Here is a 115343-nt window from a genome sequence, read left to right as displayed (position 1 = left end):
GTGCCGTCCATCGGGACGACGAGGCCCTGGCGTACGTCGTGCTCGGCGCCGATGGCGAGCTCGACGACGAGGTCGTCCGTGCCGGGCACGGGCACCGTCACGTCGGCGAGCCGGGCGCCGATGATCTCGCGGGCGCGGCGGGCGATGAGCCCGAGGACGTCCAGGCGGGAGCTGCCCGACAGCAGCGTGTTGGTGACCTCGGCGTTGGCCTGGAGCCAGCGCTGCTGGCGCTTGGAGTTCTCGTACAGGCGGGCGTTGTCGATGGCGACGCCCGCCGCGACGGAGAGCGTGGAGATGACGCTCTCGTCCTCGGCGTCGAACTCGTGGCCGCCGCGCTTGTCGGTCAGGTAGAGGTTGCCGAATACCTCGTCGCGGACGCGGATCGGTACGCCGAGGAAGGTGTGCATCGGCGGATGGTGCGCGGGGAAGCCGTACGACGACGGGTGCGCGCCGATCTCCTTGATGCGCAGCGGCTCCGGGTGGCGGATGATCTCGCCGAGCAGGCCGTGGCCTGCCGGGAAGGGGCCGATGCGGGCGATCTGGTCGTCCGTGAGCCCGTGCGTCAGGAACCGGGACAGCGTGCGGCCGTCCGGGCCGATGACGCCGAGCGCCGCGTACTGGGCGTCCACCAGCAGCGCGGCCGCCTCCACGATGCGCCGCAGCACCTGGGTGAGGTCGAGTTCGCGGCCGACCGAGACGACGGCCTCCAGCAGGCTGTGCACCCGGTCACGCGTGCCGCGGGCCGCGTTGATACGCGCCTGCAGCTCCTCCAGCAGTTCGTCCAGCCGCATCTGAGGCATCCGCGACAACGGCTTCTCCGAGTCCACCCGGCGCCCCTCCTCGATCACTCACTCGCAGTACTCCCCGGTCAGGGTATCCGCATGTGCGCCCATACGAGGGCGCGCGTACGCCGGGGCCGAACGTCCCGGGGTCCTGGACCGACGGGGACCTGCCCCGCCAGGCCCGCCGGCAGGAGGCTGGAGACGACGACGAACGCGGGTCGCGGTGGCAGTCTGGACGGTGGTGGCAGCGGCCGGCACCGCGGTGCCCGGGTCCGTCGCTCCGGTCTCAGCGGCCGGCCATCCGTCCCTCCGGGAGGAAGAGCACCGCCATGGTCCGTTACGTGTACGACTTCGCCGAGGGCGGCCGGGAGATGGCCGGCCTCCTGGGTGGCAAGGGCGCCAATCTGGCCGAGATGGTCCGTATGGGGCTGCCGGTGCCTCCGGGATTCACCGTGACGACGGAGGCGTGCCGGGTCTTCCTGGAGACCGGGGCGCCACCGCCCGAGCTGGACCGCGAGGTGAGCGAGCACCTGGCGGCGCTGGAGCGGGCCGCAGGCCGCAGGCTGGGTCAGGTGGACGATCCGCTGCTGCTCTCCGTACGGTCGGGAGCGCGGTTCTCCATGCCGGGCATGATGGAGACGATCCTCGACATCGGCCTCAACGACTACTCGGTGCTGGGGCTCGCGAAGACGCCCGCGCACGAGCGGTTCGCCTGGGACTCCTACCGCCGCCTCGTGCAGATGTTCGGGAGCACGGTGATGGGGGTCGACGCCTCCCTCTTCGAGGAGGCCCTCGCCGGGATCGAGAAGGAGCTCGAGGCCCCCGACGACACGCGCCTGGACACCTGTGACCTGATCCGGGTCGTGGAGACGTTCAAGGACCTGATCGTGGAGCGGACCGGCGAGGAGTTCCCGCAGGATCCGGCCGAGCAGCTGCACCGGGCGGTCCACGCCGTGTTCGCGTCCTGGAACCGGCCGAGGGCGCGGCTGTACCGGCGGCGCGAGCACATCCCGGACGATCTGGGGACCGCGGTCAACATCCAGATGATGGTCTTCGGGAACTTCGGCGCCGACTCGGGCAGCGGGGTCGCGTTCACCCGCGACCCGGCCACCGGACGGCCCGGCGTGTACGGCGACTACCTGCCCGAGGCACAGGGCGAGGACGTCGTCTCCGGGGTCCGCAACGCCATCCCCCTCGCCGAGCTGGAGCGGCTCGACCCGGCGAGCCACGCGGAGCTCCGCGGCCATCTGGAGCGGCTGGAGACCCACTACCGGGACCTGTGCGACATCGAGTTCACCATCGAGCACGGCACGCTGTGGATGCTGCAGACCCGGGTCGGCAAGCGGACCGCGCAGGCCGCGTTCCAGATCGCGTCGCAGCTGGTCGACGAGGGCCTGATCACTCCGGACGAGGCGCTGCGGCGGGTCGACGGGGAAGGGCTCGCGCGGCTGATGTTCCCCCGCTTCGACACCGGGGCCGCCGGTATCGGGAAGCCGCTCGCCCGGGGTGTCCCCGCGTCGCCGGGCGCCGCCGTGGGCGCGGCGGTGTTCGACTCGGAGGAGGCCGTGCGGCGCGCCGCGAGCGGCGAGAAGGTCGTGCTGGTCCGGCCGGAGACCACCCCCGACGATCTGCCCGGCATGGTGGCCGCGGAGGCGGTGCTGACCAGCCGGGGCGGCAAGACCAGTCACGCGGCCGTGGTGGCCCGCGGCATGGGCAAGGTCTGCGTGTGCGGGGCGGAGGAGATCACCGTCGATGTGCGCGGACGCCGGTTCACGGCGAACGGGACCGTGGTGGAGGAGGGCACGGTGATCTCCGTCGACGGGTCCGAGGGCCGGGTGTACGCGGGCTCGGCGCCGCTGGTCGACTCGGCCGTCATGCGCTGGTTCGAGGCCGGCGGGACCACGGCCGGCGCGGAGGACGAGGCGGAGGAGGCCGTACGGCATGTGGACCGGCTCATGCGGCGGGCCGACGCGGTACGGCGGCTGGAGGTACGGGCCAACGCGGACACGCCCGAGGACGCGGCCAGGGCCCGCCGGTTCGGTGCCCAGGGCATCGGCCTGTGCCGTACCGAGCACATGTTCCTCGGCGACCGTCGCGCGCTGGTCGAGTCCATGATCCTCGCGCACTCCGACGAGGAGCGGGAGGCGGCGCTGGCCGCGCTGCTGCCGCTGCAGCGCGCCGACTTCACCGGCATCCTGGAGGCGATGGACGGGCTTCCGGTCACGATCCGGCTGCTCGACCCGCCGCTGCACGAGTTCCTGCCGGACCGTACGGAACTCGCCGTCCAGGTCGCGCGTGAGCAGGCCGTCGGCAGGGAACCGGACGCGCACGAGACCGAGTTGCTCGCGGCCGTGACCCGGATGCACGAGACCAACCCGATGCTAGGCCTGCGCGGCGTACGCCTGGGTCTGGTCGTTCCCGGTCTGGTCGCCATGCAGGTGAGGGCGGTGGCCGAGGCGGTCGTGGCCCGTACGCGGGCGGGCGGCACGCCCCGCGCGGAGATCATGGTTCCGCTGGTGGACGCGGTGGAGGAGCTGCGGCTCGTGCGGGAGGAGGTGGACCGGGTGCTGGCGGAGGTGGCGGAGGAGTCCGGTGTGGCGCTGCACTGCCCGGTCGGCACGATGATCGAGCTGCCGAGGGCGGCGCTGACGGCGGGGCGCATCGCGCGGGACGCGGAGTTCTTCTCGTTCGGCACGAACGACCTGACGCAGACGACGTGGGGCTTCTCCCGGGACGACGTCGAGGGCGCGTTCTTCTCGGCCTATCTCGACAAGGGCGTCTTCCAGGTGTCCCCGTTCGAGACGCTCGACCGGGAGGGTGTGGGGCGGCTGGTGGAGATCGCCGTCGCCGAGGGGCGGGCGGCCAGGCCCGACCTGAAGATCGGGGTGTGCGGTGAGCACGGCGGCGACCCCGATTCGGTGCACTTCTTCCACGACACGGGCCTCGACTACGTCTCCTGCTCGCCGTTCCGGGTACCGGTCGCCCGGCTGGAGGCCGGCCGGGCGGCGCAGAGCGGTGTGCAGGACAGCGACACCAGGTGAGCCGCACGGCCCGGGGCGGCGTGGGGCCGGTCGCCCGCCGTCGCGGGGAACACAGGCCCTGCCCACCGGAGGCGCCGGGCGGGAGACTGCCGGAAGACCGCCGGAGGACCGCCGGAGGACCGAAACGACACGGCCGGGGAGGAGGAGCCGTCGGTGAAGCCCAGCACCGTAGGGGAAGTGATGACCCGTCAGGTCGTGCAGGCGCGGCCGGACACGCCGCTGGAGGAGCTGGCCGAGCTGTTGGCCGCCCACCGGATCAGGGGCATCCCGGTGGTCGACGGTGACGACAAGGTGGTGGGTGTGGTGTCGAAGACCGACCTGACACGGCACCGGACGGCGACGACCGCAGCGGACGACGACCCGGCGGGCCCCGGCCCGGCGGCGGCGACCGCCGCCGACCTGATGTCGTCACCCGCCGTCACTGTCCACCCCGAGCAGCGGGTGGAGGACGCGGCGCGCATCATGGAGCGCCGCAGGATCGCCCGGCTGCCCGTGGTGGACGAGGAGGACCGGCTGATCGGCATCACCACGCGCCGGGACCTGCTGAGCGTCTTCCTGCGCAGCGACGACGAGATCCGCGCGGAGGTCACCGAGCAGGTCGTGCCACGCACGCTGACGGTGCCGCCGCCGGGCGGTGTCCGGGTGTCCGTACGGGACGGCCTGGTCACCCTGGAGGGCTCGCTGGCCCACGGCTCCGAGGCGGCCGCCCTCATCGGAGCGACCTGGCGGGTGGACGGCGTCGTGGGCGTCGTCAACCGCCTGGCCGCGCGCCCGGAGGACACCCCCGGGGAACGGTAGACACGGTGGGCGGATCCCCGCACGCGCGCCATGAGCGCCGGGCCCGTCCCGTGTTCCAGAGGCGCCCACGCTGTTCTGCCAGCGGCGGAACACCGACCGGACCGGGCTCGACGATCACTACAGTCCGGTCTCATGACGACGATGACGACGCGTACGGTCGAGTACCCGGCCGACGGTTTGACGATGATCGGGCACCTCGCGCTCCCGGCCGGTGTCGACCGCCGGCCCGCGGTGCTGCTCGGGCCAGAGGGCATGGGGCTCAGCGACGTCGAGCGCCGCCGGGCCGATGCTCTCGCCGAGCTGGGATATGTGGCGCTGGCCTTCGACCTTCACGGCGGGCGCTATCTGGGTGACCCCGAGGAGATGCTGGCCCGTTGCATGCCACTGCTCGCTGATCCCGACCGGATGCGGCGCATCGGCCACGCGGCACTCGACGAGTTGCGCACCGAGCCCCGGACCGACCCCGACCGGATCGCCGCCATCGGCTACGGCACCGGGGGCGCCATCGCGCTGGAACTCGGGCGAGGCGGCGTCGACCTGCGCGCGATCGGGACAGTCAACGCGACTACCACGGGCCGGCCGGGCGAGGCGGCGCGCATCCGCTGCCCGGTGTGGGCCGGGGTCGGATCGGAAGACCCGATCATGCCGCCCGCGCAACGAGACGCGTTCACCACGGAGATGCAGGCCGCGGGCGTCGACTGGCGCCTCGCCGTCTATGGCGGCGCCTTGCACGCCTTCCACCACCCGCCGGTCGACCACCCCGTGGTCCCCGGTGTCGGCTACCACCCACAGCACGCGCGGCGAGCCTGGCGCGACATCGTCGACCTGCTCGCCGAGTGCCTGCCCGTGACGGAGGACCTGGGGGCGTGACCCAGGCAGGCGTGGATCGGTCACGAGACATCGACGCCGAAGAGGCCCCGCCGGAGCCGGACGGGTGCCGCGCATCTGCCGCATCGGCTCGATCGAGCCGACACCGCCGGGCGTCGACCAGGGCCGATGTCGCTTGATACGGCACTAGCGATCACCGACCTCCGTCGGCACGGGAGATTCGCCGACGGTGTCAACGGCAGGCCGGGGGCGGCGGGGGCCACCACGCTCGACCGACGCGCCGATGGGGCACTGGCCGATGGGGCGCTGGCCCCATCGGCGCGTCGGCGTCCGGGTCAGTCGTGGGGGACCACGGCGACCGGGCAGTGCGCGTGGTGCACCAGGGCGTGGGCGATCGGACCGGGACGGGCGCGGCGGCCCGCCACGAGCAGGGACGCCCCGGCGGCCGCGTCGAGCAGATGCCTCGCCGCCCGGCCGGGTGCGGCCGTCTCCGTCACCGTGACGTCCGGGTACTTGCTCCGCCAGGGCGCCAGCACCGCCGACAGGAACCGCTCCGGGTCGTCGTACGGGCGGGCCGCGCCCGGCGCGAAGGCGTGGACGACCCGCAGCTCGGCGCCCCGCCGGTCGGCGGCGTCGAAGGCGTACGCCAGGAGCTCGTCGCACGGGTGCGCCAGGTCCAGTCCGAGGACGACCCGCCCGCCGCTGCCCGGGCCCGTCCGCTCGCCGGCCCGGACGAGGACCACGGGGCACGGTGTCCGCGCCACGACCCCGGCGGCGACGGAGCCGACCAGATAGCCGGTCAGCCCGCTGAGCCCGCGCGAGCCGAGGACGAGCACCTCCGCGTCGAGCGCGGCCGTCAGCAGGGCCGACACCGGAGTCCGGGACATCTGCCGGTCGGTGACGCGCAGGTCCGGGTGGGTCTCGCGGACGGCTTCCTCGGCCTCGCGGAGCACCAGTTGCGCCCAGTACCGCTGGGTCGCGCCCGCGGCCGCCGCACCCGACGGGTGCGGGTGCCAGCGCCAGGCGTGCACCAGGTGCAGCGGCGCGTCCCTGCGTACCGCCTCGTCCGCGCCCCACCGTGCCGCGGCCAGACTCTCCGCGGAGCCGTCGACGCCCACGATCACCGATCGACGCATGTCCCCTGCCTCCATAGGTCGACGCAGTACCTCTGCCGGCTTCCGCGCGGCGCGGAGCGGCTTCTCGCCGTCAGGCTCCTCGCGCACCCGCGACGGGGCCAGGGGCCCGCCGGGCCGCTCCGCGGGCCGTACGGCCCTGTGGCGGGGGCGACGGCCGCACCGACGCTGGCGGGTGACGCCGAGGAAGGGATACGGACATGGAGCGCGCCGTGGTGGTCGGAGTCGACGGCTCCGCGCACAGTGACTTCGCCGTGTACTGGGCGGCGGCGGAGGCGGCGCTGCGCCGGCTGCCGCTGCGCGTGGTCCATGTGTCGTCGCTGTCCGCCGACGAGCTCGCCGAACTGTGGCCGTACCGGCCGGAGCCCCTGCCGGGGCACGTCCTGCCCGATCTCGGGGCGCGTTTCCCGTCCCTACGGGTCGACGGGGTACGCCGTACCGGGGCGCCCGTGGCCGCGCTGACCGGCGAGGGCCGGTCGGCCGCGCTCGTGGTGCTCGGCACGCGGGGCGCCGGAGGGTTCACGGGGCTGCCGGTGGGCTCGGTCGCGCGGGGTGTGGCGGAGGTGTGCCCCTGCCCCGTGGTGCTGGTGCCCGGCGGGGTTCCGGGCCACGGCCACGTGACCGGCGGTCCTGGCGCCCGTCCGGGCGCGGTGCCCGCGCACGGGCGGCCCCGGCAGGTCGCGCTCGGCCTCGACGTCCACGACCCGGTGGACGCCGCGGTGGACTTCGCGTTCGAGGCGGCCCGCCGCCGGGGCGCGGTGCTGCGGGCCGTGCACGCGTGGCGGCCGACGTCACCGGTGGCCGGCCGTGCGCCGCTGCCGTTCCGGGTGCCGGGCGCGGCACGGGCCACGCGGGAGGCCGAGGAGACGCGGACGCTGGCGGACGCCGTGGCGCCGTGGCGGGAGAAGTACCCGGAGGTGACCGTGCACGAGGAGGCGGTGCTGCTCGGCGCGGCGGACGCGCTGGTGTACGCGTCGGCGCGGAGCGATCTGCTGGTTCTGGGGCGGTCCGCCCGGCGGCTGGGCGGCGTGGCGGACCCGGTCCTGGGCCGCACGCACTGCCCGGTGGCGATCGTCCCCGGGTGACCGGCCCACCCGTCGCCCCGCTCGTGAGGGAGAGCGGGCGGAGGGAGGCGCATGGGCCTCATGTCCCGGGTTCGGCGGCGGCGCCGGAGCCGGTCGGGGCACATACCCGGGACCTTGGTCCCGCATCCTCCGCCGAACGCCCTGCGCCCCATAGGGCCGCTGGTACACAGGGCTTGCCTGCGTTTCAGCGGCGATCAGCATCACCCGCCTCGCCTTCTTAGGAGTCCCATGCTTTCCGCCGACTCGGCCTCGATGATCCGGGCCACTCTCCCCGCCGTGGGCGGGGCATTGGACGAGATCACCACCCGCTTCTACGCCACGATGTTCGCCGAGCGTCCCGAGCTGCTGGACGGACTGTTCAACCGGGGCAACCAGGCCAGTGGCGCGCAGCGCCGGGCGCTGGCCGGTTCGATCGCGGCGTTCGCCGGTGCGCTGCTGGCGGACCCGGAGGCCCGGCCGGACGCGCTGCTGTCGCGGATCGCGCACAAGCACGTGGCGGTGGGCGTCACGGACGACCAGTACACGATCGTGCACAAGTACCTGTTCGGCGCGATCGTCGAGGTGCTGGGCGACGCGGTGACGCCCGAGGTCGCCGCGGCCTGGGACGAGGTGTACTGGCTGATGGCGGGGGCCCTGATCGCGCAGGAGGCCCGGCTCTACCTGGAGGCGCAGGTCCGGCCCGGGCACCCGTGGCGGCGGTGGACCGTGGTGGAGCGGCGCGACGAGACGGCCGACACCGTGTCGCTGCTGCTGCGCCCCTCGGACGGCGCGCCCGCACCGCGCGCCAAGGCCGGCCAGTACGTGAGCGTGCGGGTGCGGATGCCGGACGGTGTGCACCAGCTGCGCCAGTACAGCCTGTCGTCCGCCCCCGGTGACGACCTGCGGCGGATCACCGTCAAGCGGGTGCACGGCGACCAGGCCCCGGACGGCGAGGTGTCCAACCTGCTGCACCGCACCGTCCACCGGGGTGACGAGCTCACCCTCTCCGCCCCGTTCGGCGATGTGGTCCTGGACGAGGCGGACCGGCCGGTGGTGCTGGTCTCGGCGGGTATCGGCTGTACGCCGATGGTCGGCATGCTGGAGCACCTCGCGGCCACCGGCTCCAGCCGCCCGGTGACCGTGCTGCACGCCGACCGCTCGGCCGACGACCACGCGCTGTGCTCCGACACGCGCCGCCTGGTCGCCGAACTGGCGGGCACCCGTGCCGTGTTCTGGTACGAGGAGGGTGAGGCGTCCGGCGACACGGGCACCGGCGCCGAGCCCGAGACCCGTACCGGTCTGATGGACCTCGACGGGGTCGACGTCCCCACCGACGCGAGCGTGTTCCTGTGCGGCCCGCTGTCGTTCATGCGGGCCGCGCGGGAGCAGCTGCTGCGGGCGGGGGTGTCCGCCCGCGACATCACGTACGAGGTGTTCGGCCCGGACCTGTGGCTGGCCGACGCCACGGCCTGACGGCCTGACGGCTCGGCGGCCCGGGCGGCCGGGCCGCCCGGCGGTCAGCCGCGGGGGCGCAGGACGCAGCGCGCGGGGCCTTCCGCGCGCAGCGTGATGCCCGTGCTGACGGGCACGTGGGTGTCGACCGCCGCCAACTCGTACTCCTGAAGAATCATCGCGAGCGCCAGTACGGACTCCAGCATCGAGAAGTGCTGGCCGATACAGGCGCGAGGACCGCCTCCGAACGGGAACCAGGCGTACCGGGGGCGGTCCTTCTCGTTCTCCGGAGTGAACCGCTCGGGGTCGAAGCGCTCCGGGTCGTCCCAGTAACGGGTGTGCCGGTGCGTCACCCACGGGGCGACGACGACATCGGCTCCTGCGGGAATGACATGGCCGCCGATCTCGGTCGCGGCGACGGCCCGGCGGCCGATCACGGGGCCGGCCGGGTAGAGGCGCATGGACTCCTTGAGCACCTGGCCGAGGTAGGGCAGCTTGTCGAGGTCCGACGCCTCGGGGGTGCGTCCCGCGAGGACGCGGCCGACCTCGTCCCTGGCGCGGTCCTGCTGCTCGGGGTGGCGCGCCAGCAGGTGCAGGGCGAACGCCAGCGACGTGGCCGTGGTCTCGTGACCGGCCAGCAGGAAGATGAGCACCTGGTCGCGGATCCCGGCCGCGTCGAGGCCGCTGTCCTCGTCGTCGCCGGCCTGGGCGAGCAGGGTGAGCAGATCGTCGCCGGTCGCGGCGCCCGCGTCGGCCCGGCGCTCCTCGATGATGCGGTCGCAGACCGCGTACAGCTCGCTCGTCGCGGCGGCCGCCCGGCGGTTGCCCGGCGTGGGCCAGTGGCGCGGCGGGTTGGCCGGGGAGAAGCCGCGCCGCAGGACGTAGTCGCCGATGACGGGGAAGCAGCGTTCCACGACGTCGACGGCGGCCTCGACGTCGGTGCCGAAGAGGATGCGGGCGACCGCGCGCAGGGTGAGCCGGGTCATCTCGGCGACGACGTCGACGGTGGCGTCGGGCGCGTTCCGCCAGGCGGCCGTCATCGTCGCGGTCTCGGCGGTGACCGCGTCGGCGTAACCGTCGACCCGGCGGCGGGTGAACAGCGGCTGCACCAGCCGGCGTTGGCGGAGGTAGTCCTCGTCCTGGCTGGTCAGCAGGCCGTTGCCGAACGATTCGCGGACCTCCTGGTAGAAGGTGTTGTCCTTGCGGAAGTTGGCGGAATCGGTCGCCAGGATCCGCTGGGCGCCCTCCGCCGAGAACACGGCGTACACCTCGGCCCGCAGGCCGGGCGGCCCGGCGGTGACCCGGACGACGTCGCCGTGGTCGCGGTGTGCCTGCAGGAACGTGCCGAGCGAGTCCTTCTTCAGGTCGAGCATCGAACCGAGCAGCGGGATGCCCGCCGGGCCCGGAACCTGTGTGCCGGTGATGGTCATGAGTCTCCCCCGGGCCGCCGCCTCCGGCGACCCCGTCGCGGCGGCCCTGCGTTCGAGGGCGATTCTGCCCGAAGGTTCCCGGCACCGGGAGGGGTCGGCGGCGCGGCCCTGATCTTGACACCTCCCGGAGAACGGATCGTGCCGCCCGCCGGAGGGGCCGCCGTGCGCACCGCGGGACGGATCCCGCCGGCCGCCGGAGACAGGTGATTCCGCCGATGCCCGCGCGCCGGACGCGCCGCGACAGTGGCACCGCTGACCCGCAGCGCACACGGCTGTGGCGGGCGGGCGCCGCGTCGCGCGCCGCCCCCCGCTCCCCGCCGTCCCCCCACGATCGAGAGGACGACTCCACCGTGCAGCAGCACATGTCCGAGAGCCGCACCACCGTCACCGCGGGCACCCCCGAACGCCCCGCCGGGACCGGCCGTCGCCGTCGCCTCCGCTCCCTGCTGGCCGGAGTGGTGGCCCTGGCCGCCGTCGGCACGCTGGGCGCCGCCGCCGCGCCCGACGCGCGGGCCGCCGCCGACAATCCGTACGAGCGGGGCCCCGCGCCGACCACCGCGAGCATCGAGGCGGCCCGCGGCCCCTACACCGTCGCCGACACGAGCGTCTCGTCCCTCGCCGTCACCGGCTTCGGCGGGGGCACGATCTACTACCCCACCTCCACCAGCGACGGCACCTTCGGCGCGGTGGCCGTCTCCCCCGGGTACACCGCGCGCCAGTCGTCCATCGCCTGGCTGGGCCCGCGCCTGGCCTCGCAGGGGTTCGTCGTGTTCACCATCGACACGCTCACCACCCTCGACCAGCCCGAAAGCCGGGGCCGTCAACTCCTGGCGGCGCTCGACTACCTGACCCAGCGGAGCGCCGTCAGGGGACGGATCGACAGCAGCCGTCTCGGGGTGATGGGCCACTCGATGGGCGGGGGCGGCAGCCTGGAGGCGGCGAAGAGCCGCCCGTCGCTCCAGGCGGCGATCCCGCTCACCCCGTGGAACCTGGACAAGACCTGGCCCGAACTGCGGACGCCCACGCTGATCGTGGGCGCCGACGGCGACTCCGTCGCACCGGTCTCCTCGCACGCCGAGCCGTTCTACGAGAACCTGCCGTCGACGCTCGACAGGGCGTATCTGGAGCTGAACAACGCGACGCACTTCGCGCCGAACACGTCCAACACGACGATCGCGAAGTACAGCGTCTCGTGGCTCAAGCGGTTCATCGACAACGACACCCGCTACGAGCAGTTCCTGTGCCCGCTGCCGCGCCCCAGCCTGACCATCGAGGAGTACCGGGGCAACTGTCCGCACACGTCCTGACGAAGACCGCCGTCACCGTCGGCGGGGTCGCGGGCGCCGCCGGGGCCGTGGGCGTCCCCGGGGCCACGGGCGTCGGCGGGCTGTGCGACGGCACAGAGATGCGGAGGTGCCGGTGGGTGCGAGCCCATCGGCACCCCCGCCGGGTTTACGCGGAAGTAACCTGCCGGTGTGGCGGACGTGAGGAACAGGACTGCCGCGCAGGCACGGCTGCACGGCCGGAGTGCCGCACTCCGCGCCGTGCGCGGTGTGTTCGAGGGGCTGCGGCACGGACACGGCGGGGCGCTCCTGGTGGCGGCGGAGCCGGGGCTCGGGCGCACCGCGCTGCTGGAGCGGGCGGCCCACGAGTTCCGCACCGCCGGGCCGACGGGGGCGACGGAGGCGACGGTGCTGATGGTCACGGCGGCGCCCGCCGAGAGCGACATCCCGTGCAGCGGACTGCACGCGCTGCTCTCGGCCGCCCGGCGGACAGCGGGCACGGCGGTGACGGGCGCCGGTCCGGGCCTGGCCGGTTCGGTCGGCGGCCGTGGGTTCGGCAGCGGTCCGGGCGGTGGCGGCGGTACGTCCGACGGCGGCGGTGGCGGTACGGGCGGCGGCGGCCGTGCGGGCGGTGATGTGCTGCTCGGCACGCCCGGCCCCGGCCGGCTGCTGGAGCTGCTGGAGTCGCTGGGCGATGTCGCCGGGGGCGGCCCCCTCCTCGTGTGCGTCGACGACGCGCACCTGTGGGACGCCGGGTCGCGCGCTGCCCTCGGTTTCGCCGCCCGCCGTCCGGGCGCCCTGCACGGGGTGGCCCTGATCCTGTCGGTGGCCGAACACCGGCTGGACGAACCGGACTTCGCGGGGCTACCGGTGGTACGGCTCGCTCCGCTCGCCGAGGACGCGGCGGCGGCGCTGTTGGAGGACCTGGCGGGCGTACGGGTGGACCCCGGCGTACGGGACGAGCTGCTGCACGAGGCGGAGGGCAATCCGGCCGTGCTGCGGGCCCTGGTGCGCGGCCTGTCCCGGGAGGAGCTGGCCGGGCACGCGCCCCTGCGCCGGCCACTCACCGACGGGGCGGCGCTCGGCCGGGTCTTCGCGCGGCGGCTCGGCGAACTCCCCCAGGACACGCGGCAGTTGCTGCTGCTGGTGGCGGCCGCGCACGAACGCGACCCGGTAGGCCCCGGCGCTGACGCGGCCGTCGTCCTGCGGGCGGCACTGCGGGCCGGTCTCGGCGCGGGTGTGCTGGACGCGGCGGAAGCGGCGGGCATCGCCCGGGGCTCCGGCGACCGGATCGCGTTCACCGGTTCGCTGCCGTGGCGTGCCGTCCTGGCCGGTGCGCCGCTGTCGCGGCGGCGGGCCGCGCACCGGCTGCTGGCGTCGGTGCTGGCGGCCGATCCGTACCGGCTGCCGCACCTGCTCCACCGGGCCCTCGCCGCCGACGGCCCCGATCCGGCGCTCGCGGCCGACCTGGCGGGGGCGGCGGCCGTCGCGCAGCCGGGGGCCACGCACGGGGAGCGTTCCGCGGCCTGGGCCAGGGCCGCCGAGCTCACCGCCGACGACGGTGCGCGCACCGCGCGGCTCGCGGCGGCGGCGGAGCACGCGCGGCTGGCGGGGCGCCCGTGGGCGGCGCGGCGGCTGCTGGCGGTGACCCGCGAGGGCGCCGTCCACGACGCGGTACGCGGCAGGACCGCACTCGTACGCGGCACGCTCGCGCTGCGTGACGGCCCGGCGGGTGACGCCCATGAGACGCTGCTGCTGGCCGCCGGGCTGCTGCGGCGGCACGATCCGGTGCGGGCGGCCGAGGCCCGCTTCGGGGCCATGGAGGCCGCCTGGGCGGCGGGTGACACGGCGGGCTGTCTGCGCGCGCTGTCGGCCGACGGACCCGCGGGCTCCGTCGACGAGGACTTCCGGGCCGGGATGTCCGCCGTGCTGGAGGGCCGGACGGGGTCCGCCTGGGCTCCGCTGCGGCGGGTGATCGCAGGCGCCGGTGGGCAGGACGATCCGGCGCGGCTGCTGCGGGCCGGGGTCGCCGCGCTGGTCGTCGGGGACCTCCCGGCCGCGTGCGCGGTGAACGCGCGGGCGCTGGCCGTCGCGCGGGCGAGCGGGCTGATCGCGTACGTACCGCAGATCCTGGAGCATCTGGCGTACGCGGAGCTGCGGGCCGGGCGGCACGCACGGGCACGGGCGCACGCCCAGGAGGGGCTGCGGGCCGCGCACCGGGCGGGGCAGCGCAACGGGGTCGCCCAGCAGCACGCCGTACTGGCCCTGGTCGCCTCGGTCGAACGGGACGCGGCGGCCGTCGCGGGGCACGCGGCGGCCGCCCTGGCGATCGCGGGACCGCACGGGCTGGCGCAGGCCGCCACGCTCGCCGAATGGGCGTCGGCCCGGGCCGATCTGTGCCATGGGCGGGCCGCCGAGGCCATGGCACGGCTGGGTCCGCTGGTACGGCCGGGGCCCCGGCGCGGCCACTTCGGCGTCCGGATGCTCGCCGTGCCGTGTTACGTGGAGGCCGCCGCGCTCGCGGGCCGGGCGGACGAGGCGCACGGCGCCGTGGAGGAGTTCGCCGTCTGGTCGGCGGCGGGGATCGACCCGCAGGCACCCGCGCTGCTGGCCCGCTGCCGTGCGCTGCTCGCCGGACCCGAGGCGGCGGAAGCGCTGTACGCGGCGGCGCTGACCCGGCACGAGAGCTGGCCCGCCGCTCCGGCCCCGGGCGGCGACTTCGAGCCCGCCCGCACGCTTCTGCTGTACGGCAAGTGGCTGCGGCGGAGGCGGCGGCCGCGCCAGGCGCGGGAGCGGCTGCGGGACGCGCTCGTCCTGTTCGAGCGGTGCGGGGCCCGCGCCTGGGCGGACGAGACGCGGGCCGAGCTGCGCGCGACCGGCGGGCCGCCGTGCGGTGGACCGCCACCCGACGGGGAACCGGCCGGGGCGCTGGCCCGGCTGACGCCGCAGCAGCTACGGGTGGCCCGGCTGGTGGCCGAGGGTGCCACCAACCGGGAGGTGGGCCGCAGCCTCTCGGTGAGCCCCCGCACCGTCGACCACCACCTCCGGAACGTGTTCGCGGCCCTGGGGGTGCGGTCGCGCGTCGAGCTGTCCCGGCTGGTCGACCGCGCGGGCGGCCCACCGGTCCCCGCGGGTCCTCAGGCGGAGTGGGACGCGTCGCCGGACGCGCCGTGACCGTCCCTCAGTGCGGCGAGGGTGGCGTCGAGGTCGGCCGGGCGGGGCCGGTTGTGCGGCAGCCTGCCGAGTACGGCGGCCATGCCGCAGGTGTCGGTGAGCGCCGAGAAGACCAGTCCGCCGGCGATGCCCGCGGAGAGCAGCAGGAAGGCCGGGTGGAGCAGCCCGAGGGCGAGGCCGGTCAGGACGAGCGTTCCCGCGGTGAGGCGGACCTGTCGCTCCATGCCCCAGACCGTGCGGGGCGCGCCCGGCGGACGGTGCAGGTCGTGGCCCCGGGCGGCCCAGGCACCGGTGCCCCCGGCGAGGGTGGCGGTGGTGATGCCGCTGTCCGCGAGGAGCCGGCAGGCGTTCCCCGAGCGGGCCCCGGAGGCGCAGACGACGAGGATGTCGCGCCGCTCGGCGGCCCGCCGGATGTCGGGGAGGGCACGGTCGAGTCGGTCGAGGGGGATGTTGAGGGCCCCGGGCAGGTGGCCGGCGGCGTACTCGCCCGGTGTGCGGACGTCGATCACGGTCAGCTCGTGCAGGCGCGAGCGGGCCTGGTCGGTGTCGAGCGAGCGCGGAGTGATGGTCATGACGGTGTCATCCTTGATTGTCGACGGTGCCCCGAACCGGGAGGTACATTACCCCCAGGGGTATATATGTACCCCGGGGGGTATACGGGGCACGCATGAGGAGTGGCTGTGGAACTTGATCTCGCGGGGGCAGAGCTGAAGGCCGTGCTGAACCGGCTGCGCCGGGCACAGGGCCAGATCGCCGGAGTGATCCGGATGATCGAGGAGGGGCGTGACTGCGAGGAGGTCGTGACCCAGCTCGCGGCGGCGTCCCGGGCGTTGGACCGGGCCGGTTTCGCGATCATCGCGACGGGTCTCCAGCAGTGCATGACGGACATGGAAGGCGGCCGGAAGGCCGGTGAGGACCCGGAGCAGATGCGGGCCCGCCTGGAGAAGCTCTTCCTGTCGCTCGCCTGAGCCACCGCCGGGGCGACCCGCCGGGCGCCCGCCCCGGTCGGCAGGTCACCGCACCGCGTCCACCAGCATGAACGCGGCGACCCCGAGGAGCGCCCAGGCGAAGACGCGCCGCAGCACCCGTGTCGGCACCTTGGCGCCCAGGCGCCGCCCGTCCCAGGCACCGAGCATCGCGGCGGCGGCGAACGGGCCGACCACCGCCCAGTCGACCGCCCCCGCCGTACCGGTGCGCGCGACCAGGGCGGCCAGCGAGTTGGCGGTGATGACCAGCAGGCTGGTGCCGACGGCGGCCCGCATGCCGAGGCCGACGACTCCGACCAGGGCGGGTACGGCGAGGAATCCGCCGCCGACGCCGAGGAAACCGGTCAGGGCCCCCAGACCCGCTCCCGCGGTGGCCGCCCGGACGGGCCGCACGGGGCGCACACCGCCGGCCGTGCCCGCGCTCCCGCCGCCGTCCCCCTCACCGGCCTCGGCCGGCTCCGCCGACGGCCGGAGCATCCGCGCCGCCGCCAGCGCGGCGACGGCGGCGAACGCCCCGGTGAGCAGCGACTGCGGCACGTTCCCGGCGAGTGCGCCGACGAGCACGGCGGGGCCCGCGCCCGCCACCGCGAAGAGGGCCCCGGTGCGCCAGCGGACCTGTCCGGCCAGGGCGTGCGCGTACAGGGCGGTGGCGGACGTGACGGTCACGATGACCAGGCTCGCGGTAGTGGCCGCGACCGGGGTGAAACCGAGCAGGTAGATCAGTGCGGGCACGGCGAGGACGCTGCCGCCCCCGCCGAGCGCGCCCAGCGCCAGACCGACGACGGCTCCGGCGGTGAGGGCGAGGAGGAGCACACTCACGCCGCCGGGCCGCCCTCGCCGCCGCCGTCACGCCCGCGCCCGCGCCCGCCGTCACGTTCGCCACCGGCGACGCCTGGTGCGGGCGCGTCACCCCGTGCGGGCGCGTCGCCCGGTGCGGGCGCGACGACCGGCTCGGGCGCGACGACCGGCTCGGGCGCGACGACCGGCAGTCCCGCGTCCGCCCAGGCGCGCATGCCGCCCTCGACGTCGACGGCGTCCGCGCCCCGCTCGGCCAGCAGGCGCGCCGCGTACCGCGAACGCTTCCCGGAGCGGCAGACCACGACGAGCCGCCGGTCCCGCGCGGCCGCGGGCAGGGCGCCACCGGCGAGGAGGTGGGACAGCGGTGCGTGCACGGCGCCCGGTGCGTGTCCGGCGGCCCACTCGGCCTCCTCGCGCACGTCCACCAGGACGGCGCCGCCATCGGCCGCCAGGCGCTGGGCCTGCCGGGGCCGGACGCGCCGCTCGGACTCCCCGGGCTCGGCGTCACCCGTGACCAGGCGCAGGTCCGTGTCGCGCACCGCGTCGAAGGTGTCGTCCACGGCCACGACGTCGCGCCCGGCCGCGTCCAGCAGGGACGCGGCGATGGCCGCGCGCATCCCTCCGGCGCAGTGCACCCAGACGGTGCCGTCGGGTACCTCGCGCAGTCGCCGGTGCAGCTGGTGGACGGGGATGTGGACGGAGTCGGCGATCCGGCCTCCGGCGCGTTCGGAGTCCCGGCGTACGTCGAGGACGACGACGCGCGGGTCGTGCGCGGCGGCGTCCGCGAGGTCCGCGAACGTGGCGCGGCGCAGGGTGCGAAGGGACTCGCCGCCCCGTACCCAGGTGCCGGGCGCCGACGTGGCCGCGGCGGCGGGCCGGTCGATGCCCACCCGGACCAGTTCGCGCTGGGCGGCGGCGAGCTGCTCGGGAGAGGCGGCGAGCAGGGTGACGGGCTTGCCCCAGGGGATCATCCAGGCGAGGTACGTGGCGAGCTGCCCGTCCGCCTCGAAGTTGAACGACCCGGCGACATGGCCTTCGGCGAAGGCGATCCGGTTGCGCAGGTCCACCACCCACTCCCCCGCCGCCAGCCGGGCGGCGATCTCGTCGGCGTCGGCGACGGCGGGCGGGGTCAGGTCGACGGGGGCGGGGCCCGCGGCGTTGGCGGGGCCCATGTGGGCGTAGTAGGCGGGTACGTCGTCGAGCGCGGCGAGCAGTGCGGCGACGAAGGTGTCCACGTCCTGGGCGAGCGCGTCGTTGGCGGTCTTCTCCCGGCCGATCGTGGTCGCGTCGCCGTCCGCCTGGGCGGCGGAGCAGAAGCTGCCGAACCCGTGCGTGGGCAGGACGGGCGTGTCGTCGGGGAGTTCGGCGGCGAGCCGGTGGGCGGAGGCGTGCTGGGCGCGGGCCAGGGCTTCGGTGAGCCGGGGCTCGACCAGGTCCGGGCGGCCGACCGTACCGATGAGCAGCGAGCCTCCGGTGAAGGCGGCGACGGCGGCGCCGCCGTCCTCCAGGACGTAGGCGGTGTGGTGCGGCGTGTGGCCGGGTGTGGCCAGGGCGCGCAGCGTCAGCCCGTCCTCCAGCGCGACGCGGTCGCCGTCGTGGACGGGGACGCGGGCGAAGGAGACCTGCGCGCCGGCCGGTACGAGGTAGGCGGCGCCGGTGAGGCGGGCGAGTTCGAGGCCGCCGGTGACGTAGTCGTTGTGGATGTGGGTCTCGACGACATGGGTGATCCGCACCCCGCGCCGGGCGGCCGCGCCGACGACCCGGTCGATGTCGCGGGGCGGGTCGACGGCGACCGCCGTACGGCCGCCGCCCGCGAGGTAGGCGCGGTTGCCGAGCCCTTCCACCGCGATGGTGTCCACGAAGAACACGTGCGTACTCCCTTCCGAACGAAAAGTACCCCCGGGGGTATACAACCGAGGCTAGCACAGGTACCCCCGGGGGTATTTTCACGGGTGCGGGCGGCCCCGGCGCAAGGGCGGAACACGCCACGCGGCAGACCCCGTTGGCCCGCCGGGCACCAGGCGGCGCGCACGCCGACGGCCCGCCCCGCCACCCCGGAGGGGCGGCCGGACGGGCCGGGGAACGGGCGAGGCGGTCGCCTCAGGCGGTCACGGGTTGCGCGGTACGACCGTCATGGGCATCCGGTCGGGGTGGGCCACCGCCGAGGCCACCTCCTTGGGGGTGTGGCCGGGGACGGGCCGCAGCCGCCAGCGCGCGAGGATCGTGGCCAGCGCGATGGTGGCCTCCGTCCAGACGAAGGCGTCGCCGATGCACTTGCGGTTGCCGGCGCCGAACGGAATGTACGCCTGGCGTTCGATGGCAGCCTTGCGCTCGGGCAGCCAGCGGTCGGGGTCGAAGCGGTCGGGCTCCGTGTAGAGGCGGGGGTCCCGGTGCAGGGCGTAGAGACTGAAGGCGATCTCCGTGCCCTCCGGGAAGCTGTATCCGCCCAGCTCCACCGGGGCGGTGGCCCGGCGCATGAGCAGGGTGACGCCGTGCAGCCGGATGACCTCGTCCAGCACCCGGCGGACGGCGGTCAGCTTCGGGACGTCCTCGATGGCCACCGGCCGGTCGCCGACGACCTCCTGGATCTCGGCGACGAGTTGCTCCTCCACGTCGGGGTGGAGCGCCAGTTCATGGAAGGTCCATGACAGTGTCGAAGCCGTCGTCTCGGCCCCGGCGAACAGGATGGTGCTGAGCTCGTCCCGGACCTCGCTGTCGGAGAGGGACTCGCCGGTCTCGGCGTCCTGCGCGTCGAGCAGGACCGACAGCAGATCGTTGTGCCCGGTCCGCCCGGAGCGCCGGGTGGTGGCGACGACCTCGTCGATCACTTCCCGCAGCCTCGCCGCGGCGGCGTCGAAGTCACGGTTGGCGGGGATCGGGAGCCGGTCGAGGATCTTCGGCGACGCGGCCCGTATCAGCATGTTCTTCAGGACGACCGGCAGGTTCTCGCGCACGGCCACCACGGCGGGCAGGCCGATGTCCGTGGAGAACATGGTCGACGCCAGGGTCTCGATGGCGTACTGGGCCATCGCCTGTTCCATCTCGATCTCCTGGCCCGGCGTCCAGGAGTCCGCCAGCGCACGGGCGTTGTCGCTCATGACCGCCGCGTACATCGAGATGCGCTGGGGGTGGAACATGGGCTGGATGAGCCTGCGGTGCCTGCGGTGCACCTCCCCGTTGGCCGTGGCGAGGCCGTTGCCGGCGAGCGGACGCAGCCGGTCGAAGAGCCGCCCCTTCTCGAAGCTCCGCGCCTGGCGGACCGTCACCTCGTGTACGAGCTCCGCCGACGTGGCGATGTAGACGGGCATCGTGCCCAGGTCGACCTGGACGAGGTCGCCGCTGTCCCGCAGCGACTTGAGGAAGCCGAGCGGATCGCGCCACAGCTTCCAGGCATGCCCGAGGAGGGGCACCGCACCGGGGGCGCGGGGAGGCGAGGCCACCCCTGCTGACACCGAAACTGACACCGAGGAATCCTTTGCTCTAGGCGGTCCGCTGGACCGGCCGGTTGCGGCCGGGCGCGGTCGTGCCGGACGGCAGGAGGTCCCACCACCAGGCGACGCAGGCGATGTCGAGCGGTTCGCGGCTGTCGTCGGTGGGCGTGTCCCGGAACACCGACGGCATGGCGGCGGGGTCCTCGGGGGTGGTGTACCGCACGGAGCTGATGCCCCAGTCCTGGGCGCCGCGGATGAAGTTGCCGAGGCTGGCCAGGTACTGGCGCAGCTGGGGGCTGCCGTGTTCGGCGAGGTACCGGGTCAGCCGCATGTAGAGGCACATCACCCGGTCGCGCTGGGCGATGGCCGTCGTCAGCGCCTGCTCGGGGGTGAGGCCGCCGTGCCGCTCCAGCACGCGCAGCACGTTGAGGTAGTAGCCGGGGGCGCTCTTCTCCTTGTGGTACGAGAAGATGTCGTTGTCCCAGGTGATGATGAAGGACGCCATCTCGGCCGCGGCCCGCACGGCGGTGCGGTCCCGCTCGTGGGGGTGGAGTTCATAGCCGTAGCCCATCTCCAGGAGCGGCAGCACCACCGACGTGGCGCCGTCGTACAGCCGCATCAGGGTGTAGTCGTTCAGGTCGGGCACGGTGCCGGCGCGCCGGTGGGACGCCTCCCACACGACCGAGAAGAAGTACTCGCGGAGGGCGTCGATCCAGCGGGCGGTCTGTCCCGCCGTGCCGAATCTGCTGACCCTCAGGCGCAGATCACGCAGCCCCGCGGCCAGCGGGTCGTCCAGCAGCATCGGCGCCTCCGGGTTCTGCGCGACGCGCAGCAGCCGGTGGAGTTCACCGGCGAGGTCGCCGGGCCGGTGACCGAGTTCGCCCTCCTCGCAGTGGCCGTCGTCCACGCCGAAGAGCCACAGGACGAAGTCCGCGAGGAGGGAGACGACCTCGTCGCGGCCCTCGGGCAGGATGCGGGCCGAGAACGACCCGATCTCCTGCGTGACCAGCCGTCCGCGCAGCTCCTCCGAGCCGATGCGAAACGTTTCGGCCCATGCCGCCGTCTGCACGTCGGTCTCCGCGTGGCGCGGATGGATCGCCGGGGGTATGGGAGAGAAGATCGGCGGCACTGTCAGCCCGGGCCCCACTACGGCCTCCCTCTCGTCGCGGACGCGACGCGTTGTCCGGCGCAACCCACGTATCAAAACGTGTCACTTGCGCCATAGAAATGATCAACTATGGCGCATAGTAGCCACCCGTCACGGCCCTTCCAACAGGACAATTCCCCCGCTTAGCGGCAAGTCCGCCACGTTCGTCAGCCGTTCACCGCCCGGTTCGGAACAAAGCGCTCCACCAGGTCCTGCGCACCGGACGGCTCTCCGGACGCGCGGGAGCGGGGGCGGGGACGGTCACCGGGACCTGTTCCGGCAGCGGGCCGGGCATCGTGGACGCGAAGTCCCTCGGCGTCTTCGGGCCGCCGGCACCGGCCGACACCGGTGGCGTGAACCGTACGGGCAGGGCGTCGAGTCGCTTGGACAGCCAGGCAGCGGACGCGCGCAGCTCGCCCTCCGACACCGCGAGCCGCAGATCGGGCAGCCGGGTCAGCAGGGTGTCGATCCCCGTGTCGGCGATGGCCCGGCCGATGTCCTGCCCCGGGCACTCGTGCGGCCCGCTGCTGAAGGCCAGATGGGCGCGGTTGCCCTGGAGCGGCGCGCTCAGGTCGGGCCGGATCTCCGGATCGACGTTCCCGGCGGCGAGCCCCAGCAGGAGCATGTCCCCGGACTTGATGTGCTGCCCGCCGAGCACCGTGTCACCGGTGGCCCAGCGGCCGGTGATCGCCGACAGCGGCGGTTCGTCCCACAGCACCTGCTCGAGGGCGTCGGGCAGGGTCATGTGGCCGCCGGCCAGGCTGGCGCGGAAGCGCCGGTCGGTGAGGACCATCCGGAGCGTGTTGGCGATCAGGTTGACCGTGGTCTCGTTCGCCGCGACGAGCACCAGGCGCAGGTGCTCCATGACCTCGTCGTCGGTGAGTCCGGCGGAGTGGCCGATCAGCCAGGACGCGAAGTCGTGCCCCGGCTTGGCCTTCTTCCGGTCGGCCAGGGTCCGCAGCGTCTCCACGACGAACTCGTTGCTGGCGAGGGCGGTCTCGCTGCCCTTCATCAGGTCCAGCGCGGCGTCCACCAGCCGCGGGCCGTACTCCTCCGGCATGCCGAGGAGCTGGGTCATCACCAGCATCGGCAGCTTCTCGGCGAAGTCGCCGATCAGATCCGCCTCCCCGGACGCGGCGAAGGAGTCGACCAGCTGGTTGGTGTACCGGATGACGTAGCGGCGGATGCCCCGCCGGTCGAACTGCTCCAGACCGTCACGGACGGCCGAGCGGAGCCGCTCGTGGTCCGCGCCGTCGGCGAAGACGCAGATGGGCTGCCACTCCACCATGGGTCGCAGCGGCGAGTCGGCGGGTACCCGGCCCTCCTGGAACATCCGCCACAGCCGGGAGTCGTTGGAGAACCGCGACGGCGACCGCATCACCTCCAGGTTCTCCCGGTGTCCCAGCACCAGCCAGGCGGGGAGGTCCCCGTGCAGGAGTACGGGCGCCACCGGGCCGTGCTCCTTGCGGAGCACCTCGTACAGGCCCTTGGGGTCCGCCTCGGCCGTCGGGCCGTACAGGCGGTGCAGCGCGTCCGGGCCGAGGCCGTGGGCGGGGCAGCCGGGGGGCGGGGTGAGTCCGGTACCGGTCTCGGGCGGTGTGGTCATGACGCCTCCTGCGTCGTGGCGAGGGTCTGGAGGTACCGCATCAGCGTCATCAGGACGTCCCGGCTGGAGCCGCGCTGCCGGGCGTCGCAGAGCACGATCGGTACGGACTCGGGCAGGTCGAGGGCGCCGCGGAGCTCCTCGACGGGGTAGGCCGGCGCGTCCGGGAAGGAGTTGACCGCCACCACGAACGGCACGCCGCGCTCCTCCAGCCGGCCGAGCACGTCGAAGCTGACCTCCAGCCGGCGGGTGTCGACCAGGACGACGGCGCCGAGCGCCCCTTCGAACAGGCCGCGCCACAGGAACCAGAAGCGCTCCTGGCCGGGGGTGCCGAAGAGGTACAGGACCAGTTCGCTGTTGATGCTGATCCGGCCGAAGTCCATGGCGACGGTCGTCGACGTCTTGCCGTCGATACCGGAGGTGTCGTCGACGCCGACACCCGCCTGGGTCATGGTCTCCTCGGTGGTCAGCGGACGGATCTCGCTGACCGAGCCGACGAACGTCGTCTTGCCGACGCCGAAGCCGCCGACGATCACCACCTTGACGGCGGTCGTGGCGGTCTCCGGCAGCACGTCCTCGCTCCGCGGCCCGCGCATCGCGGCGGGGGCCTGCTCAGAGCCTCTGAAGTCCATCGATCACTGCCTCAATCAAAGCCCGGTCGGGAAGCCGGGCGGGTGGGACGGGGGCGCGGGCCACGACCTTGTTGTCGGCGAGGAGATCGCCGAGCAGGACCGTGACGACGCTGACGGGGAGGCTGAGGTAGGCGGAGATCTCGGCGACCGACAGCGGTGACTGGCACAGCTGGACGATCGCCGCGTGTTCCGGCTGCATCCCGGGCTTCGCACCGGACCTGGCCACGATCAGCGTGACCAGGTCGAGCGTGGCGGGTGCGGTCGCGCCGCTGCGGCCACCGGTGATGACATAGAGCCGCTCGGGACTGGACTCCTCCCAGTCCCCGCCGCCCGGGTGGCTCACCTGGCCTGCCCGTCCTGCCGCGGCGGGCTGCTCAGGTGCTCTCCGATGCGCAGGACGAGGTCCCGCATGCGCTGGCCCATCAGTCCGGCGTCGACGCCCTCGTCGGCCAGGACGGCGAGGTAGGCCCCCGTCCCGGCCGCCATCAGGTAGAAGAACCCGCCGTCCATCTCGATGACGACCAGCCGCATCCGGCCGTCGCTCTGCGGGAGTTCCGAGGCCACCGCACCGGCCAGGGACTGCAGGCCGGCGCAGGCGGCGGCCAGCCGGTCCGCGGTGTCGTCGTCCGTGCCGTGCTGGGCCATGCGCAGACCGTCGGCGGAGAGCACGACCACATGTCTGGTTTGCGGCACGCCTTCCGCGAGGTCCTTGAGCATCCAGTCCATATTGGCCTGCTGCTTGATCATTGCTGCGTGTTCCCCTTGCTTGCGTCGGTGGGCTCCCCGGACAGCCCGCTCTGGAAGGCGGCCAGCCACATGCCGGGCTGCACCTGAGGTGAGGGCTCCTGGTCCGGAGTCCCGGTGGCCGGTGCCGGCGACGCCGGTGCGGCGGCGTCCGCCGCCGACGCGGCCACGGGCTTCTTGCGGCGGCGCTGCGGCAGTCCGCCCGTCGTGCGCTCCACCACGGGCGGGGCCTCCTCCTCGGCGACCGGGCCCGTGGCACGGCGCTCCGGACGCGGTGGGGCCGACGGGGCCAGGGCGGCCGGGACGGTGGTGCGGGGCACGGAGGAGGCACCGATGCCGTGGGCGAGTCCGGACGCGGCCGCGACGGTGGTGATCAGTTCCTGCGGGACGACGACGACGGCGCGGACACCGCCGTAGGCGGAGGAGCGCAGCGAGACCTGGAAGCCGTACGCCTGTGCCAGCCGGCCGACCACGGCGAGGCCCAGGCGCGGGGTCTCGCCCAGGTCGTTGAGGTCGATGCCCTGCTGTGCCTGGCGGAGCATGCGCTCGGCCCGCTTGCGGGCCTCCTCGCTCATGGACACGCCGCCGTCCTCGATCTCGACGGCGATGCCCGACTGGACGTCGACGGCGGTCAGATGGACCTTCGTCTGCGGCGGCGAGTAGCGGGTGGCGTTGTCGAGGAGCTCGGCGAGCGCGTGGATCAGCGGCTCGACGGCCGGTCCCGTGACGGCGACCTCGGTGACGGAGTGCAGTTCGACGCGCTGGTAGTCGATGATCCGCGACATGGCGCCGCGCAGCACGCTGTAGAGGGGTACGGCCCTGCTCCACTGCCGGCCGGGGCGGGCGCCGCCGAGCACGGCGATGGAGTCGGCGAGCCGGCCGATCAGCGCGGTGCCGTGGTCGATGCGGAGCAGGTCGCCGAAGACCTCGGGCGAGCTGCCGTGCCGGTCCTCCATCTCCCGCAGTTCCTGCGCCTGTTGGTGCACGATGGCCTGCACCCGGCGGGCGATGTTCACGAAGGCGCGCTGCGCGGACTCGCGCAGGTCCTCCTCGGCGACGACCGCGTCGACGACGACCCTGACCACGGCCAGGTGCTCGTCGGGGGCGCTCAGCGAGGCGACCACGTCCTCCGGGAACTCGCCTCCGCGCAGCTGCTCGACGGCGCCCGGCAGCAGTGTTCCGGCCAGGTGCGCGGTCTCGGCGCGGCTGCGTGCCAGGGCGGTGTCGCGGGCCGCCACGGTCTGTCGCAGCCCTTCGATCACACGGCCGCGCCGCCCCACCTCGGCGCCCAGTACGGCGACAACGACGGCCGCCACCGCCCCGACGACTCCGACGGGGAGCCGCGCGGAAGCGGACACCAGCACCACCGTGACGACGGTGGCGACGGCGGTCGCAGCGGCGGGCAACAGCCACACGAAAGATGCCGCGGACCGCGGGCTTCCACTTTCGGGCGACGATTCCTCACGAACCATCAGCACCCTCAAACCATCTGAACGAGAATGATCATATGACGACGTGCGGGAGCATAGCCGCTCCCCGCGCGCCGGATTGACACAGGGTCATTCAATGGCCCGATGTTTACGAGGGGTTGAACGTGTGGCGTGCGGTGCGCACCACTTTCACGAGGTCGTCTGCACCGAGCCCGCCTCGCAGCGACACGGGGAAGGGCTCGCGGAGGAGGCGGGGAGGGACGCGCGGACGCACGTCTTCACATCGGCTTGCCGGACACGTCCAGCGGCAGCGCCTTGAGCCCGTTGACGAAGTTCGACACGAGCCGCTTCGGCGGACCGGCCAGCCGCGGCGCCAACGGCAGGGCGCGCAGCACCTCCTCGTACAGCACGCGCAGTTGGAGCCTGGCGAAGTGCGCGCCGAGGCACACATGCGGTCCGTCGCCGAAGGAGACATGCGGGTTCGGTGACCGGTTCAGGTCCAGCCGGTGCGGCTCGGCGAACACCCGCTCGTCGTGGTTGGCCGACGCGTGGAAGACGACGACCTTGTCACCGGCCCTGACGCGGCGGCCCGCGAGGTCGTGGTCGCGGGTGGCGGTCCGCCGGAAGGTGAGCACCGGCGGGTGCCGGCGGAGCAGTTCGTCGACGGCGGTGGCCAGGCCCGCGCGCCCCGCGCGCAGCCGGTCGTACGCGTCCGGATGCGTGGCGAGGGCGAGCAGGCCGCCCGGGGCCGCGCTGCGGACGGTGTCGTTTCCGGCGACCGTCAGGAGGAAGAAGAACATGCCCAGTTCGGACGAGGTGAGGCCGCCGCGCGTCGTGGCCTCCGTGCCGTGCGCGAGGGTGGTCATGATGTCGTCGCCGGGGTGCGCCCGTTTGTGGACGGCGAGCCGCTCCGCGTACGCGAACATGTCGGCGAGCATGGCCGGGGAGCGGGGGTCGACCGGTCTGCCGTCCGGGCCGGTCACGGGCTGCCCCGCCTCGTCGGGGTCCTGGTAGCCGATGACGCGCCGCGTCCAGTGGAGCAGCAGCGCCCGGTCGGCGGCCGGAACGCCCAGCAGGTCGGCGAGGTTGAGCAGCGCGTACTCGTCGGTGACGGCGGTGACGATGTCGCAGACGCCGTCGTCGCGGGAGCGCGCGTCGGCGAGGGCGGCCGCCAGGAGGCCGCGGGCCCGCTCCCGCGCGACGGAGGTGAACCGCTCGACACGGCCCGGGGTGAACGCGCGGCTCACCAGACGGCGCAGCCGGCCGTGCCCGGTGGTGTCTCCCCCGCTCGCACGGGGCCGGGACCCCGGGGAGGGGTCCTGGTTGAGCATCATGCCGCGGATGAACGGCAGGTCGGCCGGGTCGGGGTCCCTGATCTGGGTGGCTCCGATGTGGGACGAGTACGTCGTGAAGTCCTTGAGCACCCGGACGACGTCCGCGTGTCGCGTGACCGCCCAGAACCCGGGCCCGGCAGGCCAGCCGAGCACCTCGGGCTCCTCCTGCCAGGCCACCGGGTGGTGGTCGCGCAGCACCCGGTAGCGGTCGTGCGGGAGACCGTGCGCGTACTGGCGGGGGTCGAAGACGTCGGGTACGGGCGGGGGCTCCGCGGTGCTCATGCGGCGGCGTCGGCGCGCAGGAAGTCCTCCACTGCCCGGATCAGGTCGAGGGGCGCCTCGTCCATGGCGTAGTGCCCCGCCGACGGCAGGTCCACCAGCTCGCCCCGCGCGTACCAGGTCATCCAGGTGGCCCGCATGAGGCCGGCGGAGAGCGCCGGGTCGAGGGCGCCGGTCACGGCGAGGGCCGGTACGTCCGAGCCCTCGACGTCGGCGTGGAAGTCCTCGCCCGCCCAGGAGTCGAGCCAGCTCCGGAACGCCTTGGGGTCGCTGCGTTCCAGTGAGCGCGCCACCATCCGGTCCAGCCAGGCGGCGGGGCGCCGGCCGCCGGTGGTGACGTCGATGACGGCACGGCGGTTCTCCGGCCGGTCGGCCGCGCCGGCGAACAGCCCCCACTGGTCCGGCGGCAGGGGCAGCCCGGACGCGGGTACGGGTGACACGCCGACGAGCCGGCGCACCCGCTGCGGGGCGACGGCGAGTACCCGCTGCGCGACGGCGCCGCCCATCGAGTGCCCGAGCACGGAGAAGCGCTGCCAGCCGAGCCGGTCGGCCAGGGCGACCACGTCGGCGGCGGCCTCGGCCGTGGTGTACACGCCGGACGCGTTCCGGGCCTCGCCGTAGCCGCGCAGGTCGACCAGGGCGTACTGGAAGGAGTCCCGGTCGAGGTCCGGGACCAGCGGGGCGTACGCGGACCGGTCGGCGAACCAGCCGTGTACCGCGACCACCTTGTGCGGGCCGTCGCCGTGCGTCTCGTACGGCAGGGAGAAGGACGTCGTCACAGCGGCTCCAGTCGTCCGTACGGCACCGGTGGGGTGCACCGGCGTCCACCGTGGCCTCAACTCCCCCGCCGGACACCGCCGCAAACGTCCGCCCGTGCGAGGGTGACCAGGTAGGGCGCGTCCATGACGAGGCGGCCGTCGCCCGACCTGCCGTGCGCGGCGAACAGCGCGGCGAGGTCCTCGCGGGCGGCCCCCCAGCGTCCGGCGGCCTCCAGGGCGGCGCGGTGCGCGCGCAGGGGGCCGGGCTTGTTCTCGAAGACCCGCACCGCGTGAGCGACGGACGGATACGCCACGCGGACGTGGGCGACATGGGTCCGCACGGTCACCGGAAGTGGCGCGAACCAGGCGTGTACGCGGTCCGGTTCGCCCCAGCGGGTCGGGGGCGGGCCGACCGGACGACGGTCGAGGTGCCGGGTGACGGTGGGGGCGATCCGGCCCATGACGCCGTCGGGCGTCCAGGAGGCCACGGCGACCAGGCCGCCGGGTCGGCAGACCCGGGCCAGTTCGGCGGCGGTACGGGGCGGGTCCGGCGCGAACATGACGCCGAACGTGGACAGCACGGCGTCGAACGAGCGGGCCGGGAACGGCAGGGCGAGCGCGTCGCCCACGACGAACCTCGCCGTCCCGTACGGGCGGCGCGCGGCCGCCCCGGCCCCGCCCCGCGCCCCGGCCCCGGTCAGGCCCGCGTCCCGCGCGCGTGCGGCGGCGACCCGGAGCAGCGCGGCCTCCCGGTCGAGGCCCACCGCGTGGGCGCCGGCCCGGGCGGCGGCGCGTGCGGCGGGGCCCGACCCGGTCCCCACGTCGAGCACGAGCGGGGCGGCGGCTCCGGGGCGGCGCCCGAGGAGGCCGAGGGCCAGGGCGGCGACGTCGTCGGCGGCGTGCGCCCAGGCGTCCCCGGCGGCCGTGTAGTCACCGCCCCGCCAGCCGCCGCCCCGGCCGTCGGTGTTCCGGCCGTCGGTGTCCCGCCGCCCGTCGCCGCCCGGCCCGTCGGTGTCCCGCCCGTCGCGGCCCAGGGGTGCGGTGCCGGTCACCGCCCCGCCGGCCCGTCGTGGAGCGGGTGGTGAAGGGTGACGCCGTGCGCGGCGAGCTCCTCGGGGAGCCCGGCGAGGGCCGGGAGCCGTTCGATGTGGTGCACGCCCGGTGGCGGCGTGCCGGTGAGCACGGCGCGGGTGACGTACGCCGCGACGAGCCCGGTCACCCTGCTCTGCGCCCGCCCGGTGAGCGCGAACGCCGCGTGCCGGTTGCCGTTCCAGGCGTCGGCCCGTACCGCGAACCCGTCACCGCCCGGGTGGAGCAGGCCGAAGGAGCGGGTGAGCGCCCGGCGGGGGCCGGGGTGCCTCGCGACCCGCAGCAGGCCGGCGCGGCGCAGCGCGAACAGCGCGGCCGTGGTGGGTCGGGAGTCCAGGCACAGTCGGGTCGTCACGTCCGGGACGCCGAGCGTGCCGCGCAGGGTGTGCTGGTCGGAGAAGGGGAACGGGTGGGCGGTCCGCGTCCCGTACCCCGGCAGGGCGAACCGCGCCGGGCGGCCGGTGACGGGTGCGGCGAGGCCCTCGACGGTCCAGCGGACCGCGTCGCCTCCGTGCCGTTCCCCGGAGCCGAGCAGCACGGTGAGGTCCAGGCGGCGGGCGCCGCCGACGGCGTCATGGGCGCGGCGGGCGAGCAGGTTGGTCAGGCCGGGGGCGACGCCGACGCTCAGCACGGCCGTCGCGCCGGACGCGGAGGCGACGGCGTCGAGGGCGGTCACGCCGTCGAGGAGGTGCCGGGTGGCGCCGATGTCGACCAGGTGGACGCCCCGTTCCAGGCAGGCGCGGGCGAACCCGCTGTCCGGCGGTTCCACGCACAGCACGACGGCGGTCACGTCACCGAGGTCGTCGGCGACCCGCCGGAAGCCGTCGATGTCGGTCACGTCCACCCGGACGCCGGCGCGCCGTCCCGCGGGCACCGCGCGGCCGGGGAACCAGCCGTCGAGCGTGGCGGTGACGGTGGTGCCGACGGCGCCCTGGCCGCCCACGACGAGGATCCGGCCGGGCAGCGGGTCCGCGCCCCCGAATTTCACTGTAGTCATACTCCAATGACTTACACTGTAGTCTCACTACAGTCAAAGTCGCCGGAGCGGCGAACGCCGCCAGAGAGCCAGGAGCCGACCGTGACCGCGCCCCTCACCCGTGCGGAGAAGACCCGCCGCACCCGGCGGCGGATGCTGGACGCCGCCGCCCTCCTCTTCACCGAGCGCGGCTGGTCCGGGACGACCGTGGACGACATCGCCCGGACGGCCGAAGTGGGCGTGCAGACCGTGTACTTCACGTTCGGGACCAAGCGCGCCCTGCTCAAGGAGCTGCTCGACACCGCGATCGCCGGCGACTCCGACCCGGTCGCCACCCTCGACCGCCCCTGGGCCCGCGAGGTGATCGACGCGACCGACCCCGCCGGTCAGCTCGCCCTCCAGGCCGCCGGCGCCCGCCGCGTCCTGGAGCGCGCCGCCCCGGTGCTGGAGGTCGTCAGGGGCGCCGCCGCGGCCGACCCGGAGCTGGCCGGACTGTGGCGGCTCAACCAGGAGCAGCGGCACACCGTCCAGCTCCGGTTCGCGCGGGCCCTGGTGACCAAGACCGGCGGCGGACTGCGCGACGGCCACGACGCCGGGTCGGCCGCCGACATCGCCCTGACCGTGCTGGGCCCGGAGACGTACGGCCTGCTCGTCACCGGTCGCGGCTGGTCCCCGGCGCGCTGGGAGCGGTGGGCCGCCGACTCGCTCGTACGCCAACTGCTGCCCTGAGACGCGAGGGTGGCGCACTGTCGCCACACCAGTCCGTGGCGCCGTTCGGGCGCGTAGGGTTCGGATGTCGTCAGACGTCTGTTCGGGGGAAAGCAACCATGACCATGCGCAGTCATGCCAGTCATGCCAGTCATGTCCATAGTCAGGTCCGCGAGCGGGTACGCCTCGCGGGGAGAGCTCTTGTCGCCACCACCGCCGCGCTGTTGTGCCTGGCCTCGACCGCGACCGCGACCGCGACCGCGACCGCGACCGCCGCGCCGCCGGGTGAGCCGCGCGCCGCCGCCGCGACCGCCGCGACCGCCGAGGTTCCGGCGGGCGTCACCGCCGGGGTGGCGGTGTTCGACCGGCAGACCGGCACGTTCACCGAGCAGCTCGACGCGAGCGCCCGGTTCCGGTCGGCGTCCATCGTGAAACTCCTGCTCACCCTGGACTTCCTGTGGAACCGGGGCCCGGAGTACACCATTCCGGCCGCCGACCGCGCCCGGCTCGAACCCATGCTCCGCAGCAGCGAGGACACCGCGGCGAACCACTACTGGTCGACGTACGGCGGTTCGGCGATCATCGACCGGATGGTCACCCGCCTCGGCCTGAACGACACCGCGCCGCCACCGGCCGGGTACGGCGGCTACTGGGGCTACACCGCCCTCTCGGCCCGCGACACGGTGACGATCTACCGGTACGTGCTCGACCGCGCGCCCGCGCCCGTGCGCGACTTCATCATGACCAACCTGCGCCGATCCACGCGCTGTGCCGCGGACAGCTTCGACCAGCACTTCGGCGTCGCCGGCGCCTTCGAACGGCCGTGGGCGGTCAAGCAGGGCTGGTCCGGCGACTATCCGAAGGGCACCTGCGGCCCGGACGGAGCGGCGGCCTCCGCCTCCACCGGCTCCCCCGCCGCGTCCCCCGCCGGGACGGGGACCGCGGTGGAGACACGGGCGTCTGCGGAGGACCCGGTGGATCTGAGGCGGCCCGCCCTGCACACCACCGGCACGGTCGGCGCCGACGACCGCGCCATCGTCGCCGTCCTGACGCTGCACCCGCTCGGCACGTCGTACGGCAGGGCCTACACCGACATCGGCAGGCTGACCCGCTCCCTGCGGGTGCCCGGCGCCGTCCGGCCCGCCGGAAAGTGGTACGGCACATGGGGTTCGGGCGTCAACGTCCGCGACGGCGCGACCACGGAGTCACGGATCAGGACCAGGCTGCCCGACGGCGTGGAGGTCCTGATCGGCTGCCAGAAGAAGGGGCAGGCCGTCTCCGTACCGCCTTACACCAACGAGTGGTGGGCGTATCTGCCGCAGTACGGCGGCTACATCACCAACATCTATGTCAGCTCGCCCGGCAACCGGCTGCCCGACGTACCGGACTGCCCCACCCCGTGACCGGTAGACCGGCCGGGTGCCCACCAGGGCGCTCGGCCGGTCGCCGGTCCGGCGTCACTCGGCCGGATGCACGCCGGGGGGCATCGGCTCGGGCTCGTCGGGGTGGCTGCGCAGCCGGAGGATGGCCGCGACCAGACCGCCCCACACGATGGCGATGGCGATGATCATCATGGTGATGGCGCCTGCGGACATCAGCGTTCGCTCCTGTCGGCCGGGGACTCCATGTCGAGGTCGATCTCCTCGCCGCCCGCCTTCCACGGCATCAGGCTGAGGAGGATGCCGATGACCAGCGCGCCGATGGCGACGCTCCAGCCGGTGGCCAGCAGGAAGCCGGTGGAGTAGCCCTCGTAGTTCTCGTCGAACTCCGCGAGGAGACTGTCCACCATCATCCAGCCCAGCACCAGCGGGGTGATCACCCCGAGGCAGATACGCCACCAGTGGCCGAGCCGGACGGCGGACGTCTCGTCGGCGTGCTGTTGCAGCGACGGCAGGGCCCGCAGCATCCAGGCGATCACGATCAGGGCGACGAGGGCGGCCAGGGCGATGCCGTACTGGTTGATGAAGTGGTCGGAGGCGTCCAGCAGATACAGGCCGTCGTCCGTCGGGAACAGCAGGATCGACACCAGCGCCACCAGGCCTCCGACGCCGAACACGGCCGTCATCCGGCGCATACCGGTGCGGTCCTGCACCGCCGACACGACGACCTGCACGATCGAGATCAGCGACGACAGACCGGCGATGACCAGCGAGAGGAAGAAGACGACGCCGAACAGTCCGCCCAGAGGCATCTCGGAGATGACCGTCGGGAACGCGACGAACGCCAGGCCGAGCCCGGAGCTGGCGACCTCGCTCACGGGCACACCGGCCTGACCGGCCATGAAACCGAGCGTGGCGAAGACGCCGATGCCCGCGAGGATCTCGAACGAGCTGTTGGCGAAGCCCGCGACCATCGCCGAACCGGTGAGGTCGGCGCGCCGCCGCAGGTAGGAGGCGTAGGTGACCATGATGCCGAAGCCGATGGAGAGCGAGAAGAAGATCTGCCCGTAGGCGGCCACCCACACGCTGCCGTTCGACAGCTCCGACCAGTCCGGCGAGAACAGGGCGTCGAGTCCGGCGCCGGCGCCCTCCAGGGTCAGCGACCGGATCACCAGGGCCGCGAAGAACAGCACCAGCAGCGGAATGAAGATCTTGTTCGCCCGTTCGATGCCCCGCCGGATGCCGAACGCCAGGATGACGAGGACGACGACCCACACGGCGATCAGCGGCCACAGCACCCCGGGGACGTACGACGAGATGGGGCCGGGCTTCTCCGCGACCTTGAGGAACGTCCCGAAGAGGAACTTCTCGGGGTCGTCGCCCCACTGCTGGCCGACGGAGAAGCCCACGTAACGGACCGCCCAGGCCAGGATGACCGCGTAGTAGGTGGCGATCACGAAGCTGACCACGACCTGCCACCAGCCCAGCGCCTCGGCGGGGCGGGCCATCTGGCGCAGCGCCGCCGGCGGGGAGAGCCGGTACTTGCGGCCGATCGTGTACTCCATGATCAGCAGCGGGATGCCGGCGGTGAGGAGGGCGACGAGGTACGGCAGGAGGAAGGCCCCTCCGCCGTTCTCGTACGCGACCGCCGGGAAGCGCCAGATGTTGCCGAGTCCGATGGCCGAACCGATCGCGGCCAGCAGGAATCCGGCGCGTGTGGCCCACTGCTCGCGGGGCTGCTTGGTCATGCCGTGCCCTTCGGGTCTCGTCGTCCGTGGGGTCCCATCGTGTACATGCCGCTGAACCGACCTGATGGCACGTTAGCGCGGGAACCCCGTCCCGGCACGGTGAGCGACGCCCCGCGGGCCGCTCCGGCCGGTCCTCACCCGTCCCCGTCGCCCACCGGCCTCCCGGGCGGCGCGGGTGTACGCGGTCCGGTCGGCGGGCGAGGGCGGCGGCTCCTCACCGGTGACACGGCGCCACTCCGGCGGGGTCACCAGATGGACGAACACCCGGCCGGCCGGTTCGCCGGCCGTCGTGGTTCCGGCGGGGGCGGTGTCAGCCGGGCAGGCGCATCGACGCCCACACGGTCTTGCCGCACGGCGGTGTCGGGGACCACGACCAGGTGTCGCTCAGCGACGTGACGAGCGCCAGGCCCCTGCCGCCGGGCGCCGACACGTCGACGGCGCGGGGGCGGGGCGGTTCGGGGCTCGGGTCGGCGACGGAGCAGACGAGGTGGCCGGGGTGGCGGAAGAGGCCGAGCCAGAGGGGGTAATCGGCCGAGTCGTCCGGCCGGTGCGGCTGCGTCAGTCCGTGCTTCACGGCGTTGGTGACCAGTTCGCTGACGATGAGCCCCATGTCGCCGGCGAGTGAGGGCAGGGCCCATCGGTCGAGGGTGAGGGAGACGAACCGCCGGGCCTGTGCCGCGTTCTGGAGCCGGCCGTCCAGTCCGCAGGCGGCGAACCCGCCCGGACTGAGCACATCGAGACCGAGGTCGTCGGGGCCGGGGTCGTCGGGGCCGCCGGCACCCGGCCCGTCGGGGTCGAAGGCGCTCGCCCGGAAGCCACCCCCCTGGGAGCCGCTCTCGCGGGGGTCGCCGGTGTCGGCACGCTGAACAGGTCCGCTCTGCCCGTCGTACGTACTGGATAACGCTGACATGGGGATCGTCACGGGTCATGTCTCCCTGCGCGCTTGGGCGTTCGGGTGCTGCGGCAGCCGGTGCGGCATGAGTATTGTCGAGCTCACCGGGCAAATGCAATTGCATCTGGGATTGCACCGACCGGTTCCAGAACGACTCACGACCGTGCGGACAGTCAGGGGATGACAGGGGAATGGAGATCTTCAACGGCATGCAGGCCGGGGCGCTGTCCCAGGTGGCGTGGCAGAAGAGCAGGCACAGCAACGCCACGGGGAACTGCGTGGAGTTGGCGGCGCTGCCGGACGGGCGCATCGCCATGCGCAACAGCCGTGATCCGGAAGGGCCGGTTCTCGTCTACACCCGGGCCGAGATCGCCTCGTTCGTGACGGGCGCCCGCGCCGGTGACTTCGACGCGTTGATCGGCTGAAAGGAACGTGCGGCAGGCCGTTGCCTCTGGCACCCAAGGTCGTGTGCTGGATAATGGTCTCCTCATCACCGCCGCCAGGAGCGCCCGATGGCTTCAGCCGAAGCGAGCCCGTCCCTGTTCGTCCGCCCGCTGGGAGCGGTCGAGAGCAACCCGACCGCTCTGAAGCTCATCCTGGGCGGCAAGCTGCGTGAACTGCGCGTCGCGGCCGGGCTCGACCCCGCCGACGTCGACGCGCGGCTCGGCTTCTCGCGCTCGAAGACCAGCCGTACCAAGCTGGGCAGGAACGGCTGCAAGCCGGCCGACGCGCTCGCGCTGCTGCGGCTGTACGGCGTGACCGCCGAGCAGCATGTCGCGGAGTTCCTGCGGCTGGTCGAGCAGTCCCGGCAGCCGGACTGGTGGCGGTCGTTCGGCGATGTCCTGTCCGACTTCTTCACGCCGCTGGTCGCGCTGGAGGGTGCCGCCGCGACCATCCGCACGTACGAACCGTTCTATGTGCCGGGGCTGTTGCAGACCCCGGCCTATACGCGCGCGATCGTCGAGTCGGGGCCGGGGCGACCGCTGCCGCACGATGTCGGGCGCCGGGTCGAACTGCGGCAGGAGCGGCAGCGCCAGCTCGACCAGCCGGACGCCCCGCGCCTGTGGGCGGTGATCGACGAGTCCGTGCTGCTGCGTACCGTCGGCAGCCGGCACGTGATGCGCGAGCAGCTGGAGCATCTGATCGCGATGGTGTCCCGGCCCCGGGTGACGCTGCAGATCGCGCCGCTGGACGTGACGGCGTCGGTCGGAGTCGGTACGGGTGTGACGTATCTCCGGTTCGCCCTGGGCGACTTGAAGGACGCCGTGTACATCGAGCACCTCACGGACAGCACGTTCAGCCAGAAGCCGCAGATCGTGGAGCAGTACCGGGACATGCTGGACCGGCTGGGCGCGTGCGCCCTCACACCGAAGCAGTCGCTGGCGGTGCTGCGGGAGCGGCTGGCCGCGTTCTGACCGGTCGCGGGGCGGAGAGCGGGCTTGCGGACCGCGACTCGTACGGTCGCGGCCCGTAGACGCGCCGCCATGACCGCGACCCGTATACGGTCGCGGCGCACCGGCGCCTCCCTGACCGCCCCGCCCTCACCGCCCCGCCCGCTCTCACGCCCCGGGCGGTGGGGGGTGGTCAGCCGACGCGGCCGACCCCGCCCCATTCGAGCCACTCGTCGGTCTGCTGCGTCGGCGCGAGGTCGTTGTCGGGCCGCCAGGTCGACACCTCCACGAGGCCGGGCGGGAGGATCTCCATCCCGTCGAGGTAGCCGGCCACCTCGTGCTCCTCGCGCACCCGGCCCCAGTGGCCGCCGGTGGCCTCCGCCATGAAGTCGGTGACGAACCGGCGGATCTCGGGCCGGTCGCTGACCAGTTGGCAGACCACGAGGAAGCTGCCCGGTGCCAGCCGCTCGGCGACGCGCCTGACCAGGCCGGCCGGATCGTCCTCGTCCGGGATGCAGTGCAGGACCGACACGAACAGCGCCGCAACGGGCCGGCTGAAGTCGATCAGCCGTCGCGTCTCCTCGTGGCCGAAGATGCCGTCGGTGTCCCGCATGTCGGCCTGGATGACGGCCGTACGGTCGTTCTCGTCCAGCAGGGCACGCCCGTGGGCGAGGACGATCGGGTCGTTGTCGACGTAGACGACGCGCGCGTCCGGATCGACGGCCTGGGCCACCTGGTGGACGTTGTCCTGGGTGGGCAGGCCGGAGCCGTGGTCGACGAACTGCCGGATGCCGTGCTCGGCGGCCAGCGTCCGCACCACGCGCCGCAGGAAGTGGCGGTTGTTGACGGCGAGGACCTTACTGCTGGGCACCTGCTTGAGGAGTTGCTCGCAGGCATCCCGGTCGGACTGGTAGTTGTCCTCACCGCCCAGCAGGTAGTCGTACATCCGTGCCACGCTCGGCACCCTGGTGTCGATGGCGTCGGGCCGCCACGACTCGCTTCGCATCCAGTCCACCCGTTCCCAGAAGTTCGGATTCCGTGAGGGCACATGCTAGGAACGGCGAGGGCCGTGGGACAGCCGATGCGTCAGTTGACCGTTCTGCGGGGCGAGTTCAGGCCATATGGCATGTGCCTCATCGAACGGGTACGGCGGGGCCACGCGGAGGACCGGAGCAGGGGCGGAATCCGGACACCGGAGCCCGACGGGCGAACGGGAGTGATCGGCACATATGGAAGTGACGCATGCGCCTGCGGACTCCCCTCCCGAGGCCCTACGGGCTGCTCTCCCGGCGACGGAATCACGCCGTACGGCCTGCCGCGCGGCCGACGTGGCGCACCCGGGACCGTGGACGGGATCGCGGACGCCGCGGCGGCTGCCCCTCCTCTCTTCCGGGCGACACGCGGAAGGGCGGGGACGGCGACCCCGGGGGCGGCGGCACGGAGATCCGTTCAATGCCGAACCACCCTGAACAGCCGGAACGGTAGGCGGCGTTCCGTTTCTCGCCGGCGCCCCTTGGGGCCCACGCGGCCCCGCCGACGAGCGTCCGGGGAACCGTGAGCCCGACCTGACGGTCAGTCAGCACATTCCCGCGCGCGCACCTCCCCCGCCGGGCGGGGCGCAGGGAACCGGCCGAAGTCGCGGGACGGGCCGACGGGAGCGACGACCCGTCGCGGCGACACCCCCGCCCCACCGGACTGGACGCGCGTAGAGCGGCCGAAAGGCGATCTTGTGGCGGGATCCACCGCAGCACAGGATTCTCACCATCGATTGACAGGCACATGACGACACGGCGATCCGGCCGTGGTCCTCACGTCATGGACTGCCTTCGGTGCTCTGTCGGGCCCGTCCACCCATCGGGCCCCGGATCCCCCACGGAGGATGTAGTGAACATCAAGCGCTTCACCCCCCTCAGCGGCGTCGGAAGAGCCGCGCGGCTGACCGCCGTCGCGGCCGCCCTGCTCACCGCCACGGCGCTCGCGGCTCCGAACGCGGTCGCCGGGACGGCCGAGGACTCCAAGGCCACCCGGGCCGAGCTCGCGCAGGCGAGCGACGCCGTGCTCGCGGCCGACGTCCCCGGAACCGCCTGGTACACGGACGCGGCCTCCGGCAAGCTCGTCGTCACCGCCGACTCCACCGTCACGGCGGCCGAACTGGCCCAGATCAAGAAGGCCGCAGGCGACCGCGCCGACGCCCTGGAGATCAAGCGCACCCCGGGCACCTTCAACAAGCTCATCGCGGGCGGCCAGGCCATCTACGCCGCCGGCGGCGGTCGCTGCTCGCTCGGCTTCAACGTCCGCAGCGGCAGCGGTGCGTACTACGCGCTGACGGCCGGCCACTGCACCAACATCGCCAGCACCTGGTACACCAACTCCGGCCAGAGCACCCTGCTCGGCAGCCGGGCGGGCTCCAGCTTCCCGGGCAACGACTACGGCATCATCCGCCACTCCAACGCCTCGGCGGCGGACGGCCGGGTCTACCTGTACAACGGCAGCTACCGTGACATCACGTCCGCCGGCAACGCCTACGTCGGCCAGTCCGTCCAGCGCAGCGGCTCCACGACCGGCCTGCGCAGCGGCACGGTCACCGGCCTGAACGCCACCGTCAACTACGGCGGCGGCGACGTCGTCTACGGCATGATCCAGACCAACGTCTGCGCCGAGCCCGGCGACAGCGGCGGCTCGCTGTTCTCCGGCACCACCGCCCTCGGCCTCACGTCCGGCGGCAGCGGCAACTGCTCCTCCGGCGGAACCACGTTCTTCCAGCCGGTCACCGAGGCGCTGAGCGCGTACGGCGTGAGCGTCTTCTGAGCCTGAGACGGAACCGCCCCGGCCGGGCAGGATGCCGGCCGGGGCGGAGCCGCGTTCACCGCGTCACGCGTCACGCGTCACGCGTCAGCCGAGCGTCGCGAGAGCCTGGTTGAAGGTCTGCGACGGGCGCATGACGGCCGCGGCCTTGGCCGGGTCGGGCTGGTAGTAGCCGCCGATGTCGGCCGGGGAGCCCTGCACCGCGATCAGCTCGTCCACGATGGTCCGCTCCTGCTCGGTCAGCGTCTTGGCGAGCGGGCCGAACGCCTCCGCGAGCCGGGCGTCGTCCGTCTGCTTCGCCAGCTCCTGGGCCCAGTACAGGGCCAGGTAGAAGTGGCTGCCACGGTTGTCGATGCCACCGACGCGACGGGTCGGCGACTTGTCCTCGTTGAGGAAGGTCGCCGTGGCGCGGTCCAGGGTGTCCGCGAGGACCTGGGCGCGGGCGTTGTCCGTGGTCTGCGCCAGGTGCTCGAAGCTGGCCGCCAGGGCGAAGAACTCGCCCAGGCTGTCCCAGCGCAGGTAGTTCTCCTTGACCAGCTGCTGGACGTGCTTCGGCGCGGAACCGCCGGCACCGGTCTCGAACAGACCGCCGCCGTTCATCAGCGGGACGACCGACAGCATCTTGGCGCTCGTGCCGAGCTCCAGGATCGGGAACAGGTCGGTCAGGTAGTCGCGCAGGACGTTGCCGGTGACGGAGATGGTGTTCTCGCCCCGGCGGATGCGCTCCAGGGAGAACCTGGTCGCCTCGACCGGCGACATGATCTCGATCGTCAGGCCCTCGGTGTCGTGCTCCGGCAGGTACGCCTTGACCTTCTCGATCAGGTTGGCGTCGTGGGCACGGTTCTCGTCCAGCCAGAACACGGCCGGGTCGCCGGTGGCGCGGGCGCGGGTGACGGCGAGCTTGACCCAGTCGCGGATCGGCGCGTCCTTCGCCTGGCACATGCGGAAGATGTCGCCGACGGAGACCTTCTGCTCCAGCACGACGCCGCCCGAGGCGTCCACGGCGCGGACGGTGCCCGCGACGGGGATCTCGAAGGTCTTGTCGTGGCTGCCGTACTCCTCGGCCTTCTGCGCCATCAGACCGACGTTCGGAACGGAGCCGATCGTGGCCGGGTCCAGCGCGCCGTTCGCGCGGCAGTCGTCGATGACGGCCTGGTACACGCCGGAGTAGCTGCTGTCCGGGAGGACGGCGAGCGTGTCGGCCTCCTGGCCGTCCGGGCCCCACATGTGGCCGGAGGTGCGGATCATCGCCGGCATGGACGCGTCGACGATGACATCGCTCGGGACGTGCAGGTTGGTGATGCCCCGGTCGGAGTCGACCATGGCGAGCGCCGGGCCTTCGGCCATCTCCGCGTCGAAGGACGCCTTGATCTCGTCGCCCTGCGGGAGCGCCTCCAGGCCCTTGAGGATGCCGCCGAGGCCGTCGTTCGGGCTCAGACCGGCGCCGGCGAGCACGTCACCGTAGGCGGCGAAGGTCTTGGGGAAGAAGGCGCGCACGACATGGCCGAAGATGATCGGGTCGGAGACCTTCATCATCGTGGCCTTGAGGTGCACCGAGAACAGGACGCCCTCGGCCTTGGAGCGGGCGACCTGCTCGGAGAGGAACGAGCGGAGCGCGGCGGCGCGCATGACCGACGCGTCGACCACCTCGCCCGCGAGGACCGGTACGGACTCGCGGAGCACCGTCGTGGTGCCGTCCTCGGCGACGAGCTCGATGCGCAGGGTGCCGTCCGCGTCGATGACCGTGGACTTCTCGGTGGAGCGGAAGTCGTCGGCGCCCATGGTGGCGACGTTGGTCTTGGAGTCGGCGGTCCAGGCGCCCATGCGGTGCGGGTGCGTCTTGGCGTAGTTCTTCACCGAGGCGGGGGCCCGGCGGTCGGAGTTGCCCTCGCGCAGGACCGGGTTGACGGCGCTGCCCTTGACCTTGTCGTAGCGGGCGCGGATGTCGCGCTCCTCGTCGGTCTTCGGGTCGTCCGGGTAGTCCGGCAGCGTGTAACCCTGCTGCTGGAGCTCGGCGACGGCCGCCTTGAGCTGCGGGATCGACGCCGAGATGTTCGGCAGCTTGATGATGTTGGCCTCGGGCGTCTTGGCGAGCTCGCCGAGCTCGGCGAGGGCGTCCTCGACGCGCCGGCCCTCTTCCAGGTACTCCGGGAAGCCGGCGATGATCCGCCCCGCCAGGGAGATGTCGCGGGTCTCGACGCTGACGCCGGCCGTCGAGGCGTACGCCTGGACCACGGGCAGGAACGAGTACGTCGCCAGGGCCGGGGCCTCGTCAGTGTGTGTGTAGATGATGGTCGAGTCAGTCACCGGGTGCTCCGCTCCACGTCTGTAACATTGCTCGACATCAAGATATCTCGTGATCGAGCCGGTCTCGACAAGGCCCCCGCACGCGTGTGCGCGCGGGGGCGGTGAGAGGACGCCGTCGCTGCTCAGGCGGGGGGCGTTCCCCACGCCAGGGTTGTGCCGGTGTACGCGGGTACGACCGGGGCGTCACCGTACGTGGTGGATGCCGACCGGCTGTAGTCGTTCGACTCGTCGAAGGCCGACCAGTCGGTCTTGCTCATCCTGAGCTGCAGGTCACCGGTGTCCTGGCCGGGCGCCAGGGTGCCGCCGGTGAAGGCGACCTCCAGATAGGCGTCGGCGCCCGTGACCGGGGAGGCCAGTGCCACGACCCGCAGCCTTACCCGCTCGCAGCCCACCGCCGCGTGGTCGCACCAGGCGGCGACGGTGGGCGCTCCACCGTCGCGGGTGAAGTAGTAGCGCGCCGTGACGGTGCCGAGGTCGAGGGCGGACGTGCCCGTGTTCACGACCCGAAGCCCGGGGCGGATGGCGTTGTCGGTCGCGGAGCCGTCGTTGTCGCGGTAGCGGACCTTCACCGCTCCCGTCGGCCCGCCGCCACCGCCGTCGGCCGCCGTGGTGACCGACAGGGCGGCCGACGCTGCGGACACGTTGCCGGCCGCGTCGCGCGCCCGGACCGTGTAGCGGTACGCGGTCGACGGCGTGAGACCCGTGTCGGCGTAGGACGTGCCGGCGACCGGCGCCGCGTTCACCCTCGTCCCGTCCCGGTAAACGTCGTAGCCGGTGACGGCCACGTCGTCGGTCGACGCGGTCCAGGTCAGCGTGGTGGAGGTGGCGGTCGTGGCCCCGGCGGTGAGACCGGTGGGGGCGCTCGGCGGAGTCGTGTCGGACGGGTCGCCGCCCCCGTTCCCGTACACGTCGCGGAGGCTGACGCCCGTGCCGCCGCCCGTGCCGCCGAGCGGCACCTCGTGGTCGAGGCTGACGAACTTGCCGCCGTGCTGCCACAGGGCGGGCTTCAGCAGCGCGTACTTCGCCTCGTCCCAGGTCTTCCAGTCGTTCAGGAGGAGACCGCCGGTGTCACCGGAGTTCGGGTTGAGGCACCAGAAGGTCTGGTGGATGCGGTGCTCCACGATGAGGTCGCGCAGGGCCTTCATCCACTTCTCGTTGGGGCCGCCGTCGAGGAAGCCGCCCCATTCGCCGATGAGGAGCGGCGCCTTGTTCTCCTTGTGGAGGTAGAGCCAGTTCGGGTCCCACACGTCGCGTTCGAGGGTGGTGCGGTTCCAGTCGCCGGTGAACCAGGGCTGGGCGAAGACGAGCGGCCCGTAGTCGTGCGGGGAGTACACGAGCCGGTCGTTGCCGGCGCCGAGGTCGACGGGGTGGGCGCGGACACCGCGCAGGTTTCCGCCCCACCAGGTCGAGTGGTAGTCGGTCGGGGCGGTGGACGTCCAGCTCGCTCCGGCCTTCGGGTACACCTCGATGCCCTCGCAGAGCACGAGAAGGTTCGGGTTGACGGCGAGGACGCGCTTGCCGGCCGTCTCGCAGGCGTACTTGAAGTTGTCCTGGTCCGTCGAACCGTCCCACTTGGCGCGTGGACTGGCGCTCGCGGTGCCGTGGGGCTCGTTCTTGATGTCCATGGCGACGATCGTGTCGTCGGCCCGGTAACGGGCCGTCACCCATTCCCAGGCCGTGTAGAAGAGCTCCGGGGTGATCGTTCCCTTCCACCACACCGGGTGGACGTGGCCGGAGTTGTCGGCCTCCGCGCTGTGCACGTCCAGCATCACCTTGATGCCGTACCGCTCGCACAGGTCCAGCCAGTGGTCGAAGACCTCCAGCGAGGTCTTTCCGGCGATCTCGGGGTTGGCGTAGGCGTTGACGGCGCTCGGGACGGTGGCCTGACCGTTCCTCCACTCCAGCAGGAGCTGGGTGGAGACGGGCACGCGGACGATGTTGATGCCGCGCTGGGCCATGGAACGGGTGATCTCGGTGATGTTGCCGGACCACAGGCCGTGGAAGACCCGTTCGGTGGCGTTGAAGCCGAACCAGTTGGTCCCGGTGAGCCACACCTCGTTGCCGGCGGCGTCGACGATCCGGTTCCCCCGGGTACGCAGCCAGTCGTCGCCGGGCGCCGCGGCCCCGGTGGCGGCGGTGGCCGGCTCGGGGGCGGGAGCCGCCGCCGCGCCGGTCGCGGGCCCGGCGGCCCACAGGAGGCCGGCCGCCATCACCCCGGCGACGAGCGCCCGTAAGGGTCCGTGCCTGCCGTGCGGGCGGTGCCGTGTACGTGTCTGTCCCACTGTGTGCCCCTCGGGTCGGTGTCGGGTGCCGTGCTCGTACAGGGGGTGCTGCGTACGGGTTCGGGAGGTGCGGGTTCTGCAAGTACGGGGTTCGGGAAGTGCGGGGTTCGGGAAGTGCGGGGACGCGAGGATGGGAGCGCTCCCACCGTGCTGTTCATGAAGCCAGGCGCCACAGGAGCTGTCAACCGTCCCGGCACGGGCGGTGAAGGTCGTCGTGAATGAACGGCGCTCCACGGGCAATCGCGGCCAGAAGATGGCCGCGATCGTCGCTAGCGTGAAAACGGCGGCTCAGGCCCCAGCTCGCCCCCTCAACCCGAGGAAGCCTCATGCAGCAGAAGAACATCCAGATCATCGGCGCACGCGAGAACAATCTCAAGGACGTCTCGGTCGAGATTCCCAAGCACCAGGTCACCGTGTTCACCGGGGTGTCGGGATCGGGGAAGTCGTCGCTGGTCTTCGACACCGTCGCGGCGGAGTCCCAACGGCAGCTGAACGAGACGTTCACCGCCTTCGTGCGCAACCGCCTGCCCAAGTACGGACAGCCCGACGCGGATGTGATCGCCAATCTGTCAACCGCCGTGATCATCGACCAGAAGCGGATCGGCGGGAACTCCCGCTCCACGGTCGGCACCATCACCGACATCTACGCGCTGCTCAGGCTGTTGTACTCGCGCGTCGGCGACCCGTGGATCGGCTACTCCAACGCCTTCTCCTTCAACGACCCGGCCGGTATGTGCCAGGACTGCGAAGGGCTCGGGCGCAGGATGCAACTCGATCTGGACAAGCTGCTCGACAGGTCCAGGTCGCTCAACCAGGGGGCCATCCGGCACCCGGCGTTCGCCGTCGGAGGCTGGTTCTGGAAGCTGTACGCGAATTCGGGGCTCTTCGACAACGACAAGAAGCTGGCGGACTACACGGAGAGCGAATGGCAGGCGCTGCTGCACGGCGCCAAGGGGTCCATTCCGCTGGAGTGGCAGGGCGGGCAGATCAGCTCCAAGTACGAGGGGCTGATCGAGAAGTTCAACCGGGTGTACCTGCGCAAGGAGCCCGACGAGATGAGCGCCAAGAACCGCAGGGCGCTCGAACAGGTCGTGTCCGTCTCGACCTGCCGCACCTGCGACGGGCAGCGGCTGAGCCGCCAGGCGCTCGACTGCGTCATCAACGGCCGTAACATCGCGGAGCTCGCGTCCCTGGAGATCGGCGACCTCATGGAGGCGGTCAGGAAGGTCGACAACCCCACCGTGTCCACGCTCGTCGCGAACCTGATCGAGCGGCTGGACCACCTCATCGAGCTGGGCCTCGACTATCTCAGCCTGAACCGCGAGACCTCCACCCTCTCCGGCGGCGAATCGCAGCGGATCAAGATGGTCCGGCATCTCAACAGCTCGCTCGTGGATGTGGTGTACATCTTCGACGAGCCGACGATCGGGCTCCACCCCAGCGACGTACGACGGCTCAGCGGCCTTCTGGTGGAGCTCGCCGAGAAGGGCAACACGGTCCTGGTGGTCGAGCACGACCGCGATGTCATCGAGATGGCCGACCATGTGATCGACCTCGGCCCCCGCGCCGGCAAAGAGGGCGGCGAGATCGTCTACCAGGGCGGCGTGGCGGGGCTGTGCGCGGCGGACACGCTCACCGGCCGGTTCATGCGGCGGGAGCTGCCCGTGAAACCGGCGTTCCGGCGACCGGCCGGATCCATGCGGGTCGTCCACGCCTCGGCGCACAACCTCAAGGACGTCACCGTCGAGATCCCGACCGGGGTGCTGACCGTGGTCACCGGACCCGCCGGGTCCGGCAAGAGCACGCTCATCCACGACGTGTTCCTGCGCCAGCACCCGTCGGCGGTGGTCATCGACCAGTCCGCGGTGAGCACCAACCGCCGTTCCAACCCCGCCACGTACACCGGGATCATGGACGAGATCCGGCGGCTGTTCGCCCGGGAGAACCGGGTCAGCGCGTCGTTGTTCAGCTTCAACTCGGACGGGGCCTGCCCCAACTGCCAGGGGCTCGGCATCATCTACACCGACCTCGCGTTCATGGACCCGATGATCACGACCTGCGAGGTGTGCGCGGGACGCCGGTTCACCGACGACGTGCTGCGCTGCACCCTGCGCGGCCGGAACATCAACGACGTCCTGGGGATGAGCACGGCCGAGGCGGCCGAGTTCTTCACCGAACCGAGGATCGCGGGCACCCTCCGCTCCATCAACGAGGTGGGGCTCGGATACCTCCAGCTGGGCCAGCCGCTGAACACCCTGTCCGGCGGCGAGTGCCAGCGCATCAAGCTCGCCACCGAGCTGGGCAAGAAGGGCAGCGTCTACGTGATGGACGAGCCCACCACCGGACTGCACATGTCGGACATCGACAGTCTGCTCCATGTCATCGACAACCTGGTCGACCGGGGCAACTCCGTCATCGTGATCGAGCACAACCTCGACGTCGTGAAGAACGCCGACTGGGTCATCGACCTCGGGCCCGGCGGGGGCAGCTCCGGCGGCCGGGTCGTCTTCGAGGGCACGCCCGCCGACCTGGTCAAGGCGGAGACCTCGCTGACCGGGGTGTTCCTCGCCCAGTCGCTGCCGAAGGGCTCCTGAGACCGACCCCGGGTCGCGTCTCGGGCAGGGGCGCCGTCGGGCGGCGGGGAGGGGCGCCGCCCGGCGGTGGCAGGGCCTCGCGCGGCCGCCGGTGTCAGCGCCCGGCGGCCGCCAGGTCCTCCAGGACCGGGACGACCGCGTTCGGGGCCGGGGCGTCCAGCATCTCCTCGCGGATGCGCGCGGCGCCCCGCGCGAACGACGCGTCGCTCAGCAACTGCCCGAGCCGGTCCCGGACGTAAGCGGCTCCGCCGTCGGTCCCCGGTGGTACGAACAGTCCGGCGCCGAGCTTCTCCAGGCGGCCCGCGCGGAACACGTCGTCCCACTGCCAGGCCAGCGCGAGCTGCGGCACCCCGCTCAGCGCCGCCGTCGCCCAGGTCCCGGCGCCGCCGTGGTGCACGACCGCCGCACAGCTCGGCAGGATCACATGGAGCGGCACGCTGTCGACGACCCGGACGTTGCCCGGCAACGGCGGCAGTCCGGCGCGCTCGTCGGCCTTCACCGTGGCGACGACCTCGACGTCGAGCTCGGCGATCAGCTCCAGCAGCTCGCCCGCGCGCGGCAGTCCGCTGAACCCGGTGGTGCGCTCCGTGATGCCCTGGGTGAGACAGACGCGGGGCCGGTCCGGGTCCCGGCGCAGCCACGGCGGCACCACCGCGGGGACGGGGCCGTTGTACGGGACGAAGCGCATCGGCACGGACGGGCCGCTCGTCGCGAGGCGCACGCTCGGCGGCATCTGGTCGATCGTCCACTGACCGCTGATCACCTCGGGTGCGAACGCGGCGCCGAAGCGGGACAGGGTCCACCCCAGCCACTCCCGCAGCGCGTCGTCGCGGTGTTCGGCGGGCTCGTCGGCGAGGACCTGACGGAACCTCTCGTACACCCGGAGGAACAGGTCGGGCCCCCACAGCAGCCGGGCGTGCGCGGCACCCGTGACATGGGCGGCGATACCGCCGGCGAAGGTGAACGGCTCCCAGATCACGAGGTCGGGCCGCCACCACCGGGCGAAGTCGACCAGGTCGTCCACCATGGAGTCGTTGTTGATCTGGGAGTAGAACGCGGCGGTGAGCATGGTGGTCGACGCTTCGAGGAACGTCCGGTCGAGGAGTTCGGGGCGGTTCTCCAGATAGTCCGGGTCGCGGTGGAGGGCGAACACGCCCGGGGCCATCACGCCCATCACCGCCTGGACCTGGTGGTCCGTGCCCACCGGGACCGAGGTCAGTCCGGCGCGGGTGACGCTGTCGGTGAGCGCGGGCTGGCTCGCCACGCGCACCTCGTGACCGGCGGTGCGCAGCGCCCAGGCGAGCGGCACCACACCGTTGAAGTGCGCGTCCATCGCGAACGCCGTCAGCAGCACCCGCATGCTTCGCTACCTCTCCTCGTGGGTTGGTCCTCGCCGTACGCGCGGGAGCACGCCGCGTACGCGGGGCACGCGGCGCACACGCCGGGCGGGGCGAGGGGCGATCCGGTCAGACCGTCGTGAGCGGAAACGACAGCGGTGCTCCCACGACCGCCGACCGCGCGCGGCGCAGCACCTCGCCGTGGGGCCGGAGGCCGGGGGCGCGGACGGCGAGCGCCCGCAGGGCGGCCGTCGTCAGGAGCCGTACGAGCGGTGCCACGACCTCCTCGGGGCCGCCGGTCAGGGTCAGATGGCCGAACCCGGTGTGCCGGGGCCTGCCGATGTCGAAACGGTCGGGGTCGTCGTGGCGGGCCGGGTCGCGGTTGGCGGCGTCGACGAGGACGACGACGTGCTCGTCCGCGTCGAGCTTCTGCCCGTCCAACTCCACGGGCTCCCGGGTGGTACGGCTCCGCAGCGCGACGGGCGGTGCCCAGCGCAGCGTCTCCTCGACGGCGTCGGACGCCCGGTCGGGCTCGGCGCACAGCAGGGCCCACTGCTCCGGGTGGGCGAGGAGTGCCGCGACCGCGTTCACCAGGGTGGTGACGGCCAGTTCGGCGCCGACGACGGTGGCGAGCACACCGGCCGTGACGGTCTCCTCCTCGCGGGCCGCGCCACCGTCCGCGCCCGGGGCGGTCGCGAGCAGCGCGCTCAACGCGTCGCCGGCCGGTTCGTCGCCGCGTGCGGTGACGGTGGCCGCCACCAGCGCCCGTACGCGGGTGATCGCGGGGTTCATGGCGCGGGCGACGGGCAGCGTCGGCGGGCACAGCGGGGAGTCCAGGGCGGGGCCGAACTCCGGCAGCAGCCGGAGCAGTTCGGCGCGCGCCGCATCGGGCAGGCCGAGTACGGCGGTCAGCGCGCCGATGACGGCCGGGTGGGCGACGTCGGTCACCAGGTCGAACCCGGCACCGGGGCGGTGCGGCGCGTCCACCGCGCCCGGGGCGCTCAGGGCGCTCAGGGCGGTGTCCAGCGTCGCGGCGACGGCCCGCTCCACGTCGGACGCCCAGGCCGGGCACGACGCCGGCCCCAGCACGGAACGTACGCGGGCGGCGAGCCGGTCGTGGCGGGCGGCGGCCGGGGTGAGCAGCGCGCCGTCGAGGGGGGTGACATGGCAGGTGTGCCAGGTCTCCCAGACGTTCTCCCGGACGTGGTCCGGGGCGTCGCCGGTGCCGGGGTGGCGGGTGCCGAGCCGGGGGTCGGCGAGGAGCAGGGCGGCGAGCTCCGCGTGTCCGGTCACCCAGGTCTGGAGGCTGCTGCGGTAGAGGGGCGCGGCCTGCCTGATCCGCTCCCCCAGGGCGACGTTCTCGCCGTCGGCGCAGAGCCGGCGCGCGTACGGGTCGCCGAGGGCGCCGAACACGAAGTGGAAGCCCCGGACGGTGAGCAGATGACGCCCGAGGACGCTGTCGCTCACCGGTGTCGGGCCGTCGGGCGCGGTGGTGGTGGCGGTCTCGGTGGTGGTGGCGGTCGTGGTGGCGGGCTCGGTCGTGGTGGCGGTCTCGGTGGTGGTGGCGGTCGTGGTGGCGGGCTCGGACGTGGTGGTGGTGTTCGTGTCACTGCCGGTCGTCGGCATGGCGGTGCTCCTCACGCCCCGGGGTGCGCGTGCGTGTGCGCGCGGATGGCGGCTGCCAGCGGCTCGTGGACGGCGAGCGGCAGGGCGTGGCCCATGCCCTCGATCTCCACGACGCGGGCGCCGGGGACGAGTTCGGCGAGGTGCCGGGCGTGCGGTGGCGGGGCGGCCGGGTCGCACATCGCCTGGACGGCCAGCGTCGGGGTGGTGACGCGGGCCAGTTCGGCGCCGCGCGACACGGGCGGCTGCGGGATCATGTGGTGCGTGATCGGCTCGTCGAAGGTGCCGGCATGGGCGATGGCGAGGAGTTCACGGCGCCGGAACTCGTCGGCGTCGAACGGGACGCCGTCCCCGTTGAGGAGCCGCCACTTCTCCACGCGGCGCTCCAGGAGGGCCTCGTCGCCCTCGACCGGTTCCTGCATCAAGGTCATCATGTCGAGGAAGCGCCGCGTGGGCAGCGGCAGCGGTCCGGTGGGCGGCTCCCCCTTCACGGCACGCTCGATGTCGGCGTCGAAGTCGACGTCGAGGGCACCGCCGAGCATCACGGTCAGGGTGAGCAGCCGCTCCGGTGCGTCCAGGGCGAGGAGCTGCCCGATGGTGTGGCCGAGCGACATGCCGACGACATGGGCGGCCGGTACCCGCCAGCCGTCGAGCACGGCGAGCGCGTCCGCGACGAGTTCGTCGTATCCGTACGGGTGCTGGAAGAAGTCGGTCTTCGTGGACCTGCCGGTGTCCCGGTGGTCGTAGCGGATGACGTGGTGTCCGTCCGCGACGAGCCGGGCGACGAACTCGTCCGGCCACGCCTTGGCGTTGAGGTTGCCGCCCATCACGAGGAGCAGGGGCGGGTCGTCGGGGTCGCCGATTCCCTCGCTCCACAGGGTCACGTCCCCGTGGGTGATCAGACGGGTGGAGGCGGGCGGCGGCGAGGAGGGGCCCCTGGGCGACGACGCGGACGAGGACGACGTCGCGGACGAAGACGGGGGCGCGGACGAAGACGGGGACGCGGACGGGGACGGGGACGGGGGCATGGCCGCTCCTCCTATTCGGCTTCCCGGCGGGCCTCGTCGGCGGGGGCCAGGACGAGGAGGGACAGGTCGTAGGGGATCGTGGGCGACGGCAGCTGCCGAACGGACTCGACCACGAGTCCGGCCGAGGCCGCGAGGCCGGCCCACTTCTCGCGGGTACGCAGGGCCCCGCCGAGGAAGACGAGCATCCGCAGGTCCAGTTCGGTGAACTGCTCGTTGAAGGAGTTCTCGTGGAGGTCGTCGCGCTCGTGCACGAGGATCCGGCCGCCGGGCGCCAGCGCCTCGGCGCAGCGGGTGAGGATGCGGACGGCGTCGTGGTCGGGCCAGTTCAGCAGGACGAAGGAGAGGATCACCACGTCGGCGGTGCGGGGCAGCGGCTCGAAGAAGTCCCCCTCCACGACGTCGATCCGGTCCGACAGGCCCTGGCCCTTCAGATAGCCGCGAGCCGTGTCGGTCGTGCCCGCCATCTCCAGCAGGGTGCCCGAGACGTGCGGGGCCTCCTTGGCGATGGCGGCCAGGAAGCCGCCCTTGCCGCCGCCGACGTCGAGGACGTGGTGGACGTCGCTCCAGTCGTAGGCTGCGGCCGGTGCGTCGTAGGCGACGTCCTGGTCGCAGGCGAGCAGCGAGTCGAACGAGTCGCGCAGGTCGGGGCGGTGGGCGAGGTCGTCGTAGAAGGGCCGGCCGTAGACCGTCTCGTAGGTGGGGCGGCCGGTGCGCACGGCGTCGAGGAGCCGGGTGAAGGAGATGTCGGCGCGGGCGACGGTCTGCGTCAGGTCGTGCCAGGCGCGCTGCGCCGCGGGATGGTCGTCGGCGAGCAGGGCACCGACCTCGGTGGGGGCGAGTTCCCCGGGGGAGGTCTCCTTCAGGATGCCGATCGCCACCAGGTGTCGTACGAGGCGCAGCAGCGCGCCGGGTTCGGTGCCGGTCCTGTCGGCCAGGGCGTCGATGGTGCGGGCGCCGGCGAGGAGGTGGTCGACCAGGCGCAGGGTCGCGGCGACCCGGACGGTCATCGGGGTGTGCAGGCTGCCGAGGCGGATCAGGGTCCGGAGCGCGTCGATGTCCTGGGGCTGGGCGGCGGCGTGCGGGTCGTCGGCGGCCGGGGGCGGTGCCGCGCCGGGGTCGGGCTCCGTCGCGGTCGTCTCCGGGTGCGTGGTGGTCGGGTCGGCTGTCATGGTGTGCTCCTGTCGTGGATCGGCCGGTACGCGGGTCCCGTTCAGGGGCGCCACCCTCCGTCCACCGGCCAGGGCTCTCCCAACTGGCGGTAGGTGCCGAGGTAGTCGGGCCAGTCGCGGTGGTCGCGGATCTTGCCGTCCACGACGCGGACGAGATGGATCTGCTCACCGGAGAACCGGCGCCCGGTGGGCGGCATACCGACGAGTTCGCCCACGTGCCGGCCGTACAGCGCGAGGCGCGCACGGACCCATTCGCCGTTCTCCTCGTAGCCGATCTCCTCCAGGTGCGCCTCGTCGGAGAAGGCGTACTTCAGCCATGCGACGGCCCCCGCGAACGCCTCCGGGCCGCGCAGGTCCGGGTAGTGCTCCAGGGCGCCCGGGTTCAGGTACTCGGGGTGAATGAATTCCGCGACGTCATCGGTCTTTCCGGTGTTGTACGCCTCGACCATGCGCCGGACGACATCGATCTGCTGACTCATACGGATTTTCCCTTCGCCCACGACGTGGAAATGTCACTCCGCCGCAATTCTCGACGCCTCGGGAGCAGTGGGACAAGGCGTCGGGGGCGGGCGCCGCCCCGTTTCCGTCCGTTCACGAGCCGGGCGTGCGGTAGGTCTCGAACCGCGCTCCAGCGGGCTTCCAGAGTGACGCGAATACTTGGGAGTCACCCCATCCCCCGACCCACGGCAGGAGCCCGGCGTGGAGGACTCGGTCTACAAACAGCAGGTGGCGCAGGCCTTTCAGCAGTCCTCGGCGCGGTATGACCGATTGGGCGTGGAGTTCTTCACGCCCATGGGGCGCCGCCTGGTGGAGCTGGCCGCTCCGGCGCCCGGGGAGCACGTCCTCGACATCGGGTGCGGCCGTGGCGCCTGTGTGTTCCCGGCCGCGGAACGGATCGGTTCCGCAGGCCGCGTCGTCGGTGTGGACATCGCCCCCGGAATGATCGAAGCGGCGCGGCGGGAAGCGACGGAAAGGGGCACCGATAATGTTGATCTACGGGTGATGGACGCGGAATTCCCGGTCTTTCCCCGCCGGTCGTTCGACGTGATCACAGGAAGCTACAGCCTGATATTCCTCCCCGACGCCGTCGGCGCGCTGGAGCGTTACGCCGGAATGCTGCGTGACGGCGGCCGGATCGCTTTCACCAGTCCGGTGTTCCGTGCCGGCGAGTTCCCTTTCCTGCCGCCGGAGTTCACCCCGCTGATTCCGCCGGACTCCCTGCGCCATCTGCCGCCCGCGTGGCAGCCGGAGGCACTGGTCCAGCGGTTCAACAGCTGGCTGGAACGCGCCGAGGACCTCGCCCGTGCGCTCGGCGGACGCGGCTACGGCGATGTCGCCGTCATCGACGAGCCGGTGCGCATGACCGCGCCGTCGAGCGAGGTGTGGGTGGAGTGGTCGCACACGCAGGGGATGCGGCTGCTGTGGCAGCACCTCCCCGACGCGGACCGGAAGGAGTTGCGCGAGCGGCTCGTCGAGGGGCTCGACGCGCTCGCCGACGACACCGGCGCCCTGGCCATCGACGTACCGGTCCGCTTCGTCACGGCCGTGGTGTCACGCTGACCCCCGCTGGGGCGCGAGCCGCTCGCCGGGGCCGGGCACGGCGGCGCCGCCGGGCGGGGCGCTGTGCCCGCGAAGTGCTTCCCTGTCGGGAACCGCTCCTCGGTCGCGGAGGGCGGTGAGGGCCGCGGCCACCGCGTCGCGGTCGGCCTCGGGCGGGCCGGGGCGCGGCGGCAGCAGCGGTACCACGGTGCCGCGCCCCGCCCGTACGGTGGGGTGCTGACGGGCGATGGTGCTCAGGCCCTGGCCCGGTCCCGCCTCCACGCAGACGGTTCCGTCGCGGCCGCCGCCGAGCAGGGCGTCGAGCGCGGGCCAGAACCGCACCGGCTCCACCGGGTGGCTCGCCCAGTAGGACGGGTCGGCGGCCAGCTGCGCGGTGAGCGGCTCGGCGCGGTAGCCGGAGTGCAGGGGGATCCTGGGGGCCGCGACGGGCGTGGCGGCGAACCGGTCGAAGGACCCGGCGGTCGCGGCGCCCAGCGACGGGCTGTGGAAGGCGGTGAGCGAGGGTACGGGCCGGCAGGTGAGGCCCGCGTCGCGGAGGGCGCGGGCGACCGCGGCGAGGGGGTCCCGGGGGCCGGCCAGGATGGTCTGGCGGGGTGCGTTGACGGCGGCCACGACGACCTCGTCGGTGACGAACGGGCGCAGGGCTTCGGCCGTCGCTGCGACCGCCAGCATGCCGCCGGGGGGTGCCGACGCGAGTCGGTCCACCCGGTCGAGGAGGAGCCCGGCCGCCGCTTCCAGGGAGAAGACGCCCGCGAGCGTGGCGGCGGCCAGCTCGCCGACGCTGTGCCCGAGCAGCGCCCAGGGGCGTACGCCGTGCTCCAGCAGCATCCGGCCGAGCGCGTGGCCGACGGCGAACAGCAGGGGCTGCGAGCGGGTGACGTGGTCGAGGGGTACGGCCGGCCGGTCGGTGAGCCAGTCGGCGCGCAACGCCTCACCCACGGCCGGGCACTTGGCTCCGGAAACCCCGTAGGCCCCACAGGCCCCGGATGCCCCGGATGCGTCGAACGCCGCGAACGCCGCGTCCATGGCGTCGGTGAACGCGGCGTCATGCCCGTACAGGCCGACCGCCATCCTGGCGTGCTGGGATCCCTGCCCGGGGAACAGCAGCAGAACCGGTGGCGGCCCCGAAGGCCCGGCCTGGACGGCGAGGCCGGCGGGGGCGGCGGGGGCGGCGGGGGCGGCAGTGACAGCGGTGACGGCGGTGTCCAGCGGACGGTTCACGGGGTGGTTCACGGGGCGGTTCACGATGGGTCTCCTCACCGGGCGGCCTCGGCGGCCGCCCACGACGGGCGTCGCAGCATCTCGACGACGGCGCACGACCAGCTGAACCCCGCCCCGACACTCACCAGCAGGCACAGGTCGCCCGCCGCGAGACGGCCCGCGGCGACGAGGTGGTCGAGCCCGGCGACGGGGTCGCCGCCGCCCAGGTGGCCGACCCGGCGGCCCCACTCCCAGGTGGTGCGGGCGGGGTCGATGTCCAGCCGGTTGAAGAAGGCCGCGTCGAGGCGGCGGCGCCCCATGTGCGGCAGCGCCACCTCGCGGATGTCGGCCAGGTCCGCCCCGGCCGCCGTCAACGCGCCCCGTAGAGCGGCGTCCTGGCCCGCGGCGACCCGCGCGACACAGAACGACGAACCGGCTTCGGCGACATAGGCCCGCTTGTGGGCGTCGAGGTCCACCGTCCGCCGCTCGTCCAGGGAGGGGGCGCCGAACGCGGGGCCGCCCCGGTGCATGCCCTCCAGGTCGGGGTCCGAGACCGTCACCAGGCTGCGCAGCCGGGCGAAGCCGCCGTCGCGGGACAGGACAAGGGCGGTGCCGCCGTCGGCGTAGACGGTGCCCGGGTCGCTGCGCCACCGGTCGAAGCCGGGCAGGCTCATCCGGTCGCCCGTGGTGATCAGTGCGGCGGAGCGGCCGGGCGCGGCCGCCAGGTAGGCGCGGGCGAGTTCCAGGGCGGCCATGCCGCCGTTGGACACCTGGCCCACCTCCATGGCCGGGCAGCGGTTGCCGACGGCGACGCGCTGCACGTACGAGGCGGGTGCCCACAGGTGGTGGCCCTGGAAGTACAGGCCGGCGTGCAGGACGAGGTCGACGCTCTCGGGGCCGGTTCCCGCCCGGTCCAGGGCGACCCGCGCGGCCAGGGCCGCCATCTCGGGCGCGGCCTCCTTGTCGGCGACGGTGACCGACCTCATGGCGGTCGTCGCGGCGAGCCTGGCGTCGCACTCCCCGGCGGCGACCGCGTGCTCGGTCGGCACGGCGGGCGGCAGCCATACGCCGGTGCCGGCGATGTACATCTCCGGCACCGCGGGCGCCGTGTCCCCGGCGTTCCCAGCGTTCCCGGTGTTCCGCGTGTTCCCGGCGTTCTGCGTCCTTCCGCTCACGGTGTCCTCCGTACGACGAGGGCGCTGTTGAAGCCGCCGAAGCCGCGTGCGACGACGAGCGCCACGCCGCCCCGGGCGGGGCGGGGGCGGTCGAGCACCAGGTCGACGGGGAGCTCGGGGTCCGCCCGGGTGACATGGGCGGTGGCGGGGACGACGCCGTCGCGCAGGGCGAGCAGCGCGGTGACCACGTCCAGCGGTCCCGCGCCCGAGTACAGCCGCCCGGTGAGGGTCTTCGGCGCGGTCACCGGCACCGCGCGGGGTCCGAGTACCGACGCGAGGGCCTCCGCCTCGGCGGCGTCGAGCGCGGGGACGGCGGCGGCGTCGGCGAACACCATGGCCACGTCCGAAGCGTCGACACGGGCGTCGTCGAGCGCCGCCTCGACGGTCCTGGCCAGGGCGGAGGGGCGGCCGGAGCCGGGTGGTGGATCGAACCCGGTGCCATGGCCCGCGATCTCGCCGTACACGGGCACGTCGCGGGAGGCGGCGCGCTCGGCCGACTCCACGACGAGGATCGCCCCGCCCTCGCCCGGGACGTGGCCGTTCGCCCGCCGGTCGAAGGGCAGATACGCGGTGGTGGGGTCGTCGGACGTGCTGAGCCTGCCCGAGGTCAGCTGGGCGGCCATCCCGTACGGGCAGAGCGCGGAGTCGACGGCTCCGGTGACGATCATCTCGGCGCCGTCCGTCACCTTGCGCCGGGCGTGCGCGATCGCGTCGAGGCCGCCGGCCTGTTCGGTGACGACGACTCCGACGGGGCCGCGCAGGTCGTGCCGGATGGAGATCTGCCCGGTGTTGACGGCGTAGAACCAGGCGAACGACATGTACGCGCTGACGTGCGCGGGCCCCTGGCCCCACAGGTGTTGCAGCTCGCGCTGGCCGAAGTCGAACCCGCCGGACGCGTTCGCGGTGATCACACCGCCCGCGAGCGGGGTGGAGGGCGCCGCGCCGGACTCGCTCATCGCCCGGTCGGCCGCCGCCAGGGCGTACTGGGTCATCCGGTCGGTCTGGGCGAGCAGCCGGCCGGGCAGGTGGTCCCTGGGGACGAAGTCGTGCACCTCGCCGGCGAGGCGAGCGGGGAATCCGCTGCCGTCGAACCGGCGCAGCGGGCCGATGCCGCTGCGGCCGTGCAGGACGGCGTCCCAGTAGGCGGCCGTGCCGAGCCCGTTGGGGGCGACGACTCCGACGCCGGTCACGACGGTGGTGCCCTTGCCGTTCACGGGTGTCACCTCTCGTAGCGGCGCAGCAGCATGGCGCTCTGGAAGCCGCCGAATCCGCTGCCCACGGTCAGGGCGCGGCGCACGGTGCGCTCGCGGGCCGTCAACGGGACGTAGTCCAGGTCGAGTTCGGGGTCGGGGTCGTGGAGGTTGGCGGTCGGCGGGACGGCTCCGTACTCGACGGCGAGCGCGGTCGCCGCGACCTCCAGGGAACCGACGGCACCGAGGGAGTGCCCGATCATGGACTTGATGGAGCTGATCGGCACGGCGTAGGCGTGCGCCCCGAGGGACCGCTTGAACGCGGCGGTCTCGTGCAGGTCGTTCTGCCGCGTGGCGGTGCCGTGGGCGTTGACGTAGTCCAGGTCCGCCGGGTCGCACCTGGCCTGGTCGAGGGCCGCGTCGATCGCGGCGGCCATCTCCGCGCCGTCGGTGCGCAGACCGGTCATGTGGTAGGCGTTGCCGCGCGAGGCGTAGCCGCCGATCTCGGCGTAGATCCGGGCGCCCCTGCGGGCGGCGGCCTCCGCCTCCTCCAGCACCAGGAGGGCGCCGCCCTCGCCGAGTACGAACCCGTTGCGGGTGCGGCTGAAGGGCCTGGAGGCGGTGGCGGGCGTGTCGTTGTGGTCGGATGTGGCCCGGATCGCGTCGAAGCAGGCCACGGTGATGGGGGCGATCGGGGCGTCCACACCGCCGGTGACCATCGCGTCGGCGGAACCCTCGCGGATCAGTTCGCAGGCGTGGCCGATGGCGTCGATCCCGGAGGTGCAGCCGGCGGAGACCATGCTGACGGGGCCCTCCGCACCGGCCAGCCAGGCGACTTCGGCGGCGATGGAGCTCGGCACGAACCAGTCGTAGAGGTGCGCGGACGCCTTGGCCGGGTCGACGACCCAGTGGCTTCCGGCGCCGCTGATGGCGACGTACTCGGACTCCAGCTTCTGGGTGCAGCCGACGGCGGAGCCCACGCACACGCCGAACCGGTGGGCGGTGGCCCCGTCGACGCGCAGCCCGCTGTCGGCGAGGGCCTCCCGGCCGGCGACCACGGCGAACTGGGCCGCCCGGTCGAGCCGCTCGGTGTCCTCCCGGGACAGTCCGGCGGCCGCCGGGTCGAAGTCGCATTCGGCGGCGATGCGGGACCGGAAGGGCGAGGCGTCGAAGGTGCTGATGGGACGGGTGGCGGTGGCCCCGGAGAGCAGGAGCTCCCAGAACGCCTTGGTGCCCGTGCCGCCCGGGGCGACCACGCCGATGCCGGTGATGACGACGCGTCGGCTCACCGCGATCCCTCCCCCGGGTCGGAACCGGCGGCGAGATCCGGGGCGACGCGGGACTGCCGGGGCCGGTAGAGCGTGGGCTCGCTGCTGCTGAGCGCGCGCAGGGCGGCGGCGTGGGCGGCGAACCCGGGGTGGGCGAGCGCCGCGCGGAAGGACGCCTCGTCCCGCCATACGGCGATGTTCACGTACCCCGGTCCTTCGCCACCGCCGTGCGCGGGTACCAGCAGCGTGTGCCAGCGGAATCCTGGCTGCCGGCGCATGAACTCGGACGTCGCGGCGAACGCGGTCTCGAAGTCCTCGGCGGAGCCTCGCAGCGTGAATCGGTTGACGAACGTGACCCCCGGGCCGCCGTCGTGCAGTCCTGGTACGGGCATCGGTGCTCCCCCTGTGCGCTCGGGCCTTCGGGGTTCGAGGCTGTGCGGGCGAACTCGCGCACCGGTGGAAGGCGGCTCGTCAAGCACGGTTCGAGCCGATGGTGTGAGCCTTGCGCTCCGTGGACGCCGTCGTCGGCGGTCCGTCGAACGAGTCGCACGACGCGTGGGAAGGAGAGCCATGTCGGACGCAGCCGACCGGGTCGCGCTCGTCACCGGGGGAACCAGTGGCATCGGGCTCGCGGTGGCGCGCTCGCTCGCCCGTGACGGGACCCGCGTGTTCCTGTGCGCCCGGGACGAGGACGCCGTCGCGAGGACGGTGAAGGAGCTCCAGGTGTCCGGCCTTGAGGTGGACGGCGCGCCCTGCGACGTACGGGACACCGGTGACGTCGACCGGCTGGTGCGCTCGGCCCGCGAGCGGTTCGGTCCGCTCGACATCCTCGTGAACAACGCGGGCAGGGGCGGTGGCGGGGTCACCGCCGAGATCTCCGACGAGCTGTGGCTCGATGTCATCGACACCAATCTGAACGGCGCGTTCCGGGTCACCAGGGCGGTGCTCGCCACCGGCGGCATGCTGGAGCACGGCTGGGGCCGGATCGTCAACATCGCCTCGACGGGCGGCAAGCAGGGCGTCGCGCTCGGCGCACCGTACTCGGCTTCCAAGAACGGGCTGATCGGTCTGACGAAGGCGCTCGCCATGGAGCTCGCGAAGAGCGGCGTCACGGTGAACGCGGTGTGCCCCGGGTATGTGGAGACGCCGATGGCCCAGGGCGTCCGCCGGCGGTACGCGGCGTTCTGGGGCGTGACGGAGGACGACGTGCTCGAACGGTTCCAGGCCAAGATCCCGCTCGGCCGGTACTCGACGCCGGATGAGGTGGCGGGCATGGTCCGCCATCTGGTGTCCGACAGCGCGGCCTCGATCACCGCGCAGGCGGTCAACGTCTGCGGCGGACTCGGTACGTACTGAACCCGCCGGCCCGGGAGCCCCCGGGTCCCGGGCGCCGGCGCGACGACGCTCGGCCACGGAGCACCGCCCCGGCCACCGCACCGCCGCACCACCGAAACCACCGCACCACCGAAACCACCGCTCCGCTGAACCACCGCTCCGCTGAACCGCCGCACCACCGAACCGCTCGCCGCACGGAACCGGAGGAGTCCAGGTATGCCCCAGTCGGCTGTCCAGGAGACCGAACACGAGATCGTGACCTCGGCCGCGCCCGCCGATGTGTACGCCGCGCTGGCCGACGCGCCGTCGTGGCCGGCGGTGTTCCCGCCGACGGTGCACGTGGACCGTGTCGAGCACACCGGAACGGCGGAGCGGCTCCGCATCTGGGCGACCGCCAACGGCGCGCTGCGCGGCTGGACCTCCCGGCGGGAGCTGGACGACACGGGACGGCGGATCCGCTTCCGGCAGGAGGTGTCGGCGCACCCGGTGGCGTCGATGGGCGGCGAGTGGATCGTCGAGGCGGCGGGCCCCGGCCTGACCAGGGTGCGGCTGACGCACGACTTCACGGCGGTCGACGACTCCGACGCCACGGTGGAGTGGATCCACCAGGCCGTCGACCGCAACAGCCGGGCGGAGTTGGCGTCGCTGCGCGCGGCGGTGGAGCGGCCCGGCGGCCCGGCGCCGCTGACCTTCGACGACACGGTGCTGGTCGCCGGCAAGTCCGGGGACGTGTACGACTTCCTGTACCGCGCCGCGCTGTGGGCGGAGCGCCTCTCCCATGTCGCCCGGATCGAGGTGAGCGAGGACGAACCGGGCCTGCAGCACGTGGAGATGGACACGCGCGCGGCGGACGGATCGGTGCACACGACGGCGTCGGTACGGGTGTGCTTCCCCGAGGAGCGCATCGTCTACAAGCAGCTGCGCACCCCGCCGCTGCTCTCCCTGCACCTGGGCCGCTGGACGATCCGGGAGCGGGAGGACGGCCGTGGTGTGGCCGTCACCTCGGCGCACACGGTGGCGATCGTCCCGTCCGCGATCGCCGGTGTGCTGGGCGAGGGGGCGACCGAGGACGACGCCCGGGCGTTCGTCCGGGGCGCCCTGGGCCGCAACAGCCTGCTGACGCTGCGGGCGGCGAAGGAGTACGCCGAGTCCCGGTCGGCCTGAACGGTCGTCCTGCCGGACGCCCTGACCAGTCGGCCTGACCAGTCGTCCCGACCAGTCGGCCCGAACGGTCGGCCCGCGACCCTCCCGGTGCGGTCAGGTGACGGACAGGCCGCCGTCGACCGCGAGCACGGCACCGCTGGCGTAGCCGGCCTCCGGCTCCGCCAGCCGTACGATCCACCAGGCGATGTCGTCGGGCCGCCCGACCCTGCGCAGCGGGACGCGGGGCCCCATCGCGTCGAGGAATCCGGCGTACTCGGGCGCGGACATCCCGGCCCGTACGCCGGCCCCGGTGTCGACGACCCCCGGGGCGACTCCGACGACGCGGACGCCGAGCGGGCCGAGCTCGACCGCCCAGGTGCGGGTGAGCAGGTCGAGGGCGGCCTTGGTCGCACCGTAGACGGCGTTGCCGGGCCAGGCGCGGCGGCCGAGCGCCCCGGCCGAGCCGACGTTGACGACGAGCCCCGAGGCGTCCTGGAGGGCGCCCAGCAGGGCCTGGGTGAGCAGGAGCGGGGCGACGAGGTTCGTGGCGACCTGGGCCTCGACGCGTGCCCGGTCGAGCCGCCCCAGTTCGCCGAAGGCGGCGACGGCCGCGTTGTTGACGAGTACGTCGACGCCGCCGAGCCGTTCACCGGCCGTCTTGGCGACCGTGTCGGGCGCGGACGGGTCGGTGAGGTCGACGGCGAGCGTGGCGATGGTGCCGTACCCGTGTGCCGTCTCCGCGAGGGCCTCGGGGGTGCGTCCGACGACGAGGACGTTGTCGCCGCGCTCGGCGAAGGCGCGGGCGGTCGCCCGGCCGATGCCGGAACCGCCGCCGGTGACGATCACGGATCGCTGTGTGTTGTCCATGGCGGTGACGCTAGAAGGCGGCGGTCGAAGGGGACTTGAGGGCCGGGCCGGGGCCGCCGTGCGCTGCGTCGGCGTCCCGGGCCCGGTGGCGGGAGCGGTGCCGGGCGGTGAGCCGTTCGAGTACGGGGACGATGTCGTTGGGGCTGGGCGTGCCGGTGATCTCGGTGCGGACCCGTTCGGCGCCCGCCGCGTAGGAGGGGTCCTCCAGCAGGGCGACGACATGGTCGCGCAGGAGTTCCGGGGAGAGCCGCCCGGCGTCCACGTACCGGCCCGCGCCCGCCTTCTCCAGGGCGAGCGCCTTCTCCATCGAGTCCCACATCATGTCGGGCACGATCAGCTGCGGCACGGCGTGCGCCAGCGCTGTCATGAACGTCCCCGATCCGCCGTGGTGGACGATGCCGGAGCAGCTGGGCAGCAGGGCGGCCAGCGGCACGAAGTCGACCGCCCTCACGTTCTCGGGGAGCGGGCCCACGCGTTCGCGCAGCTCCGGGGAGAGCGTCGCCACGACCTCGACGTCGAGACCGTCCACGGCGGCGAGCACGTCACGGGCGGCGACCGCGCCCGCTCCGGCCGCCTCGCCGAGGGAGACACCGAGGGTCAGGCAGAGGCGCCTGGCGCGGAGGGGTGGTTCGCGCAGCCAGTCCGGGAGCGAGGAGGGACCGTTGTACGGGACGTAGCGCACGGGCACGTACGGCAGGTCGAGCGGTGCGCGCATGGAGGTGGGCGTCGGGTCGATCGTCCACTGGCCGAGTACGAGTTCCTCGCCGGCGTCCCGGGCGCTGCCGCCGCACCGTTCCAGTGTCCAGCCGAGCCACTCGGTGAGCGGGTCGTCGCGGAGTCGGGCGGGCCGCTGGTCGAGGAGGGCGCGGAACGCCGTGCGGTTGCGTCCCATCTGGTCGGGGCCGAACAGCAGCCGTGCGTGGGCGGCGCCGCTGAGATGCGCGGCGACGGGCCCGGCGAGGGTGAGCGGGTCCCACACGACGAGGTCGGGCCGCCAGTCGCGGGCGAACGCGACGAGGTCGTCCACCATCGGCTCGGGGCACACGTTCTGGAACACCATGGCGGTCATGGCGGTGAACATGCCGAGCGCGTGGTCCCACGGGTAGGGGTCGTGGCGGGTGTTGCTCATGGCGAGCCCGCCGAGGTTGCGGTCGTCGTCGAAGCTGGCGTTGGCCTGCTGGGTCTCGGGTTCGAGGTCGAGCCGCTGCCCGATCCGTACGGCGGTCAGTCCGGCGCCGACGATGTCGTCGTGGATGTCGGGCTGGCTGGCGACGACGACCTCGTGGCCCGCGGTCCGCAGCGCCGAGGCCATGGTGACCTGGGCGAAGAAATGGGACCGCGCGGCGAGGGTGGTGAACAGGACGCGCACGGGGCGACTCACCTCCGGGGTTCACTGCGGCGCCATGGCCGGGGACCGCAGGGACAGGCTGTGCAGGCAGGCGACGAGCGTGCGCGCCTGGACGTTGACGTAGTGGCTGTGGCGCAGGAGTTCCGCGAGCTGGTGCAGGGTCACCCAGCGGTAGGCGTCGCCGGGCCCGCCGGCGGTGTGCGCCTCGTCGGGGGCGGCCTCCACGATCACGTACCGGTTGACGGCGTGGAAGAAGCGCCCGCCCTCCTCGGAGAGGGACACGGCGTAGCGGACGGTCTCCGGTGGGGCGGCGAGCACGGTGTCCAGGTACGGGGGCGCGGCCTCCGGCGGCAGGGCGAGGAGGCTGCGCGGGGTGCACTGCACCGTGGGGGCGATCTCCACGATGTCGGAGTAGCCGGGCTCCACGCGCGCGTGCGCCAGGACGTGCAGGACACCGTCGACGCGGCGGACGACGAACGCGGCGACGCCCTCGCCGCGGGGTTCGATCATCGGCTGGGTCCAGCCGGCCACCTCGCGGGAGCCGCCGGTGACGTCGACCGCCATGACGTCGAAGAAGTGGCCGCTCTCATGGGAGATCACGCCGTCCTTGCGGTGCCACCGGGGCAGCCCGCCGAGCGGGGCCGGGCGGGTGTGCACATCGGTCCTGGCGCGGATGCCGGTGATCCAGCTGACGATCTCCACGGTGGTGTGCAGGGCGCCGTCGGCGGCGGCGCAGGACCGGACGACCGCACGGTGGAAGTCGTCGGTGACGCCGCCGGATTCGGCGAGCGGGTGCGGACCGGGCGCGTCGGTGGCGAACGGGACGCACGCGAGGACGGTCCTGGCGTCCATGTTGACGAGGTTGTCCACGCCGAGGAGCTGGTGGAGCTGTCCGAGGGTCAGCCAGTGGAAGTCGTCGGCGAGGGGTATGTCGTCGTCGCGCACCTCGACGATCATGTTGCGGTTGCGCTTCTGGTAGAACCACGCGCCCTGTTCGGACTGGAGCACGTCGGCGACGACATGGTGCCGTGCGGTGTCGCGGAAGTGGTCGAGGTAGGGCACGGCCTTGCCCCGGTGCACTCGCGTGTAGTTGCTGCGGGTGGCCTGCACGGTGGGCGAGAGCTGGAGTCCGTTGCAGTTGCCGGGTTCGAACTTGGCCTGCATGAGGCAGTGCAGTACGCCGTCGAACTCCTTCATCAGGATGCCGAGGATGCCGACCTCGGGCTGGTTGAGGATCGGCTGGGACCAGCGTGGCACGGGCGCTTCGGGGATGTGGACGTCCAGGCCCTCGACGGTGAAGAACTTGCCGGTGCGGTGGTGGAGGTCGCCGGTGGCGCCGTCGGTGTACCAGCCGTCGAGCGCGTCCAGCGGGATGCGTTCGGTGCGGTGGGTGACGCGCTCGGTCCGCTCCGCGTACCAGGCCCAGAAGCGGTCCATACCGCCGCCGGTGCCGTCCCTCGCGGCGACGGACCGGGCGATCCTCGACGTCAGGGACATCCTCAGTCCAGCCCGTCGCGGGTGACCCGGCGGTGCCTGACCCGCCATACGCCGTCGGCCCGTACGAGGGTGTCGGTGCACACGGTGCTTCGGCGCACGACGGGGTCACCACCGCGCGGTGTCTCCAGGACGAGGGCGTAACTCCGGGCGACGACCTCGTCCGCCGGGCCGTTCTCGTTCCCGGAACCGCTGTCGTTCCCGGAACCGTTCCTGTCCGCCGGGCCGTTCCCTTCCCCGGGACCGCTGTCGTCCCCGGCGCCGTTCTCCTCCGCCGCGACCGTCCCGGCCCTCCGCACCGTCGTGACGGCGAGCATGCCGATCCAGTGCCGGCGGACGATGCCGTCGGCGGCGAACCGGTCGGTGGTGTGCCGGGCGGCCCGCGCGATGCCGGCGGCTCCGCGCACGGCGTCGGTGCCGACCTCGAACACGCCGTCGTCGGTGAACGTGCGCGCCCAGTCCTCGGCGTGCCCGTCGTCGAGGAGGTGCATCTGATGGGCGTAGAACCGCTGCACCTCCGCGTGGACAGCGGAGTCGGCGGGTTCGGTCACCGGGGTCTCGGTCTTCGTGAGCGCGTCCACCATGGTTGCCCTTCGCACGGTCGCCGGTCGGGGCCCCAAACTGACCCGTGCCCCTCGAGGCACACCTGACCAAGGGCGTTCCACCGCTGTTCGAGCGCGATTCCACGGTCGCGGCGAAGGGTGGTCGGCGCGGCCCGACGGGTCGCCGCACAGTTCACAGACCACCGGTACGGAAGGGTGCGGGGATGGCGGAGCTCAGCCTTGCCGAACTTGAGGAGATCATGCGGGAAAGCACCGGCGACGACGAACCGGTCGGGACGGCGGACGGCCGGACCCGTACGTTCGAGGAGCTGGGTTACGACTCGCTCGCCGTGCTGGAGATCGTGAACCGGATCGAGCGGACGTACGGGGTGAAGCTGCCCGAGGACCGGCTCGAAGCGGTCAGGACGCCCGAGGCGCTCGTGGGCTTCGTCAACGAGAGGCTGCGGGAAGCGGTATGACGGACGAAGCCGCTCCGGAGCGGGACCTGGCGGGGCGTACGGCCCTGGTGACCGGTGCCACGTCCGGCATCGGCCGGGCGGCCGCGCTCGGCCTGGCACACCGTGGCGCCCGGGTCGTCGTCGTGGGCCGGGACGCGGCCCGCCTCCAGGCGGTGACCGACGAGCTGACCCGGATACCGGGCCCGTCCCCCGAGGCGTACAGCGCCGACTTCGCCGAGCTCGAGCAGGTGCGCGAGCTGGCGCGGAAGCTCCGCGACCGGTACGAGCGGATCGACGTCCTGGCGAGCAACGCGGGCGGCATGTTCGCGTCGCGGACCGTGACCCGGGACGGTTTCGAGGCCACGATCCAGGTGAACCATCTGGCCGGCCTCCTGCTCGCCGGGCTGCTGCGGGACCGGCTCCGGGGCGGGCGGCTGATCCTCACCTCGTCCGGTGCGTACACCCAGGGCAGGATCGCCGCCGACGACCTGAACGGCGACCGGGCGCGCCGCTACAGCGCGGGCCGCGCCTACGGCACCTCCAAGCAGGCCAACATCCTGACCGGCCGGGAGGCGGTGCGGCGGTGGCCCGACGTCCTCGCGGTCAGCTATCACCCGGGCGAGGTCCGCACCCGGATCGGCCGGGGCACGGTGGCCAACTCCTACTTCCGGTTCAACCCGTTCCTGCGCTCCGCCGAGCGGGGCGCCGACACGCTGCTGTGGCTGGCGACGGCACCGGCCGGACAGCTCGTGCCGGGCGGCTACTACGCCGACCGGCGGCTGTGCGAGGTCGACGCCCCGACGAGCGACGACGCGCTGGCCGCCCGGGTGTGGGACGCCAGCGCGGCGGCCGTCGGGATCGACCCGGCCGGTCCCGGCTGAACCCGCGCACGACCACCACAGGTCCGACCACCACACCTCCGATCACCACGTGTACGGCAACGCGACGATCCACCGAAAGGAACCCCTTGTGACCAGGTTCGCGCCCGGAACCCCGGCATGGTTCGACCTCGGTTCGCCGGATGTGGCGGCCTCCGCGGACTTCTACAGCCGCCTGTTCGACTGGACCGCGACCGTGGTCAGCGACCCGGGCGCCGGCGGGTACACGACGTTCGCCTCCGATGGGAGGCTGGTCGCGGCGGTGGCCGAGCACCAGATCGACACCCCGTACCACCGGCCGTACGGCCCGGGCCAGCAGCACGGCATGCCGGCGATGTGGGCGGTCTACTTCGCCACCGACGACGCCGACGCGCTGACCAAGCGGGCGGAGACCGCGGGCGGCGAGATCGTCATGTCGTCCATGGACGTGATGGGCCTCGGGCGGATGGCGGTCGTCGCCGATCCGGCGGGCGCCGCGTTCGCGGTGTGGCAGAAGCTGGGTATGGAGGGCGCCGAGATCACCGGCGTGCCGGGCTCGGTCGGCTGGGTCGAGCTGGTCACCGACGACATCCCGGCGGCACGGGACTTCTACGCCGCGACGCTCGGCATGACCCCCAGGGACGTCGCCCTGGAGGGGGTCACCGACCCGGTCTGGCAGATCGGCCCCACGGCCGTGGCGGGCACCAGGGCGCTCGGCGACACGGGCGCCGTACGGGCCCACTGGGCCGTGTCGTTCGCCGTCCGGGACTGCGACGCGGCCGTCCGCCGGGCGGTCGAGCTGGGCGGCACCGTGGAGAACGCGGCGCACGACACACCCCGGGGGCGGCGCGCCGAGCTGCTCGATCCGCTCGGCGCGAGCTTCTCCGTGGTCGAGCTCGCCGACGGGTTCCCCGAGCCGGCGGGGTCGCCGGGGTCCGCGTCGTGAGCGGTGCGCCTCGGGTGGGCGTCGATCCGTTCGCCTGCCCCGTGATGTCGCTGCGGGACAAGCCCGCCGTGCACGACGCGTTCCGGGCGGCGGGCCCGCTGGTCGAGGCCGAGGCGCCGGCGGGCGGCCCGGCGTGGGTCGTCACCGACGACGTGCTCGCGCGGGAGGTGCTGGCCGACCCCCGGTTCGTGAAGGACCCGGGTCTCGCGCCGCCGTCCTGGCACGGTGTGGACGACGGCCTCGACTCCCCCGTGCCCGCCATGCGGCCGTTCACGCTGATCGCCGTGGACGGCGACGACCACCGGCGGCTGCGCCGGATCCACGCCCCCGCGTTCACTCCGCGTCGCCTCGCCGCCCGGGCGGACCGGATCGACACCATCGCGTCCCGGCTCTTCGGCGAACTCGCCGAGGCGTCGGCCGCTTCCGGTGAACCGGCCGAGCTGATCGGCGGGTTCGCGTTCCACTTCCCGCTCCTCGTCATCTGCGATCTGCTGGGGGTGCCCGTCACCGATCCGAGGATGGCGCGGGAGGCGGTGAGCGCGCTGAAGGCGATCGGTCTGGGCACGGCGGGCGACACCGAGCCGGACACGTCGGCGCTGGAGGGCCTGCTGATGCGGGCGGTGGCAGCGGCCCGGGACGGTGCGGCGGACACGATGACGCGGGTGCTGTACGAGCGCGCGGTCGCGGAGTTCGGAGACGTGTCGGACGAGCAACTGATGTACATGATCACCGGGTTGATCTTCGCGGGGCATGACACGACCGGCTCGTTCCTGGGGTTCCTGCTCGCCGAGGTGCTGGCGGGCAAGCCGCCCGTGGACGCCGACGACGCGGCCGTGTCCGACTTCGTGGAGGAGGCGCTGCGGTTCCATCCGCCCGTGCCGTACACGCTGTGGCGGTTCGCGGCGACCGAGGTGACGCTGGCCGGTGTCACCCTGCCGCGCGGGGCGCCCGTGCTGGTGGACATCGAGGGCGTCAACACCGACGCCCGTCTGCACGACGATCCGCACACCCTGCGCCCCGAGCGGGCGTCCCACCGGCGGCTCACGTTCGGCGACGGGCCGCACTACTGCATCGGGGAGCAGCTGGCCCAGCTGGAGTCCAGGACGATGATCGGGGTGCTGCGGCGCGAGTTCCCCGGCGCCCGGCTGGCCGTGCCCTACGACGAACTGCGCTGGAGCCGCCGGGGGTCGCAGACGGCACGGCTGACCGAGCTGCCCGCCTGGCTCGGGTGACCGGCCGCCGGTCCGCGCGCGACCGCCGTCCGCCACACGACCGCCGGTCCGCCGGCCGCACGACCGACCACAGGACCGCCGCACAACCGCCCGTCCGCCGCACAACCGCTCGTCGCGCTGCCCGCGGCGAGCGGTTCGCCGTGGGGCGGATGGGCACGGGGCCGTGATCCGGCACCCGTACGGCGGGAAATGAATTTCCCATGGCCTGGTATGACGAATTCATCCCAGCACATGCCGGACACACTTTCGCATCGTGAACTCCCCTGCGAGGATGGAGCCATCGCAGGTGGTGCCCGGAGGGAACCTCCGGCGCACCGGGACGATAATTCCGACGCGGCTGTTCGCACCGGGACGCTACCAAGGGAGCACCGGCCATGCAGATCAACATGTTGGGCCCGCTTTTCGCACACGAGAACGGCATCTCCATCACTCCGATCGCCCGAAAGCCCCGGCAGGTCTTCTCGTTGCTCGCGCTGCATGCGGGCGCCGTGGTGAAAGTGCCCACGCTGATCGAGGAGTTATGGGGCACGCAGCCTCCGGCCAGCGCCCTGACGACCCTTCAGACGTACATACTCCAGGTCCGCCGGGGGATCACGGTGGCCCTCGGCGCGAGCCACAACGGCCCCGCCAAGGACGTCCTGCGCACCTGCTACGGCGGCTACGTCCTGGACGTCGAACCGGCGAGCACCGACGTGTACGCGTACGAGCGGCTCGCGGACGCCGGCAAGCAGGCCTTCGAGCGGGGCCGCCTGGAGGCCGCGTCGTCCCTGTACCGCCAGGCCCTCGGCCTGTGGCGGGGTGACGCGCTGGTGGACGTGCACGCCGGCATGCGGATCGACATGGAGGTGGCCCGTCTCGAGGAGAGCCGACTCGGCGTCCTGGAGTGCCGGGTGGAGACCGATCTGCGGCTGGGCCGGCACGCGAGCCTGCTGCCCGAGCTGTCCGCGCTCACCGCCCGGCACCCGATGCACGAGAACCTCTGGGCCCAGTTCATGATCGCGCTGCACCGTTCGGGCCGTACGAGCCAGGCCCTGGAGACCTTCATCAAGCTGCGCAGGACGCTGGTGAGCGAACTGGGCGTGGAGCCGTCCGCCCGTCTCCAGCATCTGCAACACGCCATTCTCCGCGCGGATCCGGTCATCGACCGATTCGGCACGGAGTCACCGGCCTTACCCGCCACCGCGTTACCGACGACCGCCACTCTCGGCGCGTAGAGGAGCCAAGGATTCTCGTGTCCACCTACGTCTGGCAATACCTCAACGAATACCGTGACGAGCGCGCCGACATCCTCGACGCGGTGGAAACGGTCTTCTCGTCCGGCCGGCTCATTCTCGGGGAAAGCGTCAGCGGTTTCGAACGGGAATTCGCGGCCTTTCACGGGCTGCCGCACTGCGTCGGGGTCGACAACGGCACCAACGCGATCGTGCTCGGGCTGCGGGCCCTCGGGGTCGGTCCCGGCGACGAGGTCGTCACCGTGTCGAACACCGCGGCGCCGACCGTGGTGGCCATCGACGCGGTCGGCGCGACACCCGTCTTCGTGGACATCCGCGCCGATGACCAGCTCATGGACACCGAGCAGCTGCGCGCCGCGATCACACCGCGCACCCGGTGCCTGCTGCCGGTGCATCTCTACGGCCAGAGCGTGGACATGGGGCCGGTGCTCGCCGTCGCCGCCGAGCACGGCCTGACGGTGCTGGAGGACTGTGCGCAGGCGCACGGCGCACGGCGGCACGGCAGGCTCGTCGGCACGTTCGGGGACGCCGCGGCGTTCTCCTTCTACCCCACCAAGGTCCTCGGCGCGTACGGCGACGGCGGCGCGGTGGTCACCCGGGACAAGGACACCGACGGCAGTCTGCGGCGGCTGCGCTACTACGGGATGGAGCGGCAGTACTACGTCGTGGACACACCCGGGCACAACAGCAGACTGGACGAGGTGCAGGCGGAGATCCTGCGCCGCAAGCTGCGCCGGATCGACGCCTATGTCGAGGGGCGGCGGGCCGTCGCCCGGCGCTACGAGGAGGGTCTCGGCGATCTGCCCGGACTGACGCTGCCCGTCCTCGCCGAAGGCAACGACCACGTCTACTACCTGTACGTGGTCCGGCACCCGGAACGGGACCGGATCATCGAGGCGCTGACCGCGTACGACATCCACCTCAACGTCAGCTACCGGTGGCCGGTCCACACGATGAGCGGGTTCGCGCACCTGGGCGTCCCGCGAGGGGCGCTCCCGGTGACCGAGCGGCTCGCCGACGAGATCTTCTCGCTGCCGATGTACCCGTCGCTGCCGGCCGACGAGCAGGACAAGGTGATCAACGCGCTGCGGGAGGTCGTCGGCCGCTGAACGGGGCCCCGGGCTCATCCGGCGGGAGTTTCGGCGGACGCGTGCCACATCGCGTGCACCGAGTCCCGCAGGCCGATCCGGGGCGACCAGGCCAGCAGGGTGCGGGCGCGCCCGATGTCGAGGCGCGTCCAGTCACCGCCCTTGCTGCGCACGGGCGCGTCGTGCCGGTCGATCCGGTGCGCGGGGAAGGCGGCCGCCTCGACGAGCCAGCCGACCAGGTCGCCGATGGGCACCGCGTCCCCGCGGCCGATGTTGACGACGAGCCCGCCGACCCGGGCCCGGCCGGCCCGTACGGTGGCGGCGGCGACGTCCCGTACGTCGATGAAGTCCCGCCGCGCGTCGGCGACGCTCAGCTCCAGCCGCCCGTCCCGTGCGAGCGCGTCCCGGATCCTGAGCATCAGGGCGGCGAGGAAGCTCTCCCTCGGCGGATGGGGGCCCGACATGTTCGCCGCGCGCAGGACGACGGCGTCCAGGGACCGCTCCCGCGCCGCGTCGAGGACGGCGCGCGAGGTCGCGAGCTTCACCCGGGCGTACGGGGTGACCGGCGCGGGCTCCAGGTCCTCGCGCAGCAGCGTCCCGTGCGGGACGGGCCCGTACTCGTGTACGGACCCCATGTGGATGAGCCGGGGCCGGTGCGGAACCAGCGCCAGCGCGTCCAGCAGCCGGTTCACCAGGCGCAGGTGCGAGTAGGTCATCTCCTCCTCGGTGTCGCCCCAGCCGCCCGCCGCGTTGACGACGACATCGGCGGGCGGTGCGGTCAGCGTGGCGGCGATCCGGCGCGGCTCGGCGGCGGCGAGGTCCAGGGCGGTGAACGGATGGCCGTTCAGGTGGGGCGCCCGGCGGCGGGCCACCCCGTGCACCTGCCAGCCCCGTTCCGCGTAGGCGGCGCACACCTGCCGTCCGACGCTGCCGGTGGCGCCGAGCACCACGACCCGGCCGGCGCTCACCGGTCCAGGCCCCGGTGCGTGTCCCGGTGCGGATAGCTGTGCGGGTCCCGCGTGTCCCGGTGCGTGTCCCGCTCGGGGTCCGGGCCGGGCTCGTGGTGACCGGCCCCGGGCTCCGGCCACAGCGCCTGTTCGACGGCCAGGCACGCGGCGTACTCCGGCAGCGTGCCCGCCCGTCGCGCCTCGTCCAGGGTGGGAGCGGCGCCGTCCCGCGCGGACAGCAGCGGCTCCAGGCCCTCGGGCAGCGGCAGGTCGAGTGCGGGATCGAGGGCGGACAGGGCCAGTTCGTGGCGTGGCACGTACGCGCCGGAGAGCATGTACGACATGACGGTGTCGTCTTCCAGGGCCAGGAAGGCGTGCCCGACGCCGACCGGGAAGTAGACGGCCCTGAACTCCACCGGGTCCAGGACGACCGAGTCCCAGCGGCCGTAGGTCGGTGAGCCGACCCGGACGTCCACGACGATGTCGAGGGACCTGCCCCGGGCGCAGTAGACGTACTTGGCGGTGCCCGGCGGGGTCACCGTGTAGTGGATGCCGCGCAGCACACCGCGCCGCGACCGGCTGTGGTTGGTCTGGCGCACCGGGAAGAGGGGATGGCCGAGTGCGGCCGTGAACCCTCCGTCCTGGAAGGGTGAGACGAACAGCCCCCTGTCGTCCGGGAACACCTCCGGGCTGAAGACGAACGCGCCTTCGACGGCCAGTTCGCGTGCTTTCATCACTGTCCCTCCCGGTGCGCTACTCCGCCGCCAGCGCCGCGTCGCTGAGGTGGTCGACCCCGTCCACGACGTTGTACGGGTGCATGAAACCGCCCGCGCGCACGTCCCGGTACATCCGCGACAGCGGATGGGCGTTGCTGTAGGCGACGCCGCCGACGAGCGTCACGCAGTCGTCGACGATGGCGACGGCGTCGCGGTTCACCAGCAGTTTGGCGTACTGGAACGGCAGCATCATCGCCCGGCCGCGCGCGTCGAGATCGCCTTCCAGGTCGTCGGAGAGCCGGTCGGCGCCGGTCAGCGCGGCCGCCACCGCGGCGCGCAGCCCGTACAGCCGTGCGTCGGTGTGGGCGACGATGGTCCGTACGGCGGCGGGGGCGGGGCCGCCGCGCCGCCTCAGCGTCGCCACGGCGATGTCGCGCGCGGCCTCCGCGATGCCGAGGTAGATGCCGAGCATGGCGATCGAGCTGACGGTCTGGCCGGCGAGGGCCGCGTCGTCGCGGCGGCCCAGCAGGCCGCGCCGCAGGACGGAGGCCGCCGGGACGCGGCAGCCGTCGAAGACGATGTCGACGCTGCCGGAGGAGCGCATGCCCATGCCGTCCCAGTCGTCCAGCACGGTCAGCCCCGGCGTGGAGCGGTCCACCACGGGCGCGGCCAGCCGGACCGGTTCGCCGTCGGCGCCCGGCAGCCGCGCGGACACCACGAAGTGGGTGGCGATGCCCGCCATGCTGACCAGCGTCTTGCGCCCGTCGAGGCGGTAGTCGCCGTCCTCGGTCCGGGTGAGCACCGTCGTACGGCCGGCGTCCTTGACGGCGCCGCACACCACCGCGTCACCGGCGCCCATCCGGCGCAGCAGGCCATCGGCGAGGGTGCGGGCCGGCGGGTCGCCGTGCCGCCACTCGTAGTCCAGGGTGAGGCCGCGGCTGAACTGCATGTGCAGGGCGAGCGCCACACCCGCGTCGGCCTTGGCCACCTCGCCGAGCGCGAGCGCGATGTCGTACATGCTCCGGACCCCGAGGCCGCCGAACCCCTCCGGGACGGTGGCGCCGAGAACCCCGTCCTTCCGCATCGCCTCGAACAGGTGCGCGGGGAACGTGGCCGTGCGGTCGTTCTCGCGGCTCTCCTCGGCGATCGCCGGTGTGTGCCGCCGCAGCAGGTCGAGAAGCCGCCGCCCGGCCGGGGTCACCGGCGTGTGCGAGCCGTTGCCGGCGGGGGACGTGGGTTCTTCGGGCATGAAGGCCTCCGGCGAGACTGCGCGTGTTGTCGATGCCGCGAGGGTGCGGCGTGCTGGGTCCTTCCCCAGGCTCCGTGGAGCGCGTCGAGGCCGGCTGGAGGAGGGATACGGGCGCCGTGGTCCACCGGTGCTCCGGCTGCCTTCGAGGGCCCGCCACTGTGCTGTGGGGACCGTCGACAGAGGGAGCCGTCGTGCGCATCGTGGACATCTCAAGTCCGGTGGACGCCTCGGCGTGGGAACCGGACCGGGTCGAGCACGAGATCCTCGGCCCCCGCGAGGGCGCGCTGCACATGAGCGAGGAGATGCGCCGCCACTTCGGGGTCGAGTTCGATCCGGACGAGCTGCCGGACGGCGAGTTCCTGTCGCTTGACCGGCTCTCGCTGACCTCCCACACAGGGACGCACGTGGACGCGCCTTCGCACTACGGGTCGCGCGCGTCGTACGGCGACGGCAGGCCGCGCGACATCGACGAACTGCCCCTGGAGTGGTTCTTCGGACCCGGCCTGGTGCTCGACCTGTCCGGGTGCGAGGGGCCGACGGCGGGCGTGGCGCAGATCGAGAAGGAGCTCGCCAGGATCGGACGGACACCACGGCCCGGGGACATCGTGCTGCTGCACACCGGGGCGTCGGCGTGGGCGGGGACGCAGCGCTACTTCACGGACTTCACCGGTCTCGACGGGCCGGCCGTGCACCTGCTGCTGGACTTCGGGATACGGGTGATCGGCACCGACGCGTTCAGCCTCGACGCGCCGTTCGGGGCCGTGATCCGGCGCTACCGGGAGACCGGCGACCGGTCGGTGCTGTGGCCGGCGCACGTGGCGGGCCGGAGCCGGGAGTACTGCCAGATCGAGCGGCTGGCCAATCTCACCGCCCTGCCGGGCAGCGGTCACGGTTTCCGCGTCGCGTGCTTCCCGGTCAAGGTCAGGGGAGCGGGAGCGGGGTGGACCCGCGCGGTCGCCCTCGTCGAGGAGTGAACGTGCGCCGGGCCGCCGGCGCCACGCAGCATCGGGAGGGATCGAGGGATCATGGAGCCGAACGAGACGACGTGCCGGATCTGCGGCGGCGTAGTGCGGGAGTTCTTCGACTTCGGCCGGCAGCCGCTGTCCGACCGGTTCCCGTCGGAGGACGAGCTGGACGAGGAGTTCTTCTTCCGGCTGGCGGTGGGGATGTGCGCCGAGTGCACCATGGTCCAGTTGCTGGAGGAGGTTCCCCGGGACCGCATGTTCCGCCACGACTACCCGTACCACTCGTCCGGGTCGCGGCGGATGCGGGAGCACTTCGCGCGGACCGCGCGCACGCTGCTGGCGACCGAGCTCACCGGCCGGGACCCGTTCTGCGTGGAGATCGGCAGCAACGACGGCATCATGCTCCAGGTGATCGGCGAGGCGGGCGTACGGCACCTCGGGGTCGAACCGTCGGGCGGGGTGGCGGAGTTGTCCCGCGCGAAGGGCGTCCAGGTGCGGACCGCGTTCTTCGAGGAGTCCACCGCGCGGGAGATCGCCGACGAGCACGGCCCCGCCGACGTGATCTACGCGGCCAACACGGTCTGCCACATCCCCTACCTGGACTCGGTGTTCCGGGGGGTCGACGCGCTGCTGGCACGGGACGGGGTGTTCGTCTTCGAGGACCCGTACCTCGGCGACATCGTGGAGCGGAACACCTTCGACCAGATCTACGACGAGCACTTCTACCTCTTCACCGCGAGGTCGGTGCGGGCGGCCGCCCGCCGGTTCGGGTTCGAACTGGTCGACGTGGAGCGGCTGCCGGTGCACGGCGGCGAGGTCCGGTACACGATCGCGCGGTCCGCGGGGCGGCCGGCGGCGGCGCGGGTCGATGAGCTGATCGCCGAGGAGACCCGGCGCGGACTGGGCGAGTTCGGCACGATGGAGAAGTTCGGCGCCGAGATCACCCGGGTCTGCGACGACCTGGTGGCCCGGCTGCGCGAACTCCACGACCACGGCTTCTACGTGGTGGGGTACGGGGCGACGGCCAAGAGCGCCACGGTCATCAACTACGCGGGCATCGGCCCCGATCTGATGCCGTACGTCTACGACACGACACCCGCGAAGGTGGGGCGGCACCTGCCCGGGTCGCACATCCCGATCCGGCCGGCGGACGAGTTCGGCCCGCCGTACCCGGACTACGCGGTGCTGTTCGCGTGGAACCACATCGAGGAGGTCAAGGCACGGGAGGCGGGCTTCACGGCGCAGGGCGGCCGCTGGATCCTGTACGTCCCCGAGTTCCGGCTCGACTCCTGACCCGGCGCCCGACCCCGCGACCCGGTTCGCGGCACACCGGGAGGCGCGGACCCGCGAACGGTCCGCGCCTCTCGCGTACCCGGGCGGCGCGCCTGCCCGGGGCACCCCGCCCGCCCGGGTCAGGTGGAGTCGCCGGCGTGGCCGGGCAGCCGCACGGACAGGGCGTGGCGGAACGTGTCGCGGGGGTCCCAGCGCTCCTTCACCCGCTGCAGGGCCGGGTAGTTGTCGCGGAAGTAGAGCCGGTGCCAGGGCGCGTCGCCGGTGTTCAGCGCGGGGTCGGCGAGGTCGGCGTCGGCGTAGTTGACGAAGGCGCCGCCGTAGCCGCGCGCGGGGTCGGGGACGCCGCCCGCGTCGGCGAACACCTCGCGGTAGGAGCCGCGCACCCAGTCCAGGTGGTCGGCGTCCTCGCGCCCGTCGAACCAGAACACCGACCAGTACACCTTGAGCACGGCGTCCCGGTGGGCCATGGCGGTGTCGGCCTGACCGACGCTGTTGACGGCGCCGCCGTGCGAGAGCAGATAGACCGTCGCCGCCGGGTTGTGGTAGCCGTCCCGGTCGGTGAGCCTGCGGTGGACGAGGTCCGTCTGCTCGTCGGTCCAGGCGGTGCGCAGGAACGCGGCCTTGGACTTGAAGCGGCCCTTGATCCCGGCGAACTCGTCGGGTGCCAGCGTGGTGGTCAGCCAGGGCAGGGTCGTCGTGCCGGCCTCGGGGCGGGCGCCGACGCCGCGGCGCACGTCGGCGAGGAAGGCGTCGGTGAGCTCGTCCGCGTCGGCGCGGGTGGCGTCGACGGCCGTCTCCAGGGTGAGGGGGCCGGCGCCGGCACGGGGCAGGGCGAGGCTGTTGTCGAGTGCGGCGCCGGGATCGTCGGCGGAGCTGTGCCGTTCGTGCCAGGTGCCGAAGTTCCGTACGAGGGTGCGGAACGCGGACGGGTCGATGTCGGCCCAGTCCCAGCGGAGCGTCTTGCGCAGGACGGCGGCGGGCGGCACGGGCAGCGGGGCGGCCGTCCAGGCGGCCGGGGTGCGCGCGGCGGAGGCGGCTGAGGTCTCGGGCGAGCGGAACAGGTAGCGGGTGACCACACCGAAGGTGCCTCCTCCGCCGCCGGTGTGCGCCCACCACAGGTCCCGGTGCGGGTCGGCGTCGTCGCGGGTGGCGACCACGGCACGGACCCGGCCCGAGCCGTCGACCACGACGACCTCCACCCCGTGGAGATGGTCCACCGACAGGCCGTGGCGGCGGGAGAGCGCGCCACCGCCGCCGCCCGCCACATGGCCGCCCACGCCGACACCGGGGCAGCGCCCGGCGGGGACGGTGACGCCCCAGCCGAGGAACAGCGTCCGGTACATCGCGCCGAGGGTGGTCCCGGCGGCGACGGAGAACGCGCGGTGCTCCTCGTCGTAGTGCACGGCGCTCATCTCGGACACGTCGAGGACGGTGGCGACCGCCGGGTCGTCGACGAGCGCCTCGAAGCAGTGGCCGCCGCTGCGTACAGCGAGCCGGTGGCCGCCGTCGACCGCGTCCCGCACGGCCCGGACGGTCTGCTCGGTGGTGCGGACGACGCGGATGGTGTCGGGATCGGGCCGGAAGCGGGCGTTGATCCCCCGGTCGACGAGGTCGGCGTAGCGCGGGTCGGTCCGGTTCACGACGACGGGGTCCGGCCAGGACGGTACGGACACGATGCCCCTTCCGATGGTCTTCTCCGTGCCCGCGGGGCCGCCGGTGCGGGCGGCCCCACGGGGGGACTCGAACGATAGGAGGGGCCCGTCGTGGCCATCAACGCCGTTCGAGCGGGGCGCGAGCGCGCCACGAGCGGCTCTTCCAGCGGGCCGTCAGTGGGCGTTCTTGTTGCGGTAGAGGTGCATGGTCAGCGGCCCGAACACGGCCACGATGCCGGCCGAGACGAGGAGGACGAGGCCCACGTCCCAGAACCCGGCGGTGCCGTGCATCAGTTCCCGGGAGGCGGTCGCGGCGTGGCTGATCGGGTTGGCCTGGACGACCGTCTGCATCCAGCCGGGCATGGTGTCGGGCGACACGAAGATGTTGCTGGTGAACAGCAGCGGATACAGCGCGATCATGCTGGTGCCGGAGACACGTTCCGGTTCGCTGGCGACGACGCCGAGCGCGGCGAAGATCCAGCTGACGCTGAACGCGAAGACGATGAGGACGAGCATCGCCAGGAGGACGCCGATGACGCCGCCGCCGGGCCGGAAGCCCAGGAGCAGACCGAGGGCGACGGTGGTCGTCAGGGCGAGGACGTAGCGGAGCACATCGCCCAGGAGGCTGCCCGCGAGGGTCGCGGGCTGCCAGAAGGGCAGGGTGCGGAACCGGTCGAACACCCCTTTGTGGATGTCGGTGTTGAGGGCGGTTCCGGTGTAGACCGTCATCATGATGACGCTCTGCACCGCCACACCGGGCAGGAAGAACTGCAGGTAGTTCTCGGTGGAGTCGGCGAAGGCGCCTCCGAAGAGGTAGGTGAACATCAGCAGGAAGATCAGCGGCATCAGCACGATGTCGATGAGCTGCACCGGGAAGTGCTTGAACGCCATCATCGCCCGCCACAGATGGGTGAGCGTCGCGGAGAGCGCCGTCGCCTTCGGCGGGCGTTCACCGGCGGCGAGGACGGTGCGCAGGGTGCCGTCCTTCGTCGGTTCGAGGATCTGCGGGGTGGTCGTCATGCTGCCTTCTCCTCACCGGTGCGGTCGCCGGAACCGCCGTCGCGGGTGCCGTTGTCGCGGGTGCCGTTCTCCTCGGGCTTGTGTCCGGTCAGCGACAGGAACACCTCGTCCAGGCTGGACTGGCCGAGGGAGAAGTCGCGTACCTCGACGTCCGTGCGCGCCAGGACGGCCAGGGCCCGCATGACCTGCTTGCTGTGGGACACCCGGGCCGTCAGCGCGGCGGGGTCGGAGTCCGGGTAGACCGTCACACCGAGTTCCCGGGTGAGGATCCGTTCCGCCTCGGGACGCCACTTCTCGTCGTGCAGCCGCAGGTGCAGCACGTCGGAGCCGAGGGAGGACTTCAGCTCGCCCGTGGTGCCCTCCGCGATGACGCGGCCGTGGTCGATCACGGCGATGCGGTCGGCGAGCTGGTCGGCCTCGTCCAGGTACTGGGTGGTGAGCAGCACCGTGGTGCCGGTTCCGACCAGTTCCCTGACGATGTCCCAGACCTGGTTGCGGCTGCGCGGGTCGAGCCCCGTGGTGGGTTCGTCGAGGAAGAGGAGGTCGGGGGTCACGACGATGCTGGCGGCGATGTCCAGCCGTCGCCGCATGCCGCCGGAGTACGTCCGCAGGAGGCGTTCGCCCGCGTCGCGGAGCCCGAACGCGTCGATCAGTTCGTGCGCCCTCTCCCTGGCCCGGCTCCAGGAGTAGCCCTGGAGCCGGCCCATCATGACGAGGTTCTCTATTCCGGTCAGCCCCTCGTCCACGGACGCGTACTGTCCGGTGACGCTGATGAGCTTGCGGACGGCGTCGGGGTCGCGTTCCACGTCGTGACCGAAGACGCGGACGGTGCCGCCGTCCGCGCGGAGCAGGGTGGCCAGCACCCGGATCAGCGTGGACTTGCCGGCGCCGTTGGGTCCGAGGACGCCGTAGACCAGGCCGGCCGGCACCTGGAGGTCGAGTCCATCGACGGCTTTCGTCTCGCCGAAGACCTTGATCAGGCGCGACGTTTCGATGGCCAGTGTCGACTGCGCGTTCACAGTGATCCCCCAGCGGTCGTTCGGAAGGGTTGCGTCGTGCGGAGCGGAAGCTCCCGGTCACGTGTCTTCACCTTCGGTACGTTAGACCCCATTGCGGACACTTCATGGCCGCGATCGATCCCGCCGACCGAGCGATTTCCCGGGCCTTCTCCGATCCTTCTCCGGGCCTTCTCCGGGACGTCCCAGGGGACGGTTCGAGCGGTTCTCGTCGCCGCTTCGAGGCCCGGCGCGGACCCTGGGCGCACGGCCGGGAAACGGTGCGGGAAGCGGTGCGGCGGAGTGCGGAGGTGGCCATGGACGGCGGGCCCGAGGTCCAGGTACTGGTGGTCGGCGGTGGCCTCGGCGGCCTGTCCGCCGCGATGTTCCTCGCCCAGCGGGGCGTGCGCGTGCTGCTGGTGGAGCGGCACCCGGGGACGTCGGTGTATCCGAAGGCGGCGGGCCAGAACCCGCGCACGATGGAGCTGATGCGGATCGGCGGGATCGCCGACGAGGTGCGGGCGGCCGCCGACATCCGGGGGCCGCGCGGCGACTTCTCCATAAAGATCGCCGAGACGGTCGGCGGTCGTGTGCTGCACACGTTCGCGGAGAGCTTCGACGAGCTGGTCGGGGCGACCGAGCGGTGCACGCCCATGCCGTGGGCGCTCGCGGCGCAGGACCGCGTGGAGCCGATCCTGCGGGCGCGTGCGGAGAAGTACGGCGCCGACGTCCGGTTCGCCACCGAACTGGTCTCGTTCGAGCAGGACGGTTCGGGCGTCACCGCCGTGCTGCGTGACACCGGGGGCGGCGCCGCGTACCCCGTACGCGCGCGCTACCTGGTCGCGGCGGACGGGCCGCGCAGCGCGATCCGCGAGCGGCTCGGCATCACCCGGCACGGTCACGGTTCGCTCGCGCACTTCATGGGCGTCATCTTCGACGCGGACCTGTCGGCGGTGCTGCCGCCCGGCTCCACCGGCTGGTACTACCTGCGCAACCCCGCGTTCACCGCCACGTTCGGGCCCACCGACGACCCGAACCGGCACACCTTCTACGTGCGGTACGACCCCGCCGCCGGGGAGTCCCCGCAGGACTACACGCGGGAGCGGTGCGCCGAACTCATCCGGCTGGCGGTCGGCACGGCCGACGTGTCGCCCGCCATCCTCGACGTCCAGAGCTGGGAGATGGCCGCGTACATCGCCGACCGGTGGCGCGACGGCCGGGTCCTGCTGGTGGGCGACGCCGCCAAGGTCACCCCGCCGACGGGCGGCATGGGCGGCAACACCGCGATCGGCGACGGGTTCGACGTGGCGTGGAAGCTGGCGGCCGTGCTGCACGGCGAGGCCGGTGACGGGCTGCTCGACAGCTACGGGCGGGAACGGGCGCTCGTGGCCCGGCTGGTGGTGGACGAGTCGCTCAGCGTCTACGCCGAACGGATGGCTCCGGAGCTCGTCGGCGAGGTCCCGGAGGGACACGGGACGGCGGAGGTCGTCATGGGGTTCCGGTACCGCTCCGACGCCGTCGTGGTCGAGGACGACGATCCCGCGCCGACGGAGGATCCGCTGCGCCCCTCCGGCCGCGCCGGGTTCCGGGCGCCGCACGTGTGGATCGAGCGCGACGGCCGCCGGGAGTCCACCGTGCACCTGTTCGGCGCCGGGTGGGTGCTGCTGACCGCCCCGGGTGGTCACGGGTGGGCGCGGGCGGGCCGCGACGTGGCCCGGGAGCTGGGCGTGCCGCTCGACACGCTGGGAGCCGGTCGCGAGCTGACCGACCCGGGCGGTGAGCTGTGCCGGACGTACGGCATCGGGGCGGCGGGCGCGAGCCTCGTCCGCCCGGACGGGGTGGTCGCCTGGCGGAGCGCGCAGGAACCGCCCGACGACGACGGCCACGACACGCTGCGCGCGGTGCTGACCCGGGTGCTGGCCCGCTGACGGGCGCGCGTCAGTCGCGCACGGCGGCATCCGGCGCGGCGCCCGCGACGGAGCGGGCCAGCCGCTCCGACAGCTCCTGTACGTACGCGATGAGTTCGGGGGGTTCGTGGACCTCGAACTCGATCGTGAACAGGCCGATGGTGAGTGCGAGCCACTCCAGCGAATCGGCCGCCGTGCGCAGCCGGCAGGTATGGTCGTCCACCGCCGTGAGGATGCCGTCGCGCGGCCGCACCCGTTCGGCGACGACCTCGATGGGCGCGTGGAACGTCACCAGCGCGCGGTAGCGGGCGAGCGACGACGTGATGGACTGGGCGACGTACGCGGCGGCGTCCTCGGCGGGCAGTTCCCGCTGCCGGAAGCGCACCCCGGTGAGCAGGGGCGCCTCCATCCGGTCGACGCGGAACGTACGCCAGTCCTCGCGTTCCATGTCCCAGGCCAGCAGGTACCACTTCCGGCTGACGTGGACGAGGCGGTAGGGCTCCACCAGGCGGCTGCCGCGGTCGCCGTCCCGCTTGCTGTAGGTGAATCTGAGCCGTTGCAGGTCGCGGCAGGCCTGGGCGACCGAGGCCAGGTACTCGGGGTTGGCGGTGGGACCGGCGCCGAACATGGGCACGGTGTAGTTCTGGAGCGCGTTCACCCGGCTGCGCAGCCGTTTCGGCAGGACCTGTTCGAGCTTCGCCAGCGCGCGGATGGACGTCTCCTCGATGTCCGCCACGGTGCCGCCGGCCGCCGTGCGCAGGCCCACGGCGATGGCGACGGCCTCGTCGTCGTCGAGCAGCAGCGGCGGCAGGTCGGCGCCCGCCTCCAGCCGGTAGCCGCCTCCGACGCCCGGTATGGCGTGTACCGGATAGCCGAGTTCGCGGAGCCGTTCGATGTCGCGGCGCAGCGTCCGGGGACTCACGTCGAGTCGCTCCGCGAGCTTGCTGCCGGGCCAGTCCCGGCTGTTCTGCAACAGGGACAGCAGTCGGAGCATGCGCGATGGAGTCTCGGCCATGACTCCAGGGTGCCAGCAACTGCGGTCAGTTCCCGGCCGCGTTTCGATCACGGCTGATAGACGTCTGCCGGTCCGGCAGGCGTGGCACGCGCGGGAGCCGCGTCTTATAGTCGTGGAAAGATGCCTCGGTAACGCGATACCGGCTGTCGGAAGGCGACTGGAGGCGGGTTCCTCCACGCCCTGACCGGGATTCCGTGAGTGCGTCGGCCAGTGGCGTCGACAACGGGGGAGCGAATGACGAGCACACCGTCCGAAGTCGCGGTGCCCGACGTGTCAGTGTCCGCGGTTCCGGTGTCGCAGCCAATTCAGGACGACCCGCGCATCGCGGCGCGCGGCGCCCTTCCACTCGTCCGGCGTCCCTGAGGAGGGCGGCACCGCCACCGCTCTCGCACGTCACCAGCGACCCGCGCGCCCGTACCCGCCCGCCGACCGGCCCGACCACCGCTCGGCTGGAATGCCCTGGGGGGAACTCAGAGTGATACGCGTCGTCATCGCCGAACACCTCGACATGGTCCGTGCCGGTCTGGTCCTGCTGCTGGACCGGGAACTCGACATCAAAGTCGTCAGCTCCACCGTCAACGGCAGCGAATTGATTCCGACGGTCCTCGAATACGGTCCGGACGTCGCCCTCATCGATGTGGATGTACAGGAAAGGGAAAGCCTCACGGCGGCTGTCGAGATCCAGGAGTACCTGCCGGACTGCCGGACCCTGTTAATGGCGCGTTTCGCGCGCCTCGCCACCGTGCGACAGTCCCTGACGGCCGGTCTCGGTGGTCTGGTTCTCAAGAAATCCCCACCGGTCCATCTCGGGGACGCCATACGCCGGGTGCACGCGGGCCATCGCGTTTTCGACACCGATATGACGCTCGCCGCGTGGGGAAACACGGGCTGCCCGCTCACGGAGAGGGAGATGGAGATACTCCAGCACGCGGCGGCCGGGGACGGGATCTGCGAGATCGCCCACAAGCTGTCCCTGTCCCCCGGCACCGTTCGGAACTATCTGACGACGATCGTGCGGAAGATGGACGCCCGCAACCGGCTGGACGCGGTCCGCATCGCGAGCACGTCGGGCTGGATCTGACGGCTGGACACGGCGGACACCTGACAGCGGCCGGACACGTTCAGGCCAACTTCCTCCGCTGTCGCCCGTCCGTCACCAGAGGCTCCCACCAGGCCCGGTTGTCCCGGTACCAGTCCACGGTCCCGGCCAGACCGGCCGTGAAGTCCCGTCGCGGCCGGTAGCCGAGCAGGGTGGCGATCTTCCGGTCGGAGACGGCGTACCGCCGGTCGTGGCCCTTGCGGTCGGCGACCGGCTCGACGGCGTCCCAGTCCGCGCCGACGGCGTCGAGCAGCAGCCCGGTGAGTTCCTTGTTGGACAGTTCGGTGCCGCCGCCGATGTTGTAGATCTCTCCGGGGCGGCCCGCCGTGCGCACGAGTTCGACGGCGCGCACGTGGTCGTCGACGTGCAGCCAGCCGCGTACGTTGCCGCCGTCGCCGTACAGCGGCACCCTGCCGCCGTCCAGGAGCCGGGTGACGAACAGCGGGATGACCTTCTCCGGGAACTGGTACGGGCCGTAGTTGTTGGCGCACCGGGTGACACGCACGTCGAGGCCGTGGCTGTGGTGGTACGCGAGGGCGAGCAGATCGCTCGCCGCCTTGGTGGCCGCGTAAGGTGAGCTGGGCCGCAGCGGAGCGGTCTCGTCCCAGGCGCCGACGTCGATCGAGCCGTACACCTCGTCCGTCGAGATGTGGACGAACGTCCGCCGCGTCCCGCCGTCCGTGTGCCGCAGCACCGCGTCCAGCAGGGTCTGGGTGCCGACGACATTGGTGCGCACGAACTCGCCCGCGCCCGTGAGGGACCGGTCGACGTGCGATTCGGCGGCGAAGTGCACGATCTGGTCGTGCGCGCGCACGAGGTCGTCCACCAGGGCGGTGTCGCAGATGTCGCCCTGGACGAAGGCGAACCGGTCGCTGCCGCGCACCGTGTCGAGGTTGGCCGGGTTCCCCGCGTACGTCAGCCGGTCGAGGACGGTGACGCGGACGGCGGGGTCGCCGTCCGGTCCCAGGAGCGTCCGGACGTAGGCCGAGCCGATGAACCCCGCGCCGCCCGTGACCAGGATGTCCGTGGGTGTCATAGGGAGATCTCCACTCTGCTGTCGTCGCCGAGGATGAGGCAGGTTCCCGCGGGCACCCTGGGGGCGGGGCTCACCGTCACATTGCGTCCGATCAGCGACCGCTGGACCCGGCGTGTCCCGCTGAGGCGGGAGTCGCGCAGCACGATGGAGAACTCGATCTCGCTGTCCTCGATCCGGCAGTCGTCCGCGATCGAGGTGTAGGGGCCGATGTACGAGCCGCTGATGACCGTGCCGGAGCCGATGATCGCGGGGCCGACGATCCGGGAGCCCCGGACGCGCGCGCCCGCCTCGATCCGGACACGGCCGACCAGTTCGCTGGTGGCGTCGACGTCGCCCTCGACGCCTGGCTCGATGGAGTCGAGGACGGAGCGGTTCACCTCCAGCATGTCGCCCGCGTTCCCGGTGTCCTTCCAGTATCCGGAGATCGTGGTGAACCGGACGTCGCAGGGCCGGTCGATCAGCCACTGGATGGCGTGGGTGATCTCCAGTTCGCCGCGCCAGGACGGGCTGATGGCGCGGACCGCCTCGTGAACGACGGGCGTGAACAGGTAGATGCCGACCAGCGCGAGGTCGCTCTTGGGCCGGCGGGGCTTCTCCTCCAGGCCCACGACGCGCCCGTCGGGGCCGATCTCGGCGACGCCGAAGTTCGTCGGGTCGGACACCCGGGTCAGGAGGATCCCGGCGTCGGGGCGCTCGGCCCTGAACCTGTCGACGATGCCGGTGATGCCGCCGACCACGAAGTTGTCACCCAGGTACATCACGAAGTCGTCGTCGGCGAGGTAGTCGCGCGCGATCAGCACCGCGTGGGCGAGTCCCAGCGGCGCCTCCTGCGGCAGATACGTGACGCGCAGGCCGAACTTGCCCCCGTCGCCGACCGCGTGGGCGATCTCGTCGGCGCTGTCCCCCACCACGATGCCGACGTCGGTGATCCCGGCCCTCGCGATGTCCTCCAGGACGTAGTAGAGGACCGGTTTGTTGGCCACCGGGACCAGTTGCTTGGGCGAGGTGTGGGTGAAGGGACGCAGCCGGGTCCCCGAACCTCCGGACAGCACGAGAGCCTTCATGCCGCGGACGCTACGCGGACGCGCTCAAGTCCGGGTGGTGAACCGATGGGGGTTCGGTTCAGTGGGCGCCGATGCCCGACGACCCCTGGAGGCGCTCCAGATCGGAGGGGCGTACCTGGATGACGAACAGGGCGATCACCGCGCCGATCGCGGCGAACACGGCGGCCGTGATGAACCCCGCCGACGCACCGGACGTCAGGACCTCGTCGGCCCAGGGAGCCGGCAGGTCCCCGGTGCGCTGGAAGCGCAGGCGCTCGGCGTCCGTCGCCCGGGCGAGGAAGTCGGCGACCTGCCGTCTCCCCTCGCCGGCGCTGGCCGTGCCGAACACCGTGACCAGGATGGACAGGCCGAGCGAACCGCCGACCTGCTGGTTGGCGTTGAGCAGTCCCGATGCGGCGCCGGTCTCGCCGGTGGGCACGTTGGAGAGCGCCATCAGGGTGAGGGAGACGAACTGCATGCCCATGCCGAGGCTCAGGACGAGCATCGGACCCAGCACGCTGCCGAGATAGGTGGAGTGGGCGTCGGTCAGCGTCAGCCAGCCGAGGCCCGCCGCGGCGAGCAGGGCGCCGCACACCATGAACGGCTTCGGGCCGTACTTCGGCAGCAGCTGCGAGGCCAGTCCCGCACCGACCGCGATGACCGCGCTCACGGGCAGGAACGCCAGCCCCGCCTGGAGGGGGCTGAAGTCGAGGACGTTCTGCACGAACAGCGTCAGGAAGAAGAACATCCCGAAGATCGCGGCCGCCAGGCTCAGCATCATCCCGTAGGTGCCCGCCCTGTTGCGGTCGGTGAACATGTGGAGCGGTGTGATCGGCTGCCTGGACCGGCGCTCCACCAGGATGAACACCGAGAGGATCACCACGGCCGCCGCGAACGACGCCACCGTCAGCCCGTCGCGCCAGCCCTCCTGCGCGGCGCGGATGAAGCCGTACACGAGCAGGACCATGCCTACCGTCGAGGTCAGCGCGCCCGTGACGTCGAAGTGGCCGGGCCGCCGCTCGGACTCCTTGATCCAGCGCGGTGCCGCGAGGGCGATCAGCAGGCCGATCGGTACGTTGACGAACAGCACCCAGCGCCAGTTGAGCCACTCGACGAGCATCCCGCCGGCGAGCAGGCCGATCGCGCCGCCGCCGGCCGAGACGGCCGCGAACACCCCGAACGCCCGGTTGCGTTCCGGGCCTTCCTTGAACGTGGTGCTGATCAGGGCGAGGGAGGTCGGTGACGCGATGGCGCCGCCGACGCCCTGGAAGGCCCGCGCGGCGAGGAGTTGACCGGAGTTCTGGGCGAGCCCGCCGAACAGGGAGGCGAGGACGAACACCAGGACGCCGATGACGAACATCCGGCGCCTGCCCAGGATGTCGCCGGTGCGTCCGCCGAGGAGCAGCAGCCCGCCGAAGGTGAGCGTGTAGGCGTTGACCACCCACGACAGGCTGGTGGTGGAGAACTCCAGCGACCGCTGGATCTGCGGCAGGGCGATGTTCACGATGGTGATGTCGAGGACCACCATCAGCTGGCACGAGGCGATGACCAGCAGCGCCATTCCGTTGCCGCCGCCCGCTCGGGGGGTGGCGGCACGAGGCGTGGGAGTCGGCCGGGACGTGGTCATGGCGCAGTACCCTCAGGGAGGGTCCGTGGACGGAGCCGTCCACCGTTCAACGGTACGTCCGGGGCCGGGGCGTCACCAGTCGATCAAGCACCGCCGCTCGGGCAGGTGTACACGAAGTCGGCCCCCGCCAGGCGCCGGCCGGGCGACAGGATCTCCAGCTCGGCCCTGGCCCGGTACTCCCCCTCGCCGCTGAAAGTCCACAACAGGTGCAGCCTGGCCTCGGTCTGGCCGCGCCGTACGGTCTCGCGCAGCTCCTCCGACACGGTGCCGTCACTGCGCACCCAGCGGTAGACGAGGGTGCCGGGCCGGCCGTCGGTGGTGACGACGCCGACGACGTCGGCGGTGCCCTCGCAGCCGGGTCCTGTGGCGGCGGTCCGCACGGCGACGTCCCGCACGGCCACCGTCGGCGCGTACCGCTGCCAGGCCAGGAAGGCCAGCACGCACAGCAGGACGACGGCGGGCAGGGCGAACCGGCGTACGGCCGAACCCCGGCGCGGCGGGCGGGAGTCGGGAGCGGCGGGGGCGTGGGCCGCCCTCAGGTCGAGCGCGGCCGCGGTCACGCCGGGCCCGAACCGCAGGACGACGCCGTCGACCCGGTCGGGCCGCGCGTCCGCCACCACCGGATACGGCTCGGTGCGGGGCTCCGGCGGGTCGTCGGGGCGCTGGATCCAGTGGCTGGCCAGCGCGGTCGCGCTGTAGTCGCTGTCCTGCTCGTCGCTCTCGTGGTTCATCGGAGCTCGCACCGCCGTGTCAGGAGCTGCTGGGTGGAACCGCCGTTGGCGGGTGCCGGGTCGCTGCCGGCCCGGACGCTCCAGTAGCAGCCTTCGCCCTGGAACGTGTGGGTGAGCGTCAGGGTGTAGTGCGTGGCGCCGCTGCGCCGGAAGGTCTGGGTGGCGCCGTCCTGGGTGCCGGCGGCGCCCTTGGTGTCGCCGGTGGCCCAGGTGACGGTCAGTGTGAGCGGACCTGTGCCGTCGGTGGTGATGTCGAACGTGGCGGTGGCCGTGGTGAAGTCGGTCTGCCGGAAGTCGGTGACGGACACCGCCTTCACGTTGGGCGGTACGGGCGTGGGCGTCGGCGGCTCGGTCGTGGTGGGCGGTGGCTCCGTGGGCGGGGTGGTGAACGGGGAACCGCCGTGTGTGGGGCCGCTGCCGGTGAGGCCCGGGGAGGGTGTCGCCCCGCCCGGATGCCCGGGTGCCGGAGTCGTGGTCGGGGTCCGCGTGGCACCGGCGCTCGGGCTCGCGCCCGTGCTCGCGCCGGCGCTCACGCTCGCGCTCGGCTGGGGGGACGTGCTGGCGGAGGCGCTCGCGGACGGCGCGGGCGACGGGGTGGCGGGCGTGCCGTCGACGCCGGTCGTGGCGACGGCCTGCGCCGATGTGGACCGGGCCCCGTTGTCGCCGGCGTGCGCGCCGAGCGTCAGGATCAGGGCCAGGACGAGCGCGGAGACCATGGCGCTGATGCCGAGGCCGTTCGGTTTCCAGGCGTACCACCAGCTGTCGTCACGTCCGCCCAGGGACGTGGACGCCACGTCCGTGCTGCTCTCCGCCCGCTCGCCCGCCGACGGGAACAGCAGGGGCAGCAGGGCCGCGAGGGCGGCGAGCCTGCCCCGGCCGCGCTCCTCCCAGTCGGGCCCGTAGGCCGCCCCGGCGATGGCCTCCAACTCCTCGACGAACAGGGCGGCTTCCTGCGGCCGGTCCTCGGGCGCCTTGGCGAGGCCCTTGCGGATGAGCGGCAGCACCGGTTCGGGAACGTCGTCCTCGGGCACCGGGTCGCCGAGGTGGCGCAGGGCGAGTTCGGCGAAGTTGTCGCCGGTGAACGGCTTCCGCCCGGTCAGGCACTCGTAGAACGTGGCGGTCGCCGCGTACACGTCGGCGGCCGGCGACGCGGGCCCGCCGGTCCACTGCTCGGGCGCCATGTACGCCGGGGTGCCGGCCACCCCGGCGACGGCGCCCCGGTCCACGGCGATCCCGAAGTCGACGAGCGTGGACGAACCGTCGGCCGCGACGAGGACGTTCTCTGGCTTGTAGTCCCGGTGGACGACACCGGCGCCGTGCGCCGCCGCGAGGCCCAGCAGGGAACCCTTGAGGACGACGAGCGCCGCCTCGGGTCCGACGGGCCCGTGCCGCTTCAGCACGGCACGCAGGGCGAGGCCGTCCACCAGCTCCATCACGATGGCGGCGCCGTCGGGCGCCTCCACGTACTCGTAGAGGCCGACGACGTACGGCGAGCGCAGCGCGGCGAGCAGCCGTGCCTCGCCCCGGAACGCGTGCACGAACGCCGTGTCCGTACGGAGCGCCTCACTCAGGTACTTCACCGCCACGGGTACGCCGGTCGTGTCGTGGACGGCCAGCACGACCCGGCCGCTCGCGCCCGAACCGAGCTCACGGGTCTCCGTGTACCCGGGCACCGACCACGCGTTCATACGGTCTCCTCACCGCCATGACGACTTCCCCCAGAGGGGACACATTTTCGCCACGGCCGGTTCCCGCCAGGACCACGGCCCCACCGGTCGTCCACCGGCGACCCGCCGGGCCGCCGCCGGAGCCCCTCCCGGGCGTTCCCCGCGCCTTCGGCCCGCCGCGCGCCGCCGTACGGACCGCTATAGCGTCGGAAGCAGCGGACACGCTCACGGCCACGGTCACCGAGGAGGCCACATGGGCCACCGCAGAGGAAGGGCGGCCGGCACCGGCCCGGTCGCGGGGACGGCGATCGTCGTGGGGGCGAGCATGGCCGGGCTCTGCGCGGCCCGGGTGCTGGCGGAGCGGTTCGGCGACGTCGTCGTGATCGACCGGGACGCCCTCTCGGACGGCGCCGGATGGCGGCACCAGGTGCCGCAGGGCCGGCACGCGCATCTGCTGCTCTACGCGGGCGGGCAGCTCCTGGAGGAGTGGTTCCCCGGCATCTCGGAGCAGCTCGTCGCGGGCGGCGCCACCGATGTGGACGTCTGCCGCGACCTGTACTGGCACCAGGCGGGCGGGGTGCTGCGCCGGCCCGCTTCCAGGCTGCGCGGACCGGCCATGTCACGGCCGTATCTGGAGGCGACGGTCCGTGACCGGGTGGCCGACCTGCCGAACGTGGTCATCCGTGACCGGACGGCGGTCACCGGCGTCGAGGCCGACGCCGCGCACGGACGGATCACCGGGGTGCGGCTCGCGGACGGCTCGGCCGCCGGGTGCGACCTCCTGGTCGACTCCACCGGCCGGCAGGCGCGCAGCCTGGAGTGGCTGAAACCGCTGGGCTACGACGCTCCGCCCACCTCCGTCGTCGGTGTCGACACCCGCTACGCCAGTCGTACCTACCGCCGTACCGAACAGCCCGTACGCGACTGGAAGGCGGCCGGGGTCGTCGGCGCCCCGGCCACGCGCCGCATGGCCATCGCCCTGCCGCTGGAGGGCGACCGGTGGATCGTCACCCTCGCCGGGCTGAACGGCGAGACGCCCCCGGCGGACGAGGAGGGCCGGCTGCGCTTCGCCCGCTCTTTGGAGGATCCCGTGATCGCCGAGGTCATGGCCGTGTCGGAACCGCTCGGCGAGCCGGTCTCGTACCGCTTCCCGGCGAACCTGCGCCGACACGTCGAGCGGCTGCGCCGCTTCCCGCTCGGCTGGATCACGATCGGGGACGCGGTCGCCAGCTTCGACCCGGTGTACGGCCAGGGCATGACGTCGGCCGCCCAGCAGGCGGCGGCGCTCGGGGCGTGTCTGGACCTGCACGGCACGCTCGACCGCGCCTTCTCCCGCCGGTTCTTCCGCGCGGCGGCCCACACCGTGAACGTGCCGTGGTCGCTGGCCGTGGGCGGCGACTTCGCGTACGCGGACACCACCGGCAGGAAGCCGCCCGGCACCGACCTCCTCAACCGGTACGTGGAGCGGGTCACCGTCGCGGCCCAGCACGACGACGACGTGCTGATCCGCTTCAACGAGGTCGCCGGTCTCGCCCGCCGCCCCGAGTCGCTGCTCGCGCCCGGTTTCGCCGTGCGGGCGCTGCGCACCGCACGCCGCGGACCGGTGGGACCGGCCACGGCACGGGCGGCGGGAACGCGGGCGGACGCCGGGGAATGACGGCGGGCGGCGGTCCGTCGGCGCGGGGCTCACGCGCGGTCGCCACCGGAAGACACCCGGTGTTAGAAAGAGGACATGAGAGGACGTCTCGGACGACCCGCGCGGAGTTCGGGCCGGGGTAGCTCCTTCGCCGGCCTCTTCCGGCGGCGCGGGCGAGCGGGACGCGCGGCCGTGAAGGACGGGCGGGACGCCGCCAAGGACGGGCCGGACGCCGCGCACGGCGGGCGAAACGGCGCTGAGGTCCGGCGCGACGCCTCCCCCAGGGGTACGCGCGCCGACGGGGGAACGCGCGCGGGAGCACGGCCCGGGAGCGGGCGGCGCGGGGCCCGGTCGGCCGCGCTGCTGGGCGCGCGCAGCGCCGCGGGTCAGGTCCTCGTCCTGCAGATCGTCGTCGCCGTGCTGCTGATCACCGCCGCAGTCGTCGCCCTCGCCTTCCAGGCGCGCTACGACAGCGAACGCGACGCCCAGCGCCGGTCGCTCGCGGCCGCCGAGTCGTTCGCCGACGCGCCGGGCACGCTGGCGGCGGTGCTGTCCGCCGACCCGACCCGGGCGCTGACGCCGTACGTCATGGAGGCGAAGCGGGGTTCGGGGGTGGACTTCATCGCGGTGATGGCGATCGACGGCACGCGCCTCGCGGACAGCGATCCGTCCCTGGTCGGCAGCCGCGCCGTCGGCGTGGAACCGGCCCTGACCGGTTCCGGCTTCACCGAGATCTTCGAAGGCGACCCGAACGACGCGGCGCGGGCGATCGTGCCCGTGACGGACGGCGACGGCACCGTGGTGGGACTGGTGGGGGCGGGGGTCACCATCGAGAGCGTCGGTGCCTCGGTCGACCGCCAGCTGCCGGTGTTCCTGGGCGCCGGCGTGGCCGCGCTCGTCCTCGCCGTGGGCAGCGCCGTGCTGGTCAGCCGACGGTTGCGGAGGCAGACGCACGGCCTCGGCCCCACCGAGATGACCCGGATGTACGAACACCACGACGCCGTACTGCACGCCGTGCGGGAGGGCGTGCTCATCCTCGGCGCCGACGGCCGCCTGGTCCTCGCCAACGACGAGGCCCGCCGGCTCCTCGAACTGCCCGGCGACGCGGAAGGCCGTCACATCGGCGACCTGGGCCTCGAACCGGGCACCGCCGACGTCCTCGCCTCGGGGCGCGCCGTCACCGACGAGGTGCATCTGGCGGGTGACAGCCTGCTGGCCGTGAACATCCGGCCCACGGACCCGCACGGCACTTCGGGCATCGTCGCCACCTTCCGTGACACCACCGAGCTGCGGGCCGTCTCCGGCACGGCCGAGGTGGCCCGCGAGCGCCTCAAGCTGCTGTACGAGGCCGGTGTGCGCATCGGAACGACGCTGGACGTCGTACGGACCGCCGAGGAGCTGTCGGAGGTGGCGGTCCCCCGGTTCGCGGACTTCGTCACGGTGGAGCTGCTCGACCCGGTCCTGCGGGGCGAGGAACCGTCCGGGGAGCCCACCGAGATGCGCCGGGCCGCCGTGACCGGGGTCCGCGACGACCACCCCCTGCAACCGGTCGGCGACCCGATCAGGTTCGACGTGGCGACGACCCCGATGGGCGCGGCGCTGGCCGGCGGCCGGGCCGTCCTGGAGGAGGACCTGACGGTCGCGCACGGCTGGCGCGAGCAGGATCCCGCGGGCGCCGACCGGGCCCTGGAGTACGGCATCCACTCCCTCATCGCCGTACCGCTGCGGGCGCGCGGCGTCACCGTCGGCATGGCGAACTTCTGGCGCTCGGAGCGGCTCGAACGCTTCGAACAGGACGATCTGGCGTTCGCCGAGGAGCTCGCCGCCCGCGCCGCCGTCGCCATCGACAACGCCCGCCGCTTCACCCGCGAGCACGCCATGGCCGTCACCCTCCAGCGGAGCCTGCTGCCCCGGGTCCTGCCCGAGCAGGACGCCCTGGAGGTCGCCCACCGGTATCTGCCCGCGCAGGCCGGGGTGGGCGGCGACTGGTTCGACGTGATCCCCCTGCCGGGGGCACGGGTCGCGCTGGTCGTCGGCGACGTCGTCGGCCACGGCCTGCACGCCGCCGCGACCATGGGCCGGCTGCGTACCGCCGTCCACAACTTCTCCAGCCTCGACCTGCCCCCGGACGAACTCCTCGGCCACCTCGACGAACTCGTCTCCCGGATCGACGACGAGGAGGGCGACGAGGGCGGCGCCGCCCTCACGGGCGCCACCTGCCTGTACGCCATCTACGATCCGTCGTCCGGGACGTGCAGCATGGCCACGGCGGGGCACTTCGCCCCGGCCGTGGTGCGCCCCGACGGCGGTGTGGACCTCCTGGACGTGCCCCTCTATCCGCCGCTGGGCCTGGGCAGTCAGCCCTTCGAGACCGCCGAGGTGCGACTGCCCGAGGGCAGCCGGCTCGTGCTGTACACGGACGGCCTGATCGAACACCGGGAGCGCGATGTGGACGCGGGCCTCGACCTGCTGCGCGCCACCCTGGCCGACGACGGCGACCGGACGCCCGAGGAGACCTGCCGGGCGGTGTTCGACGCGATGCTCCCCCCGCACCGCAGCGACGACATCGCGCTGCTCGTCGCCCGTACGAGGCTGCTGCCCGCCGACCGGATCGCCGACTGGGACGTGCCGCGCGACCCCTCGGCCGTCGCCCCCGTGCGGGCGGCCTGCGGCCGGCAGCTGGAGCGGTGGGGCCTGGAGGAGATCGGCTTCACGACGGAACTGATGCTGAGCGAGCTCATCACCAACGCGATCCGCTACGGCTCGGATCCGATCCACGTACGGCTGTTGCGCGACCGCACCCTGATCTGCGAGGTGTCCGACGGCAGCAGCACCTCCCCGCATCTGCGGCGCGCCGCCACCACGGACGAGGGCGGGCGCGGCCTGTACCTGGTGTCCCAGTTCGCGGGGCGGTGGGGAACGCGGTACACGCCGGGCGGCAAGGTGATGTGGGCCGAACAGCCGCTGACGGGCGGGCCGCAGCAGCCGGTGACGGCGCTGTTCGACGACCTGTCGTGGTGAGGCCCCGCCGGACACGGACACCGGGGGTGACAGGGTGCGGTGACGGGGCGGGGTGACCGGGCAGGGGTGACCGGGCAGGGGTGACCGGGCAGGGGTGCGCCCCCGGCCGGTGTCCCGTGCCGGGGGCGCATGGGCCGACCACGGACCGACGGGTCAGCGGCGGCCGGGGCCCGGGACCGACGCCTACATCTGGGCCGGCGTGAGCACCACGAAGTCCGCGCCGGCCGGGTCGGCGCACAGCGCGAGCCGCCCGACGCCCTCCGCGTCCTCCGGTCCCATCAGCACCGAGCCGCCGTTGTCCCTGACCCGGCCGACGGCGGCGTCACAGTCATCGGAGGCGAACACCGGGTGCCAGTAGGCCCTCCCGCCGGTCAGGGCGAGCTGGTCGGCGGGCATCTCCATCAGGCCGCCGTGCATGCGCTCCTCCGGCTGGCCGGACGGGGTGATCAAGGAGTACGTTCCGCCGCCGCCCGGGAGGCCCATGTCCTGGGTGGTCCAGCCGAACAGGTCGCCGTAGAACCCCTTGGCGGCGGCCGCGTCCGTCGTGTACAGCTCGGTCCAGCACAGGGCGCCCGGCCGGTCGGCGGCCTCCAGGCCGGTCATCTTGCCGGGCTGCCAGACGGCGAACTGACCGCCTTGCGGGTCGGTGTACTGGGCCAGCCGGCCCGCGTCCTCGGCGTCCATCGGCTCGACCCGGACGGAGCCGCCGAGGCGGCGTACGGTCTCGGTCGTGGCCGCGGCGTCCGGCGTGTGGAAGTAGACCATCCACGCCGAACGCGCGCCCTCCTCGGTGAGCGGACCGAGGCCGCCGACGGCCTTGCCGTCCAGTCTGAAGAAGCCGAACTCCTCGGCGTCGGGACCGAAGTTCTGGAACTCCCAGTCGAACACCGCGCCGTAGAAGGCGGCTGCCGCCGCGACATCGGGTGCGCCGAGGTCGAGCCAGCACGGGGAGCCGGGAACGAAGTCAGTGGTGATCACGGTGGTTTCCTTGGGTCGCGGATCGCGGGAGGCGCGTACCAGAGCAGCGTGTCACCGGGCACGGGGGCGCGCCCCCCGGGCACGGCGAACCGGTGACCCCGTCACGACGCGCCGTACCGGTCTGCGGCATGATGCGGTGCATGGTGGCCACGTCTCCCGACCGGCAGTGCACCGCGACGACCAAGGCCGGACACCGCTGCCCCACCGGGGCCGGTGCGTCCGGTCTCTGCCACGTCCACGACCCCGCCCTGCTGTGCGGACGGCCGAAGAAGCGCGGCGGGCGCTGCGGGGTGGCCACCGGCGGCGGGCCGTGCGCCACGCACGCGGACACACCGGCCCCGGAGGCCGGTGCGGTCACCGAACCACCCGCCCCGGACACGTCGGCGGCCGCGAGCGCGGCCACGGTGCCGGAGGGCTACGCGTCACCGGTACCGGCGGGGTTCGCGGCGCGCACCCTGAACCTCGGCTGACCCGTCCTCCGCACCGCCCCCGGGTCCGGCAGGTTCGGCCCACACGGCCCCGTGACGGATGCGGGCTGGGCGCGGCCGCATGTTCCGGGGACAGTGGGGAAACCGGTCGGCATGGCCGGCGACAGGGATGTCCGTGACGAGGACGGCGACGACGGCGGGCAGGCGCGACGCCCGGGCGAGGGCGGCCATCGCGCCGTGCCGCACACGGCCGACGTACGGATCGAGGCATGGGGCGGGAGCCGCGAGCAGTGCCTCGCGGAGGCGGTGCTCGCCATGGTCGAGTGCTTCGCGGACGTGTCGGGGGTCCGGGCGGACGCCGTACGCCAGGTACGGCTGGCCGAGGGACCCGACGACGACCTGCTGGCCACGCTCCTGGAGGAGGTCGTCTTCCGGCTGGAGGTGCACGGCGAGGTGCCCGTGGACGTGGAGGCGGAGAGCGTCGACGGGGACGTCGACATACGGCTGGCGATGACCGACATGGCGAACGTGCAGATCACCGGCGCCGCGCCGAAGGCGGTCTCCTGGAACGAACTGCGTCTGGCACCCGGTCCGTACGGCTGGTCGTGCGCGGTGACCGTCGACGTATGACCGCGTGGGACCGAGCCGGTGCCCTGCCCCTGGCGGTCCAGCCCTTGGCGGTCCAGCCCCCGCGGTCCGGCTCTTGGCGGTCTAGCCCTTGACGACGCCGAGCGGGACCAGGCGGGCCACCTTCCGGCAGAGGCCGGCGCCCTCGCTCGCCTCCACCACCGCCGTGACGTCCTTGTACGCCTCCGGGGTCTCCTCCGCGAGGGCACGCCACGACAGCGGCCGCACGGCGATGCCCTCGCTCTCCAGCCGGTTCCTCAGGTCCCTGCCGTGGATCGTGCGGGCGGCCTGGTGCCGGCTCATGACCCGCCCGGCGCCGTGGCAGGTGGAGTGGAACGCGTCGCCGCCCGGCACGCCGGTCAGCACGTACGAGGCGGTCCCCATCGTGCCGGGGATGAGCACCGGCTGGCCGGCCCCGCGCAGGTCGGGCGGCAGATCCGGGTGGCCGGGCGGGAAGGCCCGGGTGGCGCCCTTGCGGTGCACACAGAGCCGGCGCCGTTCGCCGTCCACCGTGTGCGTCTCGGTCTTGGCCAGGTTGTGGGACACGTCGTAGACGAGGGTGAGCCGGGCGCTCGCCTCGCGGCCGAAGACGCGGCGGGCCGCCTCGGAGAGCAGCTGGCGGTTGGCGCGGCCGTAGTTGGCGGCGGCGGCCATCGCCCCGAGGTAGTCCCGGCCTTCCGGCGAGTCCACCGGGGTGCACGCCAGTTGCCGGTCGGGTACGTCGATCCCGTACCGCGCCATGGCCCGGTCCATCGCCCGCACGTGGTCCGAGCAGATCTGGTGCCCGAGCCCCCGCGACCCGCAGTGGATCATGACGCAGATCTGGTCCCCGGCGATGCCGAAAGCGGCGGCGACCGCTTCGTCGTAGACCTCGGCCACCCGCTGGACCTCCAGGAAGTGGTTGGCGGAGCCGAGACTGCCGACCTGGCCGAGCCCGCGCTCGCGCGCCCGCTCGCTGACCTGCTCCACGTCCGCGTCGGCCACGGCCCCGCCGTCCTCGCAGCGCGTGAGGTCGCGTTCCTCGCCGTGGCCCTGTTCGACGACGTAACGCGAGCCGCCGTTCAGGAGCCGTTCCAGCTGGCCGTGGCCGGTGAGCCGCCAGACCCCACCGGGGCCCGCCCCGCGCGGGACGGTCCGGTCCAGGCCGTCCATGATCTCCGGGAGCGCCCGCCGGACCGTGCTCGCGTCGCGGTCGGCGGCGAGCAGCCGTACGCCGCAGGAGATGTCGAACCCGACGCCGCCGGGCGAGACGACGCCGCCGGCGTCGATGTCGGTGGCGGCCACGCCGCCGATCGGGAAGCCGTAGCCCCAGTGGATGTCCGGCATGGCGTACGAGGCGCCGACGATGCCCGGCAGCGTCGCCACGTTGGCGACCTGCTCCAGCGACTGCCGGGCGTCCCGCAGCAGCTCGGGCGACGCGAACACCACACCCGGGACCCTCATCCCCGGGCGCGGGTCGATGCGGTACCGGTAGGGGCGCTCCTCGACGAGTTCCATGGCGGCCTCCCCTGGAGGGGGTACCCGTGACGGCCGGGCCCATGTCGCCGGGCGGTGTCGCCGGCGCTCGTACGCGACACGTATGCGACACGTATGCGACGGGACGCACGGGGTACCGGGGAACGGACCGACGGAACGGCACTGCGGGAAGGGAGCGGCACCGTGCGCTTCGACGATCGTCGGCACGCCGGCCGGGAACTCGCCGCCCGGCTCCTCGAATGGGTGGGGGATCACGACCTCACGGGCGTCGTCGTCCTCGCCCTGCCGCGCGGCGGGGTACCGGTCGCGGCGGAGGTCGCCGGCGCCCTGCATGTGCCCCTGGACGTCCTGGTGGTCCGCGAGATCGCCGTGCCCGGCTCCCCGGACGTGGGGATCGGAGCGATCGTCGGCGAGGAGCCGCCGCTCTTCGACCCGGTGGCGATGCAGGCCCTCCACGTGAGCGAGGACAAGCTCGGCGCGGACGTCGCCAGGGAGCGGGTGGAGCTGCACCGGCGTGAGGCCCTGTACCGGGAGGGGCGCCCGGCGCCGACGGTACGCGGCCGCAGTGTCGTCCTCGTCGGCGACGGACTGGCGACAGGCATCACGGCACGTGCCGCGCTGCGCCATCTGCGCCGCCGGGAACCGGCCCGGCTGATCCTCGCGGTCCCGGTGTGCGCCCCGACCACCGCGGCGGCGCTGCGGGACGAGGCGGACGACGTCATCTGCCTCCGGGAACCCTCCGACTTCACGGCCGTGCAGGAGTGGTACGCCGACTTCGGGCAGGTCTCGGACGGCGACGTGATCGCGGACCTGCGCCGGCCGGCGGCCGGCGTCTGACCGGCGGGCCGTCCGGCGATCGAGCGGTCGAGGTGCCGTCCGGCGGTCGAGCGGTCGAAGTCAGGGGGCGGTCGGTCAGCACCGGTGGACGCGGCCGGTCAGCGCCCGTAGACGCCGACCAGGTCGCCGCTGGCGAGCAGGTGCTCGTCCACTGCTCGATGGACCTCGTCGGCGCTCGGGGCGTCCGACAGCACGCACGGCTCCGAGAGCGCGTAGACACGGAAGAAGTAGCGGTGGGCCTCGTCGCCGGGAGGCGGGTGCGGCCCGCCCCAGCCGGGCCGGCCGAAGCCGTTGACCAGCTCTGTCCCGCCGGGTGGCGACTGGCCCGCCGCCACCTCCCCGTCGTGCGGCTCGATGCCCACCACCGCCCAGTGGACGAACGTGCCCGACGGCGCGTCGGGGTCCTCGCACAGCAGCACCAGTTCGGTGGCGTCGTCCGGCACGCCGGACCAGGACAGCGGCGGTGAGGCGTTGTCCCCCTCCCACGCGTGCCGGCGCGCGATGGGGGCGTGGTCGTTGAACGCGGCACTTCTGAGTTCGATTCCAGCCATGCGGGCCGCAGTACCCCTGCCTCCGCCGGCCATGCTCCGGTGGCACCGCCGTACGGGCACGGCACCGAACGCCACACATGTCCGAATAGGGCAATTAGTCAGCCTTTTCGCACGAGTGGCCATCAGAGTCCCTTTCCGCTGGAATTAAGGGAATTCAGCACAGCGTCGGGCGATTTGCCACAGCAATCCAGGCGGGTGTGCATTCCGTGAGATGAATCACCCCGGCATCGGCCGCGCATGCGCGCCGATGCCGTCCTTTCCCGTGCGCCGCAAACACAGTTGAGTCATCCGGCGGCGACGAACCGTCCCCGCCTTGCAAGATCCATCGATCCATGGGATTGCAGGGGGGAATTCAAGCCTTGTTCTGCCCGGCTTCTCTCGTTTACGGTCACCGTCACATCCGGATGGACCGCCGAATCCTGCCGCCTTCCGGATTCCCCACCCACTCACGTACGGCAGGAGCGGGGGAACCAGGTAGGCCGCCGGTCCGGATTTCCGGAACGGCTCGGGGTGAAGTCGCGTCCCTTCGCGGCCGGACATCTCCAGTCCGAACCCGACAGCTCACCTCGCAGGCGACGGAGAGGAATGCGCCATGCCCGCACAGGGTAAGCACCGCCGCCCGAAGAGCAGCCGTATGACCCGTGGTCTCGCCGTCGCGAGCACCGGAGGCGCGGCGCTCGCCCTGCCGCTGACCGCGGCGATCCCCGCCCAGGCAGCCGCCCCGACCGCGGCTCCGGCCGGCGTGGTCGCGGCCCCGGCCGCCGCACCGGCCGCCGCACCGGCCGTGTCCGCCGCCGTCCGGGCCGCCACCGTCACCTACACCGTGGTCGCGGGGGACTCCCTTTCCCGTATCGCCCGCGAGCATTCCGTGAGCGGGGGCTGGAAGAAGCTGTACCAGGACAACAAGAAGGCCATCGGTGGCAATCCGTCACTGATCCGTCCCGGACTGGAACTCACGATCAAGGCGAAGCCGAAGGCGAAAGCGAAGGCGAAGAGCACCGCCAAGGCCACGTCGGCGGACACCGCGAAGCGTTCTGAGCCGGCGAGGGCGGACCGCTCGCAGCAGCGGACCGCTGTGGCGCCCAAGGTCGCCTCGTTCCCGAACAACCTCGACGGCTGGATCCTGGAATCGCTGAGCATCATGGAGCAGCGCGGTATTCCGGGTTCGTACGAGGGCATTTACCGGAACATCATGCGGGAGTCCTCCGGCAACCCGCTCGCCATCAACAACTGGGACTCCAACGCCGCGGCCGGAACGCCGTCCAAGGGTCTCCTCCAGGTCATCGACCCCACGTTCCGTGCCTACCACGTGCCCGGCACGTCGATGGACCCCTACGACCCCGTCGCGAACATCACCGCCGCGTGCAACTACGCCGCCGCCCGCTACGGCTCGATCGACAACGTCAACGGCCCGTACTGACAGAGCCTCGACACCCGGTCCCGGCCCCCACGTCAGCCCGGCCCCCACGTCAGCCCGGCGCTGCTGTGGGGGCCGGGCCCGTCCATGTGGCCGATCGCTCCAGGGCCGGGGCGCGCATGGCAGGAAGGGTGGGGAACTCGTCATTGCGGACGCCGGGCACCGTTCGAAGAATCGAGGGCGTACCGCTCATCAGCCCCCGCTCGGAGCCGGAGCCCCCCTCGTGACCAAGTTCCTGCTGTCCGTCCATGTCCTCGCGGCGATCCTCGTGGTCGGCCCGATCTCCGTGGCCGCCTCCCTGTTCCCCCGCTACGCCGGGCGGTTGCCACCCCGGGGAGGAGGCGGGTCGCCGGACGGCCGGGCCCATGGCGTCGCGGCGTTCCTGCACCGGATCTGCCGCGGCTACGCCGTCGCCGGGGTCGTGGTGCCGGTCTTCGGCATCGCCACCGGAGCGCGGCTCGGAGTGCTCACCGACGCCTGGCTCCTCGCCTCGGTCGTGCTGACGGCCGGCGCCGCCGCCCTCCTGGTGCTGGCGATCCTGCCGGACCAGCGGCGCATGCTCGGCGGGACGGCGGAGGAGACGGCGGAGACGGTCGGGGCCGGGGCGGAGACCCGGGCCGGATCCCGAGCCGGGGCGGAGGCCGGGACCCGGGCCGGGGCCGGGGCGGACGTCGGGGCCGGGGCCGACGGGCGGCATCCTCTGGCTGCCAGGCTGACGGGTCTCACGGGCGTCTTCAACCTGCTGTGGGCCGTGGTCGTCGTGCTGATGATCGTCCGCCCCGGTTCCACCACGGGAGCGTAGGCCCGTGCGTACGTTGCGCCTGGCGGCCGCCGTCGAAGCCGCCTCCCTCGCCGCCCTGTCAGTCAATCTGCTCACCGTGCACATGGAAGAGGTCACCGCGCTGGGCGGCCCCATGCACGGCACGGCGTACCTCGTCGTGATCGCCACCACGTGGTCCATGACCGGCTCCGGCTCGGCGAGGACCCGGTGGTACGCCGCCGTCCCGGGCGTGGGCGGTCTGCTGGTCCTGCGCCGACTGACCGGCCTCGCGCGGCACGGCTCCGTCCGTACACCCGTGCCGGACACCGGCACGGCCACCTCACCGGAACGGGAGACCTGAATGAACCGCCGTGACGTGCTCCGTACGTCCACCGCGATCGGCGCCGCCGGGCTCGGTACCGGCGCGGCGACCGGCGTGGAGACCATGCTCGAGTACGAGGCGCGCGGCACGGTGTGGACCGGGATCAGGGTTCGGAAGGGCCCAGGCGGCGGACGGTCACGACGGTGTCGGTGACCATGGCGGTCCGCCCGTCGGGGCCGGTGGCCTCGCGCCGGTGGCGGTCGAGGCGTTCGGGCCGCCACCGGTCCGGATCCAGGGCGAGCTCCCCGAAGAGGTCCTCCGGGGCGGGGAAGTGGGCGTCGGGGGCGGGGTTCCAGGCCCAGGGGCGCGTCGATCCGTGGTCGACGAGCAGCAGCAGCCCGCCGGGGTTCAGCGCCCGCGCGGCCTTCCGGAGCACCTGCGCGCGGGGCAGCGCGAACGGCGTCTGGAGGTAGTGGGCGCTGATGAGGTCGTACGTACCGGAGGGGAAGGTGCCGGCCAGGTCGTGCCGCCCGGTGGCGAGGCGGTCGGCGGCCCCGGCGGCGGACGCACGGGCGGCGGCCCTCCGCAGGGCGTTCGCCGAGATGTCGACGGCAGTGACCCGCCAGCCCCTCGTGGCCAGCCAGACGGCGTCCGCGCCGTCCCCGCATCCCAGGTCCAGCGCGCTGCCCGGCGTCAGGCCCCTCGCGGTCTCGACCAGCACGGGGTGCGGGTGGCGCGTGCCGGCGGGTTCCCGCCCGCTGTAGTGGTTCTCCCAGAAGCACTCGGCTTCGCCGACGGTCCGTCGAGTTGCTCGTCCTCTTCGGGCCACAGGGCGAGCGCGCCCATCTGCGCGCCCGCACCACCTGACTTCCGGTCAGTGCCGGTCGGCGGCGGCCGGGCCGGGAGGCGACATGCTCGCCAGGCCGTGGCGCCGCTCCGCCGCCGTACGCTCGCCGACTTCGGCCTCCATGGCGGGAGTGAACACCCCTGCGGGCCGGGCCTGCCTGCGGCGGGCCAGCGCCGCCTCGGTGTCGGCGGCCACGAGGTCGGCGTTGACGGCCGCGCCGGCCTGTACCCCGGCGGCGGCCGCGACCGGGACACCGGCCATCGGGTCGGTGACATTGCCGGCGACCCACACGCCCGGCACGGCGGTGAGCCCGCCGGGGCCCGACGCCACGTGGTGCCCCACGCCCATGGGGTGCTCCTCGGCTGCCAGGCCGAGCCCCGTGAGCACACCGTCCCGGGCCTCCAGCCGGGGCGCCACCGCCAGGGCCCGCAGCGGAACGCGCCGCCCCGAGGCCAGACGTACCCCGGTCAGCCGGTCGTCCTCGGCATCGACGGCCACGACCTCCCCGTCCACCACGGCGATCCCGCGCGCGGCCAGCTGCTCCCACTCCTCGTCGGCGAGGTCGTCGGCCGTGTGCGTGAACACCGTCACCTCGGACGTCAACTGCCGGAAGAGCAATGCCTGGTGGACCGTCAACGGGCCGGTGGCCAGGATACCGACCGGCTCGTCCCGCACCTCCCACCCGTGGCAGTACGGGCAGTGGAGGACGTCCTTGCCCCACCGCTCGCGCAGCCCGGCGATGTCGGGCAGGCGGTCGGTGAGCCCGGTGGTCACCAGCAGCCGCCGTGCGGCGTAGCGTCGCCCGCTCGCGGTGTCCACCAGGAACGATCCGCTGTCCCCGCGCGCGGTCACGGCCCGGTCCGTGACCACCCGGCCGCCGTACCTCACGACCTCCGCCCGGCCCTCCCGGAGCAGCTCGCCCGGCGGGATGCCGTCCCTGGACAGGAAGCCGTGCACCCCGGCGGCGGGCGCGTTACGGGGCTCACCGGAGTCCACGACGAGCACCGAGCGCCGCGAGCGCGCCAGTGTCACCGCCGCCGACAGACCGGCGGCCCCGCCGCCCACCACCAGGACGTCGACGCTCTCGTGGATGTCAGGATTCTGGGGGTTCCGCGTTGTCTCGACCATGCGGCCAGCGTCCCGCCCCCTCCCGGGCGGGGGCAAAGATTCTTGCCGATATGGCAAGACGTCAGGATGCCGGGTACGTCGCCACGACCTCGCCGCTGCTGTCCGCCGCGATGTACCCGCCGGCGTGGTACTCGTTGCTGAGGTAGAAGCGCAGGGTGGGCCGGTCGGAGTTGAACGTCCAGCGGTCGAGGATGAGGTAGCGCATGTTCGGGCGCTCCACCTTGAGTTCGCGTTCGCCGCGCTTCATCAGGGCGGGCAGGCCGTCCCAGGCCATCGTGGTGGCGTCGAACGGCTGCTCGTCGGCGTCGCCGGGGTCGATGGTGCCGCCGGGTCCGGCCCGGCGGGCCACACCGTTCCGGTACTCGTACCGGTCGTAGGTCTTCGCCCCCGGCTTGGTCGGGATCTCGGCCATGGCGTATTCCTCGTAGATCGTCACCCCCTTCACCTGGGAGTTGCCGCTCGCCTCGCGGAACGCCCCGATGACGGCGCGGACGTTCGCCGTGGTGAGCAGGGTGCCCCGGGGCGCGGCCGTGCCGGTGTCCGCGCCCGCCCCCGTGGAGCCGTCGTCGGCCGCCGGAGTGGCGCCGCCGCTCGGCGCGGGGGTCCCCGTGGCGGTCGCCGACGGCCGGGCGTCCTTCGCCCCGTCGGCGGAGCGCTCGTCCGACAGCCGGTTCAGGATGCCGACGCCCCCGACGACACCGGCGGCCACCGTCGCGGCGACCGCGAGGGCGATCGTGACGGCACGGCGGCGCGGCCGGCGGCCGGGCGGCGACGGCGGACCGAAGACGCCGTTGCCCACGGCGGCGGGCACCGTACCGGCGGACGGCGTACCGGCGGACGGCGTCCAGGCGGCGTGCGCGGGTGGCCCGTACGCGGGATGGGTGCCGTACGGGGCGTGGACCGGCCTCGGGCCGTGGGCCCGCCTCGGGTCGTGGTCGGCCACCGGGGCGGGAGCCGGGCCGGCTGCGGCGGCGGGGGCCGGGGCGGTGTCCGGACCCGCGCCATCGGCGGCCGGAAGCGAGCCGGGCGCCGCGGCGTCGCTCAGCAGCCGCTCCAGGGCGGCTCCGTCGGGGCGCAGCGCGGGATCGCGCACCAGCAGCCGGGTGAGGACGGGCGCGAGGGCACCGGACCTGACCGGTGCCGGGATCGGGTCGTCCAGGACGGCGACCACGGTGGCGAGGCTGGTGGCGCGGCGCAGCGGGTGGTGGCCCTCGGCCGCCACGTACAGCAGCATGCCGAGCGACCACAGGTCGGAGGCCGGGTTGCCCTCTTCGCCGCGCACCCGCTCGGGCGCGATGAACTCCGGTGAGCCGATCAGGTCGCCCGTCGAGGTGAGCCGGGACGTCGCCTCGCGCAGCACGGCGATGCCGAAGTCGGTGAGGACGGCGCTGCCGTCGGGCCGCAGCAGCACGTTCGCGGGCTTCACGTCACGGTGCTGGATGCCGGCGGAGTGCGCGGCGCGCAGGGCCGACAGGACCTGGAGGCCGAGCCGGATCACCTCGGGCACGGGCATCGGCCCGCGCGCGAGCCGGTCGTACACCGAGCAGCCCTCGACCAGCTCCATCACGATCCAGGGGTGCGAGCCGTCGGCGGGCTCGACGATGTGATGGATCGTCACGACATGGGGGTTGGACAGCCGGGCCAGGGCCCTGGCCTCGCGGACCGCCCGTTCGCGCAGCTGCGCGGTGAGCCCAGGGGTGGCCTCCTCGGCGGCGGGGTCGGGCGGGCGGACCTCTTTGAGGGCGACCTCGCGGTCCAGCGCGATGTCACGGGCCCGCCAGACCGTGCCCATGCCGCCGCTGCCCAGCCGGGAGATCAGTTCGAAACGCCCGTCGACCAGCGGTCTCCCGGCCTCACTCATGCTCATGGCCGGTCATAGTATGAGGCGCCCACGACACCCGCTCGCCCAGGCGGCGTACGGGCCGCGCGCTCGCGCTCCGTTCCGCGTTCCACGTCCCCGGACCGGGACCCGGACCCGGCTTCGGCTCCGGACCGGCGCGAAAACCCGGTGCCCCGGCCCCGTTCCGCTCACTAAGCTCGCCGTGCGCGCCGCCGGACGACCTCGCGGCGCGCGTGACGTGTGCCGATGGACGAGTGAGGGGGAGCCGACCGTGCGATACCGCACCGCTGTCGCCGTCCCCCGGTCACGGTACGACGTGATCCCGGTGTCCTCGTAGCCCCGGTGCCGTGCTGCGCGGCCGGCACCGGCCGCCCCTGACGAAACCCCGCTCCCCTTCCGTACCGCCCCGTTCTTCCGACGGGGGCTCCGGGGAGCCCGTACGCCTGCGCGACAGGCGTCTCCTTCCGTTTCGCCGGGGAATCGCGCCGCCCTTCTCCCGATCCCGGCACCACTCGGACCACCGGGATCACTCGGATCACCCGGACCACCCGGAGCGCTGGATCAACCGGTCGCCCGGGTGACCGGACCGTCAGGAAAGGCCCTGGGCCGTGCGTACGAACCCGCGACACCGTTCTCCCGATCCGCTGACCACCGTGCGGAATCTCGGCATCCTCGCCCACGTGGACGCCGGCAAGACCACCGTCACCGAGCGGATCCTGTACCTCACCGGCGCGACCCACAGGCGGGGCGAGGTCCACGACGGCACGACCGTCACCGACTTCGACGCCCAGGAACGCGACCGGGGCATCACCATCTACGCGGCGGCGGTGAGCTGCGAGTGGGACGGCCACCGGATCAACCTCATCGACACACCGGGGCACGTCGACTTCTCCGACGAGGTGACGCGCTCGCTGCGCGTGCTCGACGGCGCGATCGCGGTGTTCGACGCCGTCGCGGGTGTCGAACCGCAGAGCGAGGCGGTGTGGCGCCAGGCCGACCTGCACGGGGTGCCGCGCATCGCGTTCGTCAACAAGCTCGACCGCGCGGGCGCCGACCTCGACACGGCGGTCGACTCCATCCGGGAACGGCTGGGCACGGTCCCGCTGGTGGTCCAGCTGCCCATCGGCCGCGAGGACGGGTTCACCGGCGTGGTGGACCTCCAGCGGATGCGCGCGCTGGTCTGGGCGGCGGACGGCGACACGTACGAGGAGCAGCCGGTGCCCGAGCCGCTGCGGGAGGAGGCTCTGCGGCGCCGCCGGCTCCTGGAGGAGACCGTGGCGGAGCTGCACCCGGCGGCGCTGGAGGAGTTCTGCGTGGAATCGGCGGTCTCCTGCGGCACCCTCGCCTCGGCGCTGCGCGATCTGACGCACAGCGGTGAGGGCCTGGTGGTGCTGTGCGGTTCGGCGTACCGCAACCGGGGGATCGAGCCGCTGCTGGAGGCCGTCACGGCGTACCTCCCGTCGCCGCTGGACGTTCCCGCGGTCCGGGGGACGTGGGACGGCGCGGTACGGGAACGGGCCGCCGACCCGGCGGCACCGGCGGCCGCGCTGGTCTTCAAGGTGCAGTCGACCGCGACCGGCCGGCTGACGTATCTGCGCGTGTACGCGGGGACGCTCCGGAAGGGGGACGCGGTGCTGGACGCGGGCGTCCGGCGCACGGAGCGGATCGGCCGGATCCTGCGGGTGCGGGCCGACCGGCACACGGAGACGGACCGGGCGGTGGCCGGGGACATCGTGGCGGTCGTCGGGCTGAAGGCGGCCCGCGCCGGGACCACCCTGTGCGCGCCGGCCGCGCCGCTGGTGCTCGAACCGCCCACGGCGGCCGAACCGGTGGTGTCCGTGGCGGTCGAGGCCCGCAGGAGCCTCGACACCGAGCGGCTGGCCTCCGCACTGGCGCGGCTGGTCGACGAGGACCCGTCGCTGGTGGTGCGGAGCGACCCGGAGACCGGGCAGACGGTGCTGTCCGGCATGGGTGAACTGCACCTGGAGGTCGCGGTGGAGAAGATGCGCCGGGGCCAGGGGCTGGAGGTCACGGTCGGGCGCCCGCAGGTGGCCTACCGCGAGACGGTGGCCCGAGGGGTGTCGGGGCTGGTCTACCGGCACGTCAAACAGGACGGCGGCGCGGGACAGTTCGCGCACGTGGTGCTGGACGTGGAGCCGCTGGAGCTCGCGCCCGGCTCCACCGGTGCGTTCGCGTTCCGGTCGTCGGTGGTCGGCGGCCGGGTGCCGCAGGAGTTCGTACGGGCGGTGGAGGCGGGCTGCCGGGACGCGCTGGCCGAAGGACCCCTGGCCGGGCATCCGGTGACCGGTCTGCGGGTCACCCTGACCGACGGGGCGACCCACTCCAAGGACTCGTCGGAACTCGCCTTCCGTACGGCGGGTCGGCTCGGTCTCCGGGAAGCGCTGCGCACCGGTGCGATGGCGCTGCTGGAACCGGTGGCCGAGGTCACGGTCACCGTGCCCGAAGACGCCGTGGGCGGCGTGCTCGGGGACCTGGCGGCACGCCGGGGCCGGGTCTCCGGCTCGATGGCCAGGGCCGGCACCACGGTGATCACGGCGACGGTGCCGCTGGCCGAGCTGTTCGGCTACGCCTCCCGGCTCCGTAGCCGTACGCAGGGCCGAGGCACCTTCACCACCCGCCCGATGGGCTACGCCCCGGCCCCAGCCCCGACCCCGGCCCCGGCGCGGTGACCGACGGCGGGGGCCCGCCCCGCGCCAGGGGCGGGCCCCCGCCCCCGGGGTCCCGGCGAGCGGACGGCGAGCGGACCGCGAGCGGACCGGCCGAGCGGTGTGTAGCAACTTCGACACAAGACGTGACAACGTGCGAATCCGCCGTCACTTTCGCCCCGCCCAGCCCATTGATCGGACTGTCTGATCCACGCGTCCGATCCGACCGCCGGATCGCACCCCAAGGGCATCGGAGGCCGACGGCATGGGCAAGCACAGGCAAGCGCGCAGGGTGAGCCGCACCCGCTTCACCCTGGTCAGGGCCACCACCGCCATGGGGGTGGCCGGCGCCCTGGCCCTGTTCCTGCAGTCGACGCACGACTCCCCCACGCCGCAGACCCGACCGGAGTCGCTGCACAGCCCGCTACCGGACGCCACGGGTCCCGAAGCGTCGGGCGAGGGCGGGGACCGGATCCGTACCGGGCAGCCGGCACACGGTGTCCTGTCCCCCACCGCCACTCCGACGAGGCTGCCCGTCGTGGCATCCGGCCCGTCCCGCCCCGGCGCCACGGCGGGCGAGAGCACCCCGGACGGGGCGGGGCCCGACCAGCTCGCCGCACCCGACGCTCCCGGCCCCACTCCGGCGGCCGCGGTCCAGCCGCGCCCCGACGAGTCCGCCGACCCCGGCTCCGCCGGGGCCCCCTCGGGCGAGGAGACCCCCGCGCGGTCCGGCCCACCGGCCCAGCCGTCCGGGTCGCCCGCGCCGTCCGGGTCCGCGACGCCGGTCGGCCCGCTCGGCGACCTGCTGCACGATCTGGTGACCACCGAGGACGGGAGGACGGCGGCGGGAGACGCCCGATAGCCCACAAGCCGCCCCCGGTGCACCGCCGAGCGGTGGGCCACCAGGCCACCGGGCTGCGGGCCACCGAGCCATCAAGGCCACCCGACCACCGGACCACCAGGCCGCAGGGCACCGGGCATCGGCCGCGGGCCACCGGGCACCGGGCACCGGGCACCGGGCATCGGGCCACCGGGCCACCGGGCCGCCGAGCCACCAGGCCACCGGGCGCGGGCCACCGGACCGCCGGACCACCGAGCTACCGAACCCCAGGCCACCGGACCACCTGGCCAGGCCACCGGACCACCGGGCCACCAGGCCGCCAGGCCGCCGGGCCCAGGCCCCTGGTCCCGGGCCCCGGGGCCGCCGGGCCGTTACCGGCGGACGCTCCAGTCGATCCCGGACCGCAGGGTCCTGGCGATCTCCGGGTCGCGTACCGAGGCCGTGCGGTCCTCGACCGTGACGGACAGCGTGTGCGTCCTGAAGTCCAGCCGCCGCAGGCCGAGTTCCGAGACCCGCACCTCCGTCCGGCCCGCGAGCCGCTTCACCTCCAGACCGTCCAGATACCAGCGGACCGTGAGCTGGTGTCCGCTCGTGCCGGTGAGCCGCGGCACGGCGACCTTCGCCGTGTCGAGCCGCCGGAGCGTGCGGTCCGTGGGCGACAGGGCGGTCGCCACGTTCGCGTGACGGTAGAAGCCGGCGATCATCGCCTCGACACCGGGCAGGTTGAACGGCTTGTCCAGGACCCGCATCAGCGAGTTGTCGGTGGGCCGGTGGAGGCCGGTGACGAAGTAGCCGCCGCCCTCGTACGCGCCGACGGTCCCGCCGTCGGGCGACGGCTCGCCCAGCCAGCGGTGCCACTTGACGCCGCGCTCGGCCATCCGGTCGGCGGTGAGCCGGGAGACGTTGGGGTCGGCGGGCTCGGGGCCGGTGTACCGCTCGTAGTCCGGATAACCGGGGTAGAAGTACTCGTCGGCGAGCCGGCCCAGGGAGTGGCCGGTCTCGTGGATGGCGACCTGGCCGGACTTCTCGTTGCCCGCCGACGCCGTCGAGATGCCCTCGTAACCGAGGGTCTCGCTGGGCTCGTTGTAGCCGGCGCCGCCGTACTTGGCACTGTTGGCGAGCACGATGACGAGGTCGGCCTCGGGGGCCAGGGCCACGTACGAGTCGACCTTCTCCTGGTCGATGCAGAGCAGCCGTTCGATGTCGCCGCACCAGAAGTACGCGCCGAGGGCGGTGTCCCTGACCGTCGCCCTGTCGGGGTCGCCGCTGACACCCGACTCCCGCGATACGGCGTCGACCGTCCAGACGTTGAAGAGGCTCTGATACGTCGTGTACGGCTCGACGGCGGCGACCTCCGCCCACTTCTCCCGGGCGTCCTCGCGGAACCGGGGCAGTTCGGCCGCGGTGTAGCCGTCCCCGATGACGACGACGTCCAGCCGGTCGGCGGTGGGGCCGTTGTCGACGACCTTGGTGACATCGCCGTCGGCCTCCCGCTCCGCCGCCGAGAGGCGGGACACGGGCCCGCCCCGGCCGTCGGCCGGTACGCGCGTGTGCCCGGACCCGGCGGTCACACCGCGCTCCGGGCCGGGTATCTCGACGTCGACGAGGCCGTCCGGCGCGGGGCCGGCGGACGGAGCGGACAGTGGTTGGCCGGCGGCCGCGGTGCCGGGTCCGGCGGCCAGTGCCGCGGTGACGGCGGCGGCCACCCCGGCCGCCACCAGGGATCTGCGCAGGGTCGAGCGCACGGAGTCCTCCCCCGATACGGAAGTTAAGTCATCGGTTAAACGCCATGAACGGGCTGCTTAAAGTAGGGGGCGGCGCGGTGGGTGCGCAATGGCCGGTCACCGCTGAATACTGGGGAGTTCGAGCGACCAGGGGGTTCTCATGGACGAACCGGCCGAGATCGGCCAGCGGGTTCAGCGCATGCGCGCCGAACGGGGTCTGACCCAACGCCAGTTGGCGGAGCCCGCGTACACGGCGGCGTACATCTCGACGCTGGAGTCCGGCAGGGTACGGCCGTCCGAGACCGCGCTGCGCTTCCTCGCCGAGCGCCTCGGCACGTCGTACGAGGAACTCGCGACCGGGCGCCCCGCCCACCTCGCCACCGAGCTCAGGCTCGCGCTGACCGACGCGCAGCGGACGCTCGCGACGGGCTCCGCCGACGAAGCCGCCGTGCACTACCGCCGACTCCTCACCGACGCCGAACACCTCGACCTGCCGCACGAGCGGGCGGAGGCGCTGCTGGGGCTCGGCGACTGCGCCCTGGAGACCGGCGAACTCGCCGACGCCGGACGGCACTTCGCCGCGGCCGAACAGCTCCTGGCCGGTGAACCGCTCCCCCGCCGCGCCCGCGCCGTCCGAGGCCGCGCCGTCGCCCATCTGCTCGCCGGCGAACTGCGCTACGCCTGCTACCTCCTCGAATCGACCATCGACGAACTCACCGCGAGTGGTCTCGCCGACCCCGAGGCGCTGGTGATGCTGTACGCGGCGGTCATCGGCCCGTACATCGACATGGGCGCGCACGCCCGCGCGGCCCACGCCGCGGAACTCGCCCTCGCGCTGGCGCCGCAGGTCCACGACCCGGCGCTGGTGGCGGGAATGCACCGACAGGTCGCCCGGACGTTCCTCGCCGAGGGCCGCACCGCCGACGCCGACGCGTCCCTCGCCAAGGCCCAGGCGATGTACCGGCAGCTCCGGCTGCGCACCGATCTGGCCCACTGCCACTGGATGCGCGGCTACGTCCAGGCCCAGAGCGGCGAACTCACGGCGGCCGAGGCGGAGTTGCGTACGGCCCGCGACATGCTGGCGGCCAGGCGCGCCGCGCTCTACACCGCCCAGGTGGAGGTCGAGCTGGCCGATGTGCTGCGGAGGCTCGGCCGCCACGACGAGGCGGCCGAGCTGCTGTCCGCGCTGCTGGACCTGGACGACCGGCACGGCGCGGTGCACGCGGGCGGGGCGCACCGGCTGCTCGGCCTCATCGCCGAGGAGCGCGGCGACACCGAGTCCGCCGAGGAGCACTACGTCCTGGCGCTCGGCCTGCTGGAACGGAGCGGCGCGACGGGCGACCTCGCGGACCTGTGCCGGCTGCTGGGCGACCTGATGCGCCGAACGGGCCGCGTGGAAGCGGCACTCGACGCGTACCGCACCGGCCTGGGCCACCGTGCCGCGCCCGGCACCACCACCCTGGGCCCCGCCCCGGCGGCCCCGCCGTTCCACCCCCGCCCGGGGCTGACGGGCTGATCAGGTCCGTTGCGCGGGTCGGGCCGCGCTACCGGACACCCCCCGGCGGCCTGGCCGTCGCCCGGCCGTCGTCGTCCTGGCGGTGGTTCCGGCGGCTCAGGTCGTACGGGTGGTTCCGGCGGCTCAGGTCGTACGGGTGGTTCCGGCGGTGCGGGTGGTTCCCGCCGTACGCGCGGCCCCGGTCGTACGCGTGGTCCCGGTCGTACGCGTGGTCCCGTTCGTACGCGTGGTCCCGGTCGTGCGCGCCGTGCCGGTGGTGCGGCGGGCCGGGGGGACCCGTCCCGTGGTCCTGTGGCCGACCGAGGCGAGGGCCCCCTTCAGGGCGAAGGTCGCGGCGCCGAGGCTCACCGGGTCGGAGGGGATGGGCGAGAGGACGATCTCGACGGCGTCGTACGGCCGGCGCAGCGCGTGCCGGGCGACCTGCTCGCGCACCCGGGTGAGCAGCGGTTCGCCCAGCCTGGCGGCAACCCAGCTGCTCAGCACGATCATCTCGGGGTTGAGCAGGTTCACCAGGTCGGCGACGGCCGCGCCGAGGCGGCGCGCGGTCTCGTCCAGCGCTCCGACCGCTGCCGGGTCGCCTTCGGCCACGGCCGCGGCGAGCGCCGCGATGGTGGCGGTCTGGTCCTCGGGGTGCAGCAGCGGGCTTTCGGGGTCGAGTTCGCTCAGGTTGCGCATGATGCCGGGCGCGCCGACATAGGTCTCGACGCAGCCTCGGTTGCCGCAGTGGCAGGGCCGCCCGTCCAGGACGAGCGTGGTGTGACCCCATTCGCCGGCGCTGTTGGTGATCCCCCGGTGCAGGGCGCCGCCGAGTGCGATGCCGGCGCCGACTCCCGTGCCGAGGTTGACGACGACGACGTCCTCGCGGCCGCGCGCGGCGCCGAACCACAGTTCGGCGACGGTGCAGGCGCGCAGCGGGTTGTCGAGGTACAGCGGGTGGGGCACGCGTGCGGCGAGCAGGTCGCGCAGCGGGACGTCGTGCCAGTCCCAGTTGGGCGCGTAGACGGAGACGCCGCCTTCGCGGTCGACCTGGCCGGGCATGCTGACCCCGGCTCCGAGGACCCGCTCGCCGGCCGGCCCTGCTTCCCGGACGACGGCGTCGACGGCGTCGGCGATGTGGGCGACGACCTGTTCCGGGCGGTTGTCGGCGGGCCGCAGCTCGTGGTCGGCGTGGGCCAGGACGTTCAGGGCGAGGTCGAACAGCTCGGCATGGACGTAGGTCTCGGCCACGTCGACGCCGATCAACGCGCCCCCCGACGCGTCGACGGCGACCAGCCCGCGCGGCCGGCCGCCGTCGGAGTCCTCGAAGCCGACTTCCCGGAGCATGCCGAGGTCCAGGAGTTCGCCCACGAGGTTGGCGACGGTGGCCAGGCTCAGCCCGGTGGCCGCGGCGACCTCCTGCCGGGACACCGGCGACCGGGCGATGATCCGGCGCAGCACGTCGTAGCGGTTGGCGGTGCGAATGTCGCGAGACGTGCGCCTCATCCGTGTTCCCTCCGGCCGGTCGGTCGGGCGTCAGGCTATGGGGCGGAGCAGGGTTCGACAAGGTCTTAGGAAAGGGGTTGTACGAAGGGCCTGAACACGCCTGCGCCGATCGGCTCGACGCCCTGTGGACAGCTCGTCATGTTCGGTTCCCCGAACGGCAGAAAGCCCTTTCGATCGGCTTCGTCCAACCCCTTGCCGAAGTCTTTTCCTATGGCTAACGTCCCGCACCACGCAGGGAGTCAGCGAGCCGCCGACAGACAAGGAACTCACCATGCGGGCTTCGGGATCGGCCAGGGGATCGGCTTCGGGACCGGCCGGGATGTGGGACCGGCGCGGTGTGCTGCGCGCCGCCGGAGGGATCGCCGCGCTCGGCGCCCTCGCGGCGTGCGGGTCCGACAACGGGCGCTCCGGCGGGGGTGGTTCCGGCAGGCGGCTGACGCAGTACTTCCACGCGTACGGCGAGCCGGGAACCCAGGAGGCCGTCAAGCGGTACGCCAAGGGGTTCGCCGGGGCCGACGTCAGAACGCAGTGGATCACCGGCGACAACTTCGAGGCCAAGCTGTTCTCGGCGCTGCTCTCCTCCGACGCGCCCGACGTCTTCGAGTTCCACCCGCAGATCCACATGGTGAAGGCCGGGCAGATCGAGCCGCTCGACGACATCATCGAGCCGGTCAAGGACGACTTCCGTCCGGCAGACATCGCCTCGCACACGGTGGACGGCCGGATCTGGGGCGTGCGGATGATCGACGACCCGCAGTTCTTCTTCTACCGCAAGTCCCTGCTGGCCGAGGCCGGCGTCGCCCCGCCGCAGACGCTGGACGAACTGGTCGAGGCCGCCGCCGAGCTCACCACGGACAAGGTCAAGGGCGTCTTCCTCGGCAACAAGCTCCATGCGATCATCCGGCCGCTGATCTGGGCGTCCGGCGCCGACTGCCTGGACGAGAAGAACCGGATCGCCTACCACACCGACGAGGTCGCCGCGAACCTCGGCACGCTCCGCACGCTCTTCACCAGCGGCAACCAGCTCCTGGACGCCCCTTCGGACTTCTGGGACCCGTCCGCGCTGGTGCAGGGGCTCACCGCGATCCAGTGGTGCGGCATGTGGGCCATGCCCGCCATGCAGCGGGCGCTCGGCGACGACCTGGGGGTCTTCCCCTTCCCGTCCGCCGCGAGCGGCGCCGAGCCGGCCGTCTACAACGGCGGTTGGTCGATGTTCGTGAGCTCCAAGGCCAAGGACAAGGACCTGGCCAAGGAGTACGTGAAGTGGCTGTGGATCGACCAGAAGCAGCACCAGGAGGACTGGGCGCTCGGCTACGGCTTCCACATCCCGCCGCGCATATCCCTGGCGGACTCCGCCGAGAAGCTCCAGAGCGGGCTGCCCGCCGAAGGGGTCCGGCTGTTCGACGAGTTCGGCCACTTCGACAACCCCGTGTGGACCCAGGCGATGATCGCCGCTCTGGAGGACGCCGTCGCCGACTGCGTCCGCGGCGACATGGCCCCCGAGGCGGCGCTCGACAAGGCCGACAAGAAGGTCGACGCCGAACTGCGCAAGCTCTTCGGCTGAGGCGGGTGACCCCTTCCGCCATGTCGACGACCGTCACGAGGGCACCGGGCCCGCGGACACCCGGACCGAAGGCGCCCGTCTCGAAGAGGACCGGCCGCGCACGCGGGCTGCGCGGCCGCACCCTCGCCTTCTGGCTGTTCACCGGGCCGTTCCTGGCCGGCCTGGTCGTCTTCGTCTACGTCCCCATCGGCTGGAGCGCCTGGCTGAGCTTCTTCGAGGCCCGTTCCACCGTCACGCCCACGGAGTTCGTGGGGTTCGGCAACTACCGGGACATGCTGTCCGACGACGAGTTCGTCCGGAGCCTCGGCACCTTCACCGTCTTCGCCGCGA

At 73.2% G+C, this 115343-nt stretch carries 97 protein-coding genes and 1 riboswitch (2 of these 98 running past the window's edge); of the genes, 40 read left to right on the top strand and 57 right to left on the bottom strand.

The features are described from left to right. Positions 1 to 800: the 5' portion of a GAF domain-containing protein gene (locus tag ACGF5U_RS16310; RefSeq protein WP_392714725.1), read on the bottom strand. It extends 889 nt beyond the left edge of the window; the window shows 800 of its 1689 coding nt (coding positions 1-800); it begins with the start codon at positions 798 to 800; the stop codon falls past the left edge of the window. Positions 801 to 1111: 311 nt separating this feature from the next. On the opposite strand from ACGF5U_RS16310, the gene ppdK reads away from it, so the two are divergent. From ppdK to ACGF5U_RS16295, 3 genes are all read left to right on the top strand, one after another. Next, on the top strand, positions 1112 to 3823 hold the full coding sequence (gene ppdK / locus ACGF5U_RS16305) for a pyruvate, phosphate dikinase (protein WP_392714688.1): 2712 nt from the start codon (positions 1112 to 1114) through the stop codon (positions 3821 to 3823). A 153-nt stretch (positions 3824 to 3976) separates the two neighbouring features. After that, positions 3977 to 4621, top strand: coding sequence for a CBS domain-containing protein (locus ACGF5U_RS16300; protein ID WP_392714687.1), 645 nt, complete (start codon positions 3977 to 3979; stop codon positions 4619 to 4621). A 132-nt stretch (positions 4622 to 4753) separates the two neighbouring features. Then, a complete protein-coding gene (locus ACGF5U_RS16295; RefSeq protein ID WP_392714686.1) occupies positions 4754 to 5491 on the top strand; it encodes a dienelactone hydrolase family protein in 738 nt (245 codons plus the stop codon). Positions 5492 to 5784: 293 nt separating this feature from the next. Here ACGF5U_RS16295 and ACGF5U_RS16290 read toward each other — a convergent pair whose 3' ends face one another. Further along, positions 5785 to 6585, bottom strand: a complete 801-nt coding sequence (locus ACGF5U_RS16290; RefSeq protein WP_392714685.1) for a universal stress protein — start codon at positions 6583 to 6585, stop codon at positions 5785 to 5787. A gap of 197 nt (positions 6586 to 6782) precedes the next feature. Between ACGF5U_RS16290 and ACGF5U_RS16285 the strand changes: the two genes are divergently transcribed. Further along, entirely contained in the window at positions 6783 to 7667 is an 885-nt protein-coding gene (locus ACGF5U_RS16285) for a universal stress protein (RefSeq protein WP_392714684.1), read from the top strand. Positions 7668 to 7895: 228 nt separating this feature from the next. Further along, a complete protein-coding gene (locus ACGF5U_RS16280; RefSeq protein WP_392714683.1) occupies positions 7896 to 9119 on the top strand; it encodes a globin domain-containing protein in 1224 nt (407 codons plus the stop codon). A gap of 44 nt (positions 9120 to 9163) precedes the next feature. Here ACGF5U_RS16280 and ACGF5U_RS16275 read toward each other — a convergent pair whose 3' ends face one another. Then, on the bottom strand, positions 9164 to 10528 hold the full coding sequence (locus tag ACGF5U_RS16275) for a cytochrome P450 (RefSeq protein ID WP_392714682.1): 1365 nt from the start codon (positions 10526 to 10528) through the stop codon (positions 9164 to 9166). Positions 10529 to 10890: 362 nt separating this feature from the next. Here ACGF5U_RS16275 and ACGF5U_RS16270 point away from each other — a divergent pair, with 362 nt between their 5' ends. Together ACGF5U_RS16270 and ACGF5U_RS16265 are read left to right on the top strand one after the other, a co-directional pair. Then, positions 10891 to 11835 carry an alpha/beta hydrolase gene (locus ACGF5U_RS16270; RefSeq protein ID WP_392714724.1) on the top strand — a complete coding sequence of 315 codons (945 nt, stop codon included), beginning with the start codon at positions 10891 to 10893 and terminating at the stop codon, positions 11833 to 11835. Positions 11836 to 12003: 168 nt separating this feature from the next. Continuing rightward, positions 12004 to 14985: a LuxR C-terminal-related transcriptional regulator gene (locus ACGF5U_RS16265; protein ID WP_392714681.1), complete on the top strand. Its 2982-nt coding sequence runs from the start codon at positions 12004 to 12006 to the stop codon at positions 14983 to 14985. Here the strand turns inward: ACGF5U_RS16265 and ACGF5U_RS16260 are convergent. Then, the gene (locus tag ACGF5U_RS16260; protein ID WP_392714680.1) at positions 14949 to 15557 is read right to left on the bottom strand and encodes a rhodanese-like domain-containing protein; all 609 of its coding nucleotides are present in this window, start codon (positions 15555 to 15557) and stop codon (positions 14949 to 14951) included. The two genes, ACGF5U_RS16265 and ACGF5U_RS16260, sit on opposite strands and share 37 nt — an antisense overlap. 108 nt (positions 15558 to 15665) lie before the next feature. On the opposite strand from ACGF5U_RS16260, the gene ACGF5U_RS16255 reads away from it, so the two are divergent. Beyond that, positions 15666 to 15953 (top strand): metal-sensitive transcriptional regulator, encoded by a 288-nt coding sequence (locus tag ACGF5U_RS16255; protein WP_392714679.1) that lies wholly within the window; start codon positions 15666 to 15668, stop codon positions 15951 to 15953. Between the two features lie 45 nt (positions 15954 to 15998). On the opposite strand, the gene ACGF5U_RS16250 is transcribed toward ACGF5U_RS16255, so the two are convergent. The 13 genes from ACGF5U_RS16250 to ACGF5U_RS16190 form a co-directional block, all read right to left on the bottom strand. Then, positions 15999 to 16790, bottom strand: coding sequence for a sulfite exporter TauE/SafE family protein (locus ACGF5U_RS16250; RefSeq protein ID WP_392714678.1), 792 nt, complete (start codon positions 16788 to 16790; stop codon positions 15999 to 16001). Next, the gene (locus ACGF5U_RS16245; protein WP_392714677.1) at positions 16787 to 18637 is read right to left on the bottom strand and encodes a rhodanese-like domain-containing protein; all 1851 of its coding nucleotides are present in this window, start codon (positions 18635 to 18637) and stop codon (positions 16787 to 16789) included. The genes ACGF5U_RS16250 and ACGF5U_RS16245 overlap by 4 nt, the downstream gene beginning before the upstream one ends. A gap of 240 nt (positions 18638 to 18877) precedes the next feature. Next, the gene (locus ACGF5U_RS16240) at positions 18878 to 20233 is read right to left on the bottom strand and encodes a cytochrome P450 (RefSeq protein WP_392714676.1); all 1356 of its coding nucleotides are present in this window, start codon (positions 20231 to 20233) and stop codon (positions 18878 to 18880) included. 16 nt (positions 20234 to 20249) lie between these two features. Continuing rightward, positions 20250 to 21347 (bottom strand): selina-4(15),7(11)-diene synthase, encoded by a 1098-nt coding sequence (locus ACGF5U_RS16235; RefSeq protein WP_392714675.1) that lies wholly within the window; start codon positions 21345 to 21347, stop codon positions 20250 to 20252. A 175-nt stretch (positions 21348 to 21522) separates the two neighbouring features. Next, positions 21523 to 22953: a cytochrome P450 gene (locus ACGF5U_RS16230; protein WP_392714674.1), complete on the bottom strand. Its 1431-nt coding sequence runs from the start codon at positions 22951 to 22953 to the stop codon at positions 21523 to 21525. Beyond that, the gene (locus ACGF5U_RS16225) at positions 22950 to 23582 is read right to left on the bottom strand and encodes an ATP/GTP-binding protein (protein WP_392714673.1); all 633 of its coding nucleotides are present in this window, start codon (positions 23580 to 23582) and stop codon (positions 22950 to 22952) included. The genes ACGF5U_RS16230 and ACGF5U_RS16225 overlap by 4 nt, the downstream gene beginning before the upstream one ends. Continuing rightward, a complete protein-coding gene (locus ACGF5U_RS16220) occupies positions 23563 to 23925 on the bottom strand; it encodes a DUF742 domain-containing protein (protein ID WP_392714672.1) in 363 nt (120 codons plus the stop codon). The genes ACGF5U_RS16225 and ACGF5U_RS16220 overlap by 20 nt, the downstream gene beginning before the upstream one ends. Continuing rightward, on the bottom strand, positions 23922 to 24329 hold the full coding sequence (locus ACGF5U_RS16215; protein WP_392714671.1) for a roadblock/LC7 domain-containing protein: 408 nt from the start codon (positions 24327 to 24329) through the stop codon (positions 23922 to 23924). Before ACGF5U_RS16215 ends, ACGF5U_RS16220 begins: the two co-directional genes overlap by 4 nt. Further along, positions 24326 to 25798, bottom strand: coding sequence for a sensor histidine kinase (locus tag ACGF5U_RS16210; protein ID WP_392714723.1), 1473 nt, complete (start codon positions 25796 to 25798; stop codon positions 24326 to 24328). The genes ACGF5U_RS16215 and ACGF5U_RS16210 overlap by 4 nt, the downstream gene beginning before the upstream one ends. A 236-nt stretch (positions 25799 to 26034) precedes the next feature. Further along, entirely contained in the window at positions 26035 to 27372 is a 1338-nt protein-coding gene (locus tag ACGF5U_RS16205; RefSeq protein WP_392714670.1) for a cytochrome P450, read from the bottom strand. After that, positions 27369 to 28148 (bottom strand): alpha/beta fold hydrolase, encoded by a 780-nt coding sequence (locus ACGF5U_RS16200; protein WP_392714669.1) that lies wholly within the window; start codon positions 28146 to 28148, stop codon positions 27369 to 27371. Before ACGF5U_RS16200 ends, ACGF5U_RS16205 begins: the two co-directional genes overlap by 4 nt. Positions 28149 to 28204: 56 nt before the next feature. Continuing rightward, positions 28205 to 29179, bottom strand: a complete 975-nt coding sequence (locus ACGF5U_RS16195) for a class I SAM-dependent methyltransferase (protein WP_392714668.1) — start codon at positions 29177 to 29179, stop codon at positions 28205 to 28207. Beyond that, a complete protein-coding gene (locus tag ACGF5U_RS16190) occupies positions 29176 to 30213 on the bottom strand; it encodes a saccharopine dehydrogenase (protein ID WP_392714667.1) in 1038 nt (345 codons plus the stop codon). Before ACGF5U_RS16190 ends, ACGF5U_RS16195 begins: the two co-directional genes overlap by 4 nt. Positions 30214 to 30294: 81 nt before the next feature. Between ACGF5U_RS16190 and ACGF5U_RS16185 the strand changes: the two genes are divergently transcribed. Together ACGF5U_RS16185 and ACGF5U_RS16180 are read left to right on the top strand one after the other, a co-directional pair. Next, positions 30295 to 30921, top strand: a complete 627-nt coding sequence (locus tag ACGF5U_RS16185) for a TetR/AcrR family transcriptional regulator (protein WP_392714666.1) — start codon at positions 30295 to 30297, stop codon at positions 30919 to 30921. A 104-nt stretch (positions 30922 to 31025) separates the two neighbouring features. Beyond that, positions 31026 to 32303: a hypothetical protein gene (locus tag ACGF5U_RS16180; RefSeq protein WP_392714722.1), complete on the top strand. Its 1278-nt coding sequence runs from the start codon at positions 31026 to 31028 to the stop codon at positions 32301 to 32303. 54 nt (positions 32304 to 32357) lie between these two features. Here ACGF5U_RS16180 and ACGF5U_RS16175 read toward each other — a convergent pair whose 3' ends face one another. From ACGF5U_RS16175 to ACGF5U_RS16165, 3 genes are all read right to left on the bottom strand, one after another. Next, complete coding sequence (locus ACGF5U_RS16175; RefSeq protein WP_392714665.1) at positions 32358 to 32495, bottom strand: methionine/alanine import family NSS transporter small subunit; 138 nt, start codon at positions 32493 to 32495, stop codon at positions 32358 to 32360. Next, positions 32495 to 34027 (bottom strand): sodium-dependent transporter, encoded by a 1533-nt coding sequence (locus ACGF5U_RS16170; protein ID WP_392714664.1) that lies wholly within the window; start codon positions 34025 to 34027, stop codon positions 32495 to 32497. Before ACGF5U_RS16170 ends, ACGF5U_RS16175 begins: the two co-directional genes overlap by 1 nt. Before the next feature lie 310 nt (positions 34028 to 34337). Continuing rightward, on the bottom strand, positions 34338 to 34937 hold the full coding sequence (locus tag ACGF5U_RS16165; RefSeq protein ID WP_392714663.1) for an ATP-binding protein: 600 nt from the start codon (positions 34935 to 34937) through the stop codon (positions 34338 to 34340). A 173-nt stretch (positions 34938 to 35110) separates the two neighbouring features. Between ACGF5U_RS16165 and ACGF5U_RS16160 the strand changes: the two genes are divergently transcribed. Both ACGF5U_RS16160 and ACGF5U_RS16155 read left to right on the top strand, forming a co-directional pair. Beyond that, positions 35111 to 35344: a DUF397 domain-containing protein gene (locus tag ACGF5U_RS16160; protein WP_392714662.1), complete on the top strand. Its 234-nt coding sequence runs from the start codon at positions 35111 to 35113 to the stop codon at positions 35342 to 35344. A gap of 87 nt (positions 35345 to 35431) precedes the next feature. Continuing rightward, the gene (locus ACGF5U_RS16155) at positions 35432 to 36334 is read left to right on the top strand and encodes a helix-turn-helix domain-containing protein (protein ID WP_392714661.1); all 903 of its coding nucleotides are present in this window, start codon (positions 35432 to 35434) and stop codon (positions 36332 to 36334) included. Between the two features lie 169 nt (positions 36335 to 36503). Here ACGF5U_RS16155 and ACGF5U_RS16150 read toward each other — a convergent pair whose 3' ends face one another. After that, positions 36504 to 37316, bottom strand: coding sequence for an SAM-dependent methyltransferase (locus ACGF5U_RS16150; protein WP_392714660.1), 813 nt, complete (start codon positions 37314 to 37316; stop codon positions 36504 to 36506). Between the two features lie 878 nt (positions 37317 to 38194). Between ACGF5U_RS16150 and ACGF5U_RS16145 the strand changes: the two genes are divergently transcribed. Beyond that, entirely contained in the window at positions 38195 to 39118 is a 924-nt protein-coding gene (locus ACGF5U_RS16145; protein WP_392714659.1) for a S1 family peptidase, read from the top strand. An 84-nt stretch (positions 39119 to 39202) separates the two neighbouring features. Here the strand turns inward: ACGF5U_RS16145 and ACGF5U_RS16140 are convergent, their stop codons facing one another. Beyond that, on the bottom strand, positions 39203 to 41422 hold the full coding sequence (locus tag ACGF5U_RS16140; protein ID WP_392714658.1) for an NADP-dependent isocitrate dehydrogenase: 2220 nt from the start codon (positions 41420 to 41422) through the stop codon (positions 39203 to 39205). A gap of 122 nt (positions 41423 to 41544) precedes the next feature. Further along, on the bottom strand, positions 41545 to 43704 hold the full coding sequence (locus tag ACGF5U_RS16135; protein WP_392714657.1) for a cellulase family glycosylhydrolase: 2160 nt from the start codon (positions 43702 to 43704) through the stop codon (positions 41545 to 41547). Positions 43705 to 44030: 326 nt separating this feature from the next. Here ACGF5U_RS16135 and ACGF5U_RS16130 point away from each other — a divergent pair, with 326 nt between their 5' ends. Then, positions 44031 to 46298, top strand: a complete 2268-nt coding sequence (locus ACGF5U_RS16130; RefSeq protein ID WP_392714656.1) for an ATP-binding cassette domain-containing protein — start codon at positions 44031 to 44033, stop codon at positions 46296 to 46298. Positions 46299 to 46392: 94 nt separating this feature from the next. Here ACGF5U_RS16130 and ACGF5U_RS16125 read toward each other — a convergent pair whose 3' ends face one another. The 5 genes from ACGF5U_RS16125 to ACGF5U_RS16105 form a co-directional block, all read right to left on the bottom strand. After that, positions 46393 to 47658, bottom strand: coding sequence for an activator-dependent family glycosyltransferase (locus ACGF5U_RS16125; protein ID WP_392714655.1), 1266 nt, complete (start codon positions 47656 to 47658; stop codon positions 46393 to 46395). 106 nt (positions 47659 to 47764) lie between these two features. After that, positions 47765 to 49261, bottom strand: coding sequence for a P450-derived glycosyltransferase activator (locus ACGF5U_RS16120; protein ID WP_392714654.1), 1497 nt, complete (start codon positions 49259 to 49261; stop codon positions 47765 to 47767). A gap of 11 nt (positions 49262 to 49272) precedes the next feature. Beyond that, positions 49273 to 50142 carry an alpha/beta fold hydrolase gene (locus ACGF5U_RS16115; RefSeq protein ID WP_392714653.1) on the bottom strand — a complete coding sequence of 290 codons (870 nt, stop codon included), beginning with the start codon at positions 50140 to 50142 and terminating at the stop codon, positions 49273 to 49275. Positions 50143 to 50297: 155 nt separating this feature from the next. Beyond that, positions 50298 to 51455, bottom strand: coding sequence for a methyltransferase (locus ACGF5U_RS16110; protein WP_392714652.1), 1158 nt, complete (start codon positions 51453 to 51455; stop codon positions 50298 to 50300). 41 nt (positions 51456 to 51496) lie between these two features. After that, positions 51497 to 51934, bottom strand: a complete 438-nt coding sequence (locus ACGF5U_RS16105) for a SnoaL/DnrD family polyketide biosynthesis methyl ester cyclase (RefSeq protein WP_392714651.1) — start codon at positions 51932 to 51934, stop codon at positions 51497 to 51499. Between the two features lie 220 nt (positions 51935 to 52154). Here ACGF5U_RS16105 and ACGF5U_RS16100 point away from each other — a divergent pair, with 220 nt between their 5' ends. Further along, positions 52155 to 53015 carry a class I SAM-dependent methyltransferase gene (locus ACGF5U_RS16100; protein ID WP_392714650.1) on the top strand — a complete coding sequence of 287 codons (861 nt, stop codon included), beginning with the start codon at positions 52155 to 52157 and terminating at the stop codon, positions 53013 to 53015. Here ACGF5U_RS16100 and ACGF5U_RS16095 read toward each other — a convergent pair. The 5 genes from ACGF5U_RS16095 to ACGF5U_RS16075 form a co-directional block, all read right to left on the bottom strand. Beyond that, entirely contained in the window at positions 53007 to 54260 is a 1254-nt protein-coding gene (locus ACGF5U_RS16095) for an acyltransferase domain-containing protein (protein WP_392714649.1), read from the bottom strand. The two genes, ACGF5U_RS16100 and ACGF5U_RS16095, sit on opposite strands and share 9 nt — an antisense overlap. Positions 54261 to 54271: 11 nt before the next feature. Next, positions 54272 to 55303, bottom strand: a complete 1032-nt coding sequence (locus ACGF5U_RS16090; protein ID WP_392714720.1) for a ketoacyl-ACP synthase III family protein — start codon at positions 55301 to 55303, stop codon at positions 54272 to 54274. 83 nt (positions 55304 to 55386) lie between these two features. Then, complete coding sequence (locus ACGF5U_RS16085; protein ID WP_392714648.1) at positions 55387 to 56613, bottom strand: ketosynthase chain-length factor; 1227 nt, start codon at positions 56611 to 56613, stop codon at positions 55387 to 55389. Next, on the bottom strand, positions 56610 to 57869 hold the full coding sequence (locus ACGF5U_RS16080) for a beta-ketoacyl-[acyl-carrier-protein] synthase family protein (RefSeq protein WP_392714647.1): 1260 nt from the start codon (positions 57867 to 57869) through the stop codon (positions 56610 to 56612). The genes ACGF5U_RS16085 and ACGF5U_RS16080 overlap by 4 nt, the downstream gene beginning before the upstream one ends. Next, entirely contained in the window at positions 57866 to 58240 is a 375-nt protein-coding gene (locus ACGF5U_RS16075; protein WP_392714646.1) for an antibiotic biosynthesis monooxygenase family protein, read from the bottom strand. Before ACGF5U_RS16075 ends, ACGF5U_RS16080 begins: the two co-directional genes overlap by 4 nt. Before the next feature lie 178 nt (positions 58241 to 58418). Between ACGF5U_RS16075 and fabG the strand changes: the two genes are divergently transcribed. Further along, positions 58419 to 59204 (top strand): 3-oxoacyl-ACP reductase FabG, encoded by a 786-nt coding sequence (fabG, locus tag ACGF5U_RS16070; RefSeq protein ID WP_392714645.1) that lies wholly within the window; start codon positions 58419 to 58421, stop codon positions 59202 to 59204. Between the two features lie 195 nt (positions 59205 to 59399). Continuing rightward, positions 59400 to 60347 (top strand): aromatase/cyclase, encoded by a 948-nt coding sequence (locus tag ACGF5U_RS16065; protein ID WP_392714644.1) that lies wholly within the window; start codon positions 59400 to 59402, stop codon positions 60345 to 60347. A gap of 93 nt (positions 60348 to 60440) precedes the next feature. On the opposite strand, the gene ACGF5U_RS16060 is transcribed toward ACGF5U_RS16065, so the two are convergent. The 4 genes from ACGF5U_RS16060 to ACGF5U_RS16045 are packed head-to-tail and all read right to left on the bottom strand — an operon-like array spanning position 60441 to position 64619. Then, positions 60441 to 61193 carry an SDR family NAD(P)-dependent oxidoreductase gene (locus ACGF5U_RS16060; protein ID WP_392714643.1) on the bottom strand — a complete coding sequence of 251 codons (753 nt, stop codon included), beginning with the start codon at positions 61191 to 61193 and terminating at the stop codon, positions 60441 to 60443. Between the two features lie 10 nt (positions 61194 to 61203). Next, positions 61204 to 62562, bottom strand: a complete 1359-nt coding sequence (locus ACGF5U_RS16055) for an activator-dependent family glycosyltransferase (protein WP_392714642.1) — start codon at positions 62560 to 62562, stop codon at positions 61204 to 61206. Positions 62563 to 62583: 21 nt separating this feature from the next. Next, positions 62584 to 64038 (bottom strand): NDP-hexose 2,3-dehydratase family protein, encoded by a 1455-nt coding sequence (locus tag ACGF5U_RS16050; RefSeq protein ID WP_392714641.1) that lies wholly within the window; start codon positions 64036 to 64038, stop codon positions 62584 to 62586. A 2-nt stretch (positions 64039 to 64040) separates the two neighbouring features. Next, positions 64041 to 64619 carry a nuclear transport factor 2 family protein gene (locus tag ACGF5U_RS16045; protein ID WP_392714640.1) on the bottom strand — a complete coding sequence of 193 codons (579 nt, stop codon included), beginning with the start codon at positions 64617 to 64619 and terminating at the stop codon, positions 64041 to 64043. Between the two features lie 182 nt (positions 64620 to 64801). On the opposite strand from ACGF5U_RS16045, the gene ACGF5U_RS16040 reads away from it, so the two are divergent. From ACGF5U_RS16040 to ACGF5U_RS16015, 6 genes are all read left to right on the top strand, one after another. Continuing rightward, a complete protein-coding gene (locus ACGF5U_RS16040) occupies positions 64802 to 65056 on the top strand; it encodes an acyl carrier protein (protein ID WP_392714639.1) in 255 nt (84 codons plus the stop codon). After that, positions 65053 to 65916 carry an SDR family NAD(P)-dependent oxidoreductase gene (locus tag ACGF5U_RS16035; RefSeq protein ID WP_392714638.1) on the top strand — a complete coding sequence of 288 codons (864 nt, stop codon included), beginning with the start codon at positions 65053 to 65055 and terminating at the stop codon, positions 65914 to 65916. Before ACGF5U_RS16040 ends, ACGF5U_RS16035 begins: the two co-directional genes overlap by 4 nt. Before the next feature lie 88 nt (positions 65917 to 66004). Next, entirely contained in the window at positions 66005 to 66838 is an 834-nt protein-coding gene (locus ACGF5U_RS16030) for a VOC family protein (protein ID WP_392714637.1), read from the top strand. Then, a complete protein-coding gene (locus ACGF5U_RS16025) occupies positions 66835 to 68070 on the top strand; it encodes a cytochrome P450 (protein WP_392714636.1) in 1236 nt (411 codons plus the stop codon). The genes ACGF5U_RS16030 and ACGF5U_RS16025 overlap by 4 nt, the downstream gene beginning before the upstream one ends. A gap of 374 nt (positions 68071 to 68444) precedes the next feature. Next, a complete protein-coding gene (locus ACGF5U_RS16020; protein ID WP_392714635.1) occupies positions 68445 to 69284 on the top strand; it encodes a BTAD domain-containing putative transcriptional regulator in 840 nt (279 codons plus the stop codon). Positions 69285 to 69301: 17 nt separating this feature from the next. Beyond that, entirely contained in the window at positions 69302 to 70411 is a 1110-nt protein-coding gene (locus ACGF5U_RS16015) for a DegT/DnrJ/EryC1/StrS family aminotransferase (protein ID WP_392714634.1), read from the top strand. A 14-nt stretch (positions 70412 to 70425) separates the two neighbouring features. Here the strand turns inward: ACGF5U_RS16015 and ACGF5U_RS16010 are convergent, their stop codons facing one another. From ACGF5U_RS16010 to ACGF5U_RS16000, 3 genes are read right to left on the bottom strand one after another with little or no spacing between them, the layout of a single operon-like run. Next, positions 70426 to 71358, bottom strand: coding sequence for an NAD-dependent epimerase/dehydratase family protein (locus tag ACGF5U_RS16010; protein ID WP_392714633.1), 933 nt, complete (start codon positions 71356 to 71358; stop codon positions 70426 to 70428). After that, positions 71355 to 72071, bottom strand: a complete 717-nt coding sequence (locus ACGF5U_RS16005) for a dTDP-4-dehydrorhamnose 3,5-epimerase family protein (protein ID WP_392714632.1) — start codon at positions 72069 to 72071, stop codon at positions 71355 to 71357. Before ACGF5U_RS16005 ends, ACGF5U_RS16010 begins: the two co-directional genes overlap by 4 nt. Positions 72072 to 72090: 19 nt before the next feature. Beyond that, positions 72091 to 73302 (bottom strand): acyl-CoA dehydrogenase family protein, encoded by a 1212-nt coding sequence (locus ACGF5U_RS16000; RefSeq protein WP_392714631.1) that lies wholly within the window; start codon positions 73300 to 73302, stop codon positions 72091 to 72093. Between the two features lie 191 nt (positions 73303 to 73493). On the opposite strand from ACGF5U_RS16000, the gene ACGF5U_RS15995 reads away from it, so the two are divergent. After that, positions 73494 to 74276, top strand: coding sequence for a cyclase family protein (locus ACGF5U_RS15995; RefSeq protein ID WP_392714630.1), 783 nt, complete (start codon positions 73494 to 73496; stop codon positions 74274 to 74276). 51 nt (positions 74277 to 74327) lie between these two features. Continuing rightward, the gene (locus ACGF5U_RS15990; RefSeq protein WP_392714629.1) at positions 74328 to 75560 is read left to right on the top strand and encodes a methyltransferase domain-containing protein; all 1233 of its coding nucleotides are present in this window, start codon (positions 74328 to 74330) and stop codon (positions 75558 to 75560) included. 119 nt (positions 75561 to 75679) lie between these two features. Here the strand turns inward: ACGF5U_RS15990 and ACGF5U_RS15985 are convergent, their stop codons facing one another. The 3 genes from ACGF5U_RS15985 to ACGF5U_RS15975 all read right to left on the bottom strand — a co-directional run bounded on the left by ACGF5U_RS15985 (position 75680) and on the right by ACGF5U_RS15975 (position 79251). Further along, the gene (locus tag ACGF5U_RS15985; protein WP_392714628.1) at positions 75680 to 77233 is read right to left on the bottom strand and encodes an FAD-binding protein; all 1554 of its coding nucleotides are present in this window, start codon (positions 77231 to 77233) and stop codon (positions 75680 to 75682) included. 153 nt (positions 77234 to 77386) lie between these two features. Continuing rightward, the gene (locus tag ACGF5U_RS15980; RefSeq protein ID WP_392714627.1) at positions 77387 to 78232 is read right to left on the bottom strand and encodes an ABC transporter permease; all 846 of its coding nucleotides are present in this window, start codon (positions 78230 to 78232) and stop codon (positions 77387 to 77389) included. Continuing rightward, positions 78229 to 79251, bottom strand: a complete 1023-nt coding sequence (locus ACGF5U_RS15975) for an ATP-binding cassette domain-containing protein (protein ID WP_392714626.1) — start codon at positions 79249 to 79251, stop codon at positions 78229 to 78231. Before ACGF5U_RS15975 ends, ACGF5U_RS15980 begins: the two co-directional genes overlap by 4 nt. A gap of 293 nt (positions 79252 to 79544) precedes the next feature. Here ACGF5U_RS15975 and rdmE point away from each other — a divergent pair, with 293 nt between their 5' ends. Next, the gene (rdmE, locus tag ACGF5U_RS15970; protein ID WP_392714625.1) at positions 79545 to 81155 is read left to right on the top strand and encodes an aklavinone 12-hydroxylase RdmE; all 1611 of its coding nucleotides are present in this window, start codon (positions 79545 to 79547) and stop codon (positions 81153 to 81155) included. A gap of 10 nt (positions 81156 to 81165) precedes the next feature. Here the strand turns inward: rdmE and ACGF5U_RS15965 are convergent, their stop codons facing one another. Next, entirely contained in the window at positions 81166 to 82149 is a 984-nt protein-coding gene (locus ACGF5U_RS15965) for a helix-turn-helix transcriptional regulator (protein WP_392714624.1), read from the bottom strand. Between the two features lie 475 nt (positions 82150 to 82624). Here ACGF5U_RS15965 and ACGF5U_RS15960 point away from each other — a divergent pair, with 475 nt between their 5' ends. After that, positions 82625 to 83230 (top strand): DNA-binding response regulator, encoded by a 606-nt coding sequence (locus tag ACGF5U_RS15960; protein ID WP_392714623.1) that lies wholly within the window; start codon positions 82625 to 82627, stop codon positions 83228 to 83230. Positions 83231 to 83270: 40 nt separating this feature from the next. Here ACGF5U_RS15960 and rfbB read toward each other — a convergent pair whose 3' ends face one another. The 5 genes from rfbB to ACGF5U_RS15935 all read right to left on the bottom strand — a co-directional run bounded on the left by rfbB (position 83271) and on the right by ACGF5U_RS15935 (position 89373). Continuing rightward, entirely contained in the window at positions 83271 to 84284 is a 1014-nt protein-coding gene (gene rfbB / locus ACGF5U_RS15955; RefSeq protein WP_392714622.1) for a dTDP-glucose 4,6-dehydratase, read from the bottom strand. Continuing rightward, on the bottom strand, positions 84281 to 85348 hold the full coding sequence (locus tag ACGF5U_RS15950; protein ID WP_392714621.1) for a glucose-1-phosphate thymidylyltransferase: 1068 nt from the start codon (positions 85346 to 85348) through the stop codon (positions 84281 to 84283). Before ACGF5U_RS15950 ends, rfbB begins: the two co-directional genes overlap by 4 nt. A gap of 58 nt (positions 85349 to 85406) precedes the next feature. Then, positions 85407 to 86954 (bottom strand): MFS transporter, encoded by a 1548-nt coding sequence (locus tag ACGF5U_RS15945; RefSeq protein WP_392714620.1) that lies wholly within the window; start codon positions 86952 to 86954, stop codon positions 85407 to 85409. An 83-nt stretch (positions 86955 to 87037) separates the two neighbouring features. Continuing rightward, positions 87038 to 87685 carry a hypothetical protein gene (locus tag ACGF5U_RS15940; RefSeq protein ID WP_392714619.1) on the bottom strand — a complete coding sequence of 216 codons (648 nt, stop codon included), beginning with the start codon at positions 87683 to 87685 and terminating at the stop codon, positions 87038 to 87040. Beyond that, complete coding sequence (locus tag ACGF5U_RS15935; RefSeq protein WP_392714618.1) at positions 87682 to 89373, bottom strand: protein kinase; 1692 nt, start codon at positions 89371 to 89373, stop codon at positions 87682 to 87684. The genes ACGF5U_RS15940 and ACGF5U_RS15935 overlap by 4 nt, the downstream gene beginning before the upstream one ends. A gap of 232 nt (positions 89374 to 89605) precedes the next feature. Between ACGF5U_RS15935 and ACGF5U_RS15930 the strand changes: the two genes are divergently transcribed. Both ACGF5U_RS15930 and ACGF5U_RS15925 read left to right on the top strand, forming a co-directional pair. Then, positions 89606 to 91009, top strand: coding sequence for an FAD-dependent oxidoreductase (locus ACGF5U_RS15930; protein ID WP_392714617.1), 1404 nt, complete (start codon positions 89606 to 89608; stop codon positions 91007 to 91009). Positions 91010 to 91348: 339 nt separating this feature from the next. Beyond that, positions 91349 to 94009 (top strand): SpoIIE family protein phosphatase, encoded by a 2661-nt coding sequence (locus tag ACGF5U_RS15925; RefSeq protein ID WP_392714719.1) that lies wholly within the window; start codon positions 91349 to 91351, stop codon positions 94007 to 94009. Positions 94010 to 94192: 183 nt separating this feature from the next. Here the strand turns inward: ACGF5U_RS15925 and ACGF5U_RS15920 are convergent, their stop codons facing one another. Beyond that, complete coding sequence (locus tag ACGF5U_RS15920) at positions 94193 to 94987, bottom strand: VOC family protein (protein ID WP_392714616.1); 795 nt, start codon at positions 94985 to 94987, stop codon at positions 94193 to 94195. Positions 94988 to 95127: 140 nt separating this feature from the next. Here ACGF5U_RS15920 and ACGF5U_RS15915 point away from each other — a divergent pair, with 140 nt between their 5' ends. Together ACGF5U_RS15915 and ACGF5U_RS15910 are read left to right on the top strand one after the other, a co-directional pair. Further along, complete coding sequence (locus ACGF5U_RS15915; RefSeq protein WP_392714615.1) at positions 95128 to 95457, top strand: hypothetical protein; 330 nt, start codon at positions 95128 to 95130, stop codon at positions 95455 to 95457. 111 nt (positions 95458 to 95568) lie between these two features. Further along, positions 95569 to 96045, top strand: coding sequence for an archease (locus ACGF5U_RS15910; protein WP_392714614.1), 477 nt, complete (start codon positions 95569 to 95571; stop codon positions 96043 to 96045). A gap of 81 nt (positions 96046 to 96126) precedes the next feature. Here ACGF5U_RS15910 and ACGF5U_RS15905 read toward each other — a convergent pair whose 3' ends face one another. Continuing rightward, on the bottom strand, positions 96127 to 97539 hold the full coding sequence (locus tag ACGF5U_RS15905; RefSeq protein ID WP_392714613.1) for an RtcB family protein: 1413 nt from the start codon (positions 97537 to 97539) through the stop codon (positions 96127 to 96129). 162 nt (positions 97540 to 97701) lie between these two features. On the opposite strand from ACGF5U_RS15905, the gene ACGF5U_RS15900 reads away from it, so the two are divergent. Beyond that, on the top strand, positions 97702 to 98355 hold the full coding sequence (locus ACGF5U_RS15900) for a phosphoribosyltransferase (protein ID WP_392714612.1): 654 nt from the start codon (positions 97702 to 97704) through the stop codon (positions 98353 to 98355). A 98-nt stretch (positions 98356 to 98453) separates the two neighbouring features. Here the strand turns inward: ACGF5U_RS15900 and ACGF5U_RS15895 are convergent, their stop codons facing one another. Next, positions 98454 to 98906, bottom strand: coding sequence for a YbhB/YbcL family Raf kinase inhibitor-like protein (locus ACGF5U_RS15895; RefSeq protein WP_392714611.1), 453 nt, complete (start codon positions 98904 to 98906; stop codon positions 98454 to 98456). A 400-nt stretch (positions 98907 to 99306) separates the two neighbouring features. Then, positions 99307 to 99494, top strand: a riboswitch (cyclic di-AMP (ydaO/yuaA leader). 4 nt (positions 99495 to 99498) lie between these two features. On the opposite strand from ACGF5U_RS15895, the gene ACGF5U_RS15890 reads away from it, so the two are divergent. The 3 genes from ACGF5U_RS15890 to ACGF5U_RS15880 all read left to right on the top strand — a co-directional run bounded on the left by ACGF5U_RS15890 (position 99499) and on the right by ACGF5U_RS15880 (position 101444). Then, positions 99499 to 100326 (top strand): transglycosylase SLT domain-containing protein, encoded by an 828-nt coding sequence (locus ACGF5U_RS15890; protein ID WP_392714610.1) that lies wholly within the window; start codon positions 99499 to 99501, stop codon positions 100324 to 100326. A gap of 220 nt (positions 100327 to 100546) precedes the next feature. Next, the gene (locus tag ACGF5U_RS15885; protein ID WP_392714609.1) at positions 100547 to 101125 is read left to right on the top strand and encodes a hypothetical protein; all 579 of its coding nucleotides are present in this window, start codon (positions 100547 to 100549) and stop codon (positions 101123 to 101125) included. A 4-nt stretch (positions 101126 to 101129) separates the two neighbouring features. Next, complete coding sequence (locus ACGF5U_RS15880) at positions 101130 to 101444, top strand: hypothetical protein (protein ID WP_392714608.1); 315 nt, start codon at positions 101130 to 101132, stop codon at positions 101442 to 101444. A 124-nt stretch (positions 101445 to 101568) separates the two neighbouring features. Here ACGF5U_RS15880 and ACGF5U_RS15875 read toward each other — a convergent pair whose 3' ends face one another. The 3 genes from ACGF5U_RS15875 to ACGF5U_RS15865 all read right to left on the bottom strand — a co-directional run bounded on the left by ACGF5U_RS15875 (position 101569) and on the right by ACGF5U_RS15865 (position 105247). Beyond that, the gene (locus ACGF5U_RS15875; protein ID WP_392714607.1) at positions 101569 to 102234 is read right to left on the bottom strand and encodes a class I SAM-dependent methyltransferase; all 666 of its coding nucleotides are present in this window, start codon (positions 102232 to 102234) and stop codon (positions 101569 to 101571) included. 45 nt (positions 102235 to 102279) lie between these two features. Beyond that, positions 102280 to 103380: an NAD(P)/FAD-dependent oxidoreductase gene (locus ACGF5U_RS15870; protein WP_392714606.1), complete on the bottom strand. Its 1101-nt coding sequence runs from the start codon at positions 103378 to 103380 to the stop codon at positions 102280 to 102282. Positions 103381 to 103441: 61 nt separating this feature from the next. After that, positions 103442 to 105247 carry a serine/threonine-protein kinase gene (locus ACGF5U_RS15865; protein WP_392714605.1) on the bottom strand — a complete coding sequence of 602 codons (1806 nt, stop codon included), beginning with the start codon at positions 105245 to 105247 and terminating at the stop codon, positions 103442 to 103444. A 581-nt stretch (positions 105248 to 105828) separates the two neighbouring features. On the opposite strand from ACGF5U_RS15865, the gene fusA reads away from it, so the two are divergent. Both fusA and ACGF5U_RS15855 read left to right on the top strand, forming a co-directional pair. After that, the gene (fusA, locus tag ACGF5U_RS15860) at positions 105829 to 107910 is read left to right on the top strand and encodes an elongation factor G (RefSeq protein WP_392714604.1); all 2082 of its coding nucleotides are present in this window, start codon (positions 105829 to 105831) and stop codon (positions 107908 to 107910) included. Between the two features lie 241 nt (positions 107911 to 108151). Next, a complete protein-coding gene (locus ACGF5U_RS15855; RefSeq protein ID WP_392714603.1) occupies positions 108152 to 108748 on the top strand; it encodes a hypothetical protein in 597 nt (198 codons plus the stop codon). 350 nt (positions 108749 to 109098) lie between these two features. Here ACGF5U_RS15855 and ACGF5U_RS15850 read toward each other — a convergent pair whose 3' ends face one another. Next, a complete protein-coding gene (locus ACGF5U_RS15850; RefSeq protein ID WP_392714602.1) occupies positions 109099 to 110472 on the bottom strand; it encodes a M64 family metallopeptidase in 1374 nt (457 codons plus the stop codon). 139 nt (positions 110473 to 110611) lie between these two features. On the opposite strand from ACGF5U_RS15850, the gene ACGF5U_RS15845 reads away from it, so the two are divergent. Then, the gene (locus ACGF5U_RS15845; RefSeq protein ID WP_392714601.1) at positions 110612 to 111967 is read left to right on the top strand and encodes a helix-turn-helix domain-containing protein; all 1356 of its coding nucleotides are present in this window, start codon (positions 110612 to 110614) and stop codon (positions 111965 to 111967) included. 123 nt (positions 111968 to 112090) lie between these two features. On the opposite strand, the gene ACGF5U_RS15840 is transcribed toward ACGF5U_RS15845, so the two are convergent. Next, positions 112091 to 113449 (bottom strand): ROK family protein, encoded by a 1359-nt coding sequence (locus ACGF5U_RS15840; RefSeq protein WP_392714600.1) that lies wholly within the window; start codon positions 113447 to 113449, stop codon positions 112091 to 112093. 271 nt (positions 113450 to 113720) lie between these two features. Between ACGF5U_RS15840 and ACGF5U_RS15835 the strand changes: the two genes are divergently transcribed. Together ACGF5U_RS15835 and ACGF5U_RS15830 are read left to right on the top strand one after the other, a co-directional pair. After that, a complete protein-coding gene (locus tag ACGF5U_RS15835) occupies positions 113721 to 115013 on the top strand; it encodes an ABC transporter substrate-binding protein (protein ID WP_392714599.1) in 1293 nt (430 codons plus the stop codon). Between the two features lie 20 nt (positions 115014 to 115033). Continuing rightward, positions 115034 to 115343, top strand: partial view of a carbohydrate ABC transporter permease gene (locus tag ACGF5U_RS15830; protein ID WP_392714598.1) — the 5' portion only. It continues 665 nt past the right edge of the window; only the first 310 of its 975 coding nucleotides appear in the window; the start codon lies at positions 115034 to 115036; the stop codon falls past the right edge of the window.

Source organism: Streptomyces sp. NPDC047886, from assembly GCF_043204435.1.
GTDB lineage: Bacteria > Actinomycetota > Actinomycetes > Streptomycetales > Streptomycetaceae > Streptomyces.
Note: the sequence above shows the minus strand (reverse complement) of the source record. Positions and strands in the feature narration are given on the sequence as shown.

Coding starts and splice junctions, on each gene's coding strand:
- ACGF5U_RS16190 (WP_392714667.1), bottom strand. CDS start 30,213: ATGACTACAGTGAAATTCGGGGGCGCGGACCCGCTGCCCGGCCGGATC.
- ACGF5U_RS16000 (WP_392714631.1), bottom strand. CDS start 73,302: ATGCCCGAAGAACCCACGTCCCCCGCCGGCAACGGCTCGCACACGCCG.
- ACGF5U_RS15965 (WP_392714624.1), bottom strand. CDS start 82,149: ATGGCCGAGACTCCATCGCGCATGCTCCGACTGCTGTCCCTGTTGCAG.
- ACGF5U_RS16270 (WP_392714724.1), top strand. CDS start 10,891: ATGTCCGAGAGCCGCACCACCGTCACCGCGGGCACCCCCGAACGCCCC.
- ACGF5U_RS16170 (WP_392714664.1), bottom strand. CDS start 34,027: ATGACCAAGCAGCCCCGCGAGCAGTGGGCCACACGCGCCGGATTCCTG.
- ACGF5U_RS15855 (WP_392714603.1), top strand. CDS start 108,152: ATGGGCAAGCACAGGCAAGCGCGCAGGGTGAGCCGCACCCGCTTCACC.
- ACGF5U_RS16120 (WP_392714654.1), bottom strand. CDS start 49,261: ATGCCGACGACCGGCAGTGACACGAACACCACCACCACGTCCGAGCCC.
- ACGF5U_RS16295 (WP_392714686.1), top strand. CDS start 4,754: ATGACGACGATGACGACGCGTACGGTCGAGTACCCGGCCGACGGTTTG.
- ACGF5U_RS15915 (WP_392714615.1), top strand. CDS start 95,128: ATGGTGGCCACGTCTCCCGACCGGCAGTGCACCGCGACGACCAAGGCC.
- ACGF5U_RS16075 (WP_392714646.1), bottom strand. CDS start 58,240: ATGCCCGTACCAGGACTGCACGACGGCGGCCCGGGGGTCACGTTCGTC.
- ACGF5U_RS15910 (WP_392714614.1), top strand. CDS start 95,569: ATGGCCGGCGACAGGGATGTCCGTGACGAGGACGGCGACGACGGCGGG.
- ACGF5U_RS15845 (WP_392714601.1), top strand. CDS start 110,612: ATGGACGAACCGGCCGAGATCGGCCAGCGGGTTCAGCGCATGCGCGCC.
- ACGF5U_RS16285 (WP_392714684.1), top strand. CDS start 6,783: ATGGAGCGCGCCGTGGTGGTCGGAGTCGACGGCTCCGCGCACAGTGAC.
- ACGF5U_RS15950 (WP_392714621.1), bottom strand. CDS start 85,348: ATGAAGGCTCTCGTGCTGTCCGGAGGTTCGGGGACCCGGCTGCGTCCC.
- ACGF5U_RS15870 (WP_392714606.1), bottom strand. CDS start 103,380: ATGGTCGAGACAACGCGGAACCCCCAGAATCCTGACATCCACGAGAGC.
- ACGF5U_RS16260 (WP_392714680.1), bottom strand. CDS start 15,557: ATGACCATCACTCCGCGCTCGCTCGACACCGACCAGGCCCGCTCGCGC.
- ACGF5U_RS16040 (WP_392714639.1), top strand. CDS start 64,802: ATGGCGGAGCTCAGCCTTGCCGAACTTGAGGAGATCATGCGGGAAAGC.
- ACGF5U_RS15935 (WP_392714618.1), bottom strand. CDS start 89,373: ATGAACGCGTGGTCGGTGCCCGGGTACACGGAGACCCGTGAGCTCGGT.
- ACGF5U_RS16105 (WP_392714651.1), bottom strand. CDS start 51,934: ATGAGTCAGCAGATCGATGTCGTCCGGCGCATGGTCGAGGCGTACAAC.
- ACGF5U_RS15930 (WP_392714617.1), top strand. CDS start 89,606: ATGGGCCACCGCAGAGGAAGGGCGGCCGGCACCGGCCCGGTCGCGGGG.
- ACGF5U_RS16110 (WP_392714652.1), bottom strand. CDS start 51,455: ATGACAGCCGACCCGACCACCACGCACCCGGAGACGACCGCGACGGAG.
- ACGF5U_RS16065 (WP_392714644.1), top strand. CDS start 59,400: ATGCCCCAGTCGGCTGTCCAGGAGACCGAACACGAGATCGTGACCTCG.
- ACGF5U_RS16160 (WP_392714662.1), top strand. CDS start 35,111: ATGGAGATCTTCAACGGCATGCAGGCCGGGGCGCTGTCCCAGGTGGCG.
- ACGF5U_RS16230 (WP_392714674.1), bottom strand. CDS start 22,953: ATGACCACACCGCCCGAGACCGGTACCGGACTCACCCCGCCCCCCGGC.
- ACGF5U_RS15945 (WP_392714620.1), bottom strand. CDS start 86,954: ATGACCACGTCCCGGCCGACTCCCACGCCTCGTGCCGCCACCCCCCGA.
- ACGF5U_RS15835 (WP_392714599.1), top strand. CDS start 113,721: ATGCGGGCTTCGGGATCGGCCAGGGGATCGGCTTCGGGACCGGCCGGG.
- ACGF5U_RS15980 (WP_392714627.1), bottom strand. CDS start 78,232: ATGACGACCACCCCGCAGATCCTCGAACCGACGAAGGACGGCACCCTG.
- ACGF5U_RS15865 (WP_392714605.1), bottom strand. CDS start 105,247: ATGAGCATGAGTGAGGCCGGGAGACCGCTGGTCGACGGGCGTTTCGAA.
- ACGF5U_RS15895 (WP_392714611.1), bottom strand. CDS start 98,906: ATGGCTGGAATCGAACTCAGAAGTGCCGCGTTCAACGACCACGCCCCC.
- ACGF5U_RS16045 (WP_392714640.1), bottom strand. CDS start 64,619: ATGGTGGACGCGCTCACGAAGACCGAGACCCCGGTGACCGAACCCGCC.
- ACGF5U_RS16180 (WP_392714722.1), top strand. CDS start 31,026: ATGCGCAGTCATGCCAGTCATGCCAGTCATGTCCATAGTCAGGTCCGC.
- ACGF5U_RS16165 (WP_392714663.1), bottom strand. CDS start 34,937: ATGTCAGCGTTATCCAGTACGTACGACGGGCAGAGCGGACCTGTTCAG.
- fabG (WP_392714645.1), top strand. CDS start 58,419: ATGTCGGACGCAGCCGACCGGGTCGCGCTCGTCACCGGGGGAACCAGT.
- ACGF5U_RS15990 (WP_392714629.1), top strand. CDS start 74,328: ATGGAGCCGAACGAGACGACGTGCCGGATCTGCGGCGGCGTAGTGCGG.
- ACGF5U_RS15940 (WP_392714619.1), bottom strand. CDS start 87,685: ATGAACCACGAGAGCGACGAGCAGGACAGCGACTACAGCGCGACCGCG.
- ACGF5U_RS16035 (WP_392714638.1), top strand. CDS start 65,053: ATGACGGACGAAGCCGCTCCGGAGCGGGACCTGGCGGGGCGTACGGCC.
- ACGF5U_RS16275 (WP_392714682.1), bottom strand. CDS start 10,528: ATGACCATCACCGGCACACAGGTTCCGGGCCCGGCGGGCATCCCGCTG.
- ACGF5U_RS16090 (WP_392714720.1), bottom strand. CDS start 55,303: ATGTACATCGCCGGCACCGGCGTATGGCTGCCGCCCGCCGTGCCGACC.
- ACGF5U_RS16050 (WP_392714641.1), bottom strand. CDS start 64,038: ATGTCCCTGACGTCGAGGATCGCCCGGTCCGTCGCCGCGAGGGACGGC.
- ACGF5U_RS16290 (WP_392714685.1), bottom strand. CDS start 6,585: ATGCGTCGATCGGTGATCGTGGGCGTCGACGGCTCCGCGGAGAGTCTG.
- ACGF5U_RS16125 (WP_392714655.1), bottom strand. CDS start 47,658: ATGCGGGTGCTGCTGACGGCGTTCGCGATGGACGCGCACTTCAACGGT.
- ACGF5U_RS16210 (WP_392714723.1), bottom strand. CDS start 25,798: ATGGTTCGTGAGGAATCGTCGCCCGAAAGTGGAAGCCCGCGGTCCGCG.
- ACGF5U_RS16060 (WP_392714643.1), bottom strand. CDS start 61,193: ATGGACAACACACAGCGATCCGTGATCGTCACCGGCGGCGGTTCCGGC.
- rfbB (WP_392714622.1), bottom strand. CDS start 84,284: ATGACACCCACGGACATCCTGGTCACGGGCGGCGCGGGGTTCATCGGC.
- ppdK (WP_392714688.1), top strand. CDS start 1,112: ATGGTCCGTTACGTGTACGACTTCGCCGAGGGCGGCCGGGAGATGGCC.
- ACGF5U_RS16280 (WP_392714683.1), top strand. CDS start 7,896: ATGCTTTCCGCCGACTCGGCCTCGATGATCCGGGCCACTCTCCCCGCC.
- ACGF5U_RS16130 (WP_392714656.1), top strand. CDS start 44,031: ATGCAGCAGAAGAACATCCAGATCATCGGCGCACGCGAGAACAATCTC.
- ACGF5U_RS15890 (WP_392714610.1), top strand. CDS start 99,499: ATGCCCGCACAGGGTAAGCACCGCCGCCCGAAGAGCAGCCGTATGACC.
- ACGF5U_RS16225 (WP_392714673.1), bottom strand. CDS start 23,582: ATGGACTTCAGAGGCTCTGAGCAGGCCCCCGCCGCGATGCGCGGGCCG.
- ACGF5U_RS16205 (WP_392714670.1), bottom strand. CDS start 27,372: ATGAGCACCGCGGAGCCCCCGCCCGTACCCGACGTCTTCGACCCCCGC.
- ACGF5U_RS16215 (WP_392714671.1), bottom strand. CDS start 24,329: ATGATCAAGCAGCAGGCCAATATGGACTGGATGCTCAAGGACCTCGCG.
- ACGF5U_RS15840 (WP_392714600.1), bottom strand. CDS start 113,449: ATGAGGCGCACGTCTCGCGACATTCGCACCGCCAACCGCTACGACGTG.
- ACGF5U_RS16150 (WP_392714660.1), bottom strand. CDS start 37,316: ATGCGAAGCGAGTCGTGGCGGCCCGACGCCATCGACACCAGGGTGCCG.
- ACGF5U_RS16005 (WP_392714632.1), bottom strand. CDS start 72,071: ATGAAAGCACGCGAACTGGCCGTCGAAGGCGCGTTCGTCTTCAGCCCG.
- ACGF5U_RS16020 (WP_392714635.1), top strand. CDS start 68,445: ATGCAGATCAACATGTTGGGCCCGCTTTTCGCACACGAGAACGGCATC.
- ACGF5U_RS16175 (WP_392714665.1), bottom strand. CDS start 32,495: ATGTCCGCAGGCGCCATCACCATGATGATCATCGCCATCGCCATCGTG.
- ACGF5U_RS16155 (WP_392714661.1), top strand. CDS start 35,432: ATGGCTTCAGCCGAAGCGAGCCCGTCCCTGTTCGTCCGCCCGCTGGGA.
- ACGF5U_RS15905 (WP_392714613.1), bottom strand. CDS start 97,539: ATGGAACTCGTCGAGGAGCGCCCCTACCGGTACCGCATCGACCCGCGC.
- rdmE (WP_392714625.1), top strand. CDS start 79,545: ATGGACGGCGGGCCCGAGGTCCAGGTACTGGTGGTCGGCGGTGGCCTC.